Origin of the sequence: Pseudoclavibacter sp. Marseille-Q434, from assembly GCF_050315415.1 — a bacterium.
In the GTDB taxonomy this organism is placed as follows: Bacteria; Actinomycetota; Actinomycetes; order Actinomycetales; family Microbacteriaceae; genus Pseudoclavibacter.
The window spans coordinates 966,618-1,081,960 of sequence record NZ_JBNPQH010000001.1; the positions used below are offsets into that span (position 1 = coordinate 966,618).

The following is a 115,343-nucleotide window of genomic DNA, read 5'->3' on the forward strand; positions in this document are numbered from 1 at the left end:
GCTCGACGGCATCTCCGCGGCCGAGCAGCTGTCGAAGGACAGCATCGCGCCCGTTGTGCTCCTCACCGCGTTCAGCCAGAAGGAACTGGTGGAGCGCGCGACTGAGGCGGGCGCCCTCGCGTACGTCGTGAAGCCGTTCACGCAGAACGACCTGCTCCCCGCGATCGAGATCGCGCTCGCTCGCCACGCGCAGCTCATCGCGCTCGAGGCCGAGATCTCCGACCTCAACGAGCGGTTCGAGACCCGCAAGCAGGTCGACCGCGCGAAGGGCCTCCTCACGCAGAAGATGGGTCTCAGCGAGCCAGAGGCGTTCCGCTGGATCCAGAAGGCGTCGATGGACCGCCGTCTCACGATGCAGGAGGTCGCGCAGGCGGTCATCCAGCAGCTCTCGGCCAAGAAGTAGCCGAGCCTCGATCAGCAGAAGCCCTCACCGCGTTGTCGCGGTGAGGGCTTCTTCGGCTCTGCGTGGAACTACTTCGCGGTTCGGATGAGGTTGGTGATGCGGATCGTGGAGCAGCGCTTGCCCGCCTCATCGGTGACCACGATCTCGTGCACCGTCATGGAGCCGCCGAGGTGGATCGCCGTGCACACGCCCGTGACCCAGCCGCTGACCGCGGATCCGGTGTGGGTGGCGTTGATGTCGATGCCGACCGCGAAGCGCCCGGGGCCGGCGTGCACGTTGGCGGCCATGGAACCGAGGGATTCGCCGAGCACGCAGTAGGCGCCGCCGTGCAGCAGGCCGATGGGCTGGGTGTTCCCGTCGACCGGCATGACGGCGACCGAGCGCTCTGGACTCAGCTCGACGCAGAGGATGCCCATCCGCTCGGCCAGCGCGCCGAAGCCGCGACCGTAGGTCACGTCGTGCTGGTCGGGGATGGCGAGCCCGTTGACCGTCGTCGGGGGCGTTTCCAGGTGAGTCATCAGGCTTCCTCCTCGAAGAACGCCCCACAACACGCGCGCATCGGCGCAGTGTCTGGGGCGGCAAGTAGGCTGACCGTGTGTCAGCGCAAAATCAGCCTACCCTCATGGTCATCGACGGCCACTCGCTTGCCTTCAGGGCGTTCTTCGCCCTGCCGGTCGACAGCTTCGTGAACTCGGAGGGGCAGCACACGAACGCCATCCACGGCTTCGTCTCCATGCTCCTCAATCTGCTGCAGAACGAGAACCCGAGTCACATCGCCGTGGCCTTCGACATCTCGCGCAGCTCCTTCCGCACCCGCGAGTACCCCGAGTACAAGGCGGGCCGCGACGCGACTCCCGTCGAGTTCAAGGGGCAGATCCCGCTGCTTCGCGACGCCCTCCACGCGATGGGCATCAAGACCGTCGTGAAGGAGGACTTCGAGGCCGACGACATCCTCGCGACCCTCGCACGGCAGGGGCGCGAGCAGGGCTTCAAGGTGCTCGTCGTCTCGGGCGACCGCGACTCGATCCAGCTCGTCACCGACGATGTCACGCTGCTCTACCCGTCGACGCAGGGCGTGACGAAGCTGACCCGCTACGACCCCGCGAAGGTCGAGGAGCGCTACAGCGTGCGCCCGGAGCAGTACCCGGACGTGGCGGCCCTCGTGGGGGAGAAGAGCGACAACCTCCCCGGTGTCCCCAAGGTCGGCGAGAAGACCGCGGCCAAGTGGCTCGCGCAGTACGGCTCCCTCCAGGGCATCCTCGACCATGCCGACGAGATCGGCGGCAAGGTCGGCGAGTCCTTCCGCGAGCACCGCGAGAACGCGGTCCGCAACCGCAAGCTCAACCGCCTCGTCGATGACGTCGAGCTGCCGGTCGCACCGGATCAGCTCACGCGCGGGTCGATCGACGCGGATGCCGTCCGCGAGATCTTCACGAAGCTGCAGTTCCGCACCCTGCAGGACCGGGTGCTGAAGCTCGCCGACGAAGCGGGTGACGACATCGCGCCCGCCGAAGCAGTCGCTGCGCCCGTTCGACCGGAGCTGCTCGACGAGGAGCTCGAGCAGTGGCTCGAGAAGGCCGTCGCCGCGACCCCGGAGGGCCTCGGCCTCGCGGTCTCGCACAACGCCGAGGGTGGCATCATCGCCATCGGCGTGTCGACGGCCGCCGAGGCGACCGAGCTCCGCTGGATTCCGGAGCGCGTCGACTACGCGCCCCTCGAGGCGTGGCTCGCGAGCGATGCTCCCAAGCTCATGTTCGACGCGAAGCCCCAGCTCAAGGCCCTCACCGTCGCCGGCCTCGCGGTCGGCGGCCAGGTCAAGGACGGGCAGCTCGCCGCGTGGCTCTACCGCCCCCAGAACGCCCCCAAGCGCCTCGCCGAGCTCGTGCAGATGCGACTCGACGAGCAGCTCCCAGAGGGCGACCCGAACCAGCTGCAGCTCGGCGACGAGTCGTCGCTCGTCGCGAGTGACGCCTGGTACACGCAGCGCGCGACGACTGCCGCCCTCGGCATGCTCGAGCCAGGCACGCTCGACGTCTTCACATCCATCGAGACGCCCCTGCTCGCCACGCTCTCGAGCATGGAGCTGCAGGGCGTCGCCATCGACCGCGACTTCCTGCAGGGCCTCGCCGACGACCTGACCGAGCGCATCCGCACCTACGAGCAGGAGGCGTTCGACGCCATCGGCGGCACCGAGATCAACCTCGGCTCCCCGAAGCAGCTGCAGGTCGTGCTCTTCGAGACGCTCGAGATGCCGAAGACCCGCAAGACGAAGACGGGCTTCTCGACGGATGCGGAGTCGCTCGCTGACCTCGAGCGCAACAGCCCGCATCCCTTCCTCGGCGCCCTCCGAAAGCACCGCGACTCGGTGAAGCTGCGACAGATCATGGAGTCGCTGCTCAAGGCCATCGACGAGAGCTCGCGCATCCACACGAGCTACCACCAGATCGGCTCCGCCACGGGCCGCCTGTCGTCGAACGACCCGAACCTGCAGAACATCCCCATCCGCTCCGATGAGGGTCGCCGCATCCGTCGCGCGTTCGTGCACGGACCCGAGTTCGAGTCGCTCCTCACCGCCGACTACTCGCAGATCGAGATGCGCATCATGGCGCACCTGTCGGGCGACGCCGCGCTCATCGAGGCCTTCAACGCGGGGGAGGACCTCCACCGCTTCGTCGGCTCGCGGGTGTTCGGGGTGGACCCGGCCGATGTGACGCCGGCCATGCGCTCGAAGGTCAAGGCGATGTCCTACGGCCTCGCCTACGGCCTCTCAGCGTTCGGCCTGTCGAAGCAGCTGCAGATCGAGGTCGCCGAGGCGAAGAAGCTCATGATCGACTACTTCGAGCGCTTCGGGAAGGTCCGCGACTACCTGCGCAACGTCGTCCTGCAGGCAAAGGAGGACGGGTACACGGAGACCATCTTCGGCCGCAGGCGCCCGTTCCCGGACCTGCACTCGACGAACAGGATCGCGCGCGAGAACGCCGAGCGACAGGCACTCAACTCGCCGATCCAGGGATCGGCGGCCGACATCATCAAGCGCGCCATGAACTCCATCGAGGACCGCATCCGTGCGGAGAACTTCTCGTCCCGCATGCTGCTGCAGGTGCACGACGAGCTCGTGTTCGAGGTCGCCGCCGGTGAGGGCGAGGCGATGGAAGCGCTCGTCCGCGAGGAGATGGCCGCGGCTGCGGACCTCACCGTGCCACTGGAAGTGCAGATCGGGCGCGGCCCGAACTGGGACGAGGCCGCGCACTAGCCCGCGCAGCTGCTCGCCCCGACCCGGTCGGGCCGTGGAGCGGGGACCCAGAGGGGCGAGCATAGGCTTGCGGGATGACGACTTCCGCTCTTCCCACCCAGAACACCAGTCAGCCACGACCGCAGACGGACATCGACCGGCTCGCGGAGGCCTGGGTCGCTACCGAGATCGACCTCTCGCCCGAGCTGCGCGTGGAGCTCGGCGCCGAGGGCGACAAGGCCGAGTACGGCGACTACTCGTCGGCCGCGGCTCCCCGGAAGCGCGCCGCGATCGTCGAGGTGCTCGCGAAGCTGGACACGCTCACCGAGACCGACGAGGTCGACCGTGTGACGGCGCTCGAGCTGCGACGCAGCCTCGGGCTCGAGGTCGAGATGATCGACGCCAAGCTGCACCTGCGTGAACTGTCGAACATCGCATCTCCGGCGCAGGACATCCGCATGGTGTTCGACCTCATGCCTCGCGAGACGCCGAGCGACTTCGAGGACATCGCGCGGCGCCTCGAGAACCTGCCTGCGGCGGTCGAGGGATACACGGAGCGCCTCGGCGCGGGCATCATGGCCGGTGTAGTTCCCGCGAAGCGGCAGGTCCGCGAAGTCGCCGTGCAGACCGGCGAGTACGCGGCCCCGGGGAACTTCTTCGAGCAGCTCGCGGAGTCGTCGCCCGCGACCGGCGAGCTCTCGCAGGAACTCCGCAAGAAGCTGCAGCGAGGCGCTGAGCTCGCGTCTGCCGCGTACGGCGCGTTCACGACGTTCCTCGACGACGAGCTGCTGCCCGCGGCGAGCGAGACCGACGCCGTCGGGCGCGAGCACTACGCGCTCGCCTCCCGCGGCTTCCTCGGTGCCGCCGTCGACCTGGACGAGACCTACGAGTGGGGCCTCGCCGAGCTCGCGCGGATGAAGGCCGAGCAGGAGGCGATCGCGAACGAGATCCTCCCAGGCGCATCCGTCGCGGAGGCCATCGCTCACCTCGAGCTCGATCCGAGCCGAAAACTGCATGGAAAGCCGGCTCTCAAGGCCTGGATGCAGGAGACCAGCGACCGAGCCGTCGCCGAGCTCGCAGAAAGCCACTTCGACATCCCGGAGCCGATGCGCCGACTCGAGTGCATGATCGCGCCAACGGAAGAGGGCGGCATCTACTACACGGGCCCGTCCGAGGACTTCTCCCGTCCCGGCCGCATGTGGTGGTCGGTCACACCGGGCGTCACGGAGTTCGACACCTGGCGCGAGCTGACGACCGTGTACCACGAAGGCGTCCCGGGCCACCACCTGCAGATCGCGCGCGCGACCCTGAACCGAGACCAGCTCAACACCTGGCGACGCAACAACTGGACCTCGGGCCACGGCGAGGGGTGGGCGCTCTACGCGGAACGCCTCATGGAGCAGCTCGGCTACCTCGATGAGCCAGCCGACCGGCTCGGCATGCTTGACGGGCAGCGGATGCGTGCAGCACGCGTCGTCCTCGACATCGGTGTCCACCTCGGCAAGACGGTCCCCGAGGGAGACGAGGTCTGGGACTACGAGTACGCGCTCGACTTCATGCGCCAGCACGTGAACATGCCGGACGGCTTCGTGAAGTTCGAGGTGAACCGCTACTTCGGCTGGCCGGGCCAAGCACCCTCCTACAAGATCGGTCAGCGCATCTGGGAGGAGCTGCGCGCGGAAGCCGAACAGCGAGGCGGGGATGACTTCGACCTCAAGGCCTGGCACTCGCGTGCGCTCGACCTCGGCGGCCTCGGCCTCGACACCCTCCGCGAGGTGCTCAGCACGGACTGATCGGGCGGCTCGAGCGTCCGGCCTTCGTGGCTGGACATCACCCAGGCGGCTTCGCCTAGGCTCGCGGCAGCGAATGCATCGATGCATTCGCTGCCGCGAATCCGAGGAGGCTGCGAGGTGCACCCGCAGAGTGGCGAGAGCGTCGGTCCCGACCAGGCGGCCGCCGCATCCGCCCATTCCCTGATCGACGCCGACGGCGGGCGAAGCGGAGGCGTCGACCTCCGCTCGGCGGTCGCAGGCCTTCGCAGCGTCGTCCGCGAATCCTGGCTCCGTTCGCTGCACCTGCTCGGGAGTCCTTCGAATGCCAGGGCTCGTGACCTCGACGCGTTCGAACCGCTCGCGGCCGCACGCGAACGCAGCCCCCTCCAGCACGTCCTTCCCGTCCTCGACCGCCTGCTCGTCGAGCCGGCCAGGGACACCGGCCTCATCGTCGCCATCACCAACGAGCAGGGACGTCTCCTGTGGGTGCGCGGGGACAGCGACACGCTTCGCCGCGCGGAGCACATGGACTTCGTGGCAGGCGCCGACTGGTCCGAGGGTGCCGTCGGCACGAGCGCCCCGGGCACAGCTCTGGCCTCAGGTCGAGGCGTGCAGATCGCGGGCGCCGAGCACTTCGCCCCCGCGGTGCAGCTGCTCAGCTGCACCGCGGTCCCCATCCGCGATCCCCTGTCCGGCCTCGCGGTGGGAGCCATCGACCTGACGGGTGACGAACGGGCGGTCGGCCCCCATTCCCTCGCCCTCATGCGGGCAGCCGTCGCCGCCGCCGAAGCCGAGATGCGAGTCGCCGCCTTGCTGGCAGGCGCCGCGGCTCGCTCCGGCGGCCCGTCCCTCCCGAGTGCGCCGGCGAACGGGGCCGCTACGGCCAAGGTCAGCGCACTCGGCGTCCATCGTGCTCGACTCGCAGCACCGGGCCTTCCGCCGCTCGAGCTCAGCGGCAGACACGGAGAGATCCTGACGCTCCTCGCCGCACGCCCCTCCGGGCTCAGCGCGGGGGAGCTTGCACTCCGGCTCTACGGTGAGACGGCCAAGGAGGTCACGCTCCGGGCGGAGCTCGCGAGGCTCAGGCCGCTCCTCGCCGAACGCGACCTCGACCTCGTGCCGCGCCCCTATCGTGTCGCGAAGGGCCTCACGAGCGATGCCGCCGAGGTGCTGCGCCTCCTCGCAGCGGGCGACGTCCGGGCGGCGGTGAGGATGTATCCGGGCGAGCTCCTGCCCGCCTCCGATGCGCCTGGCATCCGCGAACTGCGGGCCGAGATCTCGGCGACGCTCCGGGACCAGGTCCTCAGCACGGCGGACACGCCGACGCTGCTCGCCTACCTCGAGCTCCCAGAGGTCGCCCAGGACTCCGACGCCTTCCGCATCGCCCTCGGCGTGCTCCCGCCTCGCTCGCCCGCCCGTTCCAGGTACGTCGCTCGGATCGAATCGCTCGAGTCCTGAAGCGACCCTCGCGCGACAGCGCCATAGTGCTGCAACCCGATTGCAACGTTGTCGCTCCTAATCTGCCGAGGAAGAGTTTCCCCGGACAAAGGAGTCCCCATGACTGTGTACGCCAAGCCAGGAACCGACGGGTCCCTCGTCTCGTTCAAGCCGCGCTACGAGCACTACATCGGCGGCCAATGGGTGCCGCCGGTGAAGGGCGAGTACTTCGAGAACATCACCCCGGTGACCGGCCAGCCCTTCACCGAGGTCGCCCGCGGAACGGCCGAGGACATCGAGGCGGCCCTGGACGCGGCGCACGCCGCAGCCCCCGCCTGGGGCAAGACCAGCCCGGCCGAGCGTGCCGTCATCCTGAACAAGATCGCAGACCGCATCGAGGAGAGCCTCGAGTACATCGCCGTCACCGAGACGTGGGACAACGGCAAGCCCATCCGAGAGTGCCTCGCCGCCGACATCCCGCTCGCGATCGACCACTTCAGATACTTCGCGGGAGCCATCAGGGCGCAGGAAGGAACGCTCAGCCAGCTTGACGACAACACGACCTCGTACCACTTCCACGAGCCGCTCGGCGTCGTCGGCCAGATCATCCCATGGAACTTCCCGATCCTCATGGCCGTGTGGAAGCTCGCGCCAGCACTCGCAGCAGGCAACGCGATCGTCCTGAAGCCGGCAGAGCAGACGCCCACGTCGATCCTCGTGCTCTTCGAGCTCATCGGCGACCTGCTCCCGCCTGGCGTCGTGAACATCGTGAACGGCTTCGGCGCCGAGGCCGGGAAACCGCTGGCGTCGAACTCGCGCATCCGCAAGATCGCGTTCACGGGCGAGACGACGACCGGGCGCCTCATCATGCAGTACGCCTCGCAGAACATCATCCCCGTGACGCTCGAGCTCGGCGGCAAGAGCCCGAACATCTTCTTCGAGGACATCGCGCTGCGCGATGACGCGTACTACGACAAGGCGCAGGAGGGCTTCACGCTCTTCGCCCTCAACCAGGGTGAGGTCTGCACCTGCCCGTCCCGCGCCCTCATCCAGGACTCGATCTACGACCGCTTCCTCGAGGACGTGACCGAGCGCACCCGCAAGATCGTGCAGGGCAACCCGCTCGACACCGACACGCAGGTCGGCGCCCAGGCCTCGAACGACCAGCTCGAGAAGATCCTCAGCTACCTCGAGATCGGACGTCAGGAAGGCGCGAAGGTCCGCATCGGCGGCGCGCGCGCGGAACTGGACGGCGACCTCGCGGGCGGCTACTACGTGCAGCCCACGATCTTCGAAGGCCAGAACAGCATGCGCATCTTCCAGGAGGAGATCTTCGGCCCGGTTGTCGCGGTCACGAAGTTCTCCGACTACGACGACGCGATCTCGATCGCCAACGACACCCTCTACGGTCTCGGCGCCGGTGTCTGGTCGCGCATGGGCAACACCGCGTACCGAGCCGGCCGGGACATCCAGGCCGGCCGTGTCTGGGTCAACCAGTACCACGCGTACCCTGCCCACTCTGCGTTCGGCGGCTACAAGTCCTCCGGCATCGGCCGCGAGAACCACCTCATGATGCTCGACCACTACCAGCAGACGAAGAACCTCCTCGTCAGCTACAGCGAGGACAAGCTGGGCTTCTTCTGATTCACGCCCGCGCCCGGCGTCCGAGCACTCATGGAGTCCTCGGGCGCCGGGCGTACGCTCGCCGCACACGCGACACCGAGCCGCGCGTGCGACCCCAGGCAAGGCCGGACACCAAGACACAACGAACGGGTGAAGACATGCACAGCGAAGTGCGAGGCGATGTCGACGAGCTGCCCAGTGGTGGAGCGCTCGCATCGACCCCGACCATCGAGGGCGAGACCTTCTCCCGGGTCTCCTTCACGCCGGAGGCCGTCGGGATGATCTCGGCGCTCGGGAGGCGCCACGGCCCGCTCATGTTCCATCAGTCCGGGGGCTGCTGCGACGGCTCCTCGCCCATGTGCTACCCGGCTGGCGACTTCCTCACCGGAGACGCCGACGTCCTCCTCGGCACCACCGACATCGCCGACGCGGGTCGAGTGGAGTTCTGGATGTCGCGCGAGCAGTTCGCGTACTGGCGCCACACTCGTCTCACCGTCGACATCGTCACCGGGCGGGGATCCGGCTTCTCGCTGGAGGCCCCGGAAGGCAAGCGCTTCCTGATCCGCTCGCAGCTCATGAACCCCGACGGCACCGACGCGGATTCGCTCGCCGTCTCCTGATCCGTGCAGAGCCGAACGGGGCTCGCGGGACCGACTCGCCGCAAACGCCGGGGAACTCGCCGCGCGCGACACTTGCTCTCACTTGACTTCGCCGACTAGGCTGACAGAGCACTTTTCTGTGTGCACGTATCCGCATTCCCGGATGAGCACCATTGTCCTCGACATCTTGCCGAGAGCAGCACATCCGGGCCGACTTATAGCCCACCTGGAGCATTACCTACATGACCACCACCACGACCGAAAAGGCAACCAAGCAGGTCGCCATCAACGACATCGGATCTGCTGAGGACTTTCTTGCCGCGGTCGAAGAGACGCTGAAGTTCTTCAACGACGGGGACCTCATCGAGGGCACCGTCGTTCGCATCGACCGCGACGAGGTCCTCCTCGACGTCGGTTACAAGACCGAGGGCGTCATCCCCTCGCGCGAGCTTTCGATCAAGCACGACGTCGACCCCACCGAGGTCGTTCAGGTCGGCGACACCGTTGAGGCCCTCGTTCTCCAGAAGGAGGACAAGGAAGGCCGTCTGATCCTGTCCAAGAAGCGCGCACAGTACGAGCGCGCCTGGGGCGACGTGGAGAAGATCAAGGAAGAGGACGGCGTCGTCACCGGCACCGTCATCGAGGTCGTCAAGGGCGGTCTCATCGTCGACATCGGCCTCCGCGGCTTCCTCCCGGCCTCGCTCATCGAGCTCCGCCGTGTGCGCGACCTCACGCCGTACCTCGGTCAGGAACTCGAGGCCAAGGTGCTCGAGCTCGACAAGAACCGCAACAACGTCGTGCTCTCGCGCCGCGCGCTCCTCGAGCAGACCCAGTCCGAGACCCGCTCGAACTTCCTCAACAACCTCCAGAAGGGCCAGGTCCGCAAGGGTGTGGTCTCCTCGATCGTCAACTTCGGTGCGTTCGTCGACCTGGGTGGCGTTGACGGCCTCGTGCACGTCTCCGAGCTCAGCTGGAAGCACATCGAGCACGCCTCCGAGGTCGTCGAGGTTGGCCAGGAGGTCACCGTCGAGATCCTCGAGGTCGACCTCGACCGCGAGCGTGTCTCGCTCTCGCTGAAGGCAACGCAGGAAGACCCGTGGCAGGTGCTCGCACGCACGCACGCCATCGGTCAGATCGCACCGGGCAAGGTCACGAAGCTCGTTCCGTTCGGTGCGTTCGTTCGCGTCGCAGACGGCATCGAGGGCCTCGTGCACATCTCGGAGCTCTCCAGCGGCCACGTCGAGCTCGCCGAGCAGGTTGTGTCGGTCGGCCAGGAGCTGTTCGTCAAGATCATCGACATCGACCTCGACCGTCGCCGCATCTCGCTCTCGCTCAAGCAGGCGAACGATGGCGTCGACCCCGAGGGCACCGAGTTCGACGCAGCGCTCTACGGCATGGTCTCCGAGTACGACGCCGAGGGGAACTACACGTACCCCGAGGGCTTCGACCCCGAGACCAACGAGTGGAAGGAAGGCTTCGACGCACAGCGCGAGGCTTGGGAGCAGGAGTACGCTCTCGCCCAGACTCGCTGGGAAGCGCACAAGAAGCAGGTCGCATCCGCAGCCGAGATCGAGCAGAACGTCAGCGCCGTCGCGCCGTCGAGCTCCTCGAACTCGTTCGCGAGCGAAGCAGCTGGCGCAGGAACGCTTGCCGACGACGAGTCGCTTGCCGCCCTCCGCGAGAAGCTCGCAGGGAACTAGTTCCCCGCAGCACCACTGCATCCGAAGGCCGGTCCCAGTTCTGGGGCCGGCCTTCGGCCGTTGGGGAGAGAGGCGCGGATACCGGCGCGAATGCGACGCCCGGCCGCTGAGAAGCGGCCGGGCGTTGCTGCGTCCCAGCGGGGCTCGTTCTGGTCAGGCGGTGAAGCCCGGGGCCGGCGGGACCGGGGGAGCGGCAGTCCCCGACCTGGCAGCGCGCGCATCGCGCACGCGCTTGAAGCTGCGGAACAGCAGCCAGGCGAGCACACCGAGCATTGCGAGCATGACCAGCACGAACAGCGGCACGAGAATCGCGGAGAAGAGCAGCCCGACGCTGATGGCGTCCTCGCCGACGCTCAGGATCGGGGCGGCCGCACCAGCTGTCACGACGTTCGCCGCGGCTCGGGTGCTGCTCTTGGTGAGGTGGGTCAGCAGGGCGATGCCGATCCCGATGACCACTGGCACCCACGCGTTGCTCGTGAAGAAGCTGGCCGGGTCCTGGATGGCTGCGGTCGAGCTGGCGGTGCCAGCCCCGAAGACGATGCCGCCGGAGGTCGGGCGGATGACCGTCTGGATCCAGTCGTTGACGTGGTCCAGCGCGGGGACCTTGTCGGCGACGAGCTCGAGCACGAGCAGCACGCCGACGATGATGAGCACCCAGTCGTTGCTGAGCCAGGCCCAGCCTGCTGGAAGCGCGATGAGGTCGGTGAAGCGGGCGAGAAGCCCGATCCCGAGCAGTGGGATGAACGCGTTGAGGCCGCTCGCCGTCGCGAGTCCCAGGCCGGTCAGAATTTCAAGCATGTGTCTCGTGCCTCCTGCGTCCCAGTCTGGCACGCGATCAGCCCGGGGGCGGGTCGTCCCGGGATGCCGGAGGGTGCTCTCGGCCGGAGCGCAGTAGCGTTGGCCACACGACGATGCCCGTCGGAGGGCATGCGCAGACGAGAGGACAGCACATCATGGTCACCATCGCGCTGACCGGGGGAATCGGATCCGGCAAGACGACCATCGCCAACCGACTTGCCGAGCTCGGCGGCGTGATCCTCGACGCCGACGTCTTCGCGCGCGAGGCCGTCGCCGTCGGCGCTCCAGCGCTTCGACAGATCGTCGCGCGCTTCGGACAGCAGGTGCTCCTGGCGGACGGCACACTGGACCGTCCCGCACTCGGCGCGCTGGTCTTCGGCGACGACGAGGCACGCGGGGCACTCAACGACATCGTGCACCCGGAGGTGCGTCGCCTCACGGGGGAGAAGCTCGATGAGGTGCTCGCCGACGACCCGGCGGCCCTTGTCGTGCATGTCATCCCGCTGCTCGTCGAATCGACGAGCAACTACGACTACGAGGAGATCTGGGTTGCGGATGCGCCGGCCAACGTCCGCGAGGAGCGTCTCGTCGAAGGTCGCGGCATGACACCGGAAGACGCGCAGGCTCGAATCGCATCGCAGGCGAGCGATGACGAGCGGCGTCGGATCGCCGACGTGCTCATCGACACGAGCGCCCCCCTCGACGAGACACTCGATCAGGTCGACGCCGAGTGGCGCCGGCTCACGGCCGCGAGCCTTCGAGCACCGGAGACGCAGACCTACGGAGTCTGACCGACGGACGCGCGCCTGGTCCTGACAGTGGGCTGACGATGGGGCGTCCTGGGCGCTCGGGAGTTCTAGCATGAGTCCTGTGGGGGCGCTGAGTCATCTGCAGTTCGATTTGCAGAGCCCTGTCTGGCGCCACTTCCTCGTGGAGCTCGGCCGCATCGCAACGGTGATCCGGTACGACGAGCGCGGACACGGGCTGTCAGACCGCGGTGTGACCGACCACAGAGCGCGAGTGGCTGCACTGGACGCAGACCTGGCGGCACTCGCCGACCGTTCCCTGCAGGACGGCCAGATGAACTGGGAGTACCTCATGGTGACGGCTTCCCGGAGGTGACGCGTGCACGCCCTAGGCGAGATCGACCCACTCGGCGCCGAGGGGGACGAGCGAGCCCCGGCCGGCGGTGACCGCCGCCACCTCGGCAGCCAGCCGCCCGCGCGCGTCAGGCGAGTCGGGGATGGCCAGGCTCAACATGGCTGTGGCTCCGGCGTAGTCGGTTCCGGCCACGAGCACGCCGCGGACGCGCAGCTCGTTCTCCCACTGACCTGCGGTGGCGTGCGGCGCTTCGAGACCGAAGACCGCCCTCGCCTCGCGCATCGCGAGTCGTGCGAGCTGCAGGGTCGCCGAGACGGACTCCGAGTAGGCGCGCACGAGCCCGCCTGCCCCGAGCAGAACGCCGCCGAAGTACCGCGTGACCACAGCGACGACGTCGCTGAGGTCGGCCGAGGACGGGATGCCCCGCTCGCGCTCGTGCAGCACGAGCGCCTCGAGCATGGGCGTCCCAGCCGTCCCGCCAGGTTCGCCATCATCGTTCGAGCGCTGGACATCCCGCCCGGCACCCAGCACGAACGCACTGCAGTGATGGCGCGCGAGTCGGTGTGCGGCCCGCCGACCGGCGATGACCGCCCTTGCCTCCGCTTCGCTCTCCACTCGCTGGAGGCGGCAGATGAACCGGGAGCGGCGGATCTCGATCTCATTGTCAAGCGGACCCAGATCGGCGAGTACCCCGTAGCTCGGCGCCGAGTCGGCACGCCCGCTCGACGGGCTGCCCCCTGACTGTGCGGCGCGCATCCCGGCAGTCTACGGCGGTCGCCGCGCATCCTCGGCAGTCCTCCGACCAAACGTTCAGACCTGGCTGACAAGGTTGGTCTTCCCCCGCACTGAACGGGACTCATCGACCGGGATCCGCGACGCGCGCTCCCAAGAGAGGACTGAGATGACCACAACAGCCTCAAGCCAGCACACCGAGAACGGCGAGTACACCGTCCCCGGGCTCTCGCTCGACAAGGGCCACGAGATCGGCGAGCTCCTCCAGCTTCGCCTCCACGCCCTCAACGACCTCCACCTCACGCTGAAGCACGCCCACTGGAACGTCATCGGGCGCGACTTCATCAGCGTCCACGAGATGCTCGACCCCCAGATCGAACTCGTTCGCGGTTACGCCGACGAGGTCGCGGAGCGCATGGCGACCCTCGGCGTGCCGCCGAACGGACTGCCGGGCGCGCTCGTCCAGGCCCGCACCTGGGGTGACTACGAGGTGTTCCGCGCAGGCACCCGTCAGCACCTCGAGGCGCTGGACCACGTCTACGTGGGCGTCATCACCGACCACCGCGAGGCCATCAAGCGTCTCGACGACCTCGACCTCGTGACCCAGGACCTGGTCATCGGCCAGGTGTCCGAGCTGGAGAAGTTCCAGTGGTTCATCCGCGCACACCTCGAGAACACGCAGGGCGTGCTCTCGAGCGAGGACTAGTCCGCGCCGACTGCACATCGGGGCCTCCGTGATCGCGCAGAGCGCATCACGGAGGCCCCGAAATGTCGCAGCCGCCACGTACACTTGTTCTATGCAAGCAACACGCAGCGTCCGTCCCTTCGAAGTCGTCAGCGAGTACACGCCGAGTGGCGACCAGCCGAAGGCCATCGACGAGCTTGCGAGTCGCATCAATGCCGGCGAACCGGATGTCGTCCTGCTCGGGGCGACCGGAACCGGAAAATCCGCCACGACCGCGTGGCTCATCGAGAAGCTGCAGCGCCCGGCCCTCGTGCTAGCGCACAACAAGACCCTGGCGGCGCAGCTCGCGACGGAGTTCCGCGAGCTCATGCCGAACAACGCCGTCGAGTACTTCGTCTCCTACTACGACTACTACCAGCCGGAGGCGTACGTCCCGCAGACCGACACCTTCATCGAGAAGGACAGCTCGGTGAACGAGGAGGTTGAGCGGCTCCGGCACTCCACGACGAACTCGCTCCTGAGTCGCCGCGACGTCATCGTCGTCTCCACGGTCTCCTGCATCTACGGCCTCGGGAAGCCGGAGGAGTACTTCAACTCGATGCTCGCGCTCCACGTCGGAGACCGCATCCCGCGCCAGGAGCTGCTCCGGCGCTTCGTCACCATGCAGTACCAGCGCAACGACGTTGCCTTCCAACGCGGCACCTTCCGAGTTCGGGGCGACACGATCGAGATCATCCCCGTCTACGAGGAGCTCGCGATCCGGATCGAGATGTTCGGCGACGAGATCGAGGCGCTGACGGCCCTCAACCCGCTGACCGGTGACGTCGTCCGCTCCATGGACTCCGTGAGCGTCTTCCCTGGCTCGCACTACGTGGCAGGTGCGGATGCGATGCAGCGGGCCATGGGCCAGATCCGCGACGAACTCGACGATCGCCTCGGCGTCTTCGAGCGCGAGCAGAAGCTGCTCGAAGCTCAGCGGCTCCGCATGCGAACCTCCTTCGATCTGGAGATGATGGAGCAGATCGGCTTCTGCTCCGGCATCGAGAACTACTCGAGGCACATGGATGGTCGTGCGCCCGGCGAGGCCCCGCACTGCCTCATCGACTACTTCCCGGACGACTTCATCACCGTCATCGACGAGTCGCACGTGACCGTGCCGCAGATCGGCGCGATGTACGAGGGTGACGCCTCGCGGAAGCGCACGCTCGTCGACCATGGATTCCGCCTGCCGAGCGCCCTCGACAACCGACCGCTTCGGTGGGACGAGTTCAGCGACCGCGTCGGTCAGACCGTGTACCTGTCGGCGACGCCGGGCAAGTACGAGCTCGCGCAAGCTGACGGGTTCGTCGAGCAGATCATCCGCCCGACGGGGCTCGTCGATCCGCAGATCATCGTGAAGCCGTCAAAGGGCCAGATCGACGACCTGCTCGAGGAGATCCGAGTCCGCGCAGATCGCGACGAGCGAGTCCTCGTCACGACCCTCACCAAGAAGATGGCAGAGGAGCTCACTGACTTCCTCGGCGAGAACGGCGTCCGCGTCCGCTACCTGCACGCCGACGTCGACACGTTGCGCCGGGTGGAGCTCCTCTCGGAGCTTCGTGCCGGACTCTACGATGTGCTCGTCGGCATCAACCTCCTCCGCGAGGGCCTCGACCTGCCGGAGGTGTCGCTCGTCGCGATCCTGGACGCCGACAAGGAGGGGTTCCTGCGCTCCAGCACGTCCCTCATCCAGACCATCGGACGCGCCGCCCGAAACGTGACTGGCGAGGTGCACATGTACGCCGACCGCATCACCGACAGCATGGCGCAAGCCATCGAGGAGACCGACCGGCGCCGCGACCGCCAGCTCGCCTACAACAAGGAGCACGGCATCGACCCGACCCCGCTGCGCAAGAAGATCGCAGACATCACGGAGTCGCTCATGCGTGAGGGGCAGGACACCGAGAACCTCCTCGCATCTCGCGGCAAGGGCGACAACAAGCGGCAGACGACACCTAAGCTCAAGCGAGAGGGTCTCGCCGCATCCGGCGCACGCGAGCTCGAGAACATGATCTCGGACCTCAACGCGCAGATGCTCGACGCGGCCAGCGAGCTCAAGTTCGAGCTCGCCGCCCGCCTCCGCGATGAGCTCTCGGCGCTGAAGCAAGACCTCCGGACCATGGAACGAGCCGGGCACGTCACCAAGGGGTGACCGCGGCCGCGCGCCTCTGACGGGCGCACAGCATCCACACGAATAGAGAACCTGAAAGAGCTATGGCCGTCCTTCCTCCCTCCTCGCAGCTGCGCGTCCAAGGCGCCCGCGTCCACAACCTCAAGAACGTCGACCTCGAGATCCCACGCGACAGTCTCGTCGTGTTCACGGGCCTCTCCGGGTCGGGGAAGTCGTCGCTCGCCTTCGACACCATCTTCGCGGAGGGCCAGCGACGATACGTCGAGTCGCTTTCCGCCTACGCGCGGCAGTTCCTCGGCCAGGTCGACCGACCCGACGTCGACTTCATCGAGGGCCTGAGCCCTGCGGTCTCCATCGACCAGAAGTCGACCAACCGGAACCCGCGGTCGACGGTCGGCACGATCACGGAGATCTACGACTACCTCCGCCTGCTGTGGGCGCGAATCGGCGTGCCGCACTGCCCGGTCTGCGGCGAGGTCATCCAGCGGCAGACCGTGCAGCAGATCGCCGACCACCTCATGGAGCTCGAGGACGGCACCAGGTACCAGGTGCTCGCGCCCGTCGTGCAGCAGAAGAAGGGCGAGTTCGTCGACCTCTTCCAGTCGCTCTCCGGTCAGGGCTACGCGAGGGCGATGGTGGACGGCGAGCGAGTGCAGCTCACCGACCCGCCCAAGCTCAAGAAGTCGTTCAAGCACGACATCTCGGTCATCGTCGACCGCCTCGTCGCCGCCGACGACGTGCTCGGCCGCCTGACCGACTCGCTGGAGACGGCGCTCCGACTCGCGGACGGCCTCGTGCAGATCAACTTCGTGGATGCGGAGGGTGACGATGCGTGGACCACGTTCTCCGAGCAGCTCTCCTGCCCGAACAACCACCCCATCGCGCTCACCGAGATCGAGCCGAGGACCTTCTCCTTCAACGCTCCGTTCGGCGCCTGCCAGACCTGCGACGGCCTCGGCACGCGCATGTCCGTCGACCGCGAGCTGCTCATCGGCGACCCACTCGACTCGATCGCGGATGGCGTCATCCTGCCGTGGAGCTCCCAGGGCAAGAGCCTGTACCAGTACTACGAACGCCTCCTCCTCGGGCTCTCGGAGCAGATCCAGTTCAAGCTCACGACTCCATGGAAGAAACTCCCAGAGGAGGTCCGCGAGGCCATCCTCGAGGGGCGCGAGTACGAGGTCAAGGTCAAGTACCGCAACCGCTTCGGCCGGCAGATGACGTACAGCTCGGGTTTCGAGGGCGTCATGCCCTACATCGAGCGCCAGTACGCCGAGGCGGAGACCGACGCGACCCGTGCCCGCTGGGCTCAGTATCTGCGCGAGATCCCGTGCTCGGCGTGCAACGGGGCGCGCCTGCGCCCCGAGGTGCTCGCGGTCAAGGTCCACGGCCGCTCCATCGCCGACGCGACGACACTGAGCCTCGCCGACTGCCTGGACTTCATGAACACGGTCGAGCTCACCGACCGGGAGGCGAAGATCGCCGCGCAGGTCCTCAGGGAGATCCGCGCCCGCCTCGACTTCCTCATCGAGGTCGGACTCAGCTACCTCGACCTCGCTCGTGCCGCGGGAACGCTCTCCGGCGGTGAGGCCCAGCGCATCCGCCTCGCGACACAGATCGGGTCCGGCCTGACCGGCGTGCTGTACGTCCTCGATGAGCCGTCCATCGGTCTCCACCAGCGCGACAACCGGCGACTCATCGAGACCCTCGTCAAGCTGCGCGACCTCGGAAACACCCTCATCGTCGTCGAGCACGACGAGGACACCATCCGCACCTCCGACTGGATCGTGGACATCGGGCCGGGAGCGGGGGAGCACGGGGGCGAAGTCGTCCACAGCGGCTCCGTCGCCGACCTCGAGAAGAACACCAGGTCGATCACGGGCGACTACCTCTCGGGTCGCATGGGCATCGAGACGCCCAAGAAGCGTCGGAAGTACGACAAGAAGCGAGAGCTCACCGTCGTCGGCGCCAGGGCAAACAACCTGAAGAACGTGCAGGTGAGCTTCCCTCTCGGCATCCTCACCGCGGTCACGGGTGTCAGCGGGTCCGGGAAGTCGTCGCTTGTGAACGACATCCTCTACCGGGTGCTCGCGAGCAAGCTCAACGGAGCACGCGCCGTCGCCGGCAAGCACACGCGCATCACCGGCGTCGACCAGCTCGACAAGGTCATCCACGTCGACCAGAACCCCATCGGCCGGACTCCCCGCTCGAACCCGGCCACGTACACGGGCGTCTTCGACCGCATCCGCACGCTCTTCGCGGAGACGAGCGAAGCGAAGGCGCGCGGCTACCTGCCTGGGCGCTTCAGCTTCAACGTCAAGGGCGGCCGCTGCGAGGCGTGCTCGGGAGACGGCACGCTGAAGATCGAGATGAACTTCCTCCCGGATGTCTACGTCCTGTGCGAGGTGTGCGGAGGATCGCGGTACAACCGCGAGACCCTCAGCGTGCACTACAAGGGCAAGAACATCGCTGAGGTCCTGCAGATGCCGATCGCCGAGGCTGCGGACTTCTTCGAGCCCATCACGGCCATCCACCGGTACCTCTCGACGCTCGTCGAGGTCGGTCTGGGCTATGTGCGCCTCGGGCAGTCGGCGACGACGCTCTCCGGCGGCGAGGCGCAGCGCGTCAAGCTCGCCACGGAGCTCCAGCGCCGCTCCAACGGACGGAGCGTCTACGTGCTCGACGAGCCCACCACCGGCCTCCACTTCGAGGACGTCCGCAAGCTCCTGAAGGTGCTGGGCGGACTCGTCGACAAGGGCAACACCGTCATCGTGATCGAGCACAACCTCGACGTCATCAAGTCCGCGGACTGGCTCATCGACATGGGGCCGGAGGGTGGCTCAGGTGGCGGCACCGTCGTCGGCGTCGGCACCCCCGAGAAGGTCGCCGGCATCGCGGAGAGCCACACGGGCCAGTACCTCAAGGAGATCTTCGACCGGGAGGCAGCTGGCCGCTGATGGCGAACGTCCTGCCATATCGTCCCGCGACGGGCGACATCCCCACAGCCCCCGGGGTCTACAGGTTCCTCGGGGACAACGACCGCGTGCTCTACGTCGGGAAGGCCAAGAACCTCCGCGCGCGCCTGAGCAACTACTTCGCGCCACTCGAGCGGCTGCACGAACGCACGCGGCACATGGTGACGACGGCAACTCGTGTCGAGTGGACCGTCGTGCGCACCGAGACCGAGGCCCTGCAGCTCGAGTACACCTGGATCCAGGAGTTCTCGCCGCCCTTCAACGTCAAGTTCAAGGACGACAAGAGCTACCCGTTCATGGCGGTCACGCTCGGCGACGAGGCGCCGCGCGTCCTCGTCACCCGCAACCCGAAGATCCGCGGTGCCAGGTACTTCGGTCCGTACCCCAAGGTATGGGCGGTCAACGAGACCATCGACCTCATGGTCAAGGCGTTCCCGATCCGAACCTGCAACGACTCGAACTACAAGCGCGCCATGCAGAGCGGACGCCCGTGCTTCCCGGGCCAGATCGGCCGGTGCGGAGGGCCCTGCAGCGGACGCGTGACCATCGCGGAGCACCGCGTGATCGTGAACGAGTTCGTGCGGTTCATGGAGAGCTATGACCGCAGCCTGCTGACGACGCTGCAGGAGGAGATGAAGCTCGCAGCCAGCGAGATGCGCTTCGAGGACGCAGCCAGGCTGCGTGACCGCATCGGAGCGCTCGAGAACGTCCTGGAGAAGAGCGCGGTCGTCCTGCCGGACAACGTCGACCTCGATCTCTTCGGCATCGCGGAGGACGAGCTGAGCGCATCCGTGCAGCAGTTCACGGTTCGCGGCGGCCGCATCCGCGGCGTTCGCAACTGGGTGCTCGACAAGGAACTCGACACCGACCTGGGAACGATCATCGACCAGACGATGCAGCGCGTCTACGGCAAGGACGGACTCTTCCCGCCAGGTGAGATCATCGTGCCGGCCTTGCCCGACGACTCCGAAGCCCTGTCGGAATGGCTTGAGGCGACCAGACAGGCCAAGGTGAACCTGCGAACGGCGCAGCGGGGCCCGAAATCCGAACTCCTCAAGACCGCGACGATCAATGCCATGGGGTCGCTCGCGCAGTACAAGCTCAAACGCAGCAGCGACTACGTCGCACGATCGGATGCGCTCACCGAGCTGCAGAATGCGCTGGGCTTGGCCGAGGCGCCGCTTCGCATCGAGTGCTACGACATCTCGCACCTGCAAGGCACCGGCATCGTCGGCTCCATGGTGGTCTTCGAGGACGGCCTGGCGCGGAAGTCGCACTACCGGCGCTTCAACATCGCGTCGTCGACGGACGACACGGACTCCATTCGCCAGGTGCTCGCGCGGCGCCTCGCCTACCTGCGCGACGACGCGACACCGGCCGATATCGTCGAGGACGCAGCCCTCTCCGCGGATCGCGTGAAGGCGTCGACGCAGGAATCCACACGGGCCAAGTTCGCCTACCGACCGCAGCTGCTGCTCATCGACGGCGGAGTGCCGCAGGTCAACGCGGCGCAACGCGCGCTCGAGGAATCCGGGGTGCGTGGCATCGCCGTCGTCGGCATCGCCAAGCGGCTCGAGGAGCTCTGGCTCCCGGACGACGACTTCCCGGTCATCCTCCCTCGAGGGTCCGAAGCGCTCTTCCTCGTGCAGCGTCTTCGAGACGAGGCGCACCGCTTCGCGATCCGGCATCAGCGCACGAAGCGCAAAGCCGACATCGGCACGGTCCTCGCGGACATCCCGGGCCTCGGGCCGACGCGCGTCGCCGCCCTCCTCAAGAAGTTCGGCTCGGTCAAGAGACTCCGGGCGGCCACCGTCGAGGAGCTCACGAGCGTGCAGGGAGTCGGAGAGGCCACGGCGACCGCGATAACCGAGCGATTCGCGCGAGAGCAATCGGCGGAAGCGTGAGAGACGCACGCTCCGGCTATGTAGGCTGGTGTTTTAGTCCACGGGAGGTGACCTGCGCATGAGTTCGGCGGAGATCGACGGCGAAGGACGCCAGCACATCATGATCGTCACCGGCATGTCCGGTGCGGGGCGGTCCACGGCGTGCAAGGCGTTCGAGGACCTCGACTGGTTCGTGGTCGACAATCTGCCCCCGCAGATGATCAGGCCCCTCATCGAGGTCGCCGGAAAGGCGCGAGACTCGCTCCCGAAGCTCGCCGTCTCGGTCGACGTGCGTGGCGGCCACCTCCTCGAGGAGTTCACCGCGCTCGTGGGCGGGCTCAGGGAGACGCACGAGGTCGACGTTCTCTTCCTCGATGCGACCGACGGAACGCTCGTGCGACGGTTCGAGGCTGTCCGGCGCCCGCACCCCTTGCAGGGCAACGGCACGATCCTCGATGGCATCGCCCGCGAACGCAGCCGCCTCCAGGAGATCCGCGAGGCGAGCGACATCGTCATCGACACCTCGGAGCTCAACGGCCACCAGCTGGTGACCCGCATCGTCAAGCGCTTCGGCGAAGCCGACCAGAACAAGGTCGCCGTGACGGTGCAGAGCTTCGGCTTCAAGTACGGCATCCCCACGGATGCCGATCTGGTCGTCGACATGCGCTTCCTGCCGAACCCTTTCTGGGAGCCGGAACTCCGCGCCTTCAACGGCCGCGACAAGCGCGTCTCCGACTACGTCTTCGACCAAGAAGGTGCAGACGAGTTCCTGACCCACTACATTGAGATGCTCGACCCCGTGCTGCGGGGTTACGAACGTGAGAACAAGCGGCACGTGACGCTGGCCGTCGGATGCACCGGCGGCAAGCACCGCTCGGTCGCCATGACCGAGCGCATCGCGAGCCTGCTGCGCGAACGCGATGACACGATCATCAGCGTGCGGCACCGCGACCTCGGTCGCGAGTGACTCCCGTTCCATCTCGCATTCGCGACGACGCTTCGTCGCGCCCACTCACTCTGATCCATGGAGGTACCCCGGTGACGCTCACCGCCGATGTCAAGCACGAGCTTCTGCGCACGCGCGCAGCCACAACCCAAGCTCGTGCTGCCGAGGTCGCGTCGCTCCTGAGGTTCGCGGGTGGCCTGCAGCTCATCTCGGGGCGCATCGCTGTCGAGGCGCAGCTCGATTCCGAGATGCTCGCCCGACGACTCGGCCGAGAGCTCCTCGAGCTGTACGGCGTGCGAGCCAAGATCTCCATCGTCGCCGGCTCAGGTGCCAGACCGGGGGAGAGCTACCTGCTTCGAGTCCTCGAGAACGGCGAGACGCTCGCCAGGCAGACCGGACTCATGGACGCGCGACGACGCACCGTTCGCGGACTCCCGAACCGACTCACCACCGGCAGCCAGGACGACCTGACCGCTGTCTGGCGAGGCGCGTTCCTCGCAGCCGGGTCCCTGACCGATCCGGGCCGGTCTGCGTCGCTCGACATCATCACCCCGAACTCCGAGACGGCGATGGCCCTCGTCGGCGCGGCCGGACGACTCGGCGTCTCGTCCAAGGCCCGCGAGGTCCGTGGCGTGCACCGCGTCGTCATCCGCGACGGTGATGCGATCAGCGCGATGCTGACCGTCATCGGAGCCCACGCGACCGTCGAGAGCTGGGAGAGCCTCCGGCAGCGCCGCGAGACGCGCGCGACCGCGAACCGGCTCGTGAACTTCGACGACGCGAACCTGCGGCGCTCCGCTCAGGCTGCCGTCACCGCCTGCACACGCGTCGAGCGGGCGCTCGAGATCCTCGGCGAGGGAGCACCGGACCACCTCAAGTACGCGGGGCAGCTGCGTCTGGCGCACCGCGAGGCCTCCCTGGACGAGCTGGGGCGCTACGCGGATCCGCCCATGACGAAGGACGCCGTCGCCGGCCGCATCCGTCGCCTCCTCGCGCTTGCGGACAAGCAGGCATCGGACCGCGGCATCCCCGGCACGGAGTCCAACCTCCCCGTGCTCGACGAGCTCTGATCACCGCGCCGAACAGCTCTGCCCGTTTGGTCACCTCCGCGCCCGCCCATGGGACTAGGCTGACGATGTTGAACGGGCCTGCCCAGCAGACCGTTCCCACGATTTCGGTGCGATGGTGCACCCGGCCACTTGTGGCCACACAGTCCTGTCAAATCGGAGAAACAACAGGAAAAAGGAGCATCACGTGACGAAAATCGCCATCAACGGTTTCGGACGCATCGGACGCAGCTACGCACGCGCACTGCTGCAGGATGACAACAACCTCGAGCTCGTTGCAATCAACGACCTCACCGACAACAAGACCCTTGCACACCTCCTCAAGTACGACTCCACGGGTGGCAAGCTGAAGAACGACATCTCGTTCGACGACGACGCCATCTACGTCGACGGCAAGAAGATCACGGCCACGGCCGAGCGCGACCCCGCCAACCTGCCCTGGGCAGAGCTCGGCGTCGAGATCGTCATCGAGAGCACGGGGCACTTCACCGACCCCGACAAGGCTCGCGCGCACATCGCTGCAGGCGCCAAGAAGGTCATCCTCTCGGCTCCCGCTTCCGGACCTGCCCCGACGTTCGTCTTCGGCGTGAACCACACCGAGTACGACCCCGAGAATGACGACGTCATCTCGAACGCGTCGTGCACGACGAACTGCCTCGCGCCGCTCGTGAAGGTCTTCAACGACAAGTTCGGCATCGAGTCGGGTCTCATGACCACGGTCCACGCCTACACGTCCGACCAGAACCTGCAGGACGGCCCCCACAAGGACCTCCGTCGTGCACGTGCGGCCGCGCTCAGCATCATCCCCACGTCCACGGGTGCGGCGAAGGCCATCGGCCTCGTCATCCCCGAGCTCGCGGGCAAGCTCGACGGCTTCGCACTCCGCGTGCCCACCGAGACCGGCTCGATCACCGACCTCACCGTCGTCTCCAAGACGCCCGTGACCGTCGAGGAAGTCAACGCCGCGTACAAGGAAGCCGCCGAGGGCGAGTTCAAGGGACTCCTCATGTACAACGAGGAAGACATCGTCTCGCGCGACATCGTGGGAGAGAACCACTCCTCGATCTTCGACGCGCCACTGACCAAGGTCATCGGCAACCAGGTGAAGCTGTCGTCCTGGTACGACAACGAGTGGGGCTACACCGTTCGCCTCGTCGACCTCACCGAGTACGTCGCGAGCAAGCTCTAACCACTTCGGCAACAGAGGAAGGATCGCCAACATGGCGCTTCGCACAATCGAGAGCCTTGGCTCCCTCACGGGAAAGAAGGTCATCGTCCGCTGCGACCTGAACGTGCCGCTGAAGGAGGGCGTGATCACCGACGATGGTCGGATTCGCGCCTCCCTCGGCACGCTCCGCCTCCTCCTCGACCAGGGTGCGCAGGTCATCGTGATCTCGCACCTTGGTCGGCCCAAGGGGGCACCTGAACCGCAGTACTCGCTTGCTCCAGCCGCCTCCCGGCTGGGTGAGCTCCTCGAGATCGATGCCCCTCTTGCCGCCGACACGGTCGGCGAGGACGCACAGCGCCTCGTCGGCGGTCTCGAAGACGGCCAGCTGGTCGTCCTGGAGAACCTCCGCTTCAACCCGGGTGAGACGAGCAAGGACGACGCCGAGCGCCGAGCCTTCGCCGAGCAGCTCGCGAGTTTCGCGGACGCGTTCGTCTCGGACGGCTTCGGAGTCGTGCACCGCAAGCAGGCCTCGGTGTACGACCTGCCCCAGCTCGTGCCGAGCGCCGCGGGACTCCTCGTGGCCAATGAGCTCGAAGTGCTCGAGCGTCTGACCTCGGCCGTCGAGCGGCCGTACTCGGTGGTACTCGGTGGTTCGAAGGTGTCGGACAAGCTCGGTGTCATCGAGCATCTCCTCCCGAGGGTCGACTCGATCCTCATCGGCGGGGGAATGCTGTTCACGTTCCTTGCGGCCCAGGGCCACAAGGTGGGCTCCTCCCTCTTGGAGTCGGACCAGCTGGACACCGTTCGCGGGTACCTGGCGGACGCCGAGCAGCGTGGAGTCTCCATCGTGCTGCCGAGCGATGTCGTCGTCGCAGCATCGTTCTCGGCGGACGCCGAGCACGAGGTCGTCCCCGCAGATGGCATCGAGGACAGCAGGTTCGGAGCCTCAGGAATCGGACTCGACATCGGACCGGAGACGGCCAAGGCGTTCGCCTCGGTCATCCGAGATTCGAAGACCGTGTTCTGGAACGGGCCCATGGGCGTGTTCGAGTTCCCCGCGTTCGCCGAGGGAACCCGTTCCGTCGCAGACGCCCTGACCGACGTCGACGGCCTCTCGGTTGTCGGCGGCGGCGACTCCGCAGCAGCCGTGCGCACGCTCGGCTTCGCAGATGACAGATTTGGCCACATCTCTACTGGTGGCGGTGCCAGCCTCGAGTTCCTCGAGGGCAAGCAGCTGCCCGGATTGCAGGTTCTCGGATGGTAACGACTCGCACCCCGCTCATGGCGGGCAACTGGAAGATGAACCTGGACCACCTCCAGGCCATCGCGTTCACGCAGAAGCTCGCGTGGGCGCTCAAGGACGCGAAGCACGACTTCGACGATGTCGAGGTCGCGATCTTCCCTCCCTACACCGATCTGCGGAGCGTGCAGACGCTCGTGGACGCCGACAAGCTCTCGCTGAGCTACGGCGCCCAGGACGTCTCCGCCCACGACTCGGGCGCGTACACGGGTGAGATCTCGGGCGCGTTCCTGAGCGCTCTCGCCTGCAGGTACGTCATCCTCGGACACTCCGAGCGACGCACGCTGCACGCGGAGACCGATGAGGTCGTGGGCAGCAAGGTGAAGGCCGCGCTGAAGCACGGCCTCGTCCCGGTCATCTGCGTCGGCGAGACGTCGGAAGACCTCGAGAAGTTCGGTGCAAGCGCCGTCCCCGTCGCTCAGCTGAAGGCTGCGCTCGAGGGCGTCGAGGGTACCCCGGACCTCGTGGTCGCCTACGAGCCGGTCTGGGCCATCGGATCCGGACAGGCCGCGACCCCCGAGCAGGCGCAGACCGTCGCCAAGGCGCTCCGCGATGCGCTCGAGGAGCTTCTCGGCGAGTCGGTGGCAGCGGCCACGCGCATCCTCTACGGCGGTTCCGTGAAGTCGGACAACATCGCGGGCTTCATGCGCGAGCCCGACGTCGACGGCGCGCTCATCGGCGGCGCGAGCCTCAAGGTCGACGAGTTCAGCGCCATCGCGCGGTTCCGTCAGCACGTCGGTTCCTAGTCGCAAACGGCAACCATCTATACTCGGACGTGGCCTGTTCACTCAGGCCACGTCCGAGTCCGTTCATCTGAGAGGGATTCCGTGGATATTCTCCTCGTCATCCTGCAGGTCGTGTTGGCCATCACCAGCGTCCTGCTCATCCTGTTCATCCTGTTGCACCGCGGACGAGGCGGCGGACTCTCCGACATGTTCGGCGGGGGCATGGGGTCGAACCTCGGCGCCTCCGGTGTCGCCGAGAAGAACCTGAACCGCATCACGGTGACGCTCGCCGTCATCTGGCTGCTCGCCATCGTCGCCATGGGCATCATCACCCGCATCCAGACGGTCGTGGTGAGCTAGGTGGCACAGGGGGGCTCAGCGATCCGAGGATCGCGTGTGGGTGCCGGACCCATGGGGGAGATGGACCACGGAGTGCACGCTGCGCGCGTGTCGATCTCCTACTGGGATGCGCTCGGCAATGAGACCGTGAGGCACTACTCTGCGGAGATCGCAGAGGACGACATCCCCGAGCTCATCGACTGCCCGATCTCCGGCCTGCCCGCCGGCCGCGACCGGGACAACCCACCGGCGGCCACGAAGGTCGCGCCCTACAAGACGCACCTCGCGTACGTCAAAGAACGACGAACGAACGAGGAAGCAGAACGACTCCTCGACGAGGCGCTCTCGAAGCTGCGGGAGCGCCGCGGGAAGACGACCACCAAGGGCTGACTCGCCCCGCCGCCTGAACAGGCTGGCGTGGCAGGTACTGCGAAACATGGCTCCGGCCGAGAGCGCTGCTCTCGGCCGGAGCCATTGTCGTCTCGCCCGAAGTGGGGTCAGCCGAGGGCTTCCGCTGCGGCCGCATCGAGCAGCAGGAGCGTCTCGACGCGGCCGGTCGCAGCCCCGAGGGGGGATTCCTCAGCCGTGACCCCCTCCGTCGAAGCCAGTCGCACGGCCGACGCCTTCTCGGCACCCGTGACGACAGCCCAGACGCGAGCCGCCTCGCGGATGGCGGGCAGCGTGAGCGTCACCCGCTCAGGTGGCGGCTTCGGCGAGTCACGGATGCTCTCGACGAGCGCAGACGCGGTCTCGAGCCCGGGAGTGCCGGGGAACAGCGACGCGGTGTGACCGTCGCCTCCCGCGCCGAGGAGCACGAGGTCCAAGGAGGGGACGCCTCCCGGTACGCCATCCGCCGGAGGAACGATCGCTCGCAGCTCAGCCTCGTACGCGACCGCAGCGTCATCGAGAGTCTCGCCGCTGTCACTCGCCAGCGTCGCGTGCAGGCGTGCCTGCTCGAACCCGGCCGCACCCTTCAGCGCCTCTGCGACGGCGACGACGTTCCGGTCATCATGCCCGGTCGGGACGAAGCGCTCATCGGCGAACCACACGTGCACGCGCGTCCAGTCAAGCCCGGCTCGATCCATCTCGACGACGAAGGCGGGGAGCACCTTCGTCGCGACGGATCCACCGCTCACCGCGACATGCAGCTCTGCCGTGGTCGAGGCGACGAGCTCGACGAACCGGCGTGCAGCGTTCTCCGCGACCGCGGCGACAGAGGGCTCGACGTGACGGACCCGTGTCGCCTGCATCATTCGCTTCCCTCGCCGGTCTCCTCGGCCACGTGAGCGTGGGCTTCCGCCGCGGCGGCGGCAACTAGCACCTCTCCGAACACTCGGTCGGGTCCAAGCGATCGCAGCTCTTCAGCAAGCACGTCGGGGAGGTCTCGGACCGGCATCGGGATCTTCTGCTCCGGTTGACCTGGCTGTGTCAGCACGACCGCGGAGTCGCTCACACGCTCGAACGTGACGACGCCGCTCGGACGCGTGAGCTTGATCGCGCGCAGCTGCGCACGTCCGAGTTCCCGGTCCGTCGCCTGCGCGACGCGGACGGGAACCTGCAACGAGAGCTGCAACCACGCCGCCATGAGGAGCGTCGAGGTCTGCGAGGGGCGGCCGATGACCTCCACCTCCTGGATGGGCTCGTACGGGGGCTGGTCCAGCACGGCCGCGATCTGCGCGCGCCAGCTGGTCAGTCTCGTCCACGCGAGGTCGCTGTCTCCGTCACAGAACCCCGCCGCGAGCTTCGCCACGGTCTCCTCACCGTTTGGCGAGCTGCCGGAGTCGACGATGCGGAGCTGTGCGATGCGGCCGAGCGACGACGCGCTCGGTGCGCCGAGGGCGGAGTCCGGCCACCAGGCCACCACGGGAGCGTCGGGCAGGAGGAGGGCCTGCACCAGGGTCTCGGGGTCGTCGGAGGCGGGTCCGGAGACGTGGAGGACGATGACCTCGCTCGCTCCGGCGTCTCCACCGACCCTGATCTCCGCGTCCATGTTCGAGACCTTCGCGTCACGATCGACGACGTGGATCACGATGACGCGCATGGGATGCTCGCCGGAGGCCGAGTTCGCAGCGGCGATAGCTGCCTCGCCGCGCCGTTCGCCGGTGGAGATGACGAGGGTGAGCACGCGTCCGAGCGCGACTGCGCCGCCCTCCTCTCGCATGGAGACGAGTCGCTTCGAGACGGCCGAGGTCGTCGTATTGCCGAGTTCGATGATCACGGGCGCCTCCAGGTGCGGCCATCGCGGGCGAGCAGGGCTGTGGCCGAGGCCGGGCCCCAGCTGCCGGGTTTGTAGAGTTCGGGTTGTCCCTGGGTGGCCCAGTACTCCTCGACGGGGTCGAGGATCTTCCAGGAGAGCTCTACCTCCTCGTGGCGGGGGAACAGGGGAGGATCGCCGAGCAGCACGTCGAGGATGAGGCGCTCGTAGGCCTCCGGGCTCGACTCGGTGAATGCGTGTCCGTAGCCGAAGTCCATGGTCACGTCCCGCACGTGCATGCCGGAGCCCGGGATCTTCGAGCCGAACCGGATCGTGACGCCCTCATCCGGTTGAACCCGGATGACCAGCGCGTTCGGTCCGAGCGAGGTGCGCTGGGCTTCGTCGAACAGGTACAGGGGGCCCTGCTTGAACGTGACGGCGATCTCGGTCACGCGACGACCGAGCCGCTTGCCCGTGCGCAGGTAGAACGGCACTCCGGCCCAGCGACGTGAGTCGAGCTCGACTCGGAGCGCCGCGTAGGTCTCGGTGGTCGACTTGGGGTTCATGCCGTCCTCTTCGAGGAACCCACGCACGAACTCTCCGCCCTGCCAGCCGGAGCCGTACTGGCCTCGAGCCGACGCGAGCGACAGGTCGTGGGGGAGGCGAACAGCCGCGAGGGCCTTCTCCTTCTCCTGGCGGAGGTCCTTCGCGTTGAAGGACAGCGGCTCCTCCATGGCGGTGAGGGCGAGCAGCTGCAAGAGGTGGTTCTGGATGACGTCGCGTGCAGCGCCCACGCCGTCGTAGTAGCCGGCGCGGCCGGAGACGCCGATGTCCTCGGCCATCGTGATCTGGACATGGTCGACCGTGTTGGCGTTCCACAGCGGCTCGAACATGGAGTTCGCGAAGCGCAGCGCGAGGATGTTCTGCACCGTCTCCTTGCCGAGGTAGTGGTCGATGCGGAAGATCGCGTCGCTCGCGAAGACCGACTCGACGATGCTGTTCAGCTCGCGCGCGGAGGCCAGGTCGTGGCCGAAGGGCTTTTCGATGATGACGCGCCGCCACGAGTCCTGGCGTTCCTCGGCGAGCCCGGATCGGCGCAGCTGAGTCGTCACCTCTGGGAAGGAGCGGGGCGGAATCGAGAGGTAGAACGCATGGTTGCCCCGCGTGCCCTGCTCGTTGTCGAGCTCGTCGAGGACGACCTTGAGGGAGTCGAACGAGGCGTCGTTGTCGAACTCCCCGGAGACGAAGCGGATGCCTTTGGCGAGCTGCGTCCAGACGTCCTCGTTGAAGGGCGTCCGCGCGTGCTGCTCGACGTTCTCCTTCACGAACGCGCGGAACTCGTCGTCGGACCACGGCCGACGAGCGAACCCGACGAGGCCGAACGACGGGGAGAGCAGACCGCGGTTCGCGAGGTCGTAGACCGCCGGGAGCAGCTTCTTCCTGGAGAGGTCTCCCGTGACTCCGAAGATGACGAGACTTGAGGGTCCCGCGATGCGGCGCAGGCGCCCATCGTCGATGGACCTGAGGGGGTTGTTGTCCGCGCTGATGTCGACTGGCGTCACAGCGTCGCCTCCTTGTTTTCTAGGCACGGGTTGCGTGCTCCCGTGTGTGTCCTGCAGACACGAGCGCGGGGATGCGATGGTGCTCGCATCCCCGCCTCGCTGATCGGTTAGCGCGAGATGGCGCCGAGGAGCGCGTCGAGTCCGCTGCCGGATTCGCCGAGGTCGATGCGCAGCACAGGCTGCGCGTGCGACTCGAGCACGGAGGCATCACCAGCGGCCTGCGCCGAGATGAGCGTGCCGAAGGTGAACGGACGCTCGGGGATCTCGAGGTCGTCCTTCTCTCCGGACGTGATCTGCAGGAAGGCGCCGACCTTCGGGCCGCCCTTGTGGAACTGCCCGGTGGAGTGCAGGAAGCGCGGCCCCCACCCGAAGGTGACGGGACGTCCTGAGCGCTTCGCGAGCTCGTCGCGAAGCGCTTCGAGTGCGCCGAAGCGATTCCGGTCGACATAGGCCTGCACTGAGAGGTAGCCGTCCGCTGGGATGAGGGCCACGAGTGCGTCGATGGCCCCTTCCAGCGTGCTCTGCCCGGCGACGACGGTCTCGCTGCCGCGCACCTCGACGCCCTCCGCGACGAACGCGGCAGGCGTGGGCTCCGGTGTCGCTTCCAGGAGTCCGCGTGCGGCGACCTTTGCCGACTCGACGTCGGGCTGGTCGTAGGGGTTGATGCCGATGACGGCGCCCGCGACAGCGACAGCGGTCTCCCAGAGCACGAACTGGCCCCCGAGCGAACCGGAGACGGTGATGTCGTCGCCCGCTGCCGGGGTCGACTCAGCGTCGGCAGCCACGCGTACGAGCTGCAGGTCGGCCGGGCGAGCGTCGATCTCCGGAGCACCTGGGGTGAGGACGACGGGCAGGATGCCGAGGTCGTCCTTTCCGGTCGACTCGGCGATGAGCTGCTCGACCCAGTCGCCGAAGCCGACGATGGATGTGCCGTCGTCGACGATGCCGAGGAATCGCTTCGCGGCGATCGCGGCGCCGAGGACGAGGGCAGGGTTGCTCTCGTCGTCGATGGCGACGGCCGTCGCGGCGACGCCGGCGTCATCGAGGAGGGCGGCGATGTCGACGCCCGCCAGCCCGGAGGGCACGAGGCCGAACGCTGTCAGCGCCGAGAAGCGTCCGCCGACGTGCGGGTCGGCCAGGAACACGCGGTAGCCCGCCGCCCGAGAGGCTTCCTCCATGGGCGAGCCGGGATCGGTGACGATCACGACGCGGCCGGCCGGATCGATGCCGGCCGCTTCGAATGCGCTCACGAACGCTCGGCGCTGCGAGTCGGTCTCGACCGTGGAGCCGGACTTGGACGACACGACGATCGCCGTGCGCTCCAGGCCTTCCTCGACTGCTGCACGAACCTGTGCTGGGTCGGTGGAGTCGAGCACGACGAGCTCGACGCCCGCGGTGCGCGTGATGACCTCGGGGGCCAGGGACGATCCGCCCATCCCGCAGAGCACGAATCGGGTGATGCCTGCCGACGCGAACTCGTCCCGCAGCGCGATGATGCCGTCGACCAGTTCGCGCGAGACCTCGTGCGCGCGCGTCCAGCCGAGGCGGATTGCCGATTCGGCCTCGGCTGCCGCACCCCACAGGGTGGCGTCCTGCGCGAAGAGTCGCGACGCGAATCGCTCGGCGACGAGCTCGCCGACCTTCGCGGTGGCCGCTGCGTTCGCGGCACCCGCGGTGCTGACCTTGATGCTCACGGCGGTTCCCCTAGGCCTTCGCCGCGGCAGCCTTGAGCTGCGAGTCGACGGTTGCCTTGAGCTCCTGCCAGGAGACGATGAACTTGTCGACGCCCTCGGTCTCGAGCTGCTCCGTGACCTCGACGTAGCTCACGCCGAGCGCCTCGAGTTCGTCGAGCGTCGTGTTGGCCGCGTGGGCGGTTCCCGCGACGGTGTTGCCCGTGATGACCCCGTGGTCGGCGACGGCTTCGAGCGTCTTCTCCGGCATCGTGTTGACCGTGTTGGGCGCGACGAGCTCGGTCACGTAGAGCGTGTCGGGCAGCGCCGGGTCCTTGACGCCAGTGGATGCCCAGAGCGGGCGCTGCACGTGCGCGCCCTCGGCGAGCAGCAGCTTCGCGCGCTCGCTCGAGAACTCCTCTTCGAAGGCTGCGTAGGCGAGGCGGGCGTTCGCAAGAGCAGCACGGCTCTTGAGCGCGGTCGCCTCGTCGCTCCCCGCGGCCACGAGTCGCTTGTCGATCTCGGCGTCGACGCGCGAGACGAAGAACGATGCGACGGAGCGGATCGTCGACAGGTCGTGCCCGCGCTCCTTGGCCTGCTCGAGACCGGACAGGTACGCGTTCACGACCTCGCGGTAGCGGCTGAGGCTGAAGATCAGCGTGACGTTGACGCTGATGCCGGAAGCGATGACCTCCGTGATGGCCGGGAGGCCTTCGACGGTCGCCGGGATCTTGATCATGGCGTTCTTGCGGTCGACCGTGGCCCAGAGTCGCTTGGCCTCCTCGATCGTCGCTGCGGTGTCGCGGGCGAGCTCGGGGGAGACCTCGATCGAGACGCGCCCGTCGAGGCCGTCAGTGGCCTCGTAGATCGGCAGGAAGAGGTCGCACGCGGAGCGCACGTCGTCAGTGGTGATCTCGAAGATCGCCTCGTCGATGCTCGCGCCGCGGGCCTGGAGCTCGGCGACCTGCGTGTCGTACGCGTCGCCCTTGCTGAGGGCGCCGGCGAAGATCGTCGGGTTCGTCGTGACGCCGACGATGCCGCGTTCGGCGATGAGGCGCTCGAGCGCGCCCGACTCGAGGCTTGAGCGCGAGAGGTCGTCGAGCCAGATGCTGACGCCGGCCTCGGCGAGTGCTGCTGTGGGTGTTGAAGTCATTGTTGGTGTTCCTTCGCGTAGCTGATGAGGAAGAGCGGTGATTCGCAGGGGAGCGCTACTGCGCGAGCGACTCGAGCGCCGCGTCGACGACGGCCTCTGCCGTGATGCCGTAGGCCTTGTAGAGCTCCGGCTGGTCTGCGGATGCGCCGAACGTCTCGATCGAGATGCTGCGGCCCTTGGGTCCCACGAACTGGAGCCATGGCAGTGCGAGCCCTGCCTCGATGCTCACGCGAGCCTCGACGGCAGCTGGGAGGACGTGCTCCCGGTAGGCCGCGTCCTGCTCGGCGAACCACTCGAAGCTCGGGACGGACACGACGCGCGTGGGGTGTCCTTGCTCCTGGAGCGTCTCACGTGCTTCCAGCGCGTACTGGACCTCGGAGCCGGTGGCGAGCAGGATGACCTCGGGCGTGCCGCCGGAGGCTTCCGCGAGGACGTAGGCGCCTCGCTTCGTTCCGGCGGCGGAGCCGAACTCCTGCTCGTTGGCGTCTCCGGATCCGCGTGCGATGACGGGGAGGTCCTGGCGCGAGAGGATGAGGCCGGTCGGGCCGCCTCGGCGGCTCACGACCTCGAGCCAGGCCGCCGCCGTCTCCGGTCCGTCCGCTGGGCGGACCACTGCGAGGTTCGGGATGGCGCGGAGCGCCGTGAGGGACTCCACGGGCTGGTGCGTCGGGCCGTCGCCACCGAGGGCGATGGAGTCGTGCGTCCACACGAAAATCGACGGGATGTTCATGAGCGCAGCGAGGCGAACGGAGGGACGCATGTAGTCGCTGAACATCAGGAACGTGCCGCCGAACGCGCGAGTCTTGCCGTGCAGTGTGATGCCGTTGAGGATCGCGCCCATGGCGTGCTCGCGGATGCCGAAGTGCAGCACCCGTCCGTAGGGGTTGCCGGTCCAGCTCGACGTCGAGAACTGCGAGGGGATGAAGGACGCGGCCCCGTTGATGGTCGTGTTGTTGGAGCCGGCGAGGTCGGCCGAACCGCCCCAGAGCTCCGGGAGCTGGGCTGCGAGTGCGTTGATGGCCTCGCCCGACGCCTTGCGGGTGGAGACCTTGGCGACGCCCGCGAAGTCTGGCAGCGCGTCGGCGATGCCCTCGGGCAGCTCGTCGGCCTCGAGTCGCTCGAGCAGCTCGGCGCGCTCGGGGTTCGCGCTCTTCCAGGCGTCGAAGCTCTGCTGCCACTCAGCGCGCACCGGAGCCGCGCGGTCGGCGAGTCCTCGCGTGTAGGCGAGCACGTCATCGGCGACCTCGAAGCTCTGCTTCGGGTCGAATCCGACGAGGCTCTTGACCGCCTCGAGCTCGGTCTCACCGAGCGCCGAGCCGTGGATGCCGCCGGTGTTCTGCTTGGTCGGGCTCGGCCAGCCGATGATGGTCTTCAGGACGATGATCGACGGGCGCCCGGTCTCGGCCTGGGCCTGGAGCGTCGCGTCGTGCAGTGCGGAGAGGTCCTCGTGGTACTGCTCGCCCGCGGTCCAGTCGACCGTCTGGACGTGCCAGCCGTAGGCCTCGTAGCGCTTGGCGACGTCTTCCGTGAAGGCGATGTCGGTGTCGTCCTCGATGGAGATCTGGTTGGCGTCGTAGAAGACGATGAGGTTGCCGAGCTCCTGGTGGCCCGCGAGCGAGGAGGCCTCGCTCGTCACGCCCTCCTGCAGGTCGCCGTCGCTGGCGATGACGTAGACGCGGTGGTCGAAGGGGCTCTCCCCGGGAGCGGCCTCGGGGTCGAAGAGTCCGCGTTCGAAGCGCTGCGCGTAGGCGAAGCCCACTGCGGAGGCGAGCCCCTGGCCGAGTGGCCCCGTCGTCATCTCGACGTGGTCGGTGTGGCCGAACTCCGGGTGGCCCGGCGTCTTGGAGCCGAGCTGGCGGAGCTGCTTGAGGTCGTCGAGCTCGAGACCGAAGCCGCCCAGGTAGAGCTGGGTGTACTGGGTCAGCGAGGAGTGTCCCGCCGAGAGGATGAAGCGGTCGCGACCGATCCAGTGGGGGTCCTTCGGATCGACCCGCATCACGTGCTGGTACAGCAGCGTCGCGAGGGGGGCGAGGCTCATCGCCGTGCCAGGGTGCCCACCCTTCGCCTTCTCAACTGCGTCCGCCGCCAAGATCCTTGCTGTGTCGACTGCACGTCGATCGAGCTCAGACCACTCAAAATTCGTCACACTGCGTCCCGTCGTCGTTGGGAAAGGGCCGCCTCACAGCCTATCGCCACGTCGGGTCCGCGCGGGAGGAACGGCATCCAGTTCTCGGTCATGTTTCTCCGTGCGACGGGCCTCACGGTCCGCGACGGCAGCTGTGACCGGCTGGCACGCCCCGGAATGGGGAGCCGTTCTCGGCGAGACCAGATAGAATTGCCAGGAGATTTCGAGCGAAGAGGACTTGGTGGCTTTGTCTGTCGATGAACTAGTGGCTGTCGCACCCCCGCAGCGAGCGACGTTGGGGCGCAAGGCGAAGGCCTACCTGGCGCTGACGAAGCCGCGCATCATCGAGCTCCTCCTCATCACGACGGTGCCGACGATGTTCCTGGCGCAGGGCGGCGTGCCGAACCTGTGGCTCGTCCTCGGGGTCGTCCTGGGCGGCGCCATGTCCGCAGGCAGCGCAAACGCCTTCAACTGCTACATCGACCGCGACATCGATCGCCTGATGAAGCGCACCGCGAAGCGTCCCCTGGTGACGGGGGAGCTGACTGACCGCGAGGCTCTCGTCTTCGCGTTCGCCCTCGGCATCCTGTCAACGGTCGTGCTGTGGCTTGTCGCCAACCCGCTGACTGCGGCGCTCTCCGTCGGCGCCATCCTGCTGTACGTCGTCTTCTACACGATCGTGCTCAAGCGCCGCACCGAGCAGAACATCATCTGGGGCGGCGTCGCGGGCTGCATGCCCGTCCTCATCGGCTGGGCCGGCGTCACGAACTCCCTCAGCTGGGCGCCGTTCGTGCTGTTCGCCATCATCTTCCTCTGGACCCCGGCCCACTACTGGCCGCTCTCCGTCAAGTACCGCGACGACTACGCGAAGGCGAGCGTCCCGATGCTGTCGGTCACCGAGGGGGAGCTGTCGGTCTCGCTGCAGACCGTGCTCTACGCCTGGGCGACGGTCATCTGCTCGCTCCTGCTCGTCCCGATTGCGGGCATGGGCTGGCTGTACACGTCCGTCGCTGTGCTGTCGGGTGCGTGGTTCCTCTACGAGGCGCACGTGCTCTACTACCGCACCATCACGGGCAAGGGCGGGAAGCCGATGAAGGTCTTCCACCTCTCCATCACGTACCTCACGCTCGTCTTCGTGGCAGTCGGCATCGACCCGCTGATCTCCTAGTGCGGGGCAGCAGCCATTGAGATCGGCCCGGCGGAGCATCCCTCCCGCCGGGCCGATTTCGCTGTTCCCGCTTCTCCCCGAGCTGCAGGCCCACCGTCGTCTGAACGAGAAAGCCCCGGCGAGACACGGTCTCGTCGGGGCTTCTCTGCACTCGGCTCGAAGCCAGCGAGGTCAGGCGCGTTGCGGGCGTCCTTCGCGGCGGATGGTCGCCACCGCGGTCGTGGCGACAGCGATGGTCGTGACCGAGAGCACCATGTGCACGATCACGAGGGTGATGGGAAGGCCTGTGCGTGCCTGCCAGATGCCGACGCCCGCCTGCGCGACGATGAGCGCGAGCAGGCCCAGCGAGACCTTGCGGGTGGCCGGGAACCTCCGCACCGCGGCCAGAACGGCGAACGCGAGGGAGCAGGCCAGCAGGATGTACGCGGGCCAGGAGTGAACGTGCTGCATGACGACGGGATCGAGCCCGTTCCTCGAGGCCGCCGAGTCTCCCGCGTGCGGACCGGATCCCGTGGTCAGCGCGCCGACGAACACCGTCACCCAGACCCACACGTTGACCACGACCGCGAGCGTGAGCACGAGACCCGCCCGGCTGACGTCGAGTCGCGTTCCGACCTCGGGGACCGGCTCGCCGCGTCGCACCCGGAAGAGCAGGACGGCGGCGATCGCGACGATGAGGCCGGAGATGAGGAAGTGGAGGCCCACGATGTCCGGGTTGAGGCCGGTGAGCACGGTGATGCCGCCGACGATCGCCTGGACGATGATCAGCACGCCGATCGAGAAGGCCGGAACGGCGAGGCGCATCCCGCGCGGGCGCACCCTCAGGACCGCCAGGAACAGCAGGAGGGCGATGACGCACAGGATGAACGTCAGCAGACGGTTCCCGAACTCGATGACACCGTGGATGCCCATCTCGGGCGTGTTGATGAGCGATTCGTCCGTGCAGTACGGCCACGTGGGGCAGCCCAGACCCGAACCGGTGAGTCGGACGAGCCCGCCCGTGCCGACGATGGCGATGTTCGCGATCAGGCTCGCCCACGCCAAGAAACGCGTGTAGCGCGTGATGCCGGTGGGCATCACGCGCGCACGGATGGCGTCCGCTCGTGAGGGACGGACGGGAGCGACTTGCGCGGTCACGAGTTCCTTTCAGACGCCTGGCTTGTCTGGCGTAGGATAGAAGGTGTTGTCTTCGCTCGGGACGTGTGCCCGAATCGCGGCGCAGGGAACAATGGAGGCCCTTCGCGGGTTCCATTCTACGAGAGGTAGACGCACGCCGTCTTCCCGAGCGACCGCGGGCCCACCGGCCGTAGACCCACATGCGAGACGAACGCCGGCGTGAAGCCGGGCGAGCGCCCGCACGTGCACAACGACTTCAGAGATGAGAGAGACGAGGCAGACATGTCAGATGTCCTGATCGATCGCCCAGAACTCGAGGGCCTCGGCCGCTATGAGTTCGGCTGGGCAGACTCCGACGTTGCGGGTTCGTCCGCGAAGCGAGGCATCAACGATGCCGTCGTCGCCGACATCTCGCGCCTGAAAGACGAGCCTGAGTGGATGCTCAAGACGCGCCTCAAGGGCTACAAGATGTTCGAGCGGAAGCCGATGCCGAACTGGGGTGCAGACCTCTCCGGCATCGACTTCGACAACATCAAGTACTTCGTGCGGTCGACGGAGAAGCAGGCCCAGACGTGGGAGGACCTGCCCGACGACATCAAGAGCACCTACGAGAAGCTCGGCATCCCCGACGCAGAGCGTCAGCGCCTCGTCGCCGGCGTCGCGGCTCAGTACGAGTCCGAGGTGGTCTACCACCAGATCAACGAGGAGCTCGAGAAGCAGGGTGTCATCTTCATGGACACCGACACGGCGCTCCGCGAGCACCCGGAGTTCTTCGAGGAGTACTTCGGCACCGTCATCCCCTCCGGGGACAACAAGTTCGCGGCCCTGAACACGGCCGTCTGGTCGGGCGGCTCGTTCGTCTACGTGCCGAAGGGCGTGCACGTCGAGATCCCGCTGCAGGCCTACTTCCGCATCAACACGGAGAACATGGGTCAGTTCGAGCGGACGCTGATCATCGCCGATGAGGGCAGCTACGTCCACTACATCGAGGGCTGCACGGCTCCCATCTACAAGTCCGACTCCCTGCACTCGGCGGTTGTCGAGATCATCGTGAAGAAGAACGCCCGCGTTCGCTACACGACGATCCAGAACTGGTCGAACAACGTCTACAACCTCGTCACGAAGCGCGCGATCGCCGAAGAGGGCGCGACGATGGAGTGGGTCGATGGCAACATCGGCTCGAAGGTCACCATGAAGTACCCGTCGATCTACCTGGTCGGCGAGCACGCCAAGGGCGAGACCATGTCCGTCGCCTTCGCGGGTCCCGGCCAGCACCAGGACGCCGGCGCCAAGATGATCCACATGGCTCCGTACACGCAGTCGTCGATCACGTCGAAGTCGATCGCGAGGGGTGGGGGACGAGCCGGCTACCGAGGCGAGGTCCGCATCGATGCCAAGGCTCACCACTCATCGAACAGCGTCGTCTGCGACGCGCTGCTCGTCGATACGCAGTCCCGTTCTGACACGTACCCCGCGATCGACATCCGGGTCGACGACGTGCAGCTCGGCCACGAGGCCACCGTCACGAAGGTGTCGGAGGAGCAGCTCTTCTACCTCATGAGCCGCGGACTCCCGGAGACCGAGGCCATGGCCATGATCGTTCGCGGCTTCATCGAGCCCATCGCTCGCGAGCTGCCGATGGAGTACGCGCTGGAACTCAACAAGCTCATCGAGATGAGCATGGAAGGATCGGTCGGCTAGATGACGACGCAGGTGACGAGCGAGCAGATCAACCCGCTCGGTCTCAACAAGCACAGCCATGGGCCCGGCTCCGAGGTGCCGGTGCAGACGAGGTCGGAGCGCTTCACCTCCTTCGACTTCGCCGACTTCGCACCGCTCAGCGGCCGCGAGATCGAGTGGAAGTACACTCCCGTCGCGAAGCTCGACGCGCTCATCAACGGCACGCTCACCGGAACCCGCTCCGAGCTCGACTTCTCGGAGACCGAGGGCGTCTCGGTGAGCTGGATCCCGCGTTCGGATGCGCGCATCGGCTCCGCAGGAAAGCCAGAGGACCGCGCCTCCGCCAACGCCTGGACGAACTTCGAAGAGGCGCTCCTCGTCGAGGTGTCGGGCGAAGACGACAAGCAGTTCGTCCTCGACCGCAAGGGCTTCGGCGACGCCGCACTCGCGGCCCACGTCGTGATCGACATCAAGCCGCACGCCAGGGGCCTCATCATCCTCCGCCACACCGGCGAGGCGACGGTCGCCGAGAACGTCGAGATCCTCGTCGGCGACGGCGCGAACGTCACGGTCGTCTCCATGCAGGAATGGGAGGACTCCGCGCAGCACCTCTCCACGCACTTCCTGTCGGTGGGGCGCGACGCGTTCATCAAGCACATCGTGGTCTCGCTCGGCGGTGGCATCGTGCGGCTCAACCCGACGCTCCAACTCAATGCGCAGGGCGCGGATGGCGAGCTCTACGGGCTCTACTACTCCGACGCCGGCCAGCACCTCGAGCACCAGGTCTTCGTCGACCACAATGCGCCACACACGCGCAGCCGTGTCAACTACAAGGGTGCGCTGCAGGGCGAGGGCGCGCGCGCCGTCTGGATCGGCGACGTGCTCATCCGCCGCAACGCGCCCGGCACCGACTCCTACGAGCAGAACCGCAACCTCGTCCTCTCGGAGGGGACGCGCGCCGACTCGGTTCCGAACCTCGAGATCGAGACCGGCGACATCGAGGGCGCGGGTCACGCGTCCGCGACTGGTCGCTTCGACGACGAGCAGCTCTTCTACCTGATGAGCCGCGGCATCTCCGAGGCCATGAGCCGTCGCCTCGTGGTGCACGGCTTCCTCAACGAGATCGTCCAGCAGATCGGGAACGAGGAGATCGCAACCCATCTTCGGGACGCGCTCGAACGCGAGCTCAACGAGGGCGCAAGTCCTCTGCTCGTCGCAGAGCGATGACCTCGGTGCGTCTCTGCGCCGCAGACGACGTGAAGGTCGAGGCGCCGCAGCGCTTCGAGATCGAGGGACAGGCCATCTGCGTCGTCCGGGACTCGGCCGGTGAGCTCTTCGCTCTCGGGGACCGATGCTCGCACGGAGACATCTCGCTTGCCGAGGGCTTCGTGGAGGACGCCTCGATCGAATGCTGGGCGCACGGCTCCCAGTTCTCGCTCAAGACCGGGTGGCCACGCACCCTCCCCGCCTACGAACCAGTGCCCGTGTACCGCATCCAGGTGCAAGAGGGCGACATCTACATCGACCCCACTCCAATCTTCGAGGAGAAGAGCTAGCACATGTCCACGCTGCAGATATCCGACCTCCACGTCACGGTCGAGACCGACCAGGGCACCAAGGAAATCCTCCGCGGTGTCGACCTGACGATCAACCAGGGCGAGATCCACGCCATCATGGGCCCGAACGGCTCAGGCAAGTCGACGCTCGCGTACACGATCGCGGGCCACCCCAAGTACGAGGTGACGAGCGGCTCGATCACGCTCGACGGCGAGGATGTCCTCGAGATGTCCGTCGACGAGCGGGCGAAGGCCGGCCTCTTCCTCGCCATGCAGTACCCCGTCGAGATCCCCGGCGTGACGGTCGCGAACTTCCTGCGCACCGCGAAGACCGCCGTCTCCGGTGAGGCCCCGCCCCTGCGCCCGTGGCTCAAGGAGGTCAAGTCCTCCATGTCCGCACTGCGTATGGACCCGGTCTTCTCCGAGCGCAACGTCAACGAGGGCTTCTCCGGTGGCGAGAAGAAGCGCAACGAGATCCTCCAGCTCGAGCTTCTCAAGCCGAAGTTCGCCGTGCTCGACGAGACCGACTCCGGCCTCGACGTGGATGCGCTCCGCATCGTGTCCGAGGGCGTCAATCGCGTCAAGGAGAACACCGGCCTCGGCGTGCTCCTCATCACCCACTACACGCGCATCCTGCGCTACATCAAGCCGGACTTCGTGCACGTCTTCGTCGCGGGCAAGGTCGCTGACCAGGGCGGACCCGAGCTCGCCGACCGCCTCGAGAACGAGGGCTACGACCGCTACCTCGCGCAGCAGGTCGAGGCGTAGGATCACGCCATGGCACTGACGACACTCGAAGCGACACGCTACGACGAGATCGAAGAGGCGCTCAAAGAGGTCGTGGACCCAGAGCTCGGCGTCAACATCGTCGACCTCGGCCTCATCTACGACCTGAACTGGGACGACGATTCCGACGCGCTGGTCATCTCGATGACGCTCACCTCCGCAGGTTGCCCGCTGACTGACGTCATCGAGGCCGACACCGCGCAGGCGCTCGACGGCCAAGTCGAGCGGTTCGTCATCAACTGGGTCTGGATGCCGCCGTGGGGTCCTGAGAAGATCACCGACGACGGGCGCGACATGATGCGCGCCCTCGGGTTCAACATCTGACCCACGTCTGACCGTGATGAGCCCCGCCTCGGCGGGGCTCATTCGCGTCTCGTCTAGACTGGGCAGGTTGTCGGCTACGGGGCCAGCCCGGTCGACCCCGGCGTGGCCCCGACACCCGCCCCTCAGCACTGCACAGCTCGCCCCGCTCTCCACCGAATGGATGCTCTTCTTGCTCGCCGTACATGACCTCGAAATCACCATGGGTGCCCGCACCCTCATGTCGGGAGTCAACTTTCGTGTTGCCGCTGGCGACAAGATCGGCCTCGTCGGTCGCAACGGCGCGGGCAAGACGACGCTGACGAAGATCCTGGCGGGGGACACCCTCCCGACGGCAGGGAAGATCGAACGCCGAGGCGAGATCGGCTACCTCCCGCAGGACCCGCGGAGCGGCGACCCGACGCAGACGGCCCGCACGCGCATCCTGGACGCCAGAGGACTCGGCGAACTGCGTCTCGGCATCGACGAGGCGACCCTCGCGATGGCGGAAGGGTCTCCTGCCGAGCAGGAGGCCGCGATGAAGAAGTACTCGCGCCTCGATGACAGGTTCCTGGCGCTCGGAGGCTACGCGGCCGAAGCCGAGGCCGCGGCGATCGCCAGCAACCTCAAGCTGCCGGACCGCATCCTCGACCAGGAGCTGCAGACGCTCTCGGGTGGACAGCGTCGTCGCATCGAACTCGCCCGGATCCTGTTCTCCGGCGCGGAGACGATGCTGCTCGATGAGCCGACGAACCACCTCGACATCGACTCGGTCATCTGGCTGCGGGAGTTCCTCAAGGGATATGCCGGCGGGCTCATCGTGATCTCCCACGACGTCGAACTCGTCGGCGACACCGTCAACCGCGTGTTCTACCTCGACGCGAACCGCCAGGTCATCGACGTCTACAACATGGGCTGGAAGCACTACCTGCGACAGCGTGAGGCTGACCAGGAGCGCCGCAAGAAGGAGCGGGCCAACATCGAGAAGAAGGCGACCGTGCTGCAGCAGCAGGCCGCCAAGTTCGGTGCCAAGGCGACGAAGGCCACCGCGGCCCACCAGATGGCGCGTCGTGCGGAGAAGATGCTCTCGGGTCTCGAGGAGGTCCGCGTCGCCGACCGGGTGGCGAAGCTGCGCTTCCCGACTCCCGCGGCCTGCGGCAAGACCCCGCTGCGGGCATCGAACCTCTCGAAGTCCTACGGATCGCTCGAGATCTTCACCGCGGTCGACCTCGCCATCGACCGAGGTTCACGTGTCGTGATCCTCGGGCTCAATGGTGCGGGCAAGACGACCCTTCTGCGTATGCTCGCCGGCGTCGATGAGCCGGACACGGGCGCGCTCGAGCCGGGCCACGGCCTCAAGATCGGCTACTACGCCCAGGAGCACGAGACGCTGGATGTCGCCCGCAGCGTCCTCCAGAACATGGTGAGCGTCTCGAGCCACCTCACGGAGACCGAGGCGCGCAAGGTACTCGGCTCCTTCCTCTTCTCCGGGGATGACGTGCACAAGCCGGCTGGGGTGCTCTCCGGCGGTGAGAAGACGCGACTCGCGCTGGCGATGCTCGTGGTTTCCAGTGCCAACGTCCTGCTCCTCGACGAACCGACGAACAACCTCGACCCGATGAGCCGTGAGCAGATCCTGGACGCGCTCGCGCACTACGAAGGCTCAGTCGTGTTGGTCAGCCACGACGAGGGCGCTGTCGAGGCGCTCAACCCCGAGCGGGTGCTCATCATGCCCGATGGGGTGGAGGACCACTGGACGCCCGACTACTTCGATCTCATCACGATGAACTAGGCACGCCGCGCGAACGCTCCTGCCTCACCACGAAGCGCATGCCCCTCGGGGCATGCGCTTCGTTCGTGACGGGGACTGTCAGGGGCCTGCGCGGTCGAGGAGCTCGTCCTCGATCTCCGCATCGGTCCTGCGGCGGCGACCAGCTCGCTCGCGTTCGCGGGCGAGCGCCTCCCTCACCTTGGGGTCGTCCGGGTTTCGATCGCGGTATTCGGCGCGGAGGCCGAAGATGAGCCCGAGAAGCGCGATGATCGCGAAGATGATCCACTGGAACGCGTAGGACAGGTGATTGCCCTCATCCAGCGCCGGCTTCGTCGTGAGCGCGCCGGTCTCCGCTGACGGCCGTTCGGCAGACAGCAGGCCGTATGCACCCGTGTACACGCGGTCCGCACCGAGCTCTGCGGCGAACTGCGGCAGGTGGATGGTCGCGATCTGTCCGGCCGGAGCGCTGCGACCCGGGATCTCTGGTTCGCCGGGTTTGAGTCGCGCCACCACCGTCGCATCACCCTCGGGGGGTGCCGGCACGTGGTCGGGGGAGTCCTGCGCGTCCCCGGTCGGGATCCAGCCGCGGTTCACGATGAAGACCCGTCCGTCCTGAGTCTCGAAGGGGGTCAGGATCTCGAAGCCTGGGAGGCCGTTGTGGGGTCGAGACCGGGCCAGGAGCTGCTCGTCGGTCAGATATCTGCCCTGCAGGAGCACGGGCGTCCACTCCTGGTTGATCGAGAACGCGTCGAGCGATGCGAGCTCCGACTCGATCGGGACCGGCTCCCGGTCGAAGTTGCCGGTGATGCGGGCGTTCTCGGAGACGCGCTCGTCTCGACGCTCGAACTGCCAGTGGCTCAGGAAGCCGCACGCTACGGCGAACACGATGAGCAGACCCAGGTAACCCAGCCAGCGCTTCGACAGCGCGAACCGCCAGCGACGCTCGCCGCTCACGCGTGCCCATCCTCGTGGTCGGCCGCCTCGCCCGCGATCGCGGCGGCGGTCACCGGAAAGTCCCGCTGGCGGAGGAAGTCCTCGAGGTAGCCAGCATGCTCGCCGCAAGCGAGCCAGACCTTGCGGCGGGTCTCGTCGTGGATGCGGGGGTTGCGCCACTCCAGTCGGGTCGTCGCATCGGCGCTGCAGCCCGCGCGCGAACACCGAGGCTCCGCCTCGGCCGCGTCCAGACCGCCGCCCTGCAGGGCCCCGAGCAGGTCGAAGCCGTCACGCATCCGGCTTGCCTCGCCGCTGGAGGAAACTCGGCCGCTCCACCCTGCGTGTTCTGCGCTGCGTCGCGGCGTTGGCGATGACGACGGCGAAGTAGGGAAGGAAGATGGCTCCGGCTGCGAACACGAACATCCAGGGTCCGCGCACCCAGATGAGCGCGACGAAGCACGCCACCCTGATCAGCATCATGATGGTGTACTTCTTCATGCGGGCGGCGCGCTCGTCGTACTCGCTGTCCGCCATGGAGGTGACGTTCGTTGTGTGTGATCGCACGGTGGCAGGTGCTCCTCTCGGCGATCTGCTCAGCTTACTCCTCGCCCCTAGACTGGAGCTCACCGTCTCAAGGGAGCAGCATGACCCAAAGAACCGTCCTCGTCACGGGAGGAAACCGTGGCATCGGCTTCGCCATCGCCGCACACTTCGTCAGCTTGGGGCATCGCGTCGCGGTGACCTCGCGCTCGGGGGAGGGCGGGCCGGAAGGCGCGCTCACCGTGCAAGCTGACGTCACCGACTCGGCAAGCGTCGACGCGGCGTTCAAGGCCGTCGAGCAGGAGCTCGGGGCCGTCGAGGTGCTCATCGCCAACGCTGGCATCACGAAGGACAACCTCCTCCTCCGCATGTCGGAGGACGATTTCCAGCAGGTCATCGACACGAACCTGACGGGAGTCTTCCGCGTCCTCAAGCGCTCTTCGAAGGGCATGCTCAAGGCCCGATTCGGACGGGTCGTCTTCATCTCGAGCGTGGTCGGGCTCTTCGGCTCGCCCGGTCAGATCAACTACTCGTCGGCGAAGGCCGGCCTTGTCGGCATGGCCCGCTCGCTCACCCGCGAGCTCGGCTCGCGCGGCATCACAGCCAACGTCATCGCGCCAGGGTTCATCGAGACCGAGATGACGGCCGTGCTGCCGGAGGACACGAAGAAGGAGTACCTCTCGCAGATCCCCGCCGCGCGCTACGGCAGCGTCGACGAGATCGCGAAGACCGCAGCGTGGCTCGCGAGCGATGACGCCGGATACATCTCCGGCGCCGTCATCCCGGTCGACGGCGGACTCGGCATGGGGCACTAGCGGCGGCCGCCAGGCGAACAGACGAAGGGCCGACCGGATGCACGCATCCGGTCGGCCCTTCGTCTGCGCCGTGGCCGTCAGCCCGCGAGGCCGAGCACGTGCAGCACCTGACGCATGTCGCGATCGGGGAGGCTGATGTGCGCCTGCTCGCGCACGACCGGCTTGGCGTCGAACGCGATCGAGAGTCCCGCCGCCGACATCATGCCGAGGTCGTTCGCGCCGTCTCCGATGGCGACCGTCCGTGACGGGTCGACCCCGAGTTCGTCTGCCCACTCGAGCAGCGTGTCGCGCTTGGCCTCACGACCGATGATGGGGCCGGAGACGCGTCCCGTGAGTCTGCCTTCGATGATCTCGAACCGGTTGGCTCGCCACCGGTCGAGGTCCAGCCTGGCAGCGAGGTCGTCGAGGATCTCATGGAACCCGCCGGAGACGGCAGCGATGTACCCGCCGGCGGCGTGCACGCCCGAGACGAGCTCGGGAACGCCATCGGTGACGACGACCCGGTCGACGACCGAGGCGACGTCGGCGGCAGACACGCCCTCGAGGAGCGCAACACGATGCCGCAGGCTCTCCTCGAAGTCGAGCTCGCCGGCCATGGCGCGTTCCGTGACCTCGGTGACCTGGGCGGTCACGCCGGCGTAGTCGGCGATGAGCTCGATGACCTCATCCTCGATGAGGGTCGAGTCGACGTCGAGGAGGACCAGGAACGGGGCGCGGGTCAGCGTGCCCGACGTCACGGTTCGACGATCCCGAACTTCTCCACGACGGTGAGGCCCGAGTCGGTGACCGTGAATCCGCGACGGAGGTCATGCTCGCGGTCGACGCCGACGGAGGCGCCCTCCTTGACGATGACGTTCTTGTCGAGGATCGCGCGCCGAACCACGGCGCCGGCCTGCACGTTGACCCGATCGAACAGGATCGAGTCGACGACAGCCGCCCCGGACTCGACGTTGTCCCACGGGCCGAGCACGCTCCGCTCGATGTGCGCGCCTGAGATGACGGAGCCGAGGGAGATGATCGAGTCGATCATGGTGCCCGTCGACCCGCGGCTGTCGCGGACGAACTTCGCGGGAGGGGAGTTCAGCTGCTGGGCGAAGATCGGCCACTTCTCGTTGTAGAGGTTGAAGATCGGCAGCGTGGAGATGAGGTCCATGTGCGCGTCGTAGAACGAGTCGATCGTGCCGACGTCGCGCCAGTAGTCGCGATCGCGATCCGTGGAACCAGGAACGACGTTGTCCTTGAGGTCGTAGACGCCGCAGTCACCCTGCGCGACGAAGCTCGGGATGATGTCCCCGCCCATGTCGTGCTTCGAATCCTCGAGCGTGGAGTCGCGGATGACGGCTTCCACGAGCTTGTCCGCAGTGAAGACGTAGTTGCCCATCGACGCCAGGATCTCGCCCGGGCTGTCCGGCAGCCCCTGCGCGTCGTCCGGCTTCTCGAGGAACTCGCGGATGAGCGTGCGGTCGTCCGGGTCGACGTCGATGACCCCGAACTGGTCGGAGAGGGAGATCGGCTGGCGGATGGCCGCGACCGTCGCGCTCCGACCCGAGGCGATGTGCGCCTCGATCATCTGCGAGAAGTCCATGCGGTAGACATGGTCGGCTCCCACCACGACGACGATGTCCGGCGATTCGTCGTTGATGAGGTTCAGGCTCTGCCTGATCGCGTCAGCCGAGCCCGAGAACCAGCGCTTGCCAAGGCGCTGCTGTGCAGGCACCGAGGCGACGTAGGAGTTGAGCATGGCCGGGAGACGCCACGTATGCGAGACGTGTCTGTCCAGCGAGTGGGACTTGTACTGGGTCAGGACGACGATCTTGTGAAGCCCGGAATTCACCAGGTTCGAGAGCGCGAAGTCAATGAGTCGATACTGGCCTGCGAAGGGCACAGCGGGCTTTGCCCGGTCTGCAGTGAGCGGCATGAGCCGCTTCCCCTCACCGCCAGCGAGAACGATGCCGAACACCTTTGCCTGTGACATGACTCGAGCTTAGGGGTTCCCAGCCCCGCTGTACTACCGTGTAGCCCGTGAGAGTAGATCTGGTAACACGCGAGTATCCACCGGCCGTCTACGGCGGGGCCGGAGTCCACGTCACCGAGCTCGTCAAGGCGATGAGGCGCGACATCGACGTCAACGTCCGCTGCTTCGGCGACGCCCGCGATGAGCAGCAGACGTACGCCTACACGACGCCGCCAGCGCTGCGTTCGGCGAACCCGGCGCTCGGCTTCCTCGGCACCGACCTCGAGATCGCGAACGACATCGAGGGTGCCGACCTCGTGCACTCGCACACCTGGTACGCGAACGCGGCGGGCCACGTCGCGAAGCTGCTCCACGGCATCCCGCACGTCATCACGGCGCACAGCCTCGAGCCGCTGCGCCCGTGGAAGGCGGAGCAGCTCGGCGGCGGCTACCGGCTCTCCAGCTGGATCGAGCAGGTCTCCTATGAGCACGCCGACCGCATCATCGCGGTGAGTCACGGCATGCGAGCCGACATCCTGCGCGCCTACCCCAACCTCGACCCGGACAAGGTGGAGGTCGTCTACAACGGCATCGACCTCGATGCATGGCAGCGGGTCGAGGACCCGGAGGCAGCGCGCGAGCTCGGCATCGACCCCGACCGCCCCGCAGTGGTGTTCGTGGGACGCATCACGCGACAGAAGGGGCTTCCCTACTTCCTTCGGGCGGTCCGCGAGCTCCCTCCGGAAGTCCAGGTCATCCTGTGCGCCGGAGCGCCGGACACCCCCGAGATCGAGGCCGAGGTCGCCGCCCTCGTCGCGCAGCTGCAGACCGAGCGCGACGGTGTGGTCTGGCTCGCAAGGCACCTCAGCAAGAGAGAGATCATGACGGCGCTCTCCGCGTCGACGGTCTTCGCGTGCCCATCGATCTACGAGCCGCTCGGCATCGTCAACCTCGAAGCCATGGCCTGCGGCACGGCAGTCGTCGGAACCGCGACCGGCGGGATCCCCGAGGTCGTCGATGACGGCGTCACGGGTCGCCTCGTGCCGATCGAGCAGGCGACTGACGGCACCGGCACGCCGCTCGACCCTGACAAGTTCGTCGCCGACCTCGCTCGGGTCCTCACCGAGGTCGTCAGCGACCCGGAGACGGCCGCACGCTACGGGAAGGCCGGGCGAGAACGCGCCGAGCGCGAGTTCACCTGGCGGCGCATCAGCGACGAGACCATCGCCATCTACGAGCAGCTCGTTGGCTGACGCGGTGCGCCGCCGAAGCCTCGGTGCCAGCCGCGTTTAGGCTGGGGCATATGGCAACGGTTCTCGAATTCAACGACGCTACGGTCGTTCGCAACGGTCGTCCGATCCTCGACCACGTCACCTGGAGCGTCGACGAGACGGAGCGATGGGCGGTGCTCGGCCCCAACGGAGCCGGCAAGTCCACGCTGCTCTCGCTCGCATCCGCGACGCAGCACCCGACAACAGGCGAGGTCGACGTGCTCGGCGAGCGCCTCGGGCGGACCAACGTGTTCGAGCTGCGCCCACGGATCGGCGTCGCCTCGAGCGCGATGGCGCGCCGGATCCCGGGGGACGAGAGCGTCATCAACGTGGCGCTCACCGCCTCCTACGCCGTGACAGGCCGTTGGAACGAGGCCTACGAGGAGATCGACGAGCGACGCGCGCAGCGCGTGCTCGAGGAATGGAACCTCGGCGGCTTCGCCGAGCGCGACTTCGGCACGCTGAGCGATGGCGAGCAGAAGCGCACGCTTATCGCGCGGGCCATCATGACCGACCCCGAGCTGCTGCTGCTCGACGAGCCGAGCGCCTCCCTCGACCTCGGCGCTCGTGAGAACCTCCTCGCGGCGCTCTCGAGCTTCGCGCAGAGCCCGTACGCCCCCGCCATCGTCATGGTCACGCACCACGTCGAGGAGATCCCCGTCGGCATCACCCACGTGCTCCTGCTGCGCGAGGGCAAGCTCGTCGCCGCCGGCCCGATCGCCGAGGTGCTCACCAGCGCGAACCTCGAGACCACCTTCGGTCTTCCCCTGCACGTCACGAACGCGGGCGGCCGCTACGCGGCCCGCGCGTCGCACTGACACTCACGCGTCCCCATCTGCTAAGGTTGATCCTTGGCTCAGGACCCGTGGTCCGATTCTGCTCACCAAACTCGTTGAAGGAACCCTTATGAAGGCTGACGTCCACCCCACCTACAACACGGTGGTGTTCAACGACCTCGCATCGGGGGAGAAGTTCCTCACCCGTTCCACGGTCTCGAGCGCCAAGACGATCGAATGGGAAGACGGCAACACGTACCCAGTCATCGACGTCGAGATCTCCAGCGCCTCGCACCCGTTCTACACGGGCAAGCAGCGCATCATGGACTCCGCCGGTCGTGTCGAGAAGTTCAAGAACCGCTACGCCAAGTTCGGCGGCGGCAGCAAGTAGTCTCGTCTGCATCGCAGGCGAGCTCACTGCTCACGCGAGAAGGGCGGCACCGTTTCGGTGCCGCCCTTCTGCGTATCCCCGAGACCGGGGCGAAGCGCGCCCTCGCCCTGTCACAGCGAGCGAGACGCCGGAAACTGATCGTCAGGAAGCCGTGCGGACCGGCCACGCTCCGTCTGCGGTGAAGTCCGGATCGCGGTTGGCTCGCATATAGGCCTCGAAGTCCCTGGCCTGATCCGCCGCCCACGTGACCTGCCTCATGTGGAGCTCAGGCAGGGGGAGGTCGAGCTCCACCGGGTACTTGGAGGCGAGGGCAAGGGCGAGCTGCCCAGCGGCGACGGCGTCGTCGCCTGCCGAGTGCGCGTCGATGAGCTCGACCCCGTAGAAGATCGACGTGTCCGTGAGGGTGCGCTTGCCCTTCCGGTAGCGGTCGAGCGCGCGATCGATGACGAGGGGGTCGACCACCTGCTCCGAGAAGACGACCGGCTCGATACCGTGGCGCGCGCACTCCCGAGCGAAGAGCGTGAGGTCGTACGGCGCGTTGTAGATGACAAGCGGCACCCGATGACGTGCGATCCAGTCGAGGGCGGCCCGCAGCTCCGTGACGACCTCAACAGCAGGCCGCCCCTCCGCCTGCGCGATCTCCGTCGTGATGCCGTGCACCGCCGCGGCTCGCTCCGGGATAGGGACCCCGGGGTCCGCGAGCCAGTCAGTGCCGCGTTCCACCGTGCCCTCCCCGTCGATGAGCCCCACGAACGCGGTGACGATCCGGTCGTTCTCGACGTCGATACCCGTCGTCTCGAGATCGAACACCGCGACGCGCTTCGTCCACTCGGTCATAGCTTCCTCATCCCGCCTCGAGATCCTGGGGCGAGAACAGTGTCCCCGCCGAGCGCGAACGCGCCTGAGCACGGCCTCCCGCCCTGCTCGGTACACTCTTGCACGATGCCTTCCTCCGCTCCTGCAGCCACTCCCGGGTCCCCGTCGCTTGCCCACTCCGTTCGTATCCTGGGCTCAGCGTGCGCCTGGTGGGAAAAGGGCCCCGCCGCCGCAGACGCCACGGCAACGATCGTCCTGGTGCATGGCTTCCGCGGCACCCACCACGGCCTGCTGCCGGTCGTGAATCGTCTTCCAAACGTGCGCTTCATCGCCCCCGACCTCCCGGGTTTCGGTGAGTCGGAACCGCTGGAACACGGGCACACGCTGGACGACTACTCGGCGTGGCTCGAGGCGTTCCTCGAGCAGGTCGATCCGGACGGCGATGCGATCGTGCTCGGGCACTCGTTCGGCTCGCTCGTGATCTCCAGGAGGTCGTCGGCGATCGGAGATCGACCGCTCGTGCTCATCAACCCGATCGCGTCACCGGCTCTGGAAGGGCCGCAGGCGATCCTCACCCGACTCGCGATCTTCTACTACTGGCTCGGCTCGCGCCTTCCCGCTTCGGCAGGTCGGCTGCTGCTCTCGCACCCGCTCATCACGCGCATCATGAGCGAGGTCATGGTGAAGACGAAATCCAAGCCGCTCAGGGCCTGGATCCACGCGGAGCATGAGCGGCACTTCTCCGATTTCTCGGACCGCGAGACGCTCCTCGCGGCGTTCCGTGCCTCAGTCTCGGATTCGGTGCTCGCGCACGCGGCTGAGCTTCCGGCATCCACCGTGCTCATCGCCGGTGCCCTCGACGACATCGCTCCGCTCGAGGCGCAGCTCGAACTCGCCCGACTCGCCGACGTGCCACTGCACGTCATCGCGGGCACTGGGCACCTGGTGCACTACGAGACGCCCATCGCCGCCGCGCGCCTGCTCGCCGACGTCATCGCCGACGCACACCCCGGCACGCCAGCGGAGCAAGCACGGTGAGACTGCTCTTCGACTGCCGCTACGTGCGCATCGATCGTCATGACGGCATCTCGAGGTACTCCGCCGAACTCGTACGAGCCCTCTCCGAGCTCCACCCCGTGACCATGCTGATCTCGGACGAGCGGCAGCTGCCGATGCTGCCCGACCTGCCGCACGAGGTCATCAGTGCGCCGACGTCGCCGGCGGAGCCGTTCGTGGCCCGGGAGGTCAATCGGTTGCGCCCGGACGTGGTCGTGAGCCCGATGCAGACGATGGGGTCCCTGGGTCGGCGCTACGGGCTGATCCTGACCATCCACGACCTCATCTACTACGAGCACCCGAAGCCGCCGCAGTTCCTGCCCTGGTACGTCCGTGTGCTGTGGCGCGTCTACCACCTGTCATTCTGGCCGCAGCGCCTCCTGCTGCGAGGAGCGGACCAGGTGGCGGTCGTCTCGGCGACCACACGCGAACTGCTCCGAGCCAAGCGGCTGACCCGGCGCCCCATCCCGCTCGTGCCCAACGCGCCGGATCCCGCCTTCGCGGCCACGCCGAGGTCGGCGCCGCCGAGCGAGCCCAACCTCGTCTACATGGGCTCGTTCATGCCGTACAAGAACGTCGAGACGCTCGCCCGCGCCATGCGCGACCTACCAGGGTGGCGCCTCCACCTGTGCTCGAAAGTGGACGAGCGGACCCTGGCCGCGCTCGAGGCGCAGGCCCCGGCGGACTCGATCGTCGCCCACCAGGGCGTGAGCGACGAGGAGTACCGCACGCTGCTCGGGCACGCGACGGCGCTCGTGGCCGCGTCGAAGAGCGAGGGCTTCGGCCTGCCGCTCGTCGAGGCGATGTCTGCAGGCACCCCCATCCTGGTGAGCGACACCCCGATCTTCCGCGAGGTCGGGGGGACGGCCGCCGGATACTTCCCGGCGGACGACGCTGGCCTGCTCGCGACCATGGCCAAGCGCCTGCAGGCCGATCCAGCGGCGTGGCGCTCCGCCTCGGCAGCAGGCGTCGCCCGCGCGGCCGACTACGCGTGGGAACGGTCGGCGGCGACGCTGCTCGACGCCTGCCGACAGGTGGCGCAGCGACGGCGGAGCTGAGGCCGCCGACCTCGCCCTAGGAGTCGGAGGTGAGTCTCCCCGCGAGGTCCACGAGCGACTCGGACGTGCCGCCTTCGACGTACACGGAAGCCAGGTGGCCGATCGCGGCGTCACCGCGGTTGAACAAGACGACCGGCTTCTTCGCCGCGACGGCGCGGTGCACGAGCCGCCGCCCCGTGTTGACGACCAGCGACGTCCCCGCGACGAGCAGCGCATCGGCCTCATCAACGAGTTCACGCGCGCGCTCGGCAACCGACGGGCGCACGACGTCACCGAACATGACGACGTCGGGTTGCAGGATGCCACCGCAGACCGGGCAGGAAGGAAGTTCGTCGATCTCGGCCCCGCTCGCCTCGGCGTCGCCGTCGGGGCGACTGCTGGCGTCCGCTGCGAGTTCGGCGATGCGGGGGGAGGAGTCCAAGATGTCGGCGAGCAGGGCAGCTCTCGAGATCTCGTGGCCGCAGCTCGTGCAGCTTGCCGTGCGCATGCTGCCGTGCAGCTCGACGACGTTGCGGCTCCCCGCCCGCACGTGCAATCCGTCCACGTTCTGGGTGGCGACACCCGCGGCGGCTCCGTGGCGTTCGAGCTCGGCGAGCGCGAGGTGCCCGGCATTGGGTTCCGCGCCGGAGAAGCGGGCAGCGCCCAAGGCGGCTCCCGCCCAGTAGCGTCGGCGGGTCGCCTCGTCCGACATGAACTGCTGGATCGTCATGGGCGAGATGCGCGGGGCCTTGCCGTCACCGCGGTAATCCGGGATGCCGGAGTCGGTCGACAGCCCCGCCCCCGTCAGCACCGCGAAGGTGCGATCCGACAGCAGGTCGGCGGCGCGGGCGAGGCCCTCTGCTCGAGTCCGATCGGCCCTGGCCCCGTTCGCTTCTGACAGGATTGCCTCCATGCGCTTGACCCCTCTCCAGTCGACCGATTGGCCACGTGCGACCCCATCCGTCCGCTCACTCGAACAGTCTGGACTCGACGACTATTCCCGGCTGACCGACGTGGCCCTGCGTCGGCGCCTCGAGCCCGAGGGCGGCCTGTACATCGCCGAGTCGCCGAAGGTCATCGAGCGCGCCCTGCGTGCCGGTCACACGCCGCGCTCGCTCCTCCTCATGGAGCAGTGGTTGCCGACCGTGGAACCGCTGCTCGAGTCGTTCCCCGAGGTCCCCGTGTACGTCGGGTCGAGCGAGCAGCTCGAGCAGCTGACCGGGTTCCGCATGCACCGGGGCGCGCTCGCTTCCATGCACCGGCCATCCTTGCGCGATCCGGCGGAGCTCCTGGCCGACGCGAAGACGGTCGTCGTGCTCGAGGACCTCGTCGACCACACCAACGTCGGCGCTGTCTTCCGGGCGGCGGCGGGCCTCGGTGCCGACGCAGTCCTGGTGACCCAGGAGTGCGCTGACCCGCTCTACCGCAGGAGCGTTCGAGTCAGCATGGGGACCGTCTTCCAGGTGCCGTGGACCCGGCTGCCAGCCTGGCCGGACGCGGCGACGCTCTTCGCCGACGCCGGTTTCGATGTCGCCGCCCTGGCCCTCGATGACGACGCGGTATCGCTCCGCGACTACGCCGCCAGCAGACCGGAGCGCACCGCGATCCTGCTCGGCACGGAGGGGGATGGGCTCAGCCGCGGCGCCCTCAGCGCCGCGACGACGACGGTCACGATTCCCATGCTCCACGGCGTGGACTCGCTGAACGTGGCCGCGGCAAGCGCGGTCGCGCTCTACGCGCTCACGGGATAGGCGGAGCGGCATCCGTTCCGAAGGAGAAGGGTTCCGCGAATGGGCGCTTGGCGATCACATTGTCTCCGGACGATTCATTCCGGAGACGACGCAGTACCCAGGGCACGAGGTGCTGCCTCGCCCACACCATGTCCTGCGCCCTCGCTTCGCGCCACCTGGCCGGCCGTGCGGGGGCCGGCTGCATGGCGACGAGATCGTTCTCGACGTTGAGGGCCGCGAGCACCATGCGCGCCACCTCGTGGTGCCCGTAGGAGTTGAGGTGCAGTCGGTCGCTGACCCACATGCTCGGCCGTTGGATCGAGCGCAGCGCCCACTGGTCCGCGACGATGCAGTCGTGGTATTCCGCGATGCCGCGCACGTGCTCGTTGTAGATGGCGATCTTGCCGCGCATGGACGAGAAGACGGGCGCGAACTTCGTGTCCACGCCGGTGAAGACCACGACGGTCGCTCCGGACGCCCGCAGCGAGCCGACGAGCCGTGAGAAGCGAGCCGCGATGGCGTCCGGGTCGGCGCCAGGGCGGATGATGTCGTTGCCGCCCGCGGAGACGGTCACGAGGTCGGGCTTCAGCTCGAGGGCCGGCCCGAGCTGCTCCTCGACGATCTGGTCGAGGAGTCGCCCGCGGATAGCAAGGTTGGCGTAGGCGAAGTCGGTGCGATGCGCGGCGAGCTCCTCGGCCACGCGATCGGCCCAGCCGCGGAGCCCGCCAGGCGCGGTCGGCTCGGGATCGCCGACCCCCTCGGTGAAGGAATCGCCGATCGCGACGTAGCGGCTCCAGGGAATGAGTTCGCGTTCTGACATCTCGCTGCTGCTCTCCTCGATCGGATCTGAAGACCAAGCCCTCGCCGGCTGAGACTTCCTGCTGGTGGTCGAAGCCCTGGCGAGTACCGTGGTCAGCATGCCAGCTTCAGACCCGAGATCCATTTTGGCCGATGAGCTGCTCGAGGTGCTCAACCAGCGCGCGAGCCGCTACGACGCAGAGAACTCGTTCCCTACCGACGACCTCGATGCGCTGCGCGAAGTGGGCTACCTGCGGCTGTTGGTTCCCCGAGATTTCGGGGGCACCGGCGCCACGCTCGAGCAGGCGGTGAGGTGCCAGGCGCGCCTTGCGGCCGCGGCACCTGCGACGGCCCTCGCCGTCAACATGCACCACGTCGTGGCGGGCATCGCCCGCGCGCGGCACGAGTCTGACGACGATGGCCTCGACTGGATGCTGCGCGAGATCGTTGCGGGGGAGACGTACGCGCTCGCGATCTCCGAGATCGGCAACGACGCCGTGCTCTACGACTCGAATGTCCGAGCCGAGCCGGAGCAGGGCGGCGGCTACCGACTGCACGGCATGAAGATCTTCACCTCGCTCTCGCCCGTCTGGACCAGGCTCGTCACCTTCGGCCGCGACGACACGGGTGCGGAGCCCGCCCTCGTGCACGGGGTGCTGCGGCGGGATGACGACGGGGTGCGCATCCACGACGACTGGGACACGCTCGGGATGCGGGCCACGCAGAGCTGCTCGACGTCGCTGGATGGTGCTCTCATCCCAGCCGATCGGGTCATCGCCCGTCTCCCCGTCGGACCGAACGGCGAGCCGCACATCTTCGCGGTCCACTCGAATTTCCTCCTCCTGGTCGCTGCGTGCTACGTCGGCATCGGGGACCGTGCCCTCGAGCTGGCCGTCGACGCCGCGAACCACCGGACGAGCTCGACCCAGGGAGGGATGCGGCTCGCCGACGACGTGCAGGTTCGAGAGGAAATCGCCAGAATGAGCATTCGACAGCTCGCAGCGCGTACCCTCGTTGAGTCCATCGCACGCGATGTCGACGAGGGGGCGCCGCACGGCGACGCCTGGTTCGCGCGCTTGACGATGGCGAAGTACGAGGCGGTCGCAGCCGCGGCCGCCACGACGCATGATGCGCTCGGGATTGTCGGAGGCAGCGGCTACCGTTCCGGACACGAGCTCGCGCGACTGCTGCGGGACGTGCTCGCGGGCGGGCTGCACCCGTCCAATGAGCGCGCCGTGCGCCGGCTCCACGCCGGCCACCGCCTCGGCCCCATTCAAGACCCACCAACCAGCCGCTGACGGACGAAGACCGACGGGCTGCCCCTGCCAATGAGTGAAAGGAACTCGACGCAGCTATGACCGAACGCGAGGCCGTCCAGGAAACGCACTCCTCAAGCCACGACGGCACCCGCTACGGTCACCAGGTCGGCACGTTCGCCGCCGAGCACCTCTCGCCTTCCTTCCCGCAGCGAGCACCCTGGGGAACGGCGGGCAGGCTCCGAGCCTGGCAGGCCGAGGCCCTCGACGTGTACTTCGAGAGCGAGCCAAGAGACTTCCTGGCCTCAGCGACGCCGGGCGCTGGGAAGACGACGTTCGCCCTCCGACTCGCGACAGAGCTCCTCCAGCGCCGCTCGGTGGACCGCATCACGATCGTCGCCCCGACGGACCACCTCAAGACGCAGTGGGCAGAAGCCGCGGCTCGGGTCGGCATCCGCATCGACCCCCGCTACGGCAACAACCAGGGCATCCACTCGCGTCAGTTCCACGGAGTGGCCGTCACGTACGCGCAGGTCGCCATGAAGCCGAGCGTGCACAGCCACCTGACGGCGTCCGGTCGCACGCTCGTGATCCTCGACGAGGTGCACCACGGTGGAGACGCGTTGAGCTGGGGGGACGCGATCCGCGAGGCGTTCGGCCACGCCGATCGTCGCCTCTCGCTCACGGGAACCCCGTTCCGCTCCGACTCCGCGCCCATCCCCTTCGTCACCTACGCGCCCAACGAGGACGGCATCCGCACCTCGCTCACCGACTACTCGTACGGCTACGGGCGAGCGCTCGAAGACGGCGTCGTCCGCCCCGTGCTCTTCATGTCCTACGCCGGCAACGTGCGCTGGCGCGACACGCAGGGCGAGGAGATGTCGGCCGGTCTCGCTGAGGACAACACGAAGGACATCGTCTCTCAGGCGTGGCGCACCGCCCTCGATCACGAGGGGCAGTGGATCCCGCAGGTCCTGCAGGCCGCAGACCAGCGCCTCAGCGAGGTGCGCCAGGAGGTGCCGGACGCCGGCGGCCTCGTCATCGCCACCGACCACGCTGCCGCCAAGGGCTACGCGGCGATCCTGAAGACCATCACCGGCACGAAGCCCGCGCTCATCCTGTCCGACGACAAGGGCGCCTCTGACCGCATCACCGAGTTCTCGGCGAGCGATGAACGGTGGATGGTCGCCGTGCGCATGGTGTCTGAGGGCGTCGACGTGCCGCGCCTCGCGGTGGGCGTCTACGCGACCAACGCGTCGACGCCGATGTTCTTCGCGCAGGCCATCGGCCGTTTCGTGCGCGCCCGCAAGAAGGGCGAGACGGCCACGGTGTTCGTTCCGAGCGTGCCGCAGCTCACCAAGCTGGCGCACGCCCTCGAGATGGAGCGCAATCACGCGCTCGATCGGCTCGCGGACGCCGACGATTCCAGGGCCCCGGAAGAGGACATGATGGCGGCCGCCGAGCGGCCGGACAAGACCAGCGATGAACTGGGCAAGTTCACCTTCGAGGCGATCTCCAGCGAGGCGCTCTTCGACAAGGTGCTGTACGACGGGGGCGACTTCGGCTATGCGGCCGAGGTGGGCAGCGAGGAGGAGCTCGAGTTCCTCGGTCTGCCTGGCATCCTCGACGCCGACCAGGTGCGCTCCGTGCTGTCGCAGCGCCAAGCGAAGCAGGGCCGCATCCAGGAGTCGCGCGTGAAGGCCGGGCCACCGGCCCCGGCGCCACCGCAGGCCCTGCACCGGACCCTGAAGGAGCAGCGGACGCTGCTCAACAGTCTGGTCTCCGTCTACGCGAAGCAGTCGGGGGAGCCCCACGGCATCGTGCACGCGGAGCTGCGTCGCAGCTGCGGAGGGCCAGCGGTCGGCCAGGCCACCGTGTCGCAGATCCAGGCGCGCATCGACGTCCTACGGCGACGAATGCGCGCCTGAGACGCGGGATGGACGCCTGAGACGCGGATGGACGCCCACGTCGGTGGGCGTCCATCAACGAACGCAGAGCGGGAAGCGCTACGCGGAGTGTCCACCCCGGTGCACGCGTCCGCGGATCTTCACCACCAGGAACCAGATGATGGCGCCGGCGACGAGGGCGTAGACGAGGTACTTGAGCGCGTCAGCGTAGATGAGGATCTGCTCCCACGCGTCGCCGAGCAGGTAGCCGGCCATGACGAAGATGGTGTTCCAGATCGCGGAGCCGGCGAGCGTGAGCAACCCGAATTGCAGGGCGGGCATGCGCTCGATGCCAGCCGGTATCGAGATGAGGCTGCGGAAGATGGGCAGGAAGCGGCCGAAGAACACGGCCTTCTTGCCGTGCTTCTTGAACCAGTTCGTGGTCTTGACCACGTCGGCGGCGTCGACGAGTGGGATCTTGCGGGCGAGCCACACCATGCGGTTGTGGCCCAGCCAGCGGCCCAGCCAGTACAGCGCGTAGGCGCCGACGACCGAGCCGATGGTCGTCCAGATGATCGCCTCGACCACCGAGAACTTGCCCTGGTGCGCCGCGAGGCCGGCGAGGGGGAGGATGATCTCGGACGGGATGGGCGGGAACAGGTTCTCGAGTGCGACGGCGAGGCCGGCTCCCGGGGCCCCGATCGTCCCCATGATGTCGATCGCCCAGTCGGAGATCACGCCGAAGAATCCGCCTGAGGCTTCTTCGACGGCGCCGCCGCCTGAGCTGGCGGCGTGCAGGAGGGCGGTTGCGAGGCCGGGCATGGTTCGAGGAGGTCCTTCTCGGTCTGGGAGCGTCGAGGCAGTTGACGCGCGAAGCGCTCGTCGGTGTCCTGCATCCCCAAACTACCGGAAGGGGCCCTCCAGGCCTGTCAGCTGTGTGGTGCGCCGAGCTCGTGCCAGATGCGGTTCCGGTACACGACCCCGCCGCCTGCTCGTTCGGAACCCGCTCGGCCGTCGCGCGCTTCGATGACGTCGAGCACGACCAGCACCGCCCCATCGACGTCGAGCGTGCTGCGGATGGTGCCTCGCGCCCACCGCTGGACGGCGCTGTAGTGCGGCTCACCGCTCGGCAGGTAGCTCCAGCTGTCGAGGTCCGCGAAGCGGTCGACGCCGCTCGTGGCGGCCACCTGAGCGACCGCCAGGGACTCCTCGTCGATGAAGTGCACGAGGATGCTGGGCGACGAGAGGATGCCCGGCGTCGCCGACGACGCCGTGGAGAGCGAGAAGGCCACGAGCGCTGGGGAGGCGTTCACGGAGGTGAGCGACGTGATCGTCATCGCGACCGGACCGTCTTCGCTCTGCGCCGTGAGGACCGCGACGCCCGACGGATGCTGGCGGAAGAGCGACCGGAAGCTCTCGGAGAGCTCTGTCTGGTCGATCTGCGCGTGGTTCACGAGCGATGTCGTTTCAGCTGACACGGGTGCACTCCTGGGATGACGGGGGATGGGCCAACACCGAGCGTCACGGGACGTGCGCTTCCTCGCAAGCGAAGGTTGCCGAGTGTTTCGCTCCGCGGCATCTCACTACGCGCGGAGTCAGGGAGTCGGACCACGGTGTCGTCACGGAGAAACACGAAAGGCCCGGGAGAGAACTCCCGGGCCTTTCAACCTGTGCGCGAGGGGGGACTTGAACCCCCACGCCCTAATACGGGCACTAGCACCTCAAGCTAGCGCGTCTGCCATTTCCGCCACCCGCGCAGGTTGTGCTGTTGAGCACGAGGAGAAACATTACCAGGATTCCGACGAAACGCGAATCGAGGCGAGAATGCGTGCATCCCGGGCGCGTCGCGCCGGAATTCCGGGCCTCGCACAGCGGTAGCGTTGGGGGCATGGCTGACTCCCTCGAACTCGACCCCACCGTCACGACGACCCAGGACCTCATCCGTCTCGACACCACCAACTACGGCGAGGGTCGCTCGAAGGGCGAGACCGAGGCGGCCCAGTACCTGGAGGCGCGGCTCACGGCGCTCGGGCTCGACGTGACCACGATCGAGGCAGCCCCGGGACGCCCGAGCATCTTCACGCGGGTCCCCGGCCGCAACGCGGCGAAGCCGGCCCTGGTCGTGCATGGGCACACCGACGTCGTGCCCGCCGAGGCGGGCAACTGGAGCGTCGACCCGTTCGCGGGGGTCATCAAGGACGGTCTCCTGTGGGGGCGCGGGGCCGTCGACATGAAGAACATGGACGCCATGATCCTGACCGCGGTCGAGGAGATCCTCGGCGCGGGGGAGCTCCCCGAGCGCGAGCTCGTGCTGGCCTTCTTCGCCGATGAGGAGAACGGCGGCCAGTTCGGCTCCGAGCCCATCGCGCGAGACCACCCTGAGCTCTTCGCGGGGGCGACACAGGCGGTCTCCGAGGTCGGCGGCTACTCGATCACGGTCGGCGGCAAGCGCGCCTACCTGCTGCAGACGGGGGAGAAGGCGCTGCTCTGGCTGCGCCTCCACGCGAAGGGACGGGCCGCACACGGCTCGCGTGTCATCCCCGCCGAGGAGAACGCGGTGACACGCCTCGCCCAGGCCATCGCGAAGCTCGGCTCGCACGAGTGGCCGGTGCTGCTCAACGACACGACCACGTCCATGATCACCGAGCTCGCGCGCCTCCTGGACGTCGACCCGCAGGAGACCACGCCGGGTGCGATCGTCCTGGCGACGGGCAGCGCGTCCGGCTTCCTGACGGCCAGCCTCCGGTCGACGACGAACCCCACGATGCTGAGCGCGGGCTACAAGCACAACGTGATCCCGGAGTCGGCGAGCGTCGCCATCGACGCGCGCCCGTTCCCCGGCGCCGAGGACGAGCTGCTCGCGGAGATCCAGGCGATCGTCGGCGACGACATCGAGATCGAGACCGTGTTCCGCGGCATCGGCACCCAGGCCCCCGTCTCCGGCCCCATCGTCGACGCGGCGACAGCGGCCCTGCAGCGCCACGACCCAGAGGCGGTCGTGGTCCCGTACTTCCTGTCGGGCGGCACCGACAACAAGGCCCTCGCGACGCTCGGCATCGAAGGCTACGGCTTCGCGCCGCTGCGACTGCCGGAGGGCATCGACTTCCCCGCGATGTTCCACGGCGTCGACGAGCGTGTCCCACTCGAATCGCTGGTCTTCGGCCGCAAGGTGCTCGGCGACTTCCTGCGCAGCTACTGACGGCACCGGGGGCCGAGCCGAGGTCGCGACACCCACCACCGCGGCCGGTTCGCGCCCCCGAGGCCGGCCGCGCATCACCGTCGACGCGGGGTGCCCTCCGCGGCCGGCGCCGGTTTCGTGTTAGCGTGCGCCGGGCCCGACGTGACCTCACCGCGGCCCGCAGCTGGAAATCTCTCTCGGAAAAGGCAGTGGCAATGAACTGGTTTGACGCCGTGATCCTCGGTCTCGTGCAGGCGCTCACTGAGTTCCTGCCGATCTCCTCGAGCGCGCACATCCGCATCGTGGGCGAGTGGATCGGGGTCCAGGACCCGGGCGCGACCTTCACCGCCATCATCCAGCTCGGCACCGAGGCAGCCGTGCTCGTCTACTTCTGGGGCGACATCAAGCGCATCATCTCGCGGTGGTTCGCCTCCCTGCGCGGGAGCGTGCCGCGCAACGACCCGGATGCGCGCATGGGGTGGCTCATCATCTTCGGATCGATTCCCATCGTCGTGCTCGGCTTCCTGCTCCAGAGCCTCATCCGCGACCAGTTCCGGTCGCTCTGGATCGTGGCGTTCACGCTCATCATCTTCGGCGTCATCCTCGGCCTCGCCGACATCTTCGGCAAGCGCGCGAAGGCCCTCCAGGACCTCAACACGAGAGACGGCGTCGTCTACGGATTCGCGCAGGCGCTTGCCCTGATCCCCGGCGTCTCGCGCTCGGGCGGCACCATCACGGCGGGGCGCATCATGGGCTACGACCGACCGTCCGCCGCGAGGTACAGCTTCCTGCTGGCCATCCCCGCCGTGTTCGGCTCGGGCTTCTACGAGCTCGTCTCCGCGTTCGGAGAGGCGGAAGGCGCCGAGGCGCCCGTCGTCGGCACGATCATCGCGACGATCATCTCCTTCGTCGTCGGCCTTGTCGTCATCAAGTACCTGATGGCCTACCTCAACAAAGGCAGCTTCCTCCCGTTCGTGGTCTACCGGATCGCGCTCGGCACCCTCATCATCATCCTGCTGTCGTTCGGCCTCATGGATCCGACCGGCGGCGCCGCCTGACGCTGACACGCTGACGCCCTCTCGCGGACCGGGCAAGGCTGGGGCGCGACATAGGATGTTCCGGTGCGAACCGTTCCCTCGTGGCCCATCCCTGCAGTCCCCTCGGTAGCCGGCAGCGGCGGTGGTGCGATCCGGGTCTTCGATTCCGCGAGTGGCCGCGTCCAGGACACGGTCACCCCAAACGAGATCGCAACGCTGTACGTGTGCGGGATCACGCCATACGACGCGACGCACCTGGGGCACGCGGCCACCTACGTCGCCTTCGACACCCTCGGACGAGCCTGGCGCGACGCGGGCCTCGAGGTCCGCTACGCGCAGAACATCACCGACGTGGACGACCCGCTGCTCGAGCGTGCGGCGAAGACGGGACGCGACTGGCAGGAGATCGCCGCGTCGCAGACCGATCTCTTCCGTTCCGACATGGCCGCGCTGCGTGTGCTCCCGCCGGACGCCTACGTGCGAGTGCAGGACAGCATCGGGGAGACGGGCGAGGCAATCGCCGCCCTCATCGGGGCGGGTCTCGCCTACCGAGTCGACGTCGCCTCGGACGCCGAGCCGGCGGCCACCACCCAGCTGGGCGATGTCTACTACGACGTCGCCGCAGCCGAGGCGGCAAGCGACTGGAACATGGGCGACGTCTCCGGGTACACGGCGGCGGAGATGGAAGCCGCCTTCCTCGAGTTCGGGGGAGACCCAGACCGGGCGGGCAAGCGCGGAGCCTTCGACCCGCTCCTGTGGCGCAGCGCGCGGGCGGGCGAACCCGCGTTCGAGAGCGCCGTCGGCCTCGGGCGCCCCGGCTGGCACATCGAATGCTCCGTCATCGCCACGCAGACGCTCGGCGCTCCGATCTCCGTGCAGGGCGGCGGGCGCGATCTCCGCTTCCCACACCACGAGCTGTCCGCGGCGCACGCCATGTCGCTGCTCTCGGTGGATTCGCACGGGACGCCGGCGGACTTCGCGCGCGCCTACACGCACGCCGGCCTCATCGCCTATGACGGCACGAAGATGTCGAAGTCGCTCGGCAACCTCGTGCTCGTCTCACGGCTCACCGCAGCTGGGGTCGCCCCCGGTGCGATCCGGCTCGCGCTGCTCTCACACCACTACCGAAGCGACTGGGAGTGGACCGACGAAGAGCTCGAGGGCTCGAGCGCCCGCCTGCAGGAGTGGCGCGAGCGCGCGGCTCGATCGTCTGACGACACGGTGGCACCCGAGCTCAATACCGTCGTCCAGCGGATGCGCGACGCCATCGCCGACGACCTCGACACCCCTCGCGTCGTCGCGATCATCGATGAGTGGGCGTCGATGCCCCCCGCCGCGGGAGACGCGGACATCGTCGCGCTCGTCGACGCCCTGCTCGGGCTGGACCTCACGAGCGACTAGCGGCGGCTGGATGCGCGCGCGGCGGACCGCCGGCGGCGCGCATCCACCGAGAGCGGACGTCGGTGGTCGGCTAGGCCTGACCCTCGTGGCCGTCGTCGGCGTCCTGGTCGCCAGCTCCGCCACCGCCATGCTCGGGATCTTCGTCAGGGCTCGTCTCGGTGCCCGACTCGGTGCCTTCGTCGTCGGCTGTGGTCCGTCGTTCGACGCCCATGGGGCGCTGCGGAGTCCCCGAGAGATCGGTGGGGAACGCCGCCGGGCCGGGTTGCGGCTTCTTGTCGGCCGCCTGCTCGAGGAAGCGCTCGAACTCCTGCGCGATGGCCTCGCCGGAGGCCTCAGGCGCCTCGACCATGTCGCGGGTGCGCTCGAGATAGCCGACGTACTGAGCGATCTCGTCGTCCTGGGCGGTCGCCTCCGTGACCTCGGACTCCCACTCGGCGGACTCGGTGACGAGGTCGCCGTGGGGGATCGAGACGTCGACGATCTCTGTCAGCCGGTCCACGAGCGCCAGAGTCGCCTTCGGCGAGGGGGAGTGGTGCGCGTAGTGCGGCACAGACGCCCAGAGCGAGAGCACGAGCATGCCCCGTGAGCGAGCCTCCTCGCCGATCGCCGAGAGCACGCCGGTCGGCCCCTCGTACTCGCTGCGGTCGATGTCGAGCTCATCGCGCACGACCGCGTCGTCGCTCGACATGAAGATCGTGATGGGCCGCGTGTGGGGCACGTCTGCCAGCAACGCGCCCACGAGCACGATGCGCGTGATGCCTTCGTGCTCGCACAGATCGACGACGTGCTTCGTGAAGCTGCGCCACCGCAGGGTGGGTTCCGGGCCGATGAGCACGAACACGTTCTCGCCGTTGTCCGAGCTCACCGAGAGACCTGCATCGGCGGCCAGCTCCGTGCTCTCGGCTGCGGGATCGGCTTCGTCGGCCTCCCGCTGAGGAGTGCCGCTGAAGGACACGCTGGGCCATTGGATCTTCCGGACGCCCTCGGTTCCCGCGCGCATGACGGGTCGGTGGATGGAGTAGTCGAAGAACGACTCGTCATCGATGTCCTCGATGAGACGGTCCGCGCCGATGGCCTCCTGCAGTGCGCGGACGGCACTTGATGCCGCATCGCCCGCGTCGTTCCAGCCGAGCAGTGCGACGACAAGCAGTCGGCCCCGCGCGAATGGTGTGGTGGCCTCGCTGTGATCCGTCACCGTGCTCCTCGCCATGCTTGAAGTGTTGTCCCAGGATACGCGCCGGGCGTCGGTGGGCCGCCTGCCGCCCCGTAGACTGTCGCCCCGTGGCTCCTTCGAATCTTCCCGACGCCGTCCTCTGGGATATGGATGGCACCATCGTCGACACCGAGCAGTACTGGCAGACAGCCCAGCTGAACCTGCTCGCCGACCACGGGCTGCCTCCGCTCACCGAGGAGCAGGAACTCGGCATGGTCGGGTCGAGCATGGCAGACGCATCGGAGTTCTTCGCCCGCCTGGGCGTCGACCTCGCGCCCGGCGAGATCGTCGACCACATGAACTCGACCGTCATGGCGAGCATCCTCGCCGAGCTGGCCTGGCGGCCCGGCGCGCTCGACCTGCTCGGCGCTCTGCACGCGGCGGGGGTCCCGAACGCTCTGGTCACCAATTCGACGCGCGTCCTCGCAGACGCCGTCGTCTCGACCCTCGACACCCCTCTGTTCGCGATCGTCATCGCGGGCGACGAAGTCGAGAACGGCAAGCCGCACCCGGAGCCCTACCTGCGCGCCGCAGCGCAGCTCGGGGTCGCGCCCGAGCGCTGCGTCGCCGTCGAGGACTCCCGCCGCGGCCTCGAAGCCGCACGTGCCGCAGGATGCGCGACCATCGGCATCCCGCACGGACAGACACTCGAAGCACACCACGCGCACCTCGTCACGGCGACCCTCGAGGGCATAACGCCAGAGGCGCTCGGCGAGCTCGTCGAGCAGGTCGCTCGCGAGACGACGCAGCGCGAGAACGCACACACGGCAGCAGACGCCGCCCCCGCAGAAAGCGAAGCACAGCTATGACCGAGACCGACATCGGCGGACCCTTCCGCGCGGGCGACCGCGTGCAGCTGACCGGGCCCAAGGGGCGTGTCAGCACGCTCTACCTCGAACCGGGCAAGCGGTACTTCATGCACAAGGGCATGATCGACCACGACACCATCATCGGCGTCGACGAGGGCTCCGTGATCTCCGCGACGGACGGCGGCCAGTACCTGGCGCTGCGTCCGCTCCTCGAGGACATCGTCATGTCGATGCCGCGCGGGGCCGCGATCATCTACCCGAAGGATGCGGCCGCCATCCTGGCGAAGGCGGACATCCGGCCGGGGGCGCGCGTCATCGAGGCCGGAGTCGGCTCCGGCGCACTCTCGCTCTGGATCCTCCGCATGCTCGGCGGCACCGGATCGCTCACCTCCTTCGAGCGCCGCGAGGAGTTCGCCCAGGTTGCCGAGGGCAACGTCGTGAGCGTGATGGGGGAGAAGCCGGACAACTGGAACCTCGTGCTCGGCGACCTCGCCGAGGCGCTTCCGGAACAGCACGCGGACGGGACGGCGGACCGAGCCGTGCTCGACATGCTCGCGCCCTGGGAGTGCCTCGACGTCGTCGCCGACGCGCTCAAGCCGGGTGGGGTGCTGCTCTGCTACGTCGCGACCGTGACGCAACTGTCGCGCGTCGCCGAGGCGATCCGAGCGACAGGCCTGTTCACCGACCCCAGCGCCGACGAGACCATGGTGCGAGGCTGGCACGTCGAAGGCCTCGCGGTGCGTCCCGACCACCGGATGATCGCGCACACTGGCTTCCTTCTGACGGCCCGCCGCCTCGCCGACGGGGCGGTCCTGCCCAATCTCAAGCGCCGCGCCTCCAAGTCCGACTTCAGCGACGAGGATGTGGAGATCTGGACGCCGGGCTCGCTCGGCGACCGTCAGGTGAGCGACAAGGTGCTCCGCAAGCGTGCTCGGCTGGCCCAGCGCGGCGCGGCGATCACCGCGGAGAAGGGGCGCGATCAGACCCCAGACGTGGTGGAGGCAACGGATGCTCCCGCCATCAGCACGGAGACTGAGGGAGAGAGCGAATGATGCGCACACGTACCCGACTGGCGGGGGCTGCCCTGACGGCCGCCGCTGTCGCCGTCGCACTGACCGGCTGCGTGACGTGGCCGGAGAGCGAGCTCGACGCGGACGCCTGCGAGCTGCCTGGCGTCGATGGCGCCGCGTCGTCGAGCGTGTCGGCGGACGGCGCGTTCGGCGAGCTGAGCGGAGCGGCGCTCACGCATCCGCTCTCCGTGACGTCGCTGGAGACGACCCGCGATGGAACGGGAACCGGCGACCCGGTGACGTCCTCCGGCGTGGTGCGAGCCAACTTCGAGCTGCTCGACGGCGCCGACGGGGAGGTGCTGGTTCCCTACAGCCCCACCGTCGCGAACGAGACCGGCGGCGCAGCCGCCACGAGCGTCGCGACGATCGCGAACACCTTCCCTGGTCTGGCGGAGGCGATCGAGTGCTCGCAGACGGGTGAGCGCGTCGTCGCCGTCATGCCCGCGAGCGTCCTCTTCGGCGAAGCGGCCACGTCTGTCGGCGTCGACCCTGCCATGACTATCGTCGCCATCGCCGACGTGCTCGACGTCTACCCATCGAGCGCCGGCGGGCGGATCGCGGCCCCAGCGGATGGCATCCCTGCCGTCGTCACCGCCCCCAACGGCACCCCAGGCGTCACGATGCCAGCGCAGGACCCGCCAGCCGCCCCCAAGCGGCACGTCCGCATCGAAGGGTACGGCTCCCCGGTCGCCGAGGGACAGCTCGTCACGATGCAGCTGTCGGCGTTCGATTGGACGACCGGCGAGCAGGTCGCATCGACCTGGACTCCAGGCAACAACGTCCTGCAGCTCACGACCGCGGCCACCGATGGCCTCTTCGGGCTGAGCGAGGAGATCGTCGGCACCCCCGTCGGCTCGCAGCTCGTCGTGGTCCTCCCACCCGAGCGGCTCGCCTCCCAGCCTGGCCCGCTGAATGCCTCGGCCACGCAGGGACGCACCCTCGTCTTCGTGATCGACATCCTGGCCGCCGAATAGGCGTCCGCTCCACCCCCAGAAGCCTCTCCCACCCCACGCAAGGCGGATTCATGCAACGACGACTCCCCGCGATCGCCGCGGCCATCCTCCTCTCCCTCGGACTAGCCTCGTGTGCCGGCAGCTCGACGCCAGTAGCGAGCGGCGACGCGCTCAACGGCATCGAGGTCACCGGCGAGTACGGTGCCGCGCCTGCCGTCACCATCGGCGAGGTCTCCGGACTCGGCGACGAGATGGAGCGCCGCATCGAGGTGGAGGGCGACGGCGAGGAGATGACGCTCGATTCGACGGTCACCGCCAACCTCACGGTCTACGACGTCGGCACGCAGGCCGAGCAGAGCCCCTATGGGCCTCTCGGCCAGGTGCTCGACCTCAGCGATGAGGGCATCCCGGGGTATCTCAGCGGCCTGTTCGACGGCGTGGCCTCTGGCTCGCGCGTCGTCGCGCTCATCCCGTCGGCGCTGCTCCTCGAGGGGACTGCGAACGCGGGCGCGACCGACACGCCCCCGGCGCTTGTCGTCGCCGACGTGATCGAGATCCCGGAGACACGGGCGACCGGTTCCGAGCAGACGCCCACGCAGGAGCTCGTCACCGTGACCGACGCCGCCGAGGGGGCCCCGCAGATCACGATCGCGGAGGGCGCTGCGGCACCCGACGAGCTCGTCCTCGACACGCGCAAGCTGGGAACCGGTGCTGTCGTCGCCGACGGCAGCACCGTCGTCGTGCAGTACACGGGGGTCCTCTTCGCGAACGGCGAGAAGTTCGACAGCTCCTGGGACCGCGGGGAGCCAGCCCAGTTCTCGACCACGGGGGTCGTCGACGGCTTCGCGCAGGCGCTCGTGGGCCAGACGGTCGGATCCCAGGTCATCGCGGTGATCCCACCCGCGCTCGGGTACGGCGACCAGGCGAGCGATACGATTCCTGCCGGCTCGACGCTTGTCTTCGTCGTCGACATCCTCGGCACGATCTAAAGTCGAGGCGTGACGCACGAGCGAACAGACCGAGCGAAGGCCCCCGCGGCTGCGGAGCGCCAGTTCTCGCTCATCCTCGCGCTCCTGACCACGGAGCGCGGACTGACGAAGAGCGACGTCTTCCAGACCGTCCACGGCTACGCGGACGACAGCCGCGACAGCACTTCACCCGCGGCTGCGGCGGCGCGCGAGAAGCGATTCGAGCGCGACAAGGCCGAGTTGCGTGACCTGGGAGTCCCTGTCGAAGTCATCGACGACCCGTCGGCGCCCGGCAACAACCAGCTGGTCCGCTACCGCGTGCCCCGAGGCGGCTTCGCCATGCCTGCCGGCCTCGAATTCGACGCAGACGAGACCTCCCTGCTCAGCCTGGCGGCGCAGGTGTGGCGCGAGGGGTCGGTCTCGCAGGAGTCGAGGCGGGGCCTCATGAAGCTGAAGGCGCTTGGCGCCCAGACGCACGAGGACCTCATCGGAGTGGCACCTCGCCTGCGTGCCCGGGACGCGGCCTTCGAACCCCTCTCCACGGCCATCGAGCAGGGGCTGACCGTTTCCTTCTCCTACTCGAAGCCCGGGGACGACGGGGCCAGCATCCGCCGCGTCGAACCGCTCGCGCTTGTCTTCGCCGACGGCAACTGGCTCCTCGTCTCCTATGACCTGGACCGCTCATCCGAGCGCATGTTCCTGCTGTCCCGCATCGTGTCCGCACCGCGGCCGGCCGGGAACGCGGACGCGTCGCGGTACCCGGGGGTGAGCGCGGAGCAGCACGCGGCGAGAGCGCTCGAGGACCTGGCCGAGCTCGCTGGCAGACAGCGGGCCAGGCTCGAGGTGCGCGCTGGTTCCGACGCCGAGGTCCGCCTGCGCGGTGACGCGCGAGCGACGTCAGGGCCCTGGCTCGAGGTCGAGCTCGGCTACACCGACCTGAGCCTGCTCGCAGACCGACTTGCGTCCTTCGGTCCAGAAGTCAGAGTCGTCTCGCCACCCGAGCTCAGACGCCTCGTCGCCTCGAGGCTGGCCTCGGTCGTGTCGGCTCACGCCGGAGCGTCCTCGTGAGCACCTTCGTCTCGGCCGACCGCCTCGCGCTCCTCGTCTCGTTGGTCCCGTACCTCCGCCAGCAGAACGAAGCGGTGCCCGTCGAGACGGCCGCAGCCCACTTCGGCGTGACGCCGAAGCAGGTGAGGGACGCCGTGAGGCTCATCGCCGTCTCCGGGACCCCGGGAGACGCGGGCGTCTACAGCCACCTCGACCTGTTCGACATCAACTGGGATGCGTTCGAGCTGCAGGACCTCATCGAGGTGACCCACTTCGTCGCGCTCGAGGAGGCGCCTCGCATGTCGAACCGCGAAGCCGCGGCGGTCATCGCGGGACTCGGCTACCTCAGAAGCCTGCCTCGCCTCGTCGATGAGTCCCGTATCGACGAGCTGCTCGGCAAGCTCGGCCCCAGCGGGGCGACGCCCCACTTCGCCTTCGGGACGACGGGGGAGCATCCGGCAGCCAGGGACGCCGTGGCCGCCGCCATCGCGACGAACAGACGGCTCCGCTTCCGATACCGCAGGGAAGATGGGGTCGAGAGCGTGCGTCACGTGGACGCGTTCACGCTCGAGACGCTCGGCGGCGACCTGTTCCTGCACGGCTGGTGCCTGGAGCGAGACGCAGAGCGGGTCTTCCGGCTCGACCGCATGCGGGATGCCGTGGTCACCGACGTGCGGGCCCCCGCGCGTGCGGAGGCCAAGCGGGGGCGACCGATCTTCGCACCGAGCGACGACCACATGCTCGTGACGCTCGAGGTCGGCACCGCCGTCCTGCCCCTCATCCGCGACTACCTCCCGCCGGGCGCCCCGGTTCCGCAGACGGATGCGCGAGGTCGGGCCGTCGTCGACGTGCGCATCGCCTCCATGCAGCACCTGGCACGCCTCGTCGCCGGGAACGCTGGCCAGATGCGCGTGCTCTCACCAAACTCCGCGCGAGCCGCCGTCCTGCAATGGGCCGCCGACGCGCTCCGCGCTCAGCAGGAAGATTGAATCTGAAAGCGAGTCCGGGCCGGTGGCCTGGCGATTCACCTCAGAGCAGGTATCGTTGGAGTCACTATGCCGTGGTGGAGTTGGGTTCTCATCTGGGTGGGCCTCGTGCTCGTCCTGCTCGCAGTGCTCGGCGCGCTCGGCTACTGGCTCTTCAGGAAGGTCGTCCTCCTGCAGGGCGAACTGGCGAAGTTCGAGGTACTCCTCGAGGCGTTCGAGCAGCGTGCGCAGACTCTCGTCTCGTTCGCGCCGGCCCGGAGCAATGCGATCGTCCGCGGGCTCCGCGAGGTCCAAGTCGAGCGAGGCGAGCTGAACGACGTGCGCGACGAAACCAAGGAGCAGCGACGCGAGCAGCGCCTGGAGCGCGCCCGTGACCTGACGACCGCAGACCCGTTTCAATACGAACACCTTGTGAAAGGCAACTGACACCATGCCGAATCTGACTGGCCCACACCTCATCATCATCCTGGTGATCATCCTGCTGCTCTTCGGTGCTCCGAAGCTTCCCGGCCTCGCGAAGAGCATCGGACAGTCGATGCGCATCTTCCGCGGCGAGGTCAAGAACATGAAGAAGGACGACGAGGTCGACGTCCCGCCGGCCACCGACGTCTACTCGCAGCCGGCCGCTTCGACCACGCCGGCAGCTCCGCAGGCACCGGCGGCACCCCAGGCCCCGGTGACGCCTCCAGCGCAGAACTCGGGACCGGCCGCACCGGCGCCCGAGGCACCCGCCGCGCCCAGCACGGACGCCAGGGGCAACACGGGCACCTCCAACTGACGTGACCGTTCAACCCGAGGGGGCTCCGCTGGCGGTCGAGCCGACGAAGTCGAAAGCGAAGAAGAGCCGGAAGCGCGACCCTGACGGGCGCATGCGCCTCGCGGAGCACCTCATCGAGTTCCGCAACCGCCTCATCATCTCGGCGATCGGCATCGTCATCGGAATGGTGGGCGGCTTCCTGCTCACCGACTGGGTGTTCAACGTGATGGCCGACCCCATCCGTGAGATCGCCGAGGCCCGAAACCGCAACGCGGACCTCAACTTCGAGGGCATCACCAGCGCGTTCGATCTCCGCCTGCAGATCTCGCTCACGCTCGGCATCATCATCTCGGCCCCGGTCTGGCTCTACCAGATCTGGATGTTCATCGTCCCAGGGCTGAAGAAGAACGAGCGCTGGTACGCGCTCGGCTTCGTGGGAACCGCGATCCCGCTGTTCCTCGCCGGGGTCTGGGTGGCCTGGATGCTGATGCCCCGCATCGTCGAGGTGATGCTGAGCTTCGCGCCCGCGGAGAGCGCCAACTTCATCAACGCGGCCAACTACTACAAGCTGATCATGACGCTCTGCCTGGCCGTCGGCATCGCCTTCATCCTCCCCGTGATCCTCGTCATGCTGAACTTCGCTGGCATCATCACCGGAGAGGCCATCCTGAAGGGGTGGAGGGTCGCCGTGCTCCTCGTCGCCCTGTTCGCCGGCATGGCGACGCCCTCGGCGGACGTGCTGTCCATGTTCTTCCTCATGGCGCCCATGCTCGCGCTGTACTTCCTCGCCGTCGGCATCGCGATCATCAACGACAAGCGACGAGCCAGGAAGCACAAGAAGTTCGAGGCCGACCTCGCGGCAGCCGAAGCGTCCGCTACATGACCCCGAGCCCGTCCGAGCGCTTCGCCGCGAGCAGGGCGCGCGCCAAGCTGCAGCAGTTCGAGCTGTTCAGGCGCGAGCTGAGCTTCGACCTCGACGAGTTCCAGATCGCATCCTGCGCGAGCGTCGAGGCCGGCAGGAGCGTCCTCGTGGCGGCACCGACAGGGGCAGGCAAGACGGTCGTGGCCGAGTTCGGCGTGTTCCTCGCGATGCGACAGCCGAACGCCAAGATCTTCTACACGGCCCCCATCAAGGCGCTGAGCAATCAGAAGTTCAGTGAGTTCGTCCGTCGCTACGGCGAGAGCGAAGTCGGACTGCTGACGGGCGACGTCAACATCAACCCGCGGGCCCGCATCGTCGTCATGACGACCGAGGTGCTCCGCAACATGCTCTACGCGGGCAGCGACCTGCTCGACGACCTCGCCTACGTCATCATGGATGAGGTCCACTACCTCGCCGATCGCTTCCGCGGGGCCGTCTGGGAAGAGGTCATCATCCACCTCCCCAGCGAGGTGCGTCTCATCTCGCTGTCGGCGACGGTCTCGAACGCGGAGGAGTTCGGCGACTGGCTGCAGACCGTCCGCGGTGACACCGACGTCATCGTCTCCGAGGAGCGGCCGACCCCGCTGTTCCAGCACGTGCTCGTCGGCCATCGCCTCTACGACCTCTTCGAGACTCGAGACGGCGACATCGCCGACCGAGTGAACCCCGACCTGGTGAGGGCAACCCAGGGCGGCGGTGGTCGACGCGAGGACGGCCGCGACCGCGACCGAGTCGGCAGACGCGGACGCGGGAGCAGCTGGAAGGAGCAGCGCTTCCAGGCGCCGCGCGCCGACCGTGCCGGGCTGACCAAGATGCTCGACGACGCGGACATGCTGCCCGCGATCAACTTCATCTTCAGCCGCAAGGGCTGCGACCAGGCCGTGTCGCAGGTGCTTCGCGCTGGCGTCTCGCTGACGACCAGGGAAGAGCGCGACGAGATCAGATGGATCGTCGAGGACCGCTGCCGCAACCTGCTCGACGAGGACCTCGGAGTGCTCGGCTACTACGAGTGGACGGAAGGTCTCGAGCGGGGCATCGCCGCACACCACGCCGGTCTCCTGCCCGCCTTCAAGGAAGTCGTCGAAGAGCTCTTCCAGAGGAAGCTCGTGAAGCTCGTCTTCGCCACCGAGACGCTCGCCCTCGGCATCAACATGCCTGCTCGGACGGTTGTCCTCGAGAAGCTCGAGAAGTTCAACGGCGAGTCACGCGTGCCGATCACCCCGGGGGAGTACACGCAGCTCACCGGCCGGGCAGGGCGTCGCGGCATCGATGTCGAAGGCCACGCCGTGGTGCAGTGGGTCGGGGGCATGCACCCGCAGGCCATCGCCTCGCTGGCTTCCCGTCGTTCGTACCCGATGAACTCGAGCTTCAAGCCCACCTACAACATGGCGGTCAACCTCATCGACCGCTTCGGTCGCGCTCGCACCCGCTCGGTGCTCGAGTCGTCGTTCGCCCAGTTCCAGGCGGACCGCGCCGTCGTCGACCTGGCCAAGCGCGTCCGGCAGCAGGAGGAGGCCCTCGCCGGCTACGAGGACGGCATGAAGTGCCACCTCGGCGACTTCTTCGAGTACTCGCGCATCCGACGTGAGCTGAACGATCTCGAGCGCAAGCGCATCCCGCACGACGAGGCGCACCAGCATGCGGCTCGCGAGCGGCGCCAGACGAAGCTCACCCAGCTGCAGACCGCGCTCAAGCGCCACCCGTGCCATGTCTGCCCCGACCGGGAGCAGCACGCGCGCTGGGGCGAGCGGTACTGGAAGCTGAAGCACGAGAACGACAAGTTCACCCGGCAGATCGAGTCGCGCACCGGTGCCGTCGCGCAGGTCTTCGACCGGATCACAGAGCTGCTGCTCGAGCTCGGCTACCTGGCCCCCGCCGAGAGCGGAGACAGGGACCTCGCGGTCACGGCGCACGGGCGCACGCTCGCGCGCATCTACGGCGAGCGCGACCTGCTCATCGCCGAGTGCCTGCGTCGGCAGGTCTGGAACGAGCTGAACCCGCAGCAGCTCGCCGCGATGGCCGCCGTGCTCGTCTACGAGCCGCGGCGAGAAGAGGAGAGCCTCGAGGAGTACCAGCTGCCGCGCGGCGCGTTCCGCGGGGCGATGCAGACGACGGAGAAGCACTGGCAGGCGTTGGATGAGCTGGCCGAGCGCTTCCGCGTGCCACGTTCGTCGAGGCTCGCGACGAACCTCGCGCCGGCCATCTTCCACTGGGCGCACGGCGCGGAGCTCGAGCGTGTGCTCGACGAGTCGAATCTCGCTGCCGGCGATTTCGTGCGCTGGTGCAAGCAGGTGCTCGACGTGCTCGACCAGATCGAGAAGGTCGCGGAGGGCAAGTTCGCGACCACTGCGCGCCAGGCCGCGAACAGCGTGCGCCGCGGGATCGTCGCGTACTCGGGGGTTGGGTGAGGTCGTTCTGGCTCTCGCTGCTCGCCGCCGTCGCCGGTGGACTGCTGCTGAGGGCCGCGTTCCCAGGACCGGCGCTGTGGCCCCTCGCCTTCGTCGGCACAGGCCTCGTGCTCTGCTCGCTCATGCACCGCTCCGCAGGCGGGGCGCTCCTCGTGGGCCTCGCATCCGGGCTCTCGTACTACTTCCCGCTCATCGCCTGGGCGTCGCTGTTCCTGGGCCCGGTGCCGTGGAGCGCCCTCAGCATCCTCTCGTCGCTGTTCTGGGCCGGGGGAGCGGTGCTCATCGCGCTCGCCTACCGGCGCGTCACGGCGCGATGGGAGACCGGCCCCAAGCGCCTGCTCCTCGTCCCAGCGGCCGTGGCGGGCCTGTGGACGCTGCGGGAGGGGATCTACTCTGCATGGCCGTACGGCGGCTTCGCGTGGGGTCGTGTTGCCCAGTCACAGTCGGCGAGCCCGTTCGCGGAGCTCGTCTCCTGGCTGGGTCTCTCCGGCATGGGCTTCGTCATGGTCTTCCTCGTCGCGCTGGTCCTCGAGCTCGGCCGCTCGCGCGCCCGCCCGCTCACCTGGGCGACCGCGGCCGCCGCCATCCTGGTCGTCACCGCCGTTCCCCTCTTTCCCACGAACACGATCGGCTCCGCCCGGATCGCGGCAGTGCAGGGTGACACCCCCGAGGCTGCTTACTTCGTCGAGGGTGACCCTGGCGATGTCTTCCTCGGCCACGTCAACGCGACGCGCACCATCCCAGACGACGCCGACGTCGACGTGATCCTGTGGCCAGAAGGCTCCATCGACCTCAACCCGGACGCTTCGCCCGGCGTGCGCCGCACGCTCGATCAGCTGAGCGACAGCTACGGCGCGCCCATCGTGGCCAACACGGTCACGGTGGAGCCGGGGGAGACCCAAGCCGATGACCGCTTCTTCAACTCGCAGTTCGTGTGGGATGCGGAGAGCGGATGGGGCGACCAGTACGACAAGAAGCACCCCATCCCATTCGGCGAGTACGTCCCGGACCGGGACTTCTGGTACTCGCTCGCTCCCGACCTCATCGGCATGATCGGCCGCGGATACTCGCCGGGGGAGCGCGACAGCATCCTCGAGATCGGCGACATCAAGGCCGGCACCTACATCTGCTACGACATCGTCGACGACGTGCTGATCAGGGACGCCGTCCTGGGAGGCGCGACGGTGCTCTTCGCGCCGAGCAACAATGCCGACTTCGGGAAGACCGACGAGCCGGCTCAGCAGCTCGCGTTCGCCCGTCTCAGGTCGATGGAGACGGGACGCTCGCTGGTGCAGGCGTCGACGGTGGGGATGAGCGCCATCTACTCACCGGAGGGGCGCACGCTCGCGGAGCTGCCCTGGTACGAGCCCGGCGTGATGATCGTCGACGTCCCGCTCGCCGATGGCATGACGCCCGCTGTCCTCTTCGGGCGCGGCATCGAGATCACGCTCGGGATGCTCGGGCTCGGCCTCCTCATCGGCGCCGGCAGCTCGAAGACCCAGCGGATGCGCGACTCGGCGACACGCATCCGGCTCCGGTAGCGGGCGCCCAGCCTCTGCGCCCAGACAGCACCACGGTCCAGCAACACGAAAGGGACGAAGCCACAGGCTTCGTCCCTTTCGACATTCATCGTCGCTCGCTGAGCGACCTCCGGGGGTCAGACGTCTTTCGCGCCCTTGGTTCCGCGCCGTGAGCGCAGGAACGCGAGTCGCTCCTGGAGGACCTCTTCGAGCTCCTCCCGAGTGCGACGCTCGAGCAGCATGTCCCAGTGAGTGCGCTGGTGCTTCTGCTCCGGCGCCTCGTAGGCGACCTGTTCGCCACCTTCATCCAGCAGACGACCCTCGTTGCCGCTCTTCGGCGACGCCCAGACCTCGGGCACCTCCGCTTCGGCGGCAAAGGTGACGGCGAAGCGCTCACCCAGTGTCGTCTCGTACGTTCGCACCTGGCGGTCGACAAGGACAACGCCCTCGTCACTCTGCAGGCTCTGTGCGCCGAGCCGCATTCCGCGCAGACTTCGATCAGCCATGCTGACCTCCTCTCCTCGTCAGTGCGGTTCTACTACTACCGGTCAAACGTGCGATTGTGCCGAGGTATTCCCGCGCGTTCCAGCTTTTCCTCGAAAACTCATAGATTTAGGCGGCGTCGCACAACCTCGGCGGCCAGGTCAGCGCGGTCCGTGACAAGGCCATCCACGCCGCGCTCGAGGAGGCCGCGCATCCTGGCCGGGTCGTTGATCGTCCAGACGTGCACCTCGGGCACGTGCCGGTGGAACCCACGCAGCCTGGCGGGGGAGAGCAGATCGAGACCTGCGGCACGCTCCGGGATCTGCACCGCGGAAGCGCCCCGGAGTGCCCGGTGGAGCAGTCGGCCAGAACGCACGGACATGGCGATGAGCGCCGCCGCGATGCCCGGGCTCGCCACGCCACGAGCCGCTTCGGGCAGCAGGGCGGCCGTGCGCCGCAGCCGAAGGGCGGAGAAGGAGGTGATGAGCACTCTGGACGACGCGTCTGCTCGCCGGACAGCCTCGGCCACGGCCTCCACCGCGTCCGCCGACTTGACGTCGACGTTGAATCGCGCGGCGGGGAACTCCTCGAGGGCCTCCTCGAGCAACAGCAGCCTGGCACCCGGCGTCGGCCCCGCCGACGTGAGCCCGGCCAGCACGGATGCGGGGGAGCCAGCGACCGGCCGGTCGCTGCCGTCGTAGCCCTCGAGCGTCTCGTCGTGCCACAGCACGGCACGGCCGTCTGCGGATGCCCGTGCGTCCGTCTCGATGTGGGTCGCCCCGACGTCGAGCGCGGCGCGGAACGCCTCCATCGTGTTCTCCGTCGCCAGCAGGGCGAGGCCTCGGTGGGCGAGGATGCGCGGTCCAGCGCCGTCCAGGTACGGGTGCTGCATGCGTCCAACGCTAGTGCGCGGGGGCGACGCCGCGCCCAATAGACTCGGAGGCATGGCTGAACAGATTCTCAACCCGCTGGCCGCCGGTTCCCTCGAGGGCAAGCGCGCGCTTGTCACGGGGTCCTCGCGCGGTATCGGCGCGGACACCGTCAAGTTCCTCGCGCACGCTGGCGCCAAGGTCGTCGTGAACTACCGCAACAAGGAGGCCCGCGCCGTCAAGCTGGTCGACGCGATCACCGCTGACGGCGGCACGGCGATCGCCGTGGGTGCTGACCTCACCGACGAGGCGAGCCGCCGGGGGCTCTTCTCGAGCATCGAGAGCGCGTACGGCGGGCTCGACGTGCTCGTCCTCAACGCGTCCGGCGGCATGGAGTCGGGCCTCGGCGAGGACTACGCCCTGAAGCTCAACCGCGACGCGCAGGTCGAGACCCTCAAGGGCGCCCTCGAACTCATGGGGGACGGCGGGCGTGTCGTGTTCGTCACGAGCCACCAGGCGCACTTCATCCGGACGACGCCCACGATGCCGGAGTACGAGGCCGTCGCGAGCTCAAAGCGGGCGGGAGAGGACGCCCTGCTGGCGCTCGTGCCCGAGCTCACGGAGCGCGGCATCGAGTTCGTCGTCGTGTCCGGCGACATGATCGAGGGGACGATCACGGCGACGCTGCTCGACCGCCTCAACCCGGGTGCGATCGCCGCGCGCCGCGAGGAGGCGGGCAAGCTCTACAACGTGCAGGAGTTCGCGGCCGAGGTCACGAAAGCGGTCGTCGAGCCGGTTCCGGCCGACAACCTGCGGCTCATCGGCGACACGTCAGGGTTCGTCACGGAGTAGCGGCTCTGCCGTCGTCCTGCACGACTGGCGGACCCAAGGCGGAGATGCCCGGACCACACGGTCCGGGCATCCTGCTGTCGAGCACTGCTCCTGCACCGTCACGGACGGAGGGACGGGGGAGAGCAGGCCAGGGGAGCTCAGGAGTGCTTGAGCGAGTTCGTCGCGAGCTTCCGGCCTGGACCATCTTCGAAGAGCTCCTGGAGTTGCAGCAGATGCTCGCGCCAACCGTCGCGGTACTTCGCGACGTGGATCTCGGCGTAGTCGCCCCGGGGGAATCCCTGCTCGAGGACACGCACCTTGCTCTTCTTGTCTTTCTGCTGCACGACGACGAGTACGACGTCCGTCTCGAAGTCGCCTGATTTCGTCTTCCAGGTGAAGTGCAGTTCCTCAGGAGCATCGATCTTGGTGATGGTTCCCGAGGTGATACGGGGTTTCTTCTTGCCTGGGCGCAGGGAGCGTGCCGTGATCTTCGCGCCGCGCTTGATCTTGAATTCGGAGTCGGGCCACCACAGCTCGCGGAGGTCCTCGTCGACGAGTGCCTGCCAGATGAGCTCTGCGGGTGCCTTGATCCGCACGCTGATGTCGATGCTGGGGGTGAACACCGCGCGTGGGGCCTCGGTCGCTACTTGCGGCTTTGGCCCACGAGCTGCCACGGGATGAACAGCGCCAGTGAGTTCAGGAGGATGCCGGCCAAGAACACCAGGAGACGAAGCGTGTCGCCGTCGACCTGGAAGGCCAGTCCGTAGCACCAGATGCCGGCGCCGAAGATGATGATGCAACCGATGGCAATCAGAACGCTCACGAGTGTCGGCTCCCAGAATCTCTCAGTGACACAAACAACGACGAGGTGGCGCGAGCCACGAAGTCAGCCACGGCAAAATCATCACCGCGTCCACACAGCCTACTGGATGCGGGGCGACGTGCTCGCGCATGACGAGCCGCCTTCGCTACATCCGATAATGCACATTATGACATTACGAGGTGTCGTCCCGCTCCTCTGCTCTCCACTCGCCAGCAATGTCCACACAACCGGCGATGATCTGATCGGACCACGATGATCGGGTGCGCATCCGCTCTCCTGGACAGAATCGTCATCGAAGGAGGAACCGTGATCTCGACACTCAACCATCTCGTCCAGCACATCGAGGCGCATCTCGGCGACAGCATCGACGTCGCCTCGCTCGCCAGCTCGCTCGGCACGACCGAATACCACGCTCGGCGGATGTTCTCATCGCTCGCCGGGATGCCCTTGAGCGAGTACATCAGGCGACGGCGCATGACCGTGGCTGCAGGCGATGTGCTCGGCGATGACGAGCTGCTCGAGATCGCAACCCAGTTCGGCTACGGATCGACCGAGGCCTTCGGCCGGGCGTTCCGCGCCGTGCACGGATCGACACCCGGTGAGGTTCGCCGAGCCGGTGGCCCCCTTCGCTCACAACCGCAACTCAGGTTCCGCCTGACCGTAGAAGGGAACTCCCCCATGGACACACGAATCATCGAACATCCCGCTTTCCAGCTGATCGGGCACGCCGCACGCGTTCCGCTCATCCACAACGGCGTGAATCCTCACATCCAGGCGCATATCGCGGCGATTCCGGCGGAGGCGCACGCGAGGCTCAAGGCACTGAGTTCCGGCGAGCCGACCGGCTTGCTCCAGGTGAGCGCCGACGTCGACCCGGACTACACGGAGGGCACTCCCCTGACCTATCTGCACGGCGTCGCCGTGGGGCACGACCATGCGGTGCCAGACGACCTCGACGTCATCGGGGTGCCGGCGGGAACCTGGGCCGTCTTCACAGCAACTGGAGACTACCCGGCTGCACTGCAACAGCTCTGGGCCGCCACGGCGACCGATTGGTTCCCGTCCAACCCGTGGCGGCTGCGCCCGGGCCCCTCGATCGTCGCGATCATCGACCGGTCGCCAGACTTCAGCACGGCGACGTGCGAGTTGTGGTTGCCTGTCGAGCGGAGTTGAGCGGCGGTCGAATGACGCTCACGCGAGGCCGATGCTCTTTATATCTTTATGATCTAGGAAGAGCGCAGCAAGCGGCATCTCTCCAGAGATGAGATCGGCGCGCACGTCTCCTCACTCGGCCTTACGCTCCATGACGAGAATGCACGGCTGGCCGTGATTCCGGCGGGATGCTTGGGAGATCATGAGCGATCTTGCGACGCAGCCAGCACCCACCACTCCGAAACGACTCTCCTTCCTCGCCTTCGTCGAGCACACCAGAGTCTCCGCGCATCGATCGCTCGGCCTCCAGGAGGGCTTGGAGCTCTTCGAGTACGCCGAAGACCTCGGCTACGACACCGGGTACGTGCGCCACCGGCACCTCGAGACGTACCTTTCCTCGGCCTTCACGTTCCTCGCCGCAGCGGCCCAACGCGCCCGGCGCATCCGAGTCGGGACGAGCGTCACTCCCCTGCGCTTCGAGCAGCCGGTGCGCCTCGCTGAGGACGCGGCGACGCTCGATCTGCTCACGGGAGGACGGCTCGAGCTCGGGCTCAGCTCCGGATACGCGGCGACCGAGTCGACGTTCGCGCAGGCCTTCGGCAGGATCGAGGGCGATGACGTGCGTGCGCTCGTCGACGCACGTCTCGACACCTTCCTCACGGCGATCGAAGGGAGAACCATCGCCACGGCCGAAACCGACCTGCCTTTCGCCGAGGCCGGCAGCGCGCTGACCGCGCAGCCTCAGAGTCCGGGGCTCAGGGGCCGCGTCGCCTACGGGGCCGGTGGCGGCACAAGCGCGCGGAAGACCGGCAGGCGCGGACTGCGACTGCAGCTCTCGACCCTCAACACGGAGATCGGGGACCTCGGCTTCGAGGACACGCAGGCGCAGTACATCCGCGATTATCGCGAAGAGCACGCCAAGGCGAGCTCCCTCACCTCGTTCGCCTCTGTGAGTCGCGCCATCGTGCCATTCGACACTCCCGCCGAACGCTCCGAGCTCGAGTGGCTGCTCGAGCGCGACGCCGAGCGTGCTGCGAACGTGGGCGGAGGTCCGCTGCCATTCCAGTTCGGGCGCGTTGCGAGCGGCACCGGCGAGCAGATCGCCGAAGCGCTCGCGGACGACGCCGGCATCCACGCCGCTGACGAGCTCGTGATCGCACTCCCCTTCGACTACCCCGCCGAGACGCAGCGGCGAATCCTGCGCCAGTTCGCAGAGGGTGCGGCGCCGCACCTCCCGTACCTCTCGCGCTGACCGCAGCGGTGGCACGCGATCGGTCAGAGCTCGAACGACTTCGCAGGTCGGCCGGCATGCTCGAGCGCCAGCCGAGCGGCTAGCCTGGGCGAGTCCCCCATCAGACGAGGAGCGCCGTGTTCGCCAACGCCCTGCTGATCGCCGTCGCGATCCTCGCCGCCATCCTCGTGGGGCTCGTGTCCCGCCGCGTGCTCGGCGTGCCGATCGGGTACATCCGGGCGATCATCGTCGGAGCGCTCGTCGTGATCGCCTCGATCCCCTTCGGCAACTGGATCATCCGCGAGACCGGCGTCGACCAGCTCGAGGACGGCGAGACCAACTTCACGGTCGTCGTGGTCGTGGTGCTCCTCGCCGTCTCGTGGATCTTCGCCCTCGGCGTGCTCGTCCTCGTCGCCCTCGAGGCGACCATCCCCACCCGCGCGTTCCCGAACCCCATCGAGCTCGTCCGCTCCGCCATCCGGCGCCGCAGCCGTACGAAGCGCTATCTGCAGATCCTCACGATCGCGTCGCGCGACGGGGCCGGCTGGCTGCTGCACGGGCGCCGCACCTCGACCGCAGAGGGGCGCACGACCGCCCAGCAGCGCGCGGATGCCCTCATCACGACCATCAACCACGCCGGCGTCACGTTCGTGAAGCTCGGGCAGGTCCTCTCGACGAGACGTGACCTCGTCCCGGAGCCCTACCTCTCCGCGCTCGCGCTGCTGCAGTCCAACGCGACGACGGTGCCGTGGCCCGAGATCGAGCGGGTGCTGAAGAGCGAGCTCGGGGCGCCTCTCGACACGATCTTCCGGGAGATCGACTCCACTCCCCTGGCGGCCGCCTCGGTCGCACAGGTGCACCGCGCCCGCCTCGTCGACGGCACCCCCGTCGTCGTCAAGGTGCAGCGACCGGATGCGCGCGCTCAGGTCGAAGCCGACGTGGACATCATCGGGCGTCTCGCGGACCGGGCCGAGACGCACACGGCGCTCGGCAGGGAGATGCGGCTCTCCGCGATGGCTGCCGGCTTCACGACGACGTTGGAAGAGGAGCTCGACTATCGCGTCGAGGCTCGAAACGTGCACATGATCGAGAGCACGATGCGCGAGATCCACGCGGGCTCCCCCGAGCTCACGGAGATCGCCATCCCTGCCGTGTACTCGGCGGCGAGCGCGCGCAGGGTCCTGACGATGGACGTCATGGACGGGAGCCCGCTGAGCTCAGCAACCGACCGCCTGGAGGCGCTGGGCCCGGAGGCCCGTCACGACCTCGCGCAGACGCTCATGGAGACGGTCATCGAGCAGATCCTCGTCTACGGCGTCTTCCACGCCGATCTGCACCCCGGCAATGTGTTCATCCGCGACGACGGCACGCTCGGCCTCATCGACTTCGGCGCGATCGGCATCGTGCAGCGAAGCCAGCGCGAGCACCTGGCCGCGTTCCTGCTCTCGGCGGCGAGCGACGACGACGTGTCGGCCGCCGACGCGCTGCTCCTCATCGTCGACGCTCCCGAGGACCTCGACGTGGAGGCCTTCCGGCACGACATCGGCATCGCACTCACCTCGGTGCAGCACTGGCCTCGCGGGGAGGGCTCGATCTTCACGATGATGCTCGACGTCATCCGCAAGCACCACCTCGCGCTCCCCTCGACGCTCGCCTCCGCGTTCCGCAGCTTCGCGACGCTCGAGGGCTGCCTTCGAGTCATCGAACCGGACTTCGACTTCGTGCAGCGCGCGCTCCCCTTCGTGCCGAAGCTGCTGAAGCAGCTCCTCGCACTCAAGCGGGTCGTCGGCACCGCGCAGGCGAAGGCCGCCATCGCCGCCGCCTATGCTGCCCGCATGCCGAACCGCATCGACACGATCGTCTCGAAGCTCGAAGACGGCGAGCTGAGCGTGCGGGTCAGTCCGTTCTCCGACCGACAGGATCGCAGCTGGCTCGGGGGGCTCGTCAGCCGAGGCATCGACACGGCGGTGGCCCTGACTGCCGTGATCCTCGCGATCGTGCTGGTCGTCGCGGGCGGCGGTCCAACGCTCGCCCCCGGCCTGCAGCTGTTCAACCTGCTGGGGGCGGTGATCGGCCTGCTCGGCTTCTTCGGGATCCTGCGCGCCATGCTGCGCTCCATCGTCGGATCCAGGGGGCAGTCGCTGACGGACTAGGGCGCGGTGCCCTCGGCGAGCTCGTCGAGCTCCTCGGCCCCACGACGGGACACCCGCTTGCTGACGACGAGGCGCCACATGAGGCCGAGGCCGAGGAACCACAACGGCAGCACGATCAGGCCGGCGCGGGTGTCCTCGCCCATGGCGAGCGCGACGAGGATGAAGGCGAAGAACGCCAGGATCACCCACGGCATGAACCGTCCGCCCGGCATCTTGAACTTCGAGGCCTCGTGGAGCTCGGGGCGCTTCTTCCTGAACATGAGGTAGCTGACGAGGATGAACGTCCACGTCGCGATGAAGTTGAGGGAGCTCACGGAGGTCACGACCGTGAAGGCCGCCATCACGTTGTCACCGAGGGCGAGCACAGGTAGCGCCGCGAAGAGGAACGCCGTCGTGAAGAACACGCCCTGCGTCGGCACGCCACGCGAGTTGAGGAGGCCGAACCGCTTCGTCGCCTGCCCGTCCGCCGCGAGGCCGTAGAGCATCCGCGTCGACGAGTAGAAGCCGGAGTTGGCGCTCGACGCCGCCGAGGTGAGCACCACCAGGTTGACGACGATGGCCGCCGCCGGGAACCCGATGAGCTCGAACATCGAGGTGAACGGGCTCACTCCCGGCTGGATCTGGTCCCAGGGGGTCACCGACATGATGATGACGAGCGCGCCGACGTAGAACACGAGGATGCGCACGACGACCGAGTTGATGGCCTTCGGCAGGTTCTTCTCAGGATCCTCCGCCTCCGCGGAGGCCGTGCCGACGAGCTCGATGCCGACGAACGCGAACACGCCCATCTGGAAGCCCAGGATGAACCCGCTGATGCCGAACGGGAACATGCCGCCGTGGTCCCACAGGTGCGAGACCGAGGCCGTGACGCCGTCCGCGCTCGTGAAGCCGGTGACGAGCAGGAAGATGCCGACGCCGATGAGGGCGAGAATCGCCACGACCTTGATGATCGCGAACCAGAACTCCGTCTCGCCGAAGGCCTTGACCGGCTGCAGGTTGAGGAGGAGCAGACCGATCGCCGTGGCGATCGCCGGCGCCCAGGCGGGGATGTCGGCGTTGAAGAACGCCACATAGCCCGTGATGGCGACGATGTCGGCGATGACCGTGATGACCCACGCCAGCCAGTACGTCCAGGCGACGACGTAACCGGCCCAGGGGCCGATGAGGTCGGCCGCGACGTCCCCGAACGTCTTGTACCCGAGGTTCGAGAGCAGCAGCTCCCCGAGGGCCCGCATGACGAAGAACAGCGCGAGGCCGACGATCGCGTACACGAAGATGATCGACGGTCCGGCGAGGCTGATCGTGGTCCCCGACCCCAGGAAGAGCCCGGTGCCGATGGCTCCGCCGATCGCCAGGAGCTGCAGATGCCTGGCCTTGAGACCACGACGCAGCCCGCCGGGCGCCGTCCCCTCGCTGTGCGGATGCTGCGCCTCGGTCTGGACTGTGCTGCTGGTCACCGGAACCCCCTCGATACTGCTCGATGCCGAACCCGGGAATTCTAGTCTCCGGTCGGCACGCACGCAGACCGGGTCTACATTGGTCGCATGCACGATCTGCGCACCGCGCGACCAGAGGCTGCCGCCGCCTCCCACACCAGAACCAGCGGCACCCTCCTCGCCCGGTCCGCCGTGGGCGTCGCCGCGATCGGCATCGTCTTCGGCGATATCGGCACGAGTCCCCTCTACGCCCTGCGGGCGGTGTTCTCCGAGCACGACGGCATCGTGCAGCCGAGCATCGCGCACGTCTATGGGCTGATCTCGCTCATCATCTGGGCCGTCACGCTGCTCGTCACCGTCAAGTACGTGCTGTTCGTGCTCCGCGCCGACCACGAGGGCGAGGGCGGGATCCTCGCGCTCTCCACCCTCATCGGGCGGCGCCTTCGCGGATCACGGCGCGCCATGGCCGCGACGACCCTCGTCGGGATCATCGGGGCAGCCCTCTTCTTCGGGGACAGCGTCATCACGCCTGCGGTGTCCGTGCTGTCAGCCGTCGAGGGCCTTGAGATCGCGGTGCCGGGCACCGGGGCACTGGTCGTGCCCATCGCCCTCGTCGTGCTCGTCGGCCTCTTCGCGCTGCAGCGGTTCGGCACCGCCGGCATCGGCCGTCTGTTCGGCCCGATCATGCTGATCTGGTTCATCACCCTCGCGCTGCTCGGAATCCCCCACATCCTGGAGCATCCCGAGATCCTCGCGGCGTTCTCTCCGCACCACGCGCTCGGCTTCATCTTCAGCGAGCCGCTCATCGCCGGCGTGGCGCTGGGAGCCGTGGTGCTTGCCGTCACGGGCGCCGAGGCCCTCTACGCCGACCTCGGCCATTTCGGCCGCTCCCCCATCTCGAAGGCCTGGCTGTTCGTCGTGTTCCCGGCCCTCACGGTCTGCTACCTCGGTCAGGGCGCCCTCGTCATCGAGGACCCGACCGCCATCGACAACCCCTTCTTCCGCATGGCCCCCACCTGGGCGGTGTTCCCCCTCATCGGCCTCGCGACGCTCGCCACCGTCATCGCCTCCCAGTCGGTGATCTCCGGCACCTTCTCGGTCGCCAGACAGGCCATGCGGCTCGGCTTCCTGCCGAACCTCAGCGTCAAGCACACCTCGCGTGCGTCCATCGGCCAGATCTACATCCCGGTCGTCTCGATGATCCTTCTCGTGCTGATCATCGGGGTCGTCCTCGGGTTCCGAACGTCGGAGAACCTGGCGGCGGCCTACGGGCTCGCGGTGACGACTACCTTCCTGCTCACGTCGTCGCTCTTCATCGTGTACCTGCGCATCGTGTGGGAATGGCCCTGGTACCGAGTGCTGCTCGTGACGGTGCCGATCGTCCTGCTCGAGCTCGCCTTCTTCGTCTCGGGTCTCGTGAAGTTCTTCGCGGGCGGCTGGCTGCCGCTCGTGCTGGCCGCCGCGATCATCCTGACCATGCTCACCTGGAGACGCGGCCGCGAGATCGTCACCGGCAGGCGCGAGCGCCTGGAGGGCACCCTGCAGGAGCTCATGAGGAGGCTCCTCGCGGACCAGCCGACGCGCGTCCCCGGTTGGGCCATCTACCCCCACGGCGGCGCCCGCACGGCGCCCCTCGCGCTCCGCCTCAACACCCGGGTCAACCACGCGCTCCACGAGCACGTGCTGCTCGTGCGCGTCGCGACGGCCGATGTGCCGCACATCCCGGAGCGCGCGCGCTGTCGGATCGACGACATCGGGCCAGCCCCCGAGGGCCTCGTGCACATCACCCTGACCTACGGGTTCCTCGACCGTCGGGACGTGCCGCTGTCGCTTCGGGACGCCCGGCTCGCCGGCACCGTCTCGCAGTTCGACAACGAGAGCGCGATCTTCTTCCTCTCGCGCATCGCGCTCCGGCCAGGCCACGCGAGTGGAATGGCGACCTGGCGGGCCAAGTTCTTCGTGCTCATGTCGCGCGGTGCGTCGTCTCCCGCAGCGCAGTTCGGGCTGCCTCCTGAGCAGACCGTGGAGATCTCGCCGCAGGTGCTGCTCTAGGCTCTCGCCGCCTCCGCGCGTGCGAAGCCCGTCAGGTACGCCGGCACGAGCACGGACGCGGTGAACAGCAGCGTGAGCACGAACGTGCACGTGAGCACCGTGAGCAGGTCGTACGCTCCCCCGGAGATCCAGAAGCTGCAGAACGTCGCGCCCGCGGCCGCCAGGATCGAGTGCCCGAGAGCGAGCGGCAGCACGCGCTGGCGGGTGTAGGAACGAAGTCCCGTTGACACGCCACGCTCGGCTGCGAGCGCAGCGACTGCGCCCAGGATGCACAGCCCGAGCATCGCGATCCAGCCGAGCAGCAGGGGCACGAAGCCGCGCTCGTCGAGCTGCGTTCGGCCCGCCTCGGTGGCCAGCGCGTAGCCGAGGAACGCCACGAGACCGACGCCGAGCAGCGTCGGGACAAGGCGGGCGAGGACGTCACGCTGGCTCGGCCGGAACGTCGCGAGGGAGATCGACGGGGACTCTTCTGCAGGGGCGACGCTCACGCCGGTCAGTGTAGCCGCCGCAGACGACGAGACGGGGCGACCCCTGGTGGGGCCGCCCCGTCTCAGTGCACGGAACGAGAGGTCGCGACTCTCGGTCAGATGTTCGGCGTGGTGTCACCCGTCTTCGGAGCGGAGGGGGCGAGGCCACCGTCCTTGGCGAACGAGCCGACCAGCTGCTGCAGGTCGATGCCCGTGAGGGTCTTGAGCACCTCGGTGCCCTCGCCGAGAACGGACCCGACCGTCTTCGTGACGGCGCTTGCACCGTCGGTGGAGATGACGGTGAGCTTCTCGATGTTGCTGATCGGGTCGGCCGCGGCGCGGACGATCTCCGGCAGGCGCGAGATGATCTCCTGCGCGATGGCGGCTTCGCCGTACTTTTGCAGAGCCTGAGCCTTGGCGTCCGTAGCTGCGGCCTCTGCAAGACCCTCAGCCTGGATCGCGGCGGCGCGAGCGTCACCCTCTGCACGAATACCGGCTGCGAGCGCGATCTGGCGGTCACGGTCGGCCTCACCGGAGTATCGGACGGCGGCGGCCGCTGCTTCAGCGTCCTGGACGGCGGCCACCTTGTTGGCCTCTGCCGTGCGGGTGCGCTTGTAGACCTCGGCGTCGGTGGCCGCGTTCTCGGTGTCGCGGATGGCGTTTGCCTGCTGGACCTTCGCGTAGGCGTCCGCTTCGGCAGGCTTGCGGATCTCGATGTCGAGCCGCTCCTGCGTCACGAGCGCCTGCTCGATGAGCGCTTCGCGCTCCTGCTGTGCGACGAGGCGGTCCTGCTCGGCCCGTGCGAACTGGCCAGCGGCCTCGGCTTCCGCGTTTGCGCGGTCGGTCTCGGCCTTGATGGAGGCCTGACGGAGACGGAGTTCCTTCTCACGCTCTGCGATGCGCTCAGATGCCTCGATCTTCGCGAACTCGGACACGCGGGCCGCTTCGGCCTCGCTGACCTCCGCGACCTGACGGGCGCGAGCGGACTCGGAACGCCCGAGGTTCTGCAGGTAGTCGCTGCCGGGCGTGGAGATGTCGGAGATGTTGAGGAGGTCGACCTGCAGACCCTGCTCGATGAGGTCGGCCTTCGTCTCGGACACGACGCGGTCGGAGAGGCTCTTGCGGTCGGAGATGATCTGCTCGATCGTCATGTCTCCGACGATGGAACGAAGCGAGCCCTCGAGCGACTCGCGGATGATGTCGGTGAGCGCTTCCTGCTGGTCCAGGAATCGCTGGGCCGCGCGGCGCACGCCTTCCTCGGTGCCGGACACCTTGAAGTTGATGGACGCCTTGATGGCGATCTTGATGCGGTTCTTGTCGACACCCTCGACCTGGATGCCGATCTGGCGCTGCTCGAGCGAGAGCGCGAAGCCCTGCTGCAGAATCGGCCAGACGAACGTGCGGCCGCCGATCACGACGCGCTGTCCCGTCATGTCGCTCTGGGCCTTCTGCCCGGCGCCGCGGCCGACGATGATGAGGGCCTCGTTCGGTGGGACGCGGCGGATGCGGGATGCGATGAAGACACCGAGGGCGAGCAGCGCGATGATGATCGCGATGACGCCGATCACGGAGACGTTGGCAGTTATCAAGTCCATATGGTCGATTTCCTGTCGTGGAGGTCGTGGTTGGTCATGCTGTGGTCGTACCGCGCCTGCCGCCTCGTCCGGTGAGCGCGACAGGGCTTAGTTCGATTCGCGTTCGACTTTGACGCGCGAGCCGAGGTGCTGCACGACGCGGATGCGCGTTCCCTGCTCGATGTCCCCGTCGGCGAAGGCGAGGCGTCGTTCGATCTCGTGGGAGCCGTCGAGCGCGACTTCGCCGCTGGCGTTCGTGATGCGGGACATCGCCGTTCCGGTATCCCCGGTCACGTCGCGCGGCACGCCATCGCTGCTCTTCGAGAGGTTGCGCACGAGGAGGGCAGATCCGACGTAGGCGATCAGACCGATCACGATCGCGACGATGTAGGCCCAGAACTGCGGGAGTCCCATGCTGTCCGTGATCGCCCCGGAGGCGCCGAAGACGACGAGGGCGACCGCGAGGCCAGGTACCGAGAGCAGTCCACCGGCATCCACGTCGAGGATCTCTCCGAAGAACATCGAGAAGACGAGAAGTCCGAGGCCGATCGCTCCGATGATGATGAAGACGGTCATGACGGTGAGCTCCCTGGTGGCCGCGTGTGGCGGGGTGTGCCCCCGCCTGGCATTGATTCTACCGAAGGCGCGGACGCCGACGCGCGGGGACTTTTCCTCGGCGCCGGTGCCGCGTGCTGCGGTTGCGTGTTCCTCAGGCTTCGCCGAAACCGGAGCTGATGAGCTCGGCGAGTTCTCGCACAGCCTGGTCCGCGTCCCTGCCGGTCGCGGCGACCTCGATCTCCTGACCGTGTGATGCCCCGAGCGAGATGATGCGCAGGAGGCTGTCCGCGTCGGCCCCGCCGATCGTGATCTTCGCCTCGAATCTCGCCGCCGCCGCCGCGAGCTGCGCCGCCGGCCTCGCGTGGAGCCCCTGATCGTTGACGATCGTGACGCGAGCGCTCGCGTCGGGCACCGTGGCATCCGACGCTGAATCCGCTGCGACCTCCTGCGAAGAGCCCTCGCCGAGGCCGGTCGACTGCTCAGCTGGGCGCAGCCAAGCGGACTCTCCAGCAGCGACGACCTCGTCGAGAGAGGCACCGCCCGCCGCAGCGACGGCGGCCGCGACCGTGCCCTCGACCAGTGGCGCGTCCACGAGCCGGACCTCGTCGGCATCGTCGTCGAGCATCTCGAGGACCGTCTCGGCGGTCATGACGGCCGAACCGAGGTCGGTGAAGACCGCGACTCCGTCGCCGGACCGTGCCTGTGCCACGGCGCTCTCGATCAGCTCGAAGCTCGTGCCGACGCGACCGTCCTCCGTGCCGCCGGCGGCGATGATCGCCACGTCAGCGGCCATCTGGCCGGCCAGCTCGACGAGCCCATCAGCGATGCGGGCCGAGTGAGAGACGACGACGATGCCGACTGTCACGAGGCGGCCTCGACCGCGGCCCCGAGGAGGTAGGCCGTCGACTGCGCTCCAGGGTCGCGGTGCCCCGCACTCCGCTCGCCCAGGTAGCTCGCCCGCCCCTTCCTCGCGACGAGCGGCTCCGTGGCCGCGGCGCCTTCGACGGCGGCGAACGCCGCGGCGCGCAGCACCGAGACGGCATCCTCGCCCGCGTCCGAGGCCTTCTGCGCCGCGGACGCGGCCGGGGACCATGCGTCCACCATCGTCTTGTCGCCTGGCTGCGCCTTGCCGCGCTGCTGGAGTCCGGCGCTCGCCGCCTCCACGAACGCCGCGACGTCAGCCGGGTCGAGTTCCGCCTTGCCCTTGAGGGCAACCGCGCCCTTGAGGAAAGCTGTCCCGTACAGCGGCCCCGCAGCACCGCCGACGGTCGAGATGAGGGTCGTCGCGAGCAGCTTCAGCACATCCGCCGGCGTCGCGCCGTCCTCGAGCGTCGACAGCTTCCCGAGAGCCGCCTGGAATCCTCGGTCCATGTTCTCGCCGTGATCGCCGTCACCGATGTTCCTGTCGAGGTGGATCAGCTCAGTCCGATGTTCGGCCATAGAGGCCGCGGAGAGCTCCACCCATGTGCGAGCCCAGTTTCCGTCGAGTGCCATGTCCTACCTTCCCCACCGGAGCGCCGCCGTGTGGACGGGCGCATCCCATAATTCGGTCAATTCGTCGTCGAGTCTCAGCACGGTGATCGAGCATCCCTGCATCTCCAGCGAGGTCGTGAAGTTCCCGACGAGGTGACGAGTCACGGAGATCCCGTGCTCTGCGAGTACCGCCGCCGCCCTCCGGAACACGATGTAGAGCTCGATTTCCGGCGTGCCCCCCATTCCGTTCACAAAGAGAAGAACATTGTCGCCGGATGCAAAAGGGAGGTCCTCGAGAATCGGGGCCAAGAGGCGATCGACAATCGCATCCGCAGGCTCGATCCCGATTCGCGCGCGCCCGGGTTCCCCGTGAATGCCGATGCCGATCTCGATCTCATCCTCAGCGAGGTCGAAGCTCGGCTCCCCCGCGTGCGGAACCGTGCACGCCGTCAGGGCGACGCCCATCGATCGCGTCTGCGCGTTCACGCGCTCCGCGAGGCCCGCGACGGTGTCGAGGTCGTCGCCGCGCTCGGCCGAGGCACCCGCGATCTTCTCCACGAGCACCGTGCCTGCCACGCCTCGACGCCCCGCCGTGTACAGCGAGTCCTTGACGGCCACGTCGTCGTCGACGATGACGCTGCGCACCTCGATGTCCTCGGCGAGCGCGAGGTCGGATGCGGTCTCGAAGTTGAGGACGTCACCCGTGTAGTTCTTGACGATGTGGAGCACCCCGCGGCCTGAGTCGACCGCTTTCGTCGCCTCGAGGATGGGGTCAGGCGTCGGGGAGGTGAACACGGGCCCAGGAACTGCCGCGTCGAGCATCCCGTACCCGACCAGGCCTCCGTGCATCGGCTCGTGACCAGAACCGCCACCGGACACGATGCCGACCTTGCCGGCCACCGGCGCGTCGTTGCGCACGAGGAACGCCGGCTCCGGAGCGACCCGGAGAATGTCGGCGTGTGCGAGCGCCATGCCTTCCAGCGCTTCTTTGACAACGTCCTTCGGATCGTTGATCAGCTTTTTCACGATCATCCTCTCGACGAGATATTGGCGGCAGCATTGCAACCAGGCCCAGCCTAGTGCCGCCGACTTGTCACGATTCGGGGAAATTCCCTCGTAACACGCGCGTATTAGTTCGCGCTGTGCCTAGGGTGAGGCACCGCTCAATCGCGGCACGGGCTCGCCCCGTATCGAACTTCCCAGAAAGGCAATCCCGTGGATCTAGGATCGATCTTCTTGGCCGAGCTGGTGGGCACCGCAGTGCTCGTCCTCCTCGGTTGCGGTGTCGTCGCCAACGTCGTCCTCAAAGGCACGAAGGGCAACGGCGGCGGCTGGCTCCTCATCAACTTCGGCTGGGGCTTCGCCGTCTTCATCGGCGTGCTCTCGTCTGCGGCCTCCGGCGGCCAGCTCAACCCAGCAGTGACGCTGGGCCTCGCGGCCAACGCCCTCGTGAACGGCGACCCGATCGACGGAGGAGAGATCGGCCTGCGCATTCTCGCCCAGCTGATCGGTGCCATCCTCGGAGCCGTCATCGTGTGGCTCGCCTACAAGCTGCACTTCGACGACGAACCCGACCCGGCCTCCAAGCTCGCGGTCTTCGCCACCGGCCCGGCGAAGCGCAGCCTCGGCTGGAACACCGTGACCGAGATCATCGCGACGTTCGTCCTCGTCCTCGCGGTCATCGCCTTCACGAACTTCCCGGGGATCCTCGGCAGCGACCTCGGATCGACCGCACCCGATTCGACGAGCCTCGGCAACCTCGCGCCGCTCGCCGTCGCGATCGTCGTGGTCTCCATCGGCGCGAGCCTCGGTGGCCCGACCGGATACGCCATCAACCCAGCACGTGACCTCGGGCCCCGCCTCGCGCACGCCTTCCTCCCCATCAAGGGCAAGGGTGGCAGCGACTGGAGCTACTCGTGGGTCCCCATCGTCGGACCGATCATCGGCGGCATCCTCGCAGGCCTCGTCGGCACCGCGATCCTGCCAGGCGTCACCGCCTAGCACCCGCGAGCACACCACCACGTCTTCGGGGCCGGACTCCTCACAGATCCGGCCCCGAAACTGTCTGCATGACACCACCCGCGATGCTCGCGCCAGGTCGGCATCGCTGTCACCACCACTGGCACATCACCATCTCTGACAAGGGAGTCATTCCGTGAGCAAGTACGTCATCGCCATCGACCAGGGCACCACCTCCTCTCGAGCCATCGTCTTCGACCACTCAGGGTCGATCGTGTCCACGGGGCAGCTCGAACACGAGCAGATCTTCCCGCAGGCCGGCTGGGTCGAGCACGACCCGAAGGAGATCTGGAACAACACGCGAGAGGTCATCGGCCAGGCGCTCTCGAAGGCGAACATCACCAGGCACGACATCGCCACGATCGGCATCACCAACCAGCGCGAGACGGCCGTGGTCTGGGACAAGACCACCGGCGAGCCGGTCTACAACGCGATCGTCTGGCAGGACACGCGCACCCAGGCCATCGTGGACCGCCTGGCGGCCGACGGCGGCGTCGAGCGGTTCAAGGACACCGTGGGCCTGCCCCTCGCCACCTACTTCTCCGGCACCAAGATCGTCTGGATCCTCGAGAACGTCGACGGAGCGCGCGAGCGAGCCGAGGCAGGCGACCTCATCTTCGGCACGACCGACAGCTGGGTGCTCTGGAACCTGACGGGCGGGGTGAATGGGGGCGTGCACGTCACCGACGTCACGAACGCCTCCCGAACGCTCTTCATGGACCTCGAGACGCTGGCCTGGGACCAGTCGATCCTGGACGCCTTCGGTGTTCCAGCGTCGATGCTCCCCGAGATCAAGTCCTCGTCCGAGGTCTACGGACACGCGAGCACGCAGTCGCTCCTCCGCGAAGTCCCGATCTCCGGCATCCTCGGCGACCAGCAGGCGGCGACGTTCGGGCAGACAGCCTTCACGTCCGGTGAGGCCAAGAACACCTACGGCACCGGGTCCTTCCTGATCTACAACACCGGCGAGAAGATCGTGAAGTCCGAGAACGGGCTCCTCACGACGCTCTGCTACAAGCTCGGCGACGCGGCTCCCGTCTACGCGCTCGAGGGCTCGATCGCCGTGACCGGCTCGCTGGTCCAGTGGCTCCGCGACAACCTGGGTCTCATCAACTCGGCACCGGAGATCGAAGAGCTGGCGAGCAAGGTCGAGGACAACGGCGGCACGTACATCGTCCCCGCGTTCTCGGGCCTCTTCGCGCCGTACTGGCGACCGGATGCACGAGGCGCCATCGTCGGTCTGACGCGCTTCGTCAACAAGAACCACATCGCGCGTGCAGCGCTGGAATCCACGGCGTACCAGACGCGCGACGTCCTCGAGGCGTCGAACGCTGACTCAGGCGTGCCCCTCGCCGAGCTCAAGGTCGACGGCGGCATGGTCGCCAACGACACGCTCATGCAGTTCCAGGCCGACATCCTCAACACCGATGTCGTTCGCCCCGTGGTCACGGAGACAACCGCACTCGGCGCCGCCTACGCGGCCGGCCTCGCAGTCGGGTTCTGGAAGGACCTCGACGAGGTGTCCGCCAACTGGCAGGAGGACAAGCGCTGGACCCCGCAGATGCCGGAAGAGGAGCGCGAGCGCCTCTACCGCAACTGGAAGAAGGCCGTCTCGAAGACGCTTGACTGGGTCGACGACGACGTCTCGTAGTCCGGGAAACGCAGAGAACACGTCGAGGCCCTCAGCAGCACCTGCTGAGGGCCTCGGCCGTTCTCCGTGGTCTGAGCTGCGTCGGGGTCAGGCGGCGCGTGTCGCGGCGACCCAGGCGTCGAGGGTCTCGATCGCCCGCCCGCTGTCGATGCTCGCCGCTGCATCCACGATCCTGGCTGACAGCCGCTCGCGGAGGGGCCGCTCGGCGGCCTCGGGATTCTGCGCGAGGTCGTAGGCGACGAGGCCAGCGGCGGCGTTGAGCAGCACGATGTCGCGGACGGCACCGTGTCGCTTCCCGGACAGGACGTCGCGGGCGATCGCGGCGTTCTCCTCTGGCAGGCCTCCGAGGAGCTCCTGCATGTCGTACGTGCCGAGGCCGACGTCGCGCGGATGAAGGTCGTGCTCCGTGATCGCGCCGTTCGAGACCTCCCAGATGTGGCTGTATCCCGTGACGCTCAACTCGTCGAGCCCGTCGTCTCCTCGGAAGACGAGTGCCGTCGCACCGCGCGTGCGGAACACGCCGGTGATGAGGGGGATCGCCGCCTGGCGTGCCACGCCGACCGCCGAGGCCTCCGGTCGTGCTGGGTTGGTGAGCGGGCCGAGCAGGTTGAACACGGTGGGGACGCCGAGCTCGCCGCGCACCTTCCGCGCGTGCCCGAAGCCCGGATGGAACTGCGCCGCGTACACGAACGTCAGGCCGACCTCCTCGAAGATCCGCTTCACGCGCACCGGATCGGCCGTGTGCACGGCGCCGAGCGCCGAGAGGACGTCGCTGGAGCCCGACTTCGCGCTGGACGCACCGCCGCCGTGCTTGACGACCGGCACCCCGGCCCCAGCGCAGACCATCGACGACATGGTCGACACGTTGACGGTTCCGACCATGTCACCGCCGGTGCCGACGATGTCGAGCGCCATCGGCGGCACATCGAGCGGCACCGCGTGCTCGAGGATCGCGTCCCGGAAGCCGACGACCTCCTCGACCGTCTCCCCCTTCGCACGGAGCGCCACGAGGAACGCCGCGAGCCGAGCCTCGCTCACCTCGCCCGCCATCACCTGGCGCATCGCCCACGTCGCCTGCGCGACGCTCAGGTCCTCACCGCCAAGCAGCTTCTCGAGCAGTCCGGGCCAGGTCTCGGTCGAAGTCATGCAGGAAACGATAGTCGTCCACCACCCAGGCACACCTAATCGGACGCGACCCGCCGGTCGGGCCCGCCTTGTCTCGTGAGCCTGGGAAATCGGTCATAATGGTCAGGTGACTGCTGCAACCTCCGCTCAGGCCGTGCACACGGTCCATCGCCCCAATACGACTGCCATCGGCGTCATCGTTTGGCTCGGTAGCGAAGTGATGTTCTTCGCTGGGCTCTTCGCGATCTTCTTCACACTGCGCTCAATGGCGCCGGAGCAGTTCGCCGAAGGCCACAGCGTGCTGAACGTCCCCTTCGCGACCATCAACACGCTCATCCTCGTGAGCTCGTCGTTCACGTGCCAGTTCGGCACGTTCGCGGCTGAGCGCGAGCAGGCGCGTGCGACCGGCAAGAGCCCCAAGCACTGGGGCGCCATCGAATGGTTCTACCTCACGGTCCTTCTCGGCGGCATCTTCGTCGCGGGCCAGGTCTGGGAGTACGCCACGCTCGTGAGCGAGGGCTACGTCCTCAACCTCAACGCGTACACGAGCGCCTTCTACATGACGACCGGCTTCCACGGCCTGCACGTGACCGGCGGACTCGTCACGTTCCTCCTCGTCATCGGCCGCATGTACTCGGCCAGGCGCATGGGCACCCGCGAGGTCAGCAGCGCACTGGGCATCTCGTACTACTGGCACTTCGTCGACGTGGTCTGGGTTGCACTCTTCTTCGTCATCTACCTGCTGCCCTACTTCTCGTAGCCCGATCCTGGAGAACACCCAAATGTTCCGAACCACCAAGCCACGGACTGCGAAGACGGCGACCCGCAAGACGGCACGCCGCCGCACCCCCCTCGCCACCGCCGCACTCCTCGGAGCCGGCCTCCTCCTCACCGGAGGCGCGTACACCGCGATCGACTCCGCGACGACGGCGGCCGCAGCACAAGGTGCCGCCCCCGCCGCGGCGAGCGACATCGAGAACGGTGCTGCGCTCTTCGGCGCGAACTGCGCGACCTGCCATGGCATGAACGCCGCCGGTACGGAGAACGGTCCGAGCCTCATCGGCGTCGGAGCAGCCGCCGTCGACTTCCAGGTCGGAACCGGCCGCATGCCGATGCAGGCGAACGCCGCCCAGGCGCCCGCGAAGCCCGTCCAGTTCGACGAGCAGGGCATCAGCGACCTCGCGGACTACGTGGCATCGCTGGCTCCCGGCCCCGCTGTCCCGGACGAGCAGTACCTGCAGGCCGACGGCGACGCGGCACGCGGCGCCGAGCTCTTCCGTATCAACTGCGCGATGTGCCACAACGTGGCCGGCGCTGGCGGCGCCCTGACCGAGGGCAAGTTCGCTCCCGAGCTCATGACCGTCGAGCCGGTGCACCTCTACGAGGCCATGATCACCGGCCCGCAGAACATGCCCGTCTTCAACGACGCGAACCTCACCCCCCAGGACAAGGCCGACATCATCACGGCCATCCGCTGGCAGACCGAGGTCACGGGCACGATCGGCGGCAACAGCCTCGGATCGCTCGGACCCGTCTCCGAAGGCCTCTTCATCTGGATCTTCGGGATCGGTGCCGGCGTCGCCATGGCGGTCTGGATCGCCACTCGACCGAACTAGTGCTGGCTGAGACCTGGCACAGGCACCCAAGACATACTGCAGCTGAACAGACACACCCAGAAAGGGATCACCATGGCTGATGGCGAACACGGCGGAGAGCTTCGCACTGCTCCTTCGTCGGAGCGGGCGCCTCACATCGGGACCGCGATCCTTCCCAAGGACGGCTTCGAGAACCCTGGCATGCCGGCGCACCGCGACCGGATCACCGACGTAGACCCCGCACAGGCGAAGCGCACGGAGCGCATCCTCGTCGCGCTCTTCGTCTTTTCGGCGCTCGCCAGCATCTTCGCTGTCGTCGCCTACTTCGTGTGGCCTATCAGCCGCGAGGACATCTCCACGGTGCGGGCGAACAACATGTTCCTGGGCATCGGCATCGCCCTCGCCATGCTCGCCATCGGAATCGGCACGGTCGCCTGGTCGAAGTACCTCATGGCCGACCACGAGATGGCCGAAGCACGCCACCCCGGCAAGGGTTCGCCCGCGACACGCTCACGGGCCGTCGAGATCTTCGCGCAGGCCAACGAGGAATCCGGCTTCAGCCGCCGCAAGCTGTTCCGCAACTCGCTCATCGGTGCGCTCGTCGCGATGCCGCTTCCCGGCATCGTCCTCTTCCGCGACCTCTACAACGGAAACAACCCGGACCCGGTCGAATCCCTCTCGCACACCATGTGGGAAGAAGGGACGCGCCTTGTCCGCGACCCTACGGGCACGCCGATCCGCGCAGCCGACGTCACGTACGGCTCCGCGTTCCACGTGATCCCGGACGGCCTCATCGACCTCGAGCACCACCTGCTCGAGGAGAAGGCCAAGGCCGTCGTCCTGCTGATGCGTCTCCCCGCAGACCAGCTCAACGAGCGCGAAGACCGAGCGGGGTGGTCGTACGACGGCATCGTCGCCTACTCCAAGGTCTGCACGCACGTCGGCTGCCCTGTCGCTCTGTACGAGCAGCAGACGCACCACCTGCTCTGCCCCTGCCACCAGTCGCAGTTCGACGTCAAGAACCACTGCGAGGTCATCTTCGGACCCGCTGGTCGTCCGCTCCCGCAGCTGCCGATCGCCGTCGACGACGAGGGCTACCTGATCGCGCAGAGCGACTTCACCGAACCTGTCGGACCGAGCTTCTGGGAGCGACGCCATGACTACAACGTATAAAGCTCCGGTCCGCGAAGGCGGCTTCATCGCTGGCGCCGCCAACTACCTCGACGAGCGCACCACGATCTCGGGCGCGGTCAAGGAGTTCGGCCGCAAGATCTTCCCGGACCACTGGTCTTTCATGCTCGGTGAGATCGCGCTCTACAGCTTCGTCGTCATCCTGCTTTCCGGCACGTTCCTGACGTTCTTCTTCGACCCGTCGATGGCGCACGTCGAATACGAAGGCTCCTACCTGCCCCTCAAGGGCATGGGCATGTCGGCCGCGATGGCATCCACGCTCGACATCTCGTTCGACATCCGCGGCGGCCTCCTCATGCGCCAGGTGCACCACTGGGCGGCCCTGCTGTTCGTGGCCTCCATCGGCCTGCACATGCTGCGCGTCTTTTTCACGGGCGCGTTCCGCAAGCCGCGCGAGCTCAACTGGGTCGTCGGCTTCGTGCTCTTCATCCTCGCGATGGCTGAGGGCTTCACGGGCTATTCGCTCCCCGACGATCTGCTCTCCGGCAACGGCCTGCGCATCATCGACGGCATCATGAAGGGCATCCCGCTCGTCGGAACGTGGGTCTCGTTCCTGTTCTTCGGCGGCGAGTTCCCCGGCACCGAGATCGTCGGCCGCCTGTACTCCTTGCACATCATGATCCTGCCCGCGATGGTCATCCTGTTCATCGCGCTGCACCTTGCCCTCATGGTGATCAACAAGCACACCCAGTGGCCTGGACCCGGCCGTACGAACGGCAATGTCGTCGGAAACCCGGTCCTGCCGGTCTTCGCCGGCAAGGCCGGAGGATTCTTCTTCCTCATCTTCGGCCTCATCTTCCTGATCGCGTCGTTCTTCTCGATCAACCCGGTCTGGAACTACGGCCCGTACGACCCGTCCCCCGTGTCCGCTGGAACCCAGCCTGACTGGTACATCGGCTTCGCCGACGGAATGCTCCGCCTCATCCCACCGGGCTGGGAGGTGTACTGGTTCAACCACACGTGGTCGTTCGCGATCCTGACACCGCTGATCGTCATCGGCATCTTCATCGTGCTGGTCGTCGTGTACCCCTTCATCGAGGCCTGGATCACGGGCGACAAGCGCGAGCACCACCTGCTTGACCGTCCGCGCAACGCTCCGACCCGTACCGCCATCGGTGCTGCCGGTGTCACGTTCTACGCGGTCATGTGGGCAGCGGCAAGCTCGGACCTCATGGCGACGCACTTCCATCTCGCGATGGAACATGTCATCCACTTCCTCCAGGTGATGCTCATCCTCGGCCCGATCATCGCGTACATCGCCACGAAGCGAATCTGCATCGGCCTGCAGAAGCGTGACCGTTCGCTCGCGCTCCACGGCGTGGAGTCGGGTCGTGTCCTTCGCCTCCCGCACGGTGAGTTCGTCGAGGTTGAGGTTCCTCTGGACAAGTACGACCGCTGGGAGCTGGTCTCCTACAACGAGCAGGCTCCGATCATGCTCCGTCCGAATTCGGATGGCAAGATCACGGCGCCTATGCGCGTGCGTGCCGCCCTGTCCCGATGGTTCTTCGAGGACCGTGTCGAGCCGGTCGCCAAGGGCGAGCTCGAGCAGGCACACCACGGCCACCACTAGGTCGTAGCCAACTCCTGTGGCAGCCTCCTGGGCTGCAAATGGGGCTGTCAGATCCGCACACATGCGGGCTGGCAGCCCCATTCTCGTCTGAGCTCGAAGCTCGAGCCAGGATGGAGCAGCTTGCCTCGTGGATGGAGGCGAGCGATACTTGCTTGGCCGTCGGCGTCACTGTCGGCTTCAGCGTCCGCCCCGACGTGGCCGAGGTCGAGGTCAGCACGGAGCCGGCCTGCTGCGGGCGCCCCGGGGCGCAGGGCGCAGAAGCAGCATGGCCAAATGTTGTCGACCGAGCAGTCCCTGAGCCCCGCCGCCTTTGGGGGTAGGAAACGACCGTGGACGCAGGCTCGGCGTTCCAGGGGCCACCTGTGGTCGCCTCTCCGCACGAAGGAGAGCTGCAACTGCTCCCCGATTCGAGCCGGTGCGTGTCATCGATGCGCGCACACCAGTTGCGGACTGGATCTCGAGCACCCGGGCTCCCCCATCACTCGTGTTGACCGGCCGTAGGAGGCACCGCAGCCGCAGTCTCTGCATCATCACGGGCGGGACGCTGTTCGTCCTCGCCCCGTGGCCCAGCGCTCGGCCCCTCGAGGGCGGGGATTCGACGTTCTTCGTGCAACGTCGACGGGGTTCAGGACTCCGCATCATCAGCAGCGAGGGTTCGCGCGCACCCGCTCGTCTGCACCGCTCCACCAGGCCGAGACGCGCTCATGGTCCCATTGCGCGAAGTCTGCGCCCCCTCGGACGATGAGTTCCTGTCTCCTCTTCCTCGTGCCTCAGGTCGCGGACAACCCAGCCGCACGTGCCTGTCCCGCCGATGACCGGATATGGGCCGGGCAGACGCCGTGCACGCGCACGTGGGGCCCAAGTCGAGGCCCATCCATATATGCCCCCCGGGCCCTCATCAGCGCCACGCATGCACTGGATGGCGCTCCCCTACCGCGTGGGCCCGGCGTGCGGGGAACACAGGCAAAAAGGCCCGCCCCTCGTGAGAGGGACGGGCCAGAAGCCTTAGGACAGCGCCTAGTGGGCGTAGCGTCCGCGGTAGTACTCGAACACCCAGCCGACGATCGCGATGATGAACAGCGGGGCCGCGAAGTACGCGAACCACCATCCACCGATCGACAGGCCCAGGAAGATCAGGCCGACGGCGAGGGCCAGCACGAACGGCCACCAGCTCTGCGGCGGGAAGAACCCGAGCTCGGGGTCGGCGTCAGCGATCTCCCCGTCGAGACGATCCTCCGGGAGGACGTGCACGCGGAAAGGCTTGGCGGAGCTGCCCAGGTAGAACGCGACGAACGCCACGAACAGACCAGACAGTGCCAGTGCGACGATGCCGACCCACTCGTAGTGGCCGAGAGCCGCACGAGTCCACAGGACGTAGATGACGGTCACAACCGCGTAGAAGACGGCGAGGACCCAGAGGAGGCGGGCTGAGGTCTTCACTCTCGTTCTCCGATCTTGTCGTTGACGGGCGTCAGGTCACGGTATCCGTGTGGTGCGACCTCGGGGTGGTTGAGGTCGAACGCGGGGCGCTCCGAACGGATGCGCGGGATGGACGTGAAGTTGTGTCGCGGCGGCGGGCAGCTGGTTGCCCACTCGAGCGAGGAGCCGTAGCCCCACGGGTCGTCGACCGTGACCTTCGGCGCATTGCGCGCGGTGAGGAAGATGTTCAAGAAGAACGGCAGGAGCGAGATGGCGAGCACGAACGCGCCGATCGTCGACAGCTGGTTCATCCACGTGAAGTTGTCCTCGGGCTGGTAGGTGGCGTACCTACGCGGCATGCCCATAACACCGAGCCAGTGCTGGATGAGGAACGTCATGTGGAAGCCGATGAACAGCAACCAGAACTGGATCTTGCCGAGGCGCTCGTTGAGCATCTTGCCGGTCCACTTCGGCCACCAGAAGAAGGCGCCGGCGAACATCGCGAACACGATGGTGCCGAAGACCACGTAGTGGAAGTGCGCCACCACGAAGTAGGTGTCCGACACGTGGAAGTCAAGCATCGGCGAGGCCAGGATGACTCCGGTCAGGCCACCGAAGACGAACGTGACGAGGAAGCCGAGCGAGAAGAGCATGGGCGTCTCGAACGTCACCGAGCCTCGCCAGAGAGTTCCGATCCAGTTGAAGATCTTCACTCCGGTGGGCACGGCGATCAGCATCGTCATGAGCGCGAAGAACGGCAGGAGCACGGTGCCGGTCACGTACATGTGGTGCGCCCACACGGACGCCGACAGGGCGGCGATCGCGATCGTCGCGTAGACGAGGGTCTTGTAGCCGAAGATCGGCTTCCTGCTGAAGGCCGGGAAGATCTCGGAGACGATGCCGAAGAACGGCAGAGCGAGCACGTAGACCTCTGGATGGCCGAAGAACCAGAACAGGTGCTGATAGAGGATCGCACCGCCGGCCTCGACGTCGTAGATGTGAGTGAGGAACACGCGATCCATGAGGAGACCGAACCAGGCGGCAGCGAGGACCGGGAAGGCGAAGAGAACGAGGATCGACGTGATCATCGCGTTCCAGGTGAAGATCGGCATGCGCCACATCGTCATGCCGGGCGCGCGCATGGTGATGATCGTCGTGATGAAGTTCACGGCACCGAAGATCGTCGCGAAGCCTGTCGCCGCGAGACCTGCCACCCAGAGGTTGCCGCCTACGCCTGGGGAATAGGTGGTCGTCGACAAGGGGACGTAAGCCGTCCAGCCGAAGGATGCCGCACCTCCCGGCGTGAGGAAGCCGCCGACCGCGATGAGCGCGCCGAAGGTGAAGAGCCAGAAGGCGAAGGCGTTGAGTCGCGGGAAGGCGACGTCGGCCGTGCCGATCTGCAGAGGCACGAGGACGTTCGCGAAGCCGGAGAACAGCGGCGTTCCGAACATGAGCAGCATGATCGTGCCGTGCATGGTGAAGAGCTGGTTGTACTGCTCTTTCGTGTCGATGATCTCCATGCCCGGCTCGAAGAGCTGGGTACGGATGACCAGCGCCATCACACCACCGATGCAGAACCAGACGAAGCTGGAGATCAGGTACATGTACCCGATGGTCTTGTGGTCCGTCGAGGTGATCCAGGAAACGAGGACATTGCCCTTGCGCTCGACTGAGCTGCTAGGAGCGGTGGTCGCCTCAGAGACCGGGGTGATGCCTGGACGGTTCAGCGTTGACGTCATATTCGTCGCCCCTATTCCGACTCGTGGTTGAACTCGGGAACATCAGTGCCCGGAAGGTTCTGGTTGCGGTTGTAGTCGTCTCCGTGGGAGCCGACGTTGCCCGCCGCGCGAAGCTCGGCGATGTAGGCGTTGTACTCGGCCTGCGAGACGACCTCGACCTGAAAGAGCATCATCGAGTGGTACTCGCCGCAGAGCTCGGCGCACTTGCCCATGTACGTGCCTTCACGTTCTGGGACGAACGACATGGTGTTGGTGTGGCCGGGGATGTTGTCGATCTTGTAGTGGAAGTCGACGATCCAGAAGGAGTGGATGACGTCGCGCGACTTGATGTCGAGCGTGACGTTCGCACCGACCGGGAGGACGAGCTTCGGCAGTGCAGCCTCGTCGACCTCTCCGGTGGCGGCGCCGCGCTCGCCGCCCTCGGACGGCTCGCGGATCTCCTGCGCCTGGATTCCCTCGTAGTAGACACCGGAGTCGTACTCGGTGTTGCTCGTGGGCAGGTAGTTGAAGTCCCACGCCCACTGCTTGCCGTAGACCTCGATCTTCACGTCCTGCTCTTCTTCGGCGAAGTTGGAGACGACCGGGGCCTCCTCACGCACGGTGAAGGCGAAGAAGCCTGCGACCAGGATGACCGGGACCACGGTGAAGAGGATCTCGATGGGCATGTGGTAGCGCAGCTGCGCCGGCAGGCCCTTCTCGCCCTTGCGGCGGCGGAACAGAACTGACGCCCAGATGATGAGACCCCAGGTGATCCCTCCCACGACGAGGAGGATGATCCAGGAGTTCACCCAGAAGTTCGTGAAGGCGTCGGAATGGTTGGTGACACCAGGGTCACCGGGCATGTAGCCCCGTAGTTCTTGCGACGTGCAGCCAGCCAGGATCAGAATCAGGGCTGCTGCAATCGGAGCGGCGAACCACTTCACGCGGCGGGTGTCTCGCACGGCAAACCTTTCGAGGTGACGCATACAGGTTGCTGTCAGTCTAGTGCGAATCGGAAGGGTCGATGACGCGGGGCGCGCGGGGACGACAAAACGGCGCGGTCAGAGACCGCGCCGTTTCGGGTGTGTCGCGAGTGTGAGCCCCGCGTGTCGAGTCAGTGGAAGGAGTCGCCACAAGCACAGGAACCCTGCGCACTCGGGTTGTCGATCGTGAAGCCCTGCTTCTGGATCGTGTCTTCGAAGTCGATCTTCGCGTTGTCAAGGTAGGGAACGCTCATCGGATCGACGATGACCTCCACGCCATCGAAGTCGACCGTCGCGTCGCCGTCGAGGATGCGCTCGTCGAAGAACAGCTGGTAGATGAGGCCGGAGCATCCTCCGGGCTGGACGGCGATGCGCAGTCGCAGGCCACCCTCGCTCTCCTGGCCGATCAGGTTCTTGATCTTGTCAAGGGCCGCCTGGGTCAGGGTCACGGAGTGCGTGGCCTCGCTCACGGTGATGCCTTCAAGAACTGCGCTCATGGATTCTCCTCGTGCTGCTGGGCGGGACGTCCTGCTCCCGCGCTCTTCACCTCAGTAACGGCGTATGGCTCCAGGGTATTCCTCCTCAGCCGGAATCGCATCAGCTGATGTCGGCATCCGGCCGCGCGAAGCGGAGGAGGAAGAGGCTTTCGGCCGAGATCGCGCGACGCAGCACGCCGAGGTCCTGCGACTCGTTGGGGCTGTGCGCCATCGTGGCCGGGTCCTCCACTCCGGTCACGAGGATCTCGGCGTCGGGGTACACCTCTGCGAGGGCGGCGATGAATGGGATCGACCCGCCGATGCCCGTCTCGGCAGGCTCCGCGCCCCACCCGTCGCGCATCGCGGACTTCATGAGGCCGACCGCGGGTCCCGCGGTATCGACGAGGAACGGCTGCCCGACGTCTGGCTGGGTGATCTCGATGTGCGCTCCGAATGGGGCGCGCTCGGTGAGGTGACGCTCGATGGCAGCGTAGGCCTCCGCTGCGTCGTCACCTGGGGCGATGCGGGCCGAGAGGCGGACCGACACGACAGGAAGGAGCGTGTTGGACGCTTCAGCGACGCTCGGCGCATCGATGCCGGTGATGGTGATCGCGGGTTGGTTCCAGAGCCGGTCGTGCATGCTCCCCCGCCCGATCGTCGAGACCCCCTCGAGGAGCTCTGCGTCGCGCCGGACGTCCGCCTCATCCCCGCCTGCTGGTCCCGCGCTGCGCGTGCCGAGACCAGCGACGGCGACCGCGCCATCCGCATCCCAGAGCGTATCGAGCAGGCGCACGGTCGCGAGCATCGCGTCCGGCACTGCACCCCCGAGCATCCCAGAGTGGGACGCATGACCGAGCGTTCGAACGGTGACCTTCATCGTCACGTTGCCGCGCAGGGAGACGGTCAGCCCAGGAGTGGTGGTGGAGGGGTTGTCGCTGTCGGCGACGATGATCGCGTCGGCCCCGAGGGCAGCCCGATGCTTGGCGAGGAAGTCCGAGAAGCTGCGCGAGCCGTTCTCCTCCTCGCCCTCGATGAACACGGAGATGCCGATTCTGGGCCTCCCTGACGTGGCCGCGCTGAGCGCCTCGAGAGCCGCGATATGCGTCATGACTCCCGCCTTGTCGTCACTCGCGCCGCGACCGTAGAGCCGCCCCTCGCGCAGGGTCGGCTCGAACGGCGGGGTTCGCCAGTCGTCGGCGCTCCCCTGCGGCTGCACGTCGTGGTGCGCGTAGAGCAGGACGGTGGGCTGGCCCGGCTCGGCCCGTCGCGTCGCGATCACGGCAGGCTGACCCGCGTAGCCCTCGGACGTCTCGACGCCGTCGATCTCGACGGAGTCGAACAGCTCGAGCTCACGCAAGAGCTCCGCTGTGCGTTCGGCGCTGCGCTGGACGTGCACTCGGTCGAAGGCGTCCCAGGAGACGGACGGGATGCGGACGAGGCCGGAAAGCCGGGCGATCGTGGCGGGAAAACGGTCCTCGACCGCTTCGAGGAGTCGCTGTTCCTGATCGTGTGCATCGAGTGGGGCTTCGGGGAGAGTCATAGCGGTTAGGCTAAATCACACCAGAGTTCTTGAGAGGCATCATGTCGAAGCACGAGTCCAAGAGCGCCGAGACAGCATCGCTTCCCGCGAAGTCTCCGGCGAAGAAGCAGCAGCCGACCCCCACGAGGCGCGAGCGCGAAGCGCAGAACCTGCGTCCCCTCGTCCCAGAGGACCGCAAGCAGGCCAAGCGCGAGATGCAGGCGAAGGTCCGCATCGAGCAGGCGAAGGCACGTGAGGGGCTCGCCAAGGGCGACGACCGCTACCTCCGTCCGACCGAGCGCGGTCCGCAGAAGCGCTTCATGCGCAACTACATCGACGCGAGGTACTCGATCGGCGAGCTGCTGCTGCCGATGATGTTCCTCGTGATCTTCGCGACGTTCATCCCGAGCCAGTCGATCGGCATCTGGGCCATGAGCTTCATCTGGGCGTTCCTCGCCGTGTGCATCCTCGAGGCCGTCATGGTCGCCAACATGATCAAGCGCCGCATCGCCGCGGTCGTCGGCAAGGACAAGGTGGAGAAGGGCATCATGATCGGCACGATCGCCCGCTGCCTGCAGCTGCGAGTCATGCGCATGCCCAAGTCGCAGGTCAAGCGCGGCGCGAAGATCGAGTTCACCGGCAAGTAGTCGCGTCAGGGGCGCGACCGGCTGCCCGCAGAAAAACTCGAAGGCCCGAACGGTATTCCGCTCGGGCCTTCGCTGTTTCACAATCTAGACCCGCAGGATTGCGCGAAGGTGTCAGGCGGCTGGGAATCCGACATGGTGCCCAAACTGAGACCTTCGCGCGGAAGCGTCGGTCAGCGTGCGCGGCGTGCGAGTCCGCGATTGATGCTGGCAGCCCACATGGGACCCGCGTAGAGGAACTCGGTGTAGCCCTGGACGAGGGTAGCGCCCGCATCGAGGCGTCGGCGAACCTCGGCCGCGTCCGCGACCCCTCCGACGGAGATGATGCACAGCCGGTCCCCGGACGCCTCCTTGACGATGCGCAGGACCTCGAGTGAGCGGTCGGTCAGGGGACGACCGGACAGGCCTCCAGCGCCGAACGCCTCCACGATGCGTGCCGACGTGCGCAACCCCGAGCGCGAGATCGTCGTGTTGGCAGCGATGATTCCGGCCAGACCCTCGTCTATGGCCAGCTGAGTGACCTCCCGGATCTCCTCGTCGTCCAGGTCTGGAGCGATCTTGACCAGCAAGGGGACGCCGGGTGCCGCATCCCGTGCCGCACGAAGGATGGGCGTCAGCGATCCAAGGGACTGCAGACGGCGCAGGCCGGGCGTGTTCGGCGAGGAGACGTTCACGACCAGATAGTCCGCGACATCCTTGACCGCGGCCGCGGCGGCCGCGTAGTCGAGATGAGCGTCGTCAGCCTCGGTCGTCTTGTTCTTGCCGATGTTGACGCCGACGATGACGGAGCGGTTGCGACGAGCCGCGATGTTGGCGGCTGCGAGTTCCGCTCCGCGATTGTTGAAGCCCATGCGGTTGATGAGCGCGCCGTCGGCGACGAGCCGGAAGAGCCGCGGGCCGGGGTTGCCCGGCTGCGGGCGGGGCGTCACGGTGCCGACCTCGACGTGGCCGAAGCCGAGCGTGGCGAGGCCGTCGATGTCCTCGGCGTCCTTGTCGAAACCGGCCGCGAGACCGAACGGCGACGCGAAGCTGAGGCCCATCGTCTCGACCCTGAGCGATTCGGCAGGCGCGGCGAGCGGCGAGAGAAACGCAGCTGGGCCGCGACGACCGAGCGCACGGATGACCCCGGAGGCGAGCGCGTGCGCGCGTTCCGGGTCCATCTTGGACAGGACGTGCCTGAACAGCAGACGATAGGCGGCGTTCATCGGGTCTCTCCCTTGACTGTCGACTCGCCGTCGGCTGACTCGGTGGCGTACTGGGCCCTGATGCCGTCCTCGTGCATTCGATCGATGGCGGCACGGAAGTCGTCAAGGCCGGCGAAGCCTTGGTAGACGCTCGCAAAGCGGAGGTAGGCGACGTCATCCAGCTCACGCAGCGGCGGCAGGATGGCCAGGCCGATGTCGTTGGCTTCGATCTGCGAGGCCCCGGTCGCGCGGATGCTCTCTTCCACGCGCTGCGCGAGGAGCGCCAGGTCGGTATCGGTCACGGGCCGTCCCTGGCAGGCCTTGCGGACACCCGCCACGACCTTGTCGCGTGAGAACGACTCGACGACGCCGTTGCGCTTGATGACCGTGAGGCTCGCCGTCTCGGTCGTGGAGAATCGGCGCCCGCATTCCGGGCACTGCCTCCTTCGACGGATCGCGAAACCGTCGTCGCTCGTGCGCGAGTCGATGACCCGTGAATCAGGGTGACGACAGAACGGGCAGTGCATCAGCTGAACCTCGCCGTCACTGCCTCACCGTGCGCCGGGAGGTCCTCGGCGTCGGCGAGCGCCACGACATGCTCGCTCACGGCGCGCAGGGCCTCCCTGTCGTAGCGGATGATCTGTTGCGGGCGGAGGAACGTGTGCGCCCCGAGACCGGGCGTGTGCGCGGCCTGGCCGCCCGTCGGCAGCACGTGGTTGGAGCCAGCGAGGTAGTCCCCGAGGCTCACTGGCGAGTTGGCGCCCATGAAGATGGCTCCAGCGTTGTGGAGCATCGCGAGTACCGCCTCCGGCTCGCGAGTCTGCACCTCGAGGTGCTCGGGCGCGTAGGCATTCGACACCCTCGCTGCTGCGGTGAGGTCGTCGACGAGGATGACGGCGGACTGGCGGCCGCCGAGCGAGACGCGCACGCGCTCGGCGTGCTTGGTCGCCGCTGCTCGGGCCTCGACGCGCTCGAGCACACGCTTCGCCCAGTCCGCGTCGGGGGTGACGAGAAGCGCCGACGCGAGCTCGTCGTGCTCGGCCTGGCTCACCAGGTCCGCGGCGACGTGGTCCGCATCTGCGGAGTCGTCGGCGATCACGAGGATCTCCGTCGGGCCCGCCTCGGAGTCGATGCCGACGAACGACTGCACGATGCGCTTCGCTGCAGCGACGTACACATTGCCCGGGCCCGTGATGACCTCGACCGGTTCGAGGCCGATGTCAGGGACCCCGTGCGCCAACGCGCCGATGGCGCCTGCCCCGCCCATGGCGTAGACCTCGGTGACCCCGAGGAGGCCAGCTGCGCCGAGGATCGTGGGGTGGACACCCCCACCGAACGCCCGCTGCGGCGGCGACGCGATCGCGATCGAGGAGACGCCCGCCGCCATCGCGGCGCAGACGTTCATGACGACGCTCGACGGATAGACGGCCTTCCCGCCAGGGACGTAGAGCCCGACGCGCTTCACCGGGTGCCAGCGGAGCTCGACGACGGCACCGTCACCGAGAGTCGTGACCCTCGGGTCGGGAACCTGGGCAGCCGAGCCAGCGCGGACACGCTCGATCATGGCCTCCAGGCCAGCCCGCACCTGGGGGTCGAGACTCGCCGTGGCTTCGTCGATCGCCTCCTGCGGGACCCGCAGGTGCGGTGGCTCGACACCGTCGAGGCGCACCGCCTGCTCACGGAGCGCGGAAGCTCCCTGCTCGCGGACCGACGAGATGAGCTCGGCGGCCGTGCCGAGCGCACGCCCGACGTCGAGCTCGGCGCGAGGGAGGATGTTCCGAAGCTCGGAGGCGCTGAGCGCAGAACCACGCAGATCGATGAGTTGCATCATGGTGTCTCCATCGTAGTCAGGCGGGAGTGGGGGCCGTCTCGTCCGCGACACGCGACCGGGACTACTCGAGGCAACTGGGCCCGAGCAGAGCCTTCAGCTCCCCGTAGAGGTCCTGGGTGATGCGCACACGGTGCGGCAGCTCGAAGCGGCGGATGACACCCGGCGTGCGAAGTCGGAGCCGCACCTCGCTCTCCCCCGAGTGGCGGCGCAGAACCTTGCCGAGCGCATCCACGACCGGCTCCGTTGCCCGAGTATCCGGGATGGTGAGCGTGAGCGTGCCCGCGTCCTCGGCCGCTGCGATCTTCGGCAGCGTGAGGCCCTGCGCGTGCAGGTTCATACCGTCGTCTCGCTTCGACACGCGACCCTTGACGGCCACGATGACATCGCCTTGGAGCTGTGTCTGGAACTCCTGGTACGTCTTGCCCATGAACATGACGGTCATGGTGCCGCCGAAGTCCTCGACCTCGATCATCCCGTAGGGATTGCCCGAGTTCCGGGCCACCCGATGCTGCACGCTCGTGATGAGGCCGGCGATCGTGACCTGCTGCCCGTCCTCCAGGTGCTCGGCCTGCGTCAGGTCGAGGATGCTGGTCGTCGCCAGCTTCGCGAGATCTCGCTCGAGCCCCGCAAGCGGGTGGTCGGAGACGTAGAGCCCGAGCATGTCCCGTTCGAAGGCGAGCTTGTCGCGGCGGTTGAACTCGGGTCGGACGGGAACGTCGTCCTCCTCGGCTTCGAACTCGTCGAGACCCGCGAAGAGGTCAACCTGCCCGTGCGCCTCGTTCCGCTTGCGCGACACCGCGACGTCGATGGCGTTCTCGTGCACCTCGACGAGGGCGCGGCGAGTGTTGCCAAGCGAATCGAAGGCGCCGGCCTTGATGAGCGACTCCACGGTGCGCTTGTTTGCGACCGTCGTCGGCACCTTCTTCAGGAAGTCATGGAACGAGACGAACGCGGTCTTCGACTCGCGCGCCTTCTGGATCTCCTCGACGACGTTCGCTCCCACGTTCCTCACGGCGCCGAGACCGAAGCGGATGTCCTCCCCCACCGCGGTGAAGTTGACGAACGACTCGTTGACGTCGGGGGCGAGCACCGTGATGCCCATGCGGCGGCACTCGTTGAGGTACATCGCCAGCTTGTCGCGCGAGTCGCCGACGCTCGTGAGCAGAGCGGCCATGTACTCAGCGGGGAAATGGGCCTTCAGATACGCGGTCCAGTAGGAGACGACGCCGTAGGCGGCGGAGTGTGCCTTGTTGAAGGCGTAGTCGGAGAACGGCAGCAGGATGTCCCAGAGCATCTTCACGGCTTCATCGGAGTAGCCGTTGGCGTGCATTCCGCCCTGGAAGCCAGCGAACTGCTTGTCCAGCTCCGACTTCTTCTTCTTGCCCATGGCGCGGCGGAGGATGTCCGCCTGGCCGAGCGAGAATCCGGCGACCTTCTGCGCGATGGCCATGACCTGCTCCTGATAGATGATCAGGCCGTAGCTGGTCGAGAGGATCTCCTGGAGCGGCTCCTCGAGTTGCGGGTGAATCGGGGTGATCTCCTGCTCGCCGTTCTTGCGCAGCGCGTAGTTGATGTGGGAGTTGGCACCCATCGGCCCGGGACGGTACAGCGCGATGACCGCGGAGATGTCCTCGAAGTTGTCGGGCTTGAGGAGGCGCAGCAGGGAGCGCATAGGTCCACCGTCGAGCTGGAAGACCCCGAGCGTGTCACCCCGCGTCAGCAGCTCGTAGGCGCCGACGTCGTCCAGTTCGAGGTCCTCGAGGACGAGATCGATGCCGCGGTTCGCCTTGATGTTGACCACCGCGTCACTCACGATGGTGAGGTTGCGCAGTCCGAGGAAGTCCATCTTGATGAGCCCGAGGGACTCGCTCGCCGGATAGTCGAACTGGGTGACGATCTGGCCGTCCTGCTCCCGCTTCATGATCGGGATGATGTCGATGAGCGGGTCGCTCGACATGATGACGCCGGCCGCGTGCACGCCCCACTGGCGCTTCAGGTTCTCGAGACCGCTCGCAGTGTCGAACACCTTCTTCGCGTCCGGGTTGCTCTCGATGAAGGCGCGCATCTCGGCGGCCTCCGAGTAGCGCTTGTGCTCCTTGTCGAAGATCCCGCTGAGCGGGATGTCCTTGCCCATGACGGCGGGAGGCATGGCCTTCGTGAGCTGGTCGCCCATCGAGAACGGGTAGCCGAGCACGCGCGAGGCATCCTTGAGCGCCTGCTTGGCCTTGATCGTGCCGTAGGTGACGATCTGGGCGACGCGCTCCGAGCCGTACTTCTCGGTGACGTACCGGATGACCTCCGACCTGCGGCGATCGTCGAAGTCGACGTCGAAGTCGGGCATCGAGACTCGGTCCGGGTTGAGGAAGCGCTCGAAGATGAGGCCGTGCCGCAGCGGGTCGAGGTCGGTGATGCCCATGGCGTAGGCCACCATGGACCCTGCACCGGAACCGCGACCTGGCCCGACGCGGATGCCGTTGTCCTTCGCCCAGTTGATGAAGTCGGCGACGACCAGGAAGTACCCCGGGAAGCCCATCTGGTTGATGACGCCGATCTCGTAGTCCGCCTGCTTGCGGACGTCGCTCGGGACCCCGGCCGGGTACCGCTTGTCGAGACCCGCGTCGATCTCCTTGATGAACCAGGTGCTCTCCGTCTCGCCCTCCGGCACGGGGAAGCGAGGCATGTAGTTCGCGCTCTCGTCGAACTCGGCAGAGCACCGCTCGGCGATCAGCAGCGTGTTGTCGCACGCTTCCGGGTGGTCGCGGAAGATCCCGCGCATCTCGGCGGCGGACTTCAGGTAGTACCCCGTGCCGGAGAACTGGAAGCGGTTCGGGTCGTCCATCGTCGAACCGGACTGCACGCACAGCAGCGCCGAGTGGCTGTCGGCGTCGTGCGAGTGCGTGTAGTGGAGGTCGTTCGTCGCGACGAGGGGAAGGCCGAGGTCTTTGGCGAGCTTGAGCAGGTCGGGCATGACGCGCCGCTCGATGTCGATGCCGTGGTCCATGATCTCGCAGAAGTAGTTCTCTGCGCCGAAGATGTCGCGGAACTCAGCTGCCGCTGCTCTGGCCTCGTTGTACTGCCCGAGCCGAAGCCTGGTCTGCACCTCGCCTGAGGGGCATCCGGTCGTCGCGATGAGCCCCTTGGAATACGTGTTCAGCAGCTCGCGGTCCATACGCGGCTTGAAGTAGTACCCCTCCATGGAGGCCCGACTGGAGAGCCGGAAGAGGTTGTGCATGCCCTGCGTGGTCTCGCTGAGCATGGTGATGTGCGTGTACGCACCGGAGCCGGAGACATCATCGCCCCCGCCGTTGCCCCACTTCACGCGCGTGCGGTCACCGCGGTGCGTTCCCGGCGTGAGGTAGGCCTCTGTGCCGATGATCGGCTTGATGCCGTGCTCCTTGGCGGCCTTGGCGAACTCGTAGGCACCGAAGACGTTGCCGTGGTCGGTCATCGCGACCGCCGGCATGCCCTGCTCGACGGCGGCCTTCATGAGTTCGCCGATCCGGGCCGCCCCATCGAGCATCGAGTACTCGCTGTGGACGTGGAGGTGGGCGAACGAGTCTGCTGAAGGCAATGTCTCTCCGAGAAGATGGGTGGATCGGCGCACCCATCTTAGGTCGCCGGAGCGCCTCTGCGGACGAGCCTGTGGACTACAGCTCGCCTTCGCGGAGCAGCTCGAGCGAGTGCGCCAGGTCGTCTGGGTACTCGGTCGTGAAGCGCACGGGCTCGCCGGTCCGCGGGTGGGCGAACCCCAGCTCCTTGGCGTGCAGCCACTGGCGTCTCAGCCCGAGCTTGCCGGCCAGGGTCGGGTCGGAGCCGTAGAGGGGGTCGCCGACACACGGGTGCCGCTGGGCGGCCATGTGCACGCGGATCTGGTGCGTGCGTCCGGTCTCCAGGTGAACCTCGAGCAGCGCCCCGCGCCGGAAGGCCTCGAGGGTCTCGTAGTGCGTGACGGAGGGCTTCCCCTCGCTGGTGACGGCGAACTTCCAGGAGGAGCCTGGGTGGCGACCGATCGGCGCGTCGATCGTTCCCGAGAGCGGGTCCGGGTGTCCCTG

The 115,343-nt window shown here is 67.6% G+C and carries 105 protein-coding genes and 1 tRNA gene (2 of these 106 cut by a window edge); 62 read left to right on the forward strand and 44 right to left on the reverse strand.

Annotated features, from left to right (window positions below; translation table 11 throughout):
- On the forward strand, positions 1–403 hold the 3' portion of the coding sequence (locus tag ACQFZP_RS04690) for an ANTAR domain-containing response regulator (protein WP_104241240.1). 200 nt of this gene lie to the left of the window's left edge; the window shows 403 of its 603 coding nt (coding positions 201–603); its start codon lies off the left edge, out of view; the stop codon is at positions 401–403.
- 68 nt (positions 404–471) lie between these two features.
- On the opposite strand, the gene ACQFZP_RS04695 is transcribed toward ACQFZP_RS04690, so the two are convergent.
- On the reverse strand, positions 472–921 hold the full coding sequence (locus ACQFZP_RS04695; RefSeq protein WP_211890474.1) for a PaaI family thioesterase: 450 nt from the start codon (positions 919–921) through the stop codon (positions 472–474).
- Positions 922–1,025: 104 nt separating this feature from the next.
- On the opposite strand from ACQFZP_RS04695, the gene polA reads away from it, so the two are divergent.
- The 6 genes from polA to rpsA all read left to right on the forward strand — a co-directional run bounded on the left by polA (position 1,026) and on the right by rpsA (position 10,766).
- Positions 1,026–3,656: a DNA polymerase I gene (polA, locus tag ACQFZP_RS04700; RefSeq protein ID WP_104311928.1), complete on the forward strand. Its 2,631-nt coding sequence runs from the start codon at positions 1,026–1,028 to the stop codon at positions 3,654–3,656.
- Positions 3,657–3,730: 74 nt separating this feature from the next.
- Positions 3,731–5,428 carry a DUF885 domain-containing protein gene (locus ACQFZP_RS04705; protein ID WP_211890475.1) on the forward strand — a complete coding sequence of 566 codons (1,698 nt, stop codon included), beginning with the start codon at positions 3,731–3,733 and terminating at the stop codon, positions 5,426–5,428.
- A 117-nt stretch (positions 5,429–5,545) separates the two neighbouring features.
- Entirely contained in the window at positions 5,546–6,865 is a 1,320-nt protein-coding gene (locus ACQFZP_RS04710; protein WP_307852733.1) for a GAF domain-containing protein, read from the forward strand.
- 99 nt (positions 6,866–6,964) lie between these two features.
- Positions 6,965–8,488: an acetaldehyde dehydrogenase ExaC gene (gene exaC, locus ACQFZP_RS04715; protein WP_211890477.1), complete on the forward strand. Its 1,524-nt coding sequence runs from the start codon at positions 6,965–6,967 to the stop codon at positions 8,486–8,488.
- A 137-nt stretch (positions 8,489–8,625) separates the two neighbouring features.
- The gene (locus ACQFZP_RS04720; RefSeq protein ID WP_104311924.1) at positions 8,626–9,087 is read left to right on the forward strand and encodes a DUF779 domain-containing protein; all 462 of its coding nucleotides are present in this window, start codon (positions 8,626–8,628) and stop codon (positions 9,085–9,087) included.
- A 221-nt stretch (positions 9,088–9,308) separates the two neighbouring features.
- Entirely contained in the window at positions 9,309–10,766 is a 1,458-nt protein-coding gene (gene rpsA, locus ACQFZP_RS04725) for a 30S ribosomal protein S1 (RefSeq protein ID WP_104252919.1), read from the forward strand.
- A 153-nt stretch (positions 10,767–10,919) separates the two neighbouring features.
- Here rpsA and ACQFZP_RS04730 read toward each other — a convergent pair whose 3' ends face one another.
- The gene (locus ACQFZP_RS04730) at positions 10,920–11,564 is read right to left on the reverse strand and encodes a DUF4126 domain-containing protein (RefSeq protein ID WP_211890478.1); all 645 of its coding nucleotides are present in this window, start codon (positions 11,562–11,564) and stop codon (positions 10,920–10,922) included.
- A 155-nt stretch (positions 11,565–11,719) separates the two neighbouring features.
- On the opposite strand from ACQFZP_RS04730, the gene coaE reads away from it, so the two are divergent.
- Positions 11,720–12,355, forward strand: a complete 636-nt coding sequence (gene coaE, locus ACQFZP_RS04735; protein WP_211890479.1) for a dephospho-CoA kinase — start codon at positions 11,720–11,722, stop codon at positions 12,353–12,355.
- 79 nt (positions 12,356–12,434) lie between these two features.
- Positions 12,435–12,686: a hypothetical protein gene (locus tag ACQFZP_RS04740; protein ID WP_249312037.1), complete on the forward strand. Its 252-nt coding sequence runs from the start codon at positions 12,435–12,437 to the stop codon at positions 12,684–12,686.
- A gap of 12 nt (positions 12,687–12,698) precedes the next feature.
- Here ACQFZP_RS04740 and ACQFZP_RS04745 read toward each other — a convergent pair whose 3' ends face one another.
- Entirely contained in the window at positions 12,699–13,421 is a 723-nt protein-coding gene (locus ACQFZP_RS04745; RefSeq protein ID WP_211890480.1) for an IMPACT family protein, read from the reverse strand.
- 145 nt (positions 13,422–13,566) lie between these two features.
- On the opposite strand from ACQFZP_RS04745, the gene ACQFZP_RS04750 reads away from it, so the two are divergent.
- The 11 genes from ACQFZP_RS04750 to ACQFZP_RS04800 all read left to right on the forward strand — a co-directional run bounded on the left by ACQFZP_RS04750 (position 13,567) and on the right by ACQFZP_RS04800 (position 27,045).
- The gene (locus ACQFZP_RS04750; RefSeq protein WP_104311920.1) at positions 13,567–14,103 is read left to right on the forward strand and encodes a Dps family protein; all 537 of its coding nucleotides are present in this window, start codon (positions 13,567–13,569) and stop codon (positions 14,101–14,103) included.
- A gap of 91 nt (positions 14,104–14,194) precedes the next feature.
- Positions 14,195–16,273, forward strand: a complete 2,079-nt coding sequence (gene uvrB / locus ACQFZP_RS04755) for an excinuclease ABC subunit UvrB (protein WP_104311919.1) — start codon at positions 14,195–14,197, stop codon at positions 16,271–16,273.
- Between the two features lie 62 nt (positions 16,274–16,335).
- Positions 16,336–19,209, forward strand: coding sequence for an excinuclease ABC subunit UvrA (gene uvrA, locus ACQFZP_RS04760; RefSeq protein WP_211890481.1), 2,874 nt, complete (start codon positions 16,336–16,338; stop codon positions 19,207–19,209).
- Positions 19,209–21,131, forward strand: a complete 1,923-nt coding sequence (gene uvrC, locus ACQFZP_RS04765) for an excinuclease ABC subunit UvrC (RefSeq protein WP_211890482.1) — start codon at positions 19,209–19,211, stop codon at positions 21,129–21,131. Before uvrA ends, uvrC begins: the two co-directional genes overlap by 1 nt.
- Positions 21,132–21,189: 58 nt before the next feature.
- Entirely contained in the window at positions 21,190–22,077 is an 888-nt protein-coding gene (gene rapZ / locus ACQFZP_RS04770) for an RNase adapter RapZ (RefSeq protein WP_068481863.1), read from the forward strand.
- A 71-nt stretch (positions 22,078–22,148) separates the two neighbouring features.
- Entirely contained in the window at positions 22,149–23,126 is a 978-nt protein-coding gene (whiA, locus tag ACQFZP_RS04775) for a DNA-binding protein WhiA (RefSeq protein WP_068481866.1), read from the forward strand.
- Between the two features lie 184 nt (positions 23,127–23,310).
- The gene (gene gap / locus ACQFZP_RS04780) at positions 23,311–24,312 is read left to right on the forward strand and encodes a type I glyceraldehyde-3-phosphate dehydrogenase (RefSeq protein WP_258068117.1); all 1,002 of its coding nucleotides are present in this window, start codon (positions 23,311–23,313) and stop codon (positions 24,310–24,312) included.
- A gap of 31 nt (positions 24,313–24,343) precedes the next feature.
- Complete coding sequence (locus ACQFZP_RS04785) at positions 24,344–25,555, forward strand: phosphoglycerate kinase (protein WP_211890484.1); 1,212 nt, start codon at positions 24,344–24,346, stop codon at positions 25,553–25,555.
- Entirely contained in the window at positions 25,549–26,337 is a 789-nt protein-coding gene (tpiA, locus tag ACQFZP_RS04790; RefSeq protein ID WP_151423456.1) for a triose-phosphate isomerase, read from the forward strand. Before ACQFZP_RS04785 ends, tpiA begins: the two co-directional genes overlap by 7 nt.
- Before the next feature lie 81 nt (positions 26,338–26,418).
- A complete protein-coding gene (gene secG, locus ACQFZP_RS04795) occupies positions 26,419–26,676 on the forward strand; it encodes a preprotein translocase subunit SecG (protein WP_104241218.1) in 258 nt (85 codons plus the stop codon).
- Positions 26,677–27,045 carry an RNA polymerase-binding protein RbpA gene (locus tag ACQFZP_RS04800; RefSeq protein ID WP_104311913.1) on the forward strand — a complete coding sequence of 123 codons (369 nt, stop codon included), beginning with the start codon at positions 26,677–26,679 and terminating at the stop codon, positions 27,043–27,045. It begins immediately after the preceding gene.
- A 107-nt stretch (positions 27,046–27,152) separates the two neighbouring features.
- Here the strand turns inward: ACQFZP_RS04800 and pgl are convergent, their stop codons facing one another.
- The 6 genes from pgl to tkt all read right to left on the reverse strand — a co-directional run bounded on the left by pgl (position 27,153) and on the right by tkt (position 35,380).
- Positions 27,153–27,908: a 6-phosphogluconolactonase gene (pgl, locus tag ACQFZP_RS04805; protein WP_211890485.1), complete on the reverse strand. Its 756-nt coding sequence runs from the start codon at positions 27,906–27,908 to the stop codon at positions 27,153–27,155.
- Positions 27,905–28,873 carry a glucose-6-phosphate dehydrogenase assembly protein OpcA gene (locus tag ACQFZP_RS04810; RefSeq protein ID WP_211890486.1) on the reverse strand — a complete coding sequence of 323 codons (969 nt, stop codon included), beginning with the start codon at positions 28,871–28,873 and terminating at the stop codon, positions 27,905–27,907. The genes pgl and ACQFZP_RS04810 overlap by 4 nt, the downstream gene beginning before the upstream one ends.
- Complete coding sequence (gene zwf, locus ACQFZP_RS04815) at positions 28,870–30,411, reverse strand: glucose-6-phosphate dehydrogenase (protein ID WP_104311910.1); 1,542 nt, start codon at positions 30,409–30,411, stop codon at positions 28,870–28,872. The genes ACQFZP_RS04810 and zwf overlap by 4 nt, the downstream gene beginning before the upstream one ends.
- A 107-nt stretch (positions 30,412–30,518) precedes the next feature.
- A complete protein-coding gene (locus tag ACQFZP_RS04820) occupies positions 30,519–32,105 on the reverse strand; it encodes a glucose-6-phosphate isomerase (protein WP_211890487.1) in 1,587 nt (528 codons plus the stop codon).
- Between the two features lie 10 nt (positions 32,106–32,115).
- Positions 32,116–33,234: a transaldolase gene (gene tal, locus ACQFZP_RS04825; RefSeq protein ID WP_179556764.1), complete on the reverse strand. Its 1,119-nt coding sequence runs from the start codon at positions 33,232–33,234 to the stop codon at positions 32,116–32,118.
- A 55-nt stretch (positions 33,235–33,289) separates the two neighbouring features.
- The gene (tkt, locus tag ACQFZP_RS04830; RefSeq protein WP_104311907.1) at positions 33,290–35,380 is read right to left on the reverse strand and encodes a transketolase; all 2,091 of its coding nucleotides are present in this window, start codon (positions 35,378–35,380) and stop codon (positions 33,290–33,292) included.
- Between the two features lie 244 nt (positions 35,381–35,624).
- On the opposite strand from tkt, the gene ACQFZP_RS04835 reads away from it, so the two are divergent.
- Positions 35,625–36,527, forward strand: a complete 903-nt coding sequence (locus ACQFZP_RS04835; RefSeq protein ID WP_258068115.1) for a heme o synthase — start codon at positions 35,625–35,627, stop codon at positions 36,525–36,527.
- 171 nt (positions 36,528–36,698) lie between these two features.
- Here the strand turns inward: ACQFZP_RS04835 and ACQFZP_RS04840 are convergent, their stop codons facing one another.
- Positions 36,699–37,664 (reverse strand): COX15/CtaA family protein, encoded by a 966-nt coding sequence (locus ACQFZP_RS04840; RefSeq protein ID WP_211890488.1) that lies wholly within the window; start codon positions 37,662–37,664, stop codon positions 36,699–36,701.
- 261 nt (positions 37,665–37,925) lie between these two features.
- Between ACQFZP_RS04840 and sufB the strand changes: the two genes are divergently transcribed.
- The 6 genes from sufB (at position 37,926) to ACQFZP_RS04870 (ending at position 43,757) form a co-directional block, all read left to right on the forward strand.
- Positions 37,926–39,344: a Fe-S cluster assembly protein SufB gene (gene sufB / locus ACQFZP_RS04845; protein ID WP_179556768.1), complete on the forward strand. Its 1,419-nt coding sequence runs from the start codon at positions 37,926–37,928 to the stop codon at positions 39,342–39,344.
- A complete protein-coding gene (sufD, locus tag ACQFZP_RS04850) occupies positions 39,345–40,550 on the forward strand; it encodes a Fe-S cluster assembly protein SufD (protein ID WP_104311904.1) in 1,206 nt (401 codons plus the stop codon).
- Positions 40,547–40,879 carry a non-heme iron oxygenase ferredoxin subunit gene (locus tag ACQFZP_RS04855; protein ID WP_211890489.1) on the forward strand — a complete coding sequence of 111 codons (333 nt, stop codon included), beginning with the start codon at positions 40,547–40,549 and terminating at the stop codon, positions 40,877–40,879. The genes sufD and ACQFZP_RS04855 overlap by 4 nt, the downstream gene beginning before the upstream one ends.
- 3 nt (positions 40,880–40,882) lie before the next feature.
- Complete coding sequence (sufC, locus tag ACQFZP_RS04860) at positions 40,883–41,647, forward strand: Fe-S cluster assembly ATPase SufC (RefSeq protein ID WP_104252897.1); 765 nt, start codon at positions 40,883–40,885, stop codon at positions 41,645–41,647.
- 9 nt (positions 41,648–41,656) lie between these two features.
- Entirely contained in the window at positions 41,657–41,989 is a 333-nt protein-coding gene (locus tag ACQFZP_RS04865) for a metal-sulfur cluster assembly factor (protein WP_104311902.1), read from the forward strand.
- 169 nt (positions 41,990–42,158) lie between these two features.
- The gene (locus ACQFZP_RS04870; protein ID WP_104312574.1) at positions 42,159–43,757 is read left to right on the forward strand and encodes an ABC-F family ATP-binding cassette domain-containing protein; all 1,599 of its coding nucleotides are present in this window, start codon (positions 42,159–42,161) and stop codon (positions 43,755–43,757) included.
- A gap of 78 nt (positions 43,758–43,835) precedes the next feature.
- Here ACQFZP_RS04870 and ACQFZP_RS04875 read toward each other — a convergent pair whose 3' ends face one another.
- The 3 genes from ACQFZP_RS04875 to ACQFZP_RS04885 are packed head-to-tail and all read right to left on the reverse strand — an operon-like array spanning position 43,836 to position 45,233.
- The gene (locus ACQFZP_RS04875) at positions 43,836–44,690 is read right to left on the reverse strand and encodes an SURF1 family cytochrome oxidase biogenesis protein (RefSeq protein ID WP_307852736.1); all 855 of its coding nucleotides are present in this window, start codon (positions 44,688–44,690) and stop codon (positions 43,836–43,838) included.
- Entirely contained in the window at positions 44,687–44,965 is a 279-nt protein-coding gene (locus ACQFZP_RS04880) for a hypothetical protein (protein ID WP_306455471.1), read from the reverse strand. The genes ACQFZP_RS04875 and ACQFZP_RS04880 overlap by 4 nt, the downstream gene beginning before the upstream one ends.
- Positions 44,958–45,233 carry a DUF3099 domain-containing protein gene (locus ACQFZP_RS04885; protein WP_146079113.1) on the reverse strand — a complete coding sequence of 92 codons (276 nt, stop codon included), beginning with the start codon at positions 45,231–45,233 and terminating at the stop codon, positions 44,958–44,960. Before ACQFZP_RS04885 ends, ACQFZP_RS04880 begins: the two co-directional genes overlap by 8 nt.
- An 80-nt stretch (positions 45,234–45,313) precedes the next feature.
- Here ACQFZP_RS04885 and ACQFZP_RS04890 point away from each other — a divergent pair, with 80 nt between their 5' ends.
- The gene (locus ACQFZP_RS04890) at positions 45,314–46,024 is read left to right on the forward strand and encodes a beta-ketoacyl-ACP reductase (RefSeq protein WP_104311900.1); all 711 of its coding nucleotides are present in this window, start codon (positions 45,314–45,316) and stop codon (positions 46,022–46,024) included.
- A gap of 77 nt (positions 46,025–46,101) precedes the next feature.
- On the opposite strand, the gene serB is transcribed toward ACQFZP_RS04890, so the two are convergent.
- Positions 46,102–46,761 (reverse strand): phosphoserine phosphatase SerB, encoded by a 660-nt coding sequence (gene serB, locus ACQFZP_RS04895; RefSeq protein WP_307852737.1) that lies wholly within the window; start codon positions 46,759–46,761, stop codon positions 46,102–46,104.
- The gene (locus ACQFZP_RS04900) at positions 46,758–47,999 is read right to left on the reverse strand and encodes a glucose-1-phosphate adenylyltransferase (protein ID WP_104252892.1); all 1,242 of its coding nucleotides are present in this window, start codon (positions 47,997–47,999) and stop codon (positions 46,758–46,760) included. The genes serB and ACQFZP_RS04900 overlap by 4 nt, the downstream gene beginning before the upstream one ends.
- A gap of 47 nt (positions 48,000–48,046) precedes the next feature.
- On the opposite strand from ACQFZP_RS04900, the gene glgA reads away from it, so the two are divergent.
- From glgA to ACQFZP_RS04915, 3 genes are all read left to right on the forward strand, one after another.
- Positions 48,047–49,231, forward strand: a complete 1,185-nt coding sequence (gene glgA, locus ACQFZP_RS04905; RefSeq protein WP_104311899.1) for a glycogen synthase — start codon at positions 48,047–48,049, stop codon at positions 49,229–49,231.
- Between the two features lie 50 nt (positions 49,232–49,281).
- Positions 49,282–50,067 (forward strand): ABC transporter ATP-binding protein, encoded by a 786-nt coding sequence (locus tag ACQFZP_RS04910; protein ID WP_211890490.1) that lies wholly within the window; start codon positions 49,282–49,284, stop codon positions 50,065–50,067.
- Positions 50,068–50,155: 88 nt separating this feature from the next.
- Complete coding sequence (locus tag ACQFZP_RS04915; protein ID WP_068481959.1) at positions 50,156–50,416, forward strand: type B 50S ribosomal protein L31; 261 nt, start codon at positions 50,156–50,158, stop codon at positions 50,414–50,416.
- A gap of 141 nt (positions 50,417–50,557) precedes the next feature.
- Here ACQFZP_RS04915 and ACQFZP_RS04920 read toward each other — a convergent pair whose 3' ends face one another.
- Positions 50,558–51,253 (reverse strand): exonuclease domain-containing protein, encoded by a 696-nt coding sequence (locus ACQFZP_RS04920; RefSeq protein WP_211890491.1) that lies wholly within the window; start codon positions 51,251–51,253, stop codon positions 50,558–50,560.
- A 105-nt stretch (positions 51,254–51,358) separates the two neighbouring features.
- Between ACQFZP_RS04920 and ACQFZP_RS04925 the strand changes: the two genes are divergently transcribed.
- Complete coding sequence (locus ACQFZP_RS04925) at positions 51,359–52,270, forward strand: alpha/beta fold hydrolase (protein ID WP_211890492.1); 912 nt, start codon at positions 51,359–51,361, stop codon at positions 52,268–52,270.
- Positions 52,267–53,346: a glycosyltransferase family 4 protein gene (locus tag ACQFZP_RS04930; protein WP_211890493.1), complete on the forward strand. Its 1,080-nt coding sequence runs from the start codon at positions 52,267–52,269 to the stop codon at positions 53,344–53,346. Before ACQFZP_RS04925 ends, ACQFZP_RS04930 begins: the two co-directional genes overlap by 4 nt.
- Positions 53,347–53,362: 16 nt before the next feature.
- Here ACQFZP_RS04930 and ACQFZP_RS04935 read toward each other — a convergent pair whose 3' ends face one another.
- Positions 53,363–54,238 carry a Sir2 family NAD-dependent protein deacetylase gene (locus tag ACQFZP_RS04935; protein ID WP_211890494.1) on the reverse strand — a complete coding sequence of 292 codons (876 nt, stop codon included), beginning with the start codon at positions 54,236–54,238 and terminating at the stop codon, positions 53,363–53,365.
- Between ACQFZP_RS04935 and ACQFZP_RS04940 the strand changes: the two genes are divergently transcribed.
- Positions 54,237–55,076, forward strand: coding sequence for a TrmH family RNA methyltransferase (locus ACQFZP_RS04940; RefSeq protein ID WP_211890495.1), 840 nt, complete (start codon positions 54,237–54,239; stop codon positions 55,074–55,076). The genes ACQFZP_RS04935 and ACQFZP_RS04940 overlap by 2 nt on opposite strands.
- Here the strand turns inward: ACQFZP_RS04940 and ACQFZP_RS04945 are convergent.
- Positions 55,066–55,875 carry an SGNH/GDSL hydrolase family protein gene (locus ACQFZP_RS04945; RefSeq protein WP_104311892.1) on the reverse strand — a complete coding sequence of 270 codons (810 nt, stop codon included), beginning with the start codon at positions 55,873–55,875 and terminating at the stop codon, positions 55,066–55,068. The two genes, ACQFZP_RS04940 and ACQFZP_RS04945, sit on opposite strands and share 11 nt — an antisense overlap.
- 97 nt (positions 55,876–55,972) lie before the next feature.
- Here ACQFZP_RS04945 and ACQFZP_RS04950 point away from each other — a divergent pair, with 97 nt between their 5' ends.
- Both ACQFZP_RS04950 and ACQFZP_RS04955 read left to right on the forward strand, forming a co-directional pair.
- Positions 55,973–57,151: an acyl-CoA dehydrogenase family protein gene (locus ACQFZP_RS04950; protein ID WP_211890496.1), complete on the forward strand. Its 1,179-nt coding sequence runs from the start codon at positions 55,973–55,975 to the stop codon at positions 57,149–57,151.
- 56 nt (positions 57,152–57,207) lie between these two features.
- Positions 57,208–59,037: a DEAD/DEAH box helicase gene (locus tag ACQFZP_RS04955; RefSeq protein WP_104311891.1), complete on the forward strand. Its 1,830-nt coding sequence runs from the start codon at positions 57,208–57,210 to the stop codon at positions 59,035–59,037.
- A 78-nt stretch (positions 59,038–59,115) separates the two neighbouring features.
- Here the strand turns inward: ACQFZP_RS04955 and ACQFZP_RS04960 are convergent, their stop codons facing one another.
- The 3 genes from ACQFZP_RS04960 to ACQFZP_RS04970 form a co-directional block, all read right to left on the reverse strand.
- Complete coding sequence (locus tag ACQFZP_RS04960) at positions 59,116–59,817, reverse strand: DedA family protein (RefSeq protein WP_179556779.1); 702 nt, start codon at positions 59,815–59,817, stop codon at positions 59,116–59,118.
- Between the two features lie 107 nt (positions 59,818–59,924).
- A complete protein-coding gene (locus tag ACQFZP_RS04965; protein WP_179556780.1) occupies positions 59,925–60,473 on the reverse strand; it encodes a flavin reductase family protein in 549 nt (182 codons plus the stop codon).
- 193 nt (positions 60,474–60,666) lie between these two features.
- A tRNA-Leu gene (locus ACQFZP_RS04970) sits at positions 60,667–60,752 on the reverse strand.
- A gap of 131 nt (positions 60,753–60,883) precedes the next feature.
- Between ACQFZP_RS04970 and ACQFZP_RS04975 the strand changes: the two genes are divergently transcribed.
- The 3 genes from ACQFZP_RS04975 to mshC all read left to right on the forward strand — a co-directional run bounded on the left by ACQFZP_RS04975 (position 60,884) and on the right by mshC (position 64,611).
- Entirely contained in the window at positions 60,884–62,194 is a 1,311-nt protein-coding gene (locus ACQFZP_RS04975; protein WP_211890497.1) for a M20/M25/M40 family metallo-hydrolase, read from the forward strand.
- 194 nt (positions 62,195–62,388) lie between these two features.
- Positions 62,389–63,231 (forward strand): undecaprenyl-diphosphate phosphatase, encoded by an 843-nt coding sequence (locus ACQFZP_RS04980; protein WP_104311888.1) that lies wholly within the window; start codon positions 62,389–62,391, stop codon positions 63,229–63,231.
- A 63-nt stretch (positions 63,232–63,294) separates the two neighbouring features.
- Positions 63,295–64,611, forward strand: coding sequence for a cysteine--1-D-myo-inosityl 2-amino-2-deoxy-alpha-D-glucopyranoside ligase (mshC, locus tag ACQFZP_RS04985; RefSeq protein ID WP_211890498.1), 1,317 nt, complete (start codon positions 63,295–63,297; stop codon positions 64,609–64,611).
- 70 nt (positions 64,612–64,681) lie between these two features.
- Here mshC and ACQFZP_RS04990 read toward each other — a convergent pair whose 3' ends face one another.
- A complete protein-coding gene (locus ACQFZP_RS04990) occupies positions 64,682–65,806 on the reverse strand; it encodes a proteasome assembly chaperone family protein (protein WP_307852738.1) in 1,125 nt (374 codons plus the stop codon).
- 86 nt (positions 65,807–65,892) lie between these two features.
- On the opposite strand from ACQFZP_RS04990, the gene ACQFZP_RS04995 reads away from it, so the two are divergent.
- The 11 genes from ACQFZP_RS04995 (at position 65,893) to lnt (ending at position 77,285) form a co-directional block, all read left to right on the forward strand.
- Positions 65,893–66,633, forward strand: coding sequence for an HAD family hydrolase (locus tag ACQFZP_RS04995; protein ID WP_179556782.1), 741 nt, complete (start codon positions 65,893–65,895; stop codon positions 66,631–66,633).
- Positions 66,630–67,685 (forward strand): tRNA (adenine-N1)-methyltransferase, encoded by a 1,056-nt coding sequence (locus tag ACQFZP_RS05000; protein WP_179556783.1) that lies wholly within the window; start codon positions 66,630–66,632, stop codon positions 67,683–67,685. The genes ACQFZP_RS04995 and ACQFZP_RS05000 overlap by 4 nt, the downstream gene beginning before the upstream one ends.
- Complete coding sequence (locus tag ACQFZP_RS05005) at positions 67,682–68,677, forward strand: hypothetical protein (protein ID WP_104311884.1); 996 nt, start codon at positions 67,682–67,684, stop codon at positions 68,675–68,677. The genes ACQFZP_RS05000 and ACQFZP_RS05005 overlap by 4 nt, the downstream gene beginning before the upstream one ends.
- Positions 68,678–68,727: 50 nt before the next feature.
- Entirely contained in the window at positions 68,728–69,645 is a 918-nt protein-coding gene (locus ACQFZP_RS05010) for an FKBP-type peptidyl-prolyl cis-trans isomerase (RefSeq protein WP_104311883.1), read from the forward strand.
- A gap of 9 nt (positions 69,646–69,654) precedes the next feature.
- A complete protein-coding gene (locus tag ACQFZP_RS05015; protein WP_211890500.1) occupies positions 69,655–70,692 on the forward strand; it encodes a helix-turn-helix transcriptional regulator in 1,038 nt (345 codons plus the stop codon).
- Entirely contained in the window at positions 70,689–71,660 is a 972-nt protein-coding gene (locus ACQFZP_RS05020; protein WP_211890501.1) for a helix-turn-helix transcriptional regulator, read from the forward strand. Before ACQFZP_RS05015 ends, ACQFZP_RS05020 begins: the two co-directional genes overlap by 4 nt.
- A gap of 66 nt (positions 71,661–71,726) precedes the next feature.
- Positions 71,727–72,083 (forward strand): hypothetical protein, encoded by a 357-nt coding sequence (locus ACQFZP_RS05025; protein WP_179556787.1) that lies wholly within the window; start codon positions 71,727–71,729, stop codon positions 72,081–72,083.
- Between the two features lie 4 nt (positions 72,084–72,087).
- The gene (tatA, locus tag ACQFZP_RS05030; protein ID WP_211890502.1) at positions 72,088–72,435 is read left to right on the forward strand and encodes a Sec-independent protein translocase subunit TatA; all 348 of its coding nucleotides are present in this window, start codon (positions 72,088–72,090) and stop codon (positions 72,433–72,435) included.
- Position 72,436: 1 nt separating this feature from the next.
- Entirely contained in the window at positions 72,437–73,297 is an 861-nt protein-coding gene (gene tatC / locus ACQFZP_RS05035; protein WP_258068107.1) for a twin-arginine translocase subunit TatC, read from the forward strand.
- Complete coding sequence (locus ACQFZP_RS05040) at positions 73,294–75,744, forward strand: DEAD/DEAH box helicase (RefSeq protein WP_179556789.1); 2,451 nt, start codon at positions 73,294–73,296, stop codon at positions 75,742–75,744. The genes tatC and ACQFZP_RS05040 overlap by 4 nt, the downstream gene beginning before the upstream one ends.
- Entirely contained in the window at positions 75,741–77,285 is a 1,545-nt protein-coding gene (gene lnt / locus ACQFZP_RS05045) for an apolipoprotein N-acyltransferase (protein WP_211890503.1), read from the forward strand. The genes ACQFZP_RS05040 and lnt overlap by 4 nt, the downstream gene beginning before the upstream one ends.
- Positions 77,286–77,401: 116 nt before the next feature.
- On the opposite strand, the gene ACQFZP_RS05050 is transcribed toward lnt, so the two are convergent.
- Together ACQFZP_RS05050 and ACQFZP_RS05055 are read right to left on the reverse strand one after the other, a co-directional pair.
- Positions 77,402–77,770: an RNA polymerase-binding protein RbpA gene (locus ACQFZP_RS05050; RefSeq protein WP_104252867.1), complete on the reverse strand. Its 369-nt coding sequence runs from the start codon at positions 77,768–77,770 to the stop codon at positions 77,402–77,404.
- 98 nt (positions 77,771–77,868) lie between these two features.
- Positions 77,869–78,639 (reverse strand): glycerophosphodiester phosphodiesterase family protein, encoded by a 771-nt coding sequence (locus tag ACQFZP_RS05055; protein ID WP_211890504.1) that lies wholly within the window; start codon positions 78,637–78,639, stop codon positions 77,869–77,871.
- Positions 78,640–78,691: 52 nt separating this feature from the next.
- On the opposite strand from ACQFZP_RS05055, the gene ACQFZP_RS05060 reads away from it, so the two are divergent.
- A complete protein-coding gene (locus ACQFZP_RS05060) occupies positions 78,692–79,468 on the forward strand; it encodes an SDR family oxidoreductase (RefSeq protein WP_211890505.1) in 777 nt (258 codons plus the stop codon).
- Between the two features lie 137 nt (positions 79,469–79,605).
- Here ACQFZP_RS05060 and ACQFZP_RS05065 read toward each other — a convergent pair whose 3' ends face one another.
- Both ACQFZP_RS05065 and ACQFZP_RS05070 read right to left on the reverse strand, forming a co-directional pair.
- On the reverse strand, positions 79,606–80,070 hold the full coding sequence (locus tag ACQFZP_RS05065) for an SRPBCC family protein (protein WP_179556792.1): 465 nt from the start codon (positions 80,068–80,070) through the stop codon (positions 79,606–79,608).
- Positions 80,071–80,090: 20 nt separating this feature from the next.
- Entirely contained in the window at positions 80,091–80,270 is a 180-nt protein-coding gene (locus tag ACQFZP_RS05070; protein ID WP_068479684.1) for a hypothetical protein, read from the reverse strand.
- 306 nt (positions 80,271–80,576) lie between these two features.
- On the opposite strand from ACQFZP_RS05070, the gene ACQFZP_RS05075 reads away from it, so the two are divergent.
- From ACQFZP_RS05075 to ACQFZP_RS05085, 3 genes are all read left to right on the forward strand, one after another.
- Positions 80,577–81,443, forward strand: coding sequence for an AraC family transcriptional regulator (locus tag ACQFZP_RS05075; protein WP_211890506.1), 867 nt, complete (start codon positions 80,577–80,579; stop codon positions 81,441–81,443).
- A 181-nt stretch (positions 81,444–81,624) separates the two neighbouring features.
- Complete coding sequence (locus ACQFZP_RS05080) at positions 81,625–82,674, forward strand: LLM class flavin-dependent oxidoreductase (RefSeq protein ID WP_211890507.1); 1,050 nt, start codon at positions 81,625–81,627, stop codon at positions 82,672–82,674.
- Between the two features lie 116 nt (positions 82,675–82,790).
- The gene (locus tag ACQFZP_RS05085; RefSeq protein ID WP_211890508.1) at positions 82,791–84,806 is read left to right on the forward strand and encodes an ABC1 kinase family protein; all 2,016 of its coding nucleotides are present in this window, start codon (positions 82,791–82,793) and stop codon (positions 84,804–84,806) included.
- Here the strand turns inward: ACQFZP_RS05085 and ACQFZP_RS05090 are convergent.
- Positions 84,803–86,263 (reverse strand): amino acid permease, encoded by a 1,461-nt coding sequence (locus ACQFZP_RS05090; RefSeq protein ID WP_211890509.1) that lies wholly within the window; start codon positions 86,261–86,263, stop codon positions 84,803–84,805. The genes ACQFZP_RS05085 and ACQFZP_RS05090 overlap by 4 nt on opposite strands.
- 87 nt (positions 86,264–86,350) lie before the next feature.
- Between ACQFZP_RS05090 and ACQFZP_RS05095 the strand changes: the two genes are divergently transcribed.
- Positions 86,351–88,294, forward strand: a complete 1,944-nt coding sequence (locus ACQFZP_RS05095; protein WP_104311872.1) for a potassium transporter Kup — start codon at positions 86,351–86,353, stop codon at positions 88,292–88,294.
- On the opposite strand, the gene ACQFZP_RS05100 is transcribed toward ACQFZP_RS05095, so the two are convergent.
- The 6 genes from ACQFZP_RS05100 to dhaK all read right to left on the reverse strand — a co-directional run bounded on the left by ACQFZP_RS05100 (position 88,291) and on the right by dhaK (position 93,392).
- Entirely contained in the window at positions 88,291–88,782 is a 492-nt protein-coding gene (locus ACQFZP_RS05100; RefSeq protein WP_211890510.1) for a hypothetical protein, read from the reverse strand. The genes ACQFZP_RS05095 and ACQFZP_RS05100 overlap by 4 nt on opposite strands.
- Positions 88,783–88,877: 95 nt before the next feature.
- A complete protein-coding gene (locus ACQFZP_RS05105) occupies positions 88,878–90,356 on the reverse strand; it encodes a flotillin family protein (RefSeq protein ID WP_104311870.1) in 1,479 nt (492 codons plus the stop codon).
- An 87-nt stretch (positions 90,357–90,443) separates the two neighbouring features.
- A complete protein-coding gene (locus tag ACQFZP_RS05110) occupies positions 90,444–90,911 on the reverse strand; it encodes an NfeD family protein (protein ID WP_104311869.1) in 468 nt (155 codons plus the stop codon).
- 133 nt (positions 90,912–91,044) lie between these two features.
- Complete coding sequence (gene dhaM, locus ACQFZP_RS05115) at positions 91,045–91,758, reverse strand: dihydroxyacetone kinase phosphoryl donor subunit DhaM (RefSeq protein ID WP_211890511.1); 714 nt, start codon at positions 91,756–91,758, stop codon at positions 91,045–91,047.
- A complete protein-coding gene (dhaL, locus tag ACQFZP_RS05120; protein ID WP_104311867.1) occupies positions 91,755–92,387 on the reverse strand; it encodes a dihydroxyacetone kinase subunit DhaL in 633 nt (210 codons plus the stop codon). Before dhaL ends, dhaM begins: the two co-directional genes overlap by 4 nt.
- A gap of 3 nt (positions 92,388–92,390) precedes the next feature.
- Positions 92,391–93,392, reverse strand: a complete 1,002-nt coding sequence (gene dhaK / locus ACQFZP_RS05125) for a dihydroxyacetone kinase subunit DhaK (RefSeq protein ID WP_211890512.1) — start codon at positions 93,390–93,392, stop codon at positions 92,391–92,393.
- A 189-nt stretch (positions 93,393–93,581) separates the two neighbouring features.
- On the opposite strand from dhaK, the gene ACQFZP_RS05130 reads away from it, so the two are divergent.
- Positions 93,582–94,367 carry an MIP/aquaporin family protein gene (locus ACQFZP_RS05130; protein WP_211890513.1) on the forward strand — a complete coding sequence of 262 codons (786 nt, stop codon included), beginning with the start codon at positions 93,582–93,584 and terminating at the stop codon, positions 94,365–94,367.
- Between the two features lie 154 nt (positions 94,368–94,521).
- Positions 94,522–96,036: a glycerol kinase GlpK gene (gene glpK / locus ACQFZP_RS05135; protein ID WP_104311865.1), complete on the forward strand. Its 1,515-nt coding sequence runs from the start codon at positions 94,522–94,524 to the stop codon at positions 96,034–96,036.
- 87 nt (positions 96,037–96,123) lie between these two features.
- Here glpK and trpD read toward each other — a convergent pair whose 3' ends face one another.
- A complete protein-coding gene (gene trpD / locus ACQFZP_RS05140) occupies positions 96,124–97,182 on the reverse strand; it encodes an anthranilate phosphoribosyltransferase (RefSeq protein ID WP_179556801.1) in 1,059 nt (352 codons plus the stop codon).
- Between the two features lie 106 nt (positions 97,183–97,288).
- Here trpD and ACQFZP_RS05145 point away from each other — a divergent pair, with 106 nt between their 5' ends.
- The 4 genes from ACQFZP_RS05145 to ACQFZP_RS05160 all read left to right on the forward strand — a co-directional run bounded on the left by ACQFZP_RS05145 (position 97,289) and on the right by ACQFZP_RS05160 (position 101,517).
- The gene (locus ACQFZP_RS05145) at positions 97,289–97,921 is read left to right on the forward strand and encodes an aa3-type cytochrome oxidase subunit III (protein ID WP_211890514.1); all 633 of its coding nucleotides are present in this window, start codon (positions 97,289–97,291) and stop codon (positions 97,919–97,921) included.
- A 22-nt stretch (positions 97,922–97,943) separates the two neighbouring features.
- Positions 97,944–98,777, forward strand: a complete 834-nt coding sequence (locus ACQFZP_RS05150; protein WP_104252851.1) for a cytochrome bc1 complex diheme cytochrome c subunit — start codon at positions 97,944–97,946, stop codon at positions 98,775–98,777.
- Positions 98,778–98,849: 72 nt separating this feature from the next.
- Positions 98,850–99,929, forward strand: a complete 1,080-nt coding sequence (locus ACQFZP_RS05155) for a cytochrome bc1 complex Rieske iron-sulfur subunit (RefSeq protein ID WP_104311862.1) — start codon at positions 98,850–98,852, stop codon at positions 99,927–99,929.
- Entirely contained in the window at positions 99,913–101,517 is a 1,605-nt protein-coding gene (locus tag ACQFZP_RS05160; RefSeq protein ID WP_104311861.1) for a cytochrome bc1 complex cytochrome b subunit, read from the forward strand. The genes ACQFZP_RS05155 and ACQFZP_RS05160 overlap by 17 nt, the downstream gene beginning before the upstream one ends.
- A 1,017-nt stretch (positions 101,518–102,534) precedes the next feature.
- Here the strand turns inward: ACQFZP_RS05160 and ACQFZP_RS05165 are convergent.
- The 5 genes from ACQFZP_RS05165 to ACQFZP_RS05185 form a co-directional block, all read right to left on the reverse strand.
- Complete coding sequence (locus ACQFZP_RS05165; protein ID WP_104252848.1) at positions 102,535–102,957, reverse strand: cytochrome c oxidase subunit 4; 423 nt, start codon at positions 102,955–102,957, stop codon at positions 102,535–102,537.
- Positions 102,954–104,675, reverse strand: coding sequence for an aa3-type cytochrome oxidase subunit I (gene ctaD, locus ACQFZP_RS05170; RefSeq protein ID WP_104311859.1), 1,722 nt, complete (start codon positions 104,673–104,675; stop codon positions 102,954–102,956). The genes ACQFZP_RS05165 and ctaD overlap by 4 nt, the downstream gene beginning before the upstream one ends.
- 11 nt (positions 104,676–104,686) lie before the next feature.
- Positions 104,687–105,640 carry an aa3-type cytochrome oxidase subunit II gene (gene coxB / locus ACQFZP_RS05175; protein ID WP_104311858.1) on the reverse strand — a complete coding sequence of 318 codons (954 nt, stop codon included), beginning with the start codon at positions 105,638–105,640 and terminating at the stop codon, positions 104,687–104,689.
- A 128-nt stretch (positions 105,641–105,768) separates the two neighbouring features.
- On the reverse strand, positions 105,769–106,134 hold the full coding sequence (locus ACQFZP_RS05180) for a HesB/IscA family protein (RefSeq protein WP_068476349.1): 366 nt from the start codon (positions 106,132–106,134) through the stop codon (positions 105,769–105,771).
- A gap of 100 nt (positions 106,135–106,234) precedes the next feature.
- Positions 106,235–107,653: a dipeptidase gene (locus ACQFZP_RS05185; RefSeq protein ID WP_211890515.1), complete on the reverse strand. Its 1,419-nt coding sequence runs from the start codon at positions 107,651–107,653 to the stop codon at positions 106,235–106,237.
- Positions 107,654–107,694: 41 nt separating this feature from the next.
- Here ACQFZP_RS05185 and ACQFZP_RS05190 point away from each other — a divergent pair, with 41 nt between their 5' ends.
- A complete protein-coding gene (locus ACQFZP_RS05190; RefSeq protein ID WP_104311856.1) occupies positions 107,695–108,279 on the forward strand; it encodes a DUF3043 domain-containing protein in 585 nt (194 codons plus the stop codon).
- Positions 108,280–108,449: 170 nt separating this feature from the next.
- Here ACQFZP_RS05190 and ACQFZP_RS05195 read toward each other — a convergent pair whose 3' ends face one another.
- From ACQFZP_RS05195 to ACQFZP_RS05215, 5 genes are all read right to left on the reverse strand, one after another.
- Positions 108,450–109,481 carry a quinone-dependent dihydroorotate dehydrogenase gene (locus ACQFZP_RS05195; protein WP_211890516.1) on the reverse strand — a complete coding sequence of 344 codons (1,032 nt, stop codon included), beginning with the start codon at positions 109,479–109,481 and terminating at the stop codon, positions 108,450–108,452.
- Complete coding sequence (gene nrdR / locus ACQFZP_RS05200; protein ID WP_179556804.1) at positions 109,478–109,987, reverse strand: transcriptional regulator NrdR; 510 nt, start codon at positions 109,985–109,987, stop codon at positions 109,478–109,480. Before nrdR ends, ACQFZP_RS05195 begins: the two co-directional genes overlap by 4 nt.
- A complete protein-coding gene (gene hisD, locus ACQFZP_RS05205) occupies positions 109,987–111,291 on the reverse strand; it encodes a histidinol dehydrogenase (protein WP_211890517.1) in 1,305 nt (434 codons plus the stop codon). The genes nrdR and hisD overlap by 1 nt, the downstream gene beginning before the upstream one ends.
- A gap of 61 nt (positions 111,292–111,352) precedes the next feature.
- Positions 111,353–114,862: a DNA polymerase III subunit alpha gene (dnaE, locus tag ACQFZP_RS05210; protein WP_179556806.1), complete on the reverse strand. Its 3,510-nt coding sequence runs from the start codon at positions 114,860–114,862 to the stop codon at positions 111,353–111,355.
- Between the two features lie 76 nt (positions 114,863–114,938).
- A protein-coding gene (locus ACQFZP_RS05215) for an RluA family pseudouridine synthase (protein ID WP_211890518.1) crosses the window boundary here: on the reverse strand, positions 114,939–115,343 show its end. 522 nt of this gene lie beyond the right edge of the window; only the last 405 of its 927 coding nucleotides appear in the window; its start codon lies off the right edge, out of view; it ends in the stop codon at positions 114,939–114,941.

Bases quoted from the DNA above. Each gene is read 5' to 3' on its own strand.
- ACQFZP_RS04695 (WP_211890474.1), bottom strand. From the start codon at position 921: ATGACTCACCTGGAAACGCCCCCGACGACGGTCAACGGGCTCGCCATC.
- polA (WP_104311928.1), top strand. From the start codon at position 1,026: ATGGTCATCGACGGCCACTCGCTTGCCTTCAGGGCGTTCTTCGCCCTG.
- tal (WP_179556764.1), bottom strand. From the start codon at position 33,234: ATGACTTCAACACCCACAGCAGCACTCGCCGAGGCCGGCGTCAGCATC.
- pgl (WP_211890485.1), bottom strand. From the start codon at position 27,908: ATGATGCAGGCGACACGGGTCCGTCACGTCGAGCCCTCTGTCGCCGCG.
- coxB (WP_104311858.1), bottom strand. From the start codon at position 105,640: ATGCGTCACCTCGAAAGGTTTGCCGTGCGAGACACCCGCCGCGTGAAG.
- ACQFZP_RS05185 (WP_211890515.1), bottom strand. From the start codon at position 107,653: ATGACTCTCCCCGAAGCCCCACTCGATGCACACGATCAGGAACAGCGA.
- ACQFZP_RS04915 (WP_068481959.1), top strand. From the start codon at position 50,156: ATGAAGGCTGACGTCCACCCCACCTACAACACGGTGGTGTTCAACGAC.
- ACQFZP_RS04975 (WP_211890497.1), top strand. From the start codon at position 60,884: ATGGCTGACTCCCTCGAACTCGACCCCACCGTCACGACGACCCAGGAC.
- uvrA (WP_211890481.1), top strand. From the start codon at position 16,336: ATGGCCGTCCTTCCTCCCTCCTCGCAGCTGCGCGTCCAAGGCGCCCGC.
- ACQFZP_RS04785 (WP_211890484.1), top strand. From the start codon at position 24,344: ATGGCGCTTCGCACAATCGAGAGCCTTGGCTCCCTCACGGGAAAGAAG.
- ACQFZP_RS04745 (WP_211890480.1), bottom strand. From the start codon at position 13,421: ATGCGCGCCGCACAGTCAGGGGGCAGCCCGTCGAGCGGGCGTGCCGAC.
- ACQFZP_RS04935 (WP_211890494.1), bottom strand. From the start codon at position 54,238: ATGGAGGCAATCCTGTCAGAAGCGAACGGGGCCAGGGCCGATCGGACT.
- ACQFZP_RS04950 (WP_211890496.1), top strand. From the start codon at position 55,973: ATGCCAGCTTCAGACCCGAGATCCATTTTGGCCGATGAGCTGCTCGAG.
- ACQFZP_RS05150 (WP_104252851.1), top strand. From the start codon at position 97,944: ATGTTCCGAACCACCAAGCCACGGACTGCGAAGACGGCGACCCGCAAG.
- hisD (WP_211890517.1), bottom strand. From the start codon at position 111,291: ATGATGCAACTCATCGATCTGCGTGGTTCTGCGCTCAGCGCCTCCGAG.
- ACQFZP_RS05110 (WP_104311869.1), bottom strand. From the start codon at position 90,911: ATGACCGTCTTCATCATCATCGGAGCGATCGGCCTCGGACTTCTCGTC.
- ACQFZP_RS05000 (WP_179556783.1), top strand. From the start codon at position 66,630: ATGACCGAGACCGACATCGGCGGACCCTTCCGCGCGGGCGACCGCGTG.
- sufC (WP_104252897.1), top strand. From the start codon at position 40,883: ATGTCCACGCTGCAGATATCCGACCTCCACGTCACGGTCGAGACCGAC.
- rapZ (WP_068481863.1), top strand. From the start codon at position 21,190: ATGAGTTCGGCGGAGATCGACGGCGAAGGACGCCAGCACATCATGATC.
- ACQFZP_RS04855 (WP_211890489.1), top strand. From the start codon at position 40,547: ATGACCTCGGTGCGTCTCTGCGCCGCAGACGACGTGAAGGTCGAGGCG.
- ACQFZP_RS04980 (WP_104311888.1), top strand. From the start codon at position 62,389: ATGAACTGGTTTGACGCCGTGATCCTCGGTCTCGTGCAGGCGCTCACT.
- coaE (WP_211890479.1), top strand. From the start codon at position 11,720: ATGGTCACCATCGCGCTGACCGGGGGAATCGGATCCGGCAAGACGACC.
- ACQFZP_RS05005 (WP_104311884.1), top strand. From the start codon at position 67,682: ATGATGCGCACACGTACCCGACTGGCGGGGGCTGCCCTGACGGCCGCC.
- ACQFZP_RS05155 (WP_104311862.1), top strand. From the start codon at position 98,850: ATGGCTGATGGCGAACACGGCGGAGAGCTTCGCACTGCTCCTTCGTCG.
- ACQFZP_RS04925 (WP_211890492.1), top strand. From the start codon at position 51,359: ATGCCTTCCTCCGCTCCTGCAGCCACTCCCGGGTCCCCGTCGCTTGCC.
- ACQFZP_RS04940 (WP_211890495.1), top strand. From the start codon at position 54,237: ATGCGCTTGACCCCTCTCCAGTCGACCGATTGGCCACGTGCGACCCCA.
- exaC (WP_211890477.1), top strand. From the start codon at position 6,965: ATGACTGTGTACGCCAAGCCAGGAACCGACGGGTCCCTCGTCTCGTTC.
- ACQFZP_RS04960 (WP_179556779.1), bottom strand. From the start codon at position 59,817: ATGCCCGGCCTCGCAACCGCCCTCCTGCACGCCGCCAGCTCAGGCGGC.
- ACQFZP_RS05040 (WP_179556789.1), top strand. From the start codon at position 73,294: ATGACCCCGAGCCCGTCCGAGCGCTTCGCCGCGAGCAGGGCGCGCGCC.
- ACQFZP_RS04880 (WP_306455471.1), bottom strand. From the start codon at position 44,965: ATGCGTGACGGCTTCGACCTGCTCGGGGCCCTGCAGGGCGGCGGTCTG.
- ACQFZP_RS04955 (WP_104311891.1), top strand. From the start codon at position 57,208: ATGACCGAACGCGAGGCCGTCCAGGAAACGCACTCCTCAAGCCACGAC.
- ACQFZP_RS04890 (WP_104311900.1), top strand. From the start codon at position 45,314: ATGACCCAAAGAACCGTCCTCGTCACGGGAGGAAACCGTGGCATCGGC.
- ACQFZP_RS04865 (WP_104311902.1), top strand. From the start codon at position 41,657: ATGGCACTGACGACACTCGAAGCGACACGCTACGACGAGATCGAAGAG.
- dhaL (WP_104311867.1), bottom strand. From the start codon at position 92,387: ATGGCACTCGACGGAAACTGGGCTCGCACATGGGTGGAGCTCTCCGCG.
- nrdR (WP_179556804.1), bottom strand. From the start codon at position 109,987: ATGCACTGCCCGTTCTGTCGTCACCCTGATTCACGGGTCATCGACTCG.
- uvrB (WP_104311919.1), top strand. From the start codon at position 14,195: ATGCAAGCAACACGCAGCGTCCGTCCCTTCGAAGTCGTCAGCGAGTAC.
- uvrC (WP_211890482.1), top strand. From the start codon at position 19,209: ATGGCGAACGTCCTGCCATATCGTCCCGCGACGGGCGACATCCCCACA.
- ACQFZP_RS04750 (WP_104311920.1), top strand. From the start codon at position 13,567: ATGACCACAACAGCCTCAAGCCAGCACACCGAGAACGGCGAGTACACC.
- ACQFZP_RS05025 (WP_179556787.1), top strand. From the start codon at position 71,727: ATGCCGTGGTGGAGTTGGGTTCTCATCTGGGTGGGCCTCGTGCTCGTC.
- ACQFZP_RS05180 (WP_068476349.1), bottom strand. From the start codon at position 106,134: ATGAGCGCAGTTCTTGAAGGCATCACCGTGAGCGAGGCCACGCACTCC.
- ACQFZP_RS04705 (WP_211890475.1), top strand. From the start codon at position 3,731: ATGACGACTTCCGCTCTTCCCACCCAGAACACCAGTCAGCCACGACCG.
- ACQFZP_RS04910 (WP_211890490.1), top strand. From the start codon at position 49,282: ATGGCAACGGTTCTCGAATTCAACGACGCTACGGTCGTTCGCAACGGT.
- rpsA (WP_104252919.1), top strand. From the start codon at position 9,309: ATGACCACCACCACGACCGAAAAGGCAACCAAGCAGGTCGCCATCAAC.
- ACQFZP_RS05060 (WP_211890505.1), top strand. From the start codon at position 78,692: ATGGCTGAACAGATTCTCAACCCGCTGGCCGCCGGTTCCCTCGAGGGC.
- ACQFZP_RS04730 (WP_211890478.1), bottom strand. From the start codon at position 11,564: ATGCTTGAAATTCTGACCGGCCTGGGACTCGCGACGGCGAGCGGCCTC.
- tatA (WP_211890502.1), top strand. From the start codon at position 72,088: ATGCCGAATCTGACTGGCCCACACCTCATCATCATCCTGGTGATCATC.
- ACQFZP_RS05010 (WP_104311883.1), top strand. From the start codon at position 68,728: ATGCAACGACGACTCCCCGCGATCGCCGCGGCCATCCTCCTCTCCCTC.
- ACQFZP_RS05105 (WP_104311870.1), bottom strand. From the start codon at position 90,356: ATGGACTTGATAACTGCCAACGTCTCCGTGATCGGCGTCATCGCGATC.
- ACQFZP_RS05055 (WP_211890504.1), bottom strand. From the start codon at position 78,639: ATGCAGCACCCGTACCTGGACGGCGCTGGACCGCGCATCCTCGCCCAC.
- ACQFZP_RS05190 (WP_104311856.1), top strand. From the start codon at position 107,695: ATGTCGAAGCACGAGTCCAAGAGCGCCGAGACAGCATCGCTTCCCGCG.
- ACQFZP_RS05160 (WP_104311861.1), top strand. From the start codon at position 99,913: ATGACTACAACGTATAAAGCTCCGGTCCGCGAAGGCGGCTTCATCGCT.
- tpiA (WP_151423456.1), top strand. From the start codon at position 25,549: ATGGTAACGACTCGCACCCCGCTCATGGCGGGCAACTGGAAGATGAAC.
- ACQFZP_RS05080 (WP_211890507.1), top strand. From the start codon at position 81,625: ATGAGCGATCTTGCGACGCAGCCAGCACCCACCACTCCGAAACGACTC.
- ctaD (WP_104311859.1), bottom strand. From the start codon at position 104,675: ATGACGTCAACGCTGAACCGTCCAGGCATCACCCCGGTCTCTGAGGCG.
- ACQFZP_RS04900 (WP_104252892.1), bottom strand. From the start codon at position 47,999: ATGTCACAGGCAAAGGTGTTCGGCATCGTTCTCGCTGGCGGTGAGGGG.
- ACQFZP_RS05095 (WP_104311872.1), top strand. From the start codon at position 86,351: ATGCACGATCTGCGCACCGCGCGACCAGAGGCTGCCGCCGCCTCCCAC.
- ACQFZP_RS04720 (WP_104311924.1), top strand. From the start codon at position 8,626: ATGCACAGCGAAGTGCGAGGCGATGTCGACGAGCTGCCCAGTGGTGGA.
- ACQFZP_RS04920 (WP_211890491.1), bottom strand. From the start codon at position 51,253: ATGACCGAGTGGACGAAGCGCGTCGCGGTGTTCGATCTCGAGACGACG.
- trpD (WP_179556801.1), bottom strand. From the start codon at position 97,182: ATGACTTCGACCGAGACCTGGCCCGGACTGCTCGAGAAGCTGCTTGGC.
- sufD (WP_104311904.1), top strand. From the start codon at position 39,345: ATGACGACGCAGGTGACGAGCGAGCAGATCAACCCGCTCGGTCTCAAC.
- sufB (WP_179556768.1), top strand. From the start codon at position 37,926: ATGTCAGATGTCCTGATCGATCGCCCAGAACTCGAGGGCCTCGGCCGC.
- ACQFZP_RS05050 (WP_104252867.1), bottom strand. From the start codon at position 77,770: ATGGCTGATCGAAGTCTGCGCGGAATGCGGCTCGGCGCACAGAGCCTG.
- ACQFZP_RS05195 (WP_211890516.1), bottom strand. From the start codon at position 109,481: ATGAACGCCGCCTATCGTCTGCTGTTCAGGCACGTCCTGTCCAAGATG.
- ACQFZP_RS04945 (WP_104311892.1), bottom strand. From the start codon at position 55,875: ATGTCAGAACGCGAACTCATTCCCTGGAGCCGCTACGTCGCGATCGGC.